Origin of the sequence: Blautia sp. HCP3S3_C12 (assembly GCF_052064155.1) — a bacterium.
Classification (GTDB): domain Bacteria; phylum Bacillota; class Clostridia; order Lachnospirales; family Lachnospiraceae; genus Blautia_A.
In genome coordinates this window covers 57,672-173,014 of the sequence record NZ_JBQHWC010000004.1, presented here as the reverse complement: position 1 = coordinate 173,014, position 115,343 = coordinate 57,672, and the positions used below count along the sequence as shown (strand labels likewise).

At 42.1% G+C, this 115,343-nt stretch carries 89 protein-coding genes, 2 tRNA genes, 1 other RNA gene, 1 pseudogene and 1 riboswitch (2 of these 94 cut by a window edge); of the genes and pseudogenes, 84 read left to right on the top strand and 9 right to left on the bottom strand.

The window, feature by feature from the left end; genetic code table 11:
• The 19 genes from ACTNDS_RS06155 to fabV form a co-directional block, all read left to right on the top strand.
• A protein-coding gene (locus ACTNDS_RS06155) for an RNA degradosome polyphosphate kinase (RefSeq protein WP_441034451.1) crosses the window boundary here: on the top strand, positions 1-87 show its final stretch. Its footprint begins 2,061 nt before the window's first position; 87 of the gene's 2,148 nt are visible here — the last part of the coding sequence; the start codon falls outside the window, past its left edge; its stop codon occupies positions 85-87.
• Between the two features lie 3 nt (positions 88-90).
• On the top strand, positions 91-216 hold the full coding sequence (locus ACTNDS_RS06150; protein WP_303242381.1) for a hypothetical protein: 126 nt from the start codon (positions 91-93) through the stop codon (positions 214-216).
• A gap of 135 nt (positions 217-351) precedes the next feature.
• Positions 352-423: transfer RNA gene (locus tag ACTNDS_RS06145), tRNA-Glu, on the top strand.
• A gap of 243 nt (positions 424-666) precedes the next feature.
• Positions 667-2,592: a DNA gyrase/topoisomerase IV subunit B gene (locus ACTNDS_RS06140; protein WP_441034449.1), complete on the top strand. Its 1,926-nt coding sequence runs from the start codon at positions 667-669 to the stop codon at positions 2,590-2,592.
• Between the two features lie 22 nt (positions 2,593-2,614).
• On the top strand, positions 2,615-4,861 hold the full coding sequence (locus ACTNDS_RS06135; RefSeq protein WP_173743853.1) for a DNA gyrase/topoisomerase IV subunit A: 2,247 nt from the start codon (positions 2,615-2,617) through the stop codon (positions 4,859-4,861).
• Between the two features lie 137 nt (positions 4,862-4,998).
• A complete protein-coding gene (gene rimP / locus ACTNDS_RS06130) occupies positions 4,999-5,463 on the top strand; it encodes a ribosome maturation factor RimP (RefSeq protein ID WP_026076997.1) in 465 nt (154 codons plus the stop codon).
• 27 nt (positions 5,464-5,490) lie between these two features.
• A complete protein-coding gene (nusA, locus tag ACTNDS_RS06125) occupies positions 5,491-6,663 on the top strand; it encodes a transcription termination factor NusA (RefSeq protein ID WP_441034446.1) in 1,173 nt (390 codons plus the stop codon).
• On the top strand, positions 6,647-6,922 hold the full coding sequence (rnpM, locus tag ACTNDS_RS06120) for an RNase P modulator RnpM (RefSeq protein ID WP_019162060.1): 276 nt from the start codon (positions 6,647-6,649) through the stop codon (positions 6,920-6,922). Before nusA ends, rnpM begins: the two co-directional genes overlap by 17 nt.
• Positions 6,912-7,211 (top strand): L7Ae/L30e/S12e/Gadd45 family ribosomal protein, encoded by a 300-nt coding sequence (locus ACTNDS_RS06115; protein ID WP_019162059.1) that lies wholly within the window; start codon positions 6,912-6,914, stop codon positions 7,209-7,211. The genes rnpM and ACTNDS_RS06115 overlap by 11 nt, the downstream gene beginning before the upstream one ends.
• 3 nt (positions 7,212-7,214) lie before the next feature.
• The gene (gene infB / locus ACTNDS_RS06110) at positions 7,215-9,872 is read left to right on the top strand and encodes a translation initiation factor IF-2 (protein WP_441034443.1); all 2,658 of its coding nucleotides are present in this window, start codon (positions 7,215-7,217) and stop codon (positions 9,870-9,872) included.
• A gap of 58 nt (positions 9,873-9,930) precedes the next feature.
• The gene (rbfA, locus tag ACTNDS_RS06105; protein ID WP_019162057.1) at positions 9,931-10,341 is read left to right on the top strand and encodes a 30S ribosome-binding factor RbfA; all 411 of its coding nucleotides are present in this window, start codon (positions 9,931-9,933) and stop codon (positions 10,339-10,341) included.
• Between the two features lie 12 nt (positions 10,342-10,353).
• The gene (locus ACTNDS_RS06100; protein WP_441034441.1) at positions 10,354-11,316 is read left to right on the top strand and encodes a DHH family phosphoesterase; all 963 of its coding nucleotides are present in this window, start codon (positions 10,354-10,356) and stop codon (positions 11,314-11,316) included.
• Positions 11,316-12,200, top strand: a complete 885-nt coding sequence (gene truB / locus ACTNDS_RS06095; RefSeq protein ID WP_441034439.1) for a tRNA pseudouridine(55) synthase TruB — start codon at positions 11,316-11,318, stop codon at positions 12,198-12,200. The genes ACTNDS_RS06100 and truB overlap by 1 nt, the downstream gene beginning before the upstream one ends.
• Positions 12,201-12,236: 36 nt before the next feature.
• Positions 12,237-13,136, top strand: coding sequence for a bifunctional riboflavin kinase/FAD synthetase (locus tag ACTNDS_RS06090; RefSeq protein ID WP_441034437.1), 900 nt, complete (start codon positions 12,237-12,239; stop codon positions 13,134-13,136).
• A gap of 140 nt (positions 13,137-13,276) precedes the next feature.
• Positions 13,277-13,543, top strand: a complete 267-nt coding sequence (rpsO, locus tag ACTNDS_RS06085) for a 30S ribosomal protein S15 (RefSeq protein ID WP_019162053.1) — start codon at positions 13,277-13,279, stop codon at positions 13,541-13,543.
• Positions 13,544-13,801: 258 nt separating this feature from the next.
• Positions 13,802-15,895: a polyribonucleotide nucleotidyltransferase gene (locus ACTNDS_RS06080; protein WP_441034434.1), complete on the top strand. Its 2,094-nt coding sequence runs from the start codon at positions 13,802-13,804 to the stop codon at positions 15,893-15,895.
• A 3-nt stretch (positions 15,896-15,898) separates the two neighbouring features.
• Entirely contained in the window at positions 15,899-16,387 is a 489-nt protein-coding gene (gene nrdG / locus ACTNDS_RS06075; protein WP_019162050.1) for an anaerobic ribonucleoside-triphosphate reductase activating protein, read from the top strand.
• A gap of 114 nt (positions 16,388-16,501) precedes the next feature.
• Positions 16,502-17,014: a deoxyuridine 5'-triphosphate nucleotidohydrolase gene (locus tag ACTNDS_RS06070; protein ID WP_441034506.1), complete on the top strand. Its 513-nt coding sequence runs from the start codon at positions 16,502-16,504 to the stop codon at positions 17,012-17,014.
• Between the two features lie 189 nt (positions 17,015-17,203).
• The gene (gene fabV / locus ACTNDS_RS06065) at positions 17,204-18,385 is read left to right on the top strand and encodes an enoyl-ACP reductase FabV (RefSeq protein ID WP_441034431.1); all 1,182 of its coding nucleotides are present in this window, start codon (positions 17,204-17,206) and stop codon (positions 18,383-18,385) included.
• A 58-nt stretch (positions 18,386-18,443) separates the two neighbouring features.
• Here fabV and ACTNDS_RS06060 read toward each other — a convergent pair whose 3' ends face one another.
• The gene (locus ACTNDS_RS06060; protein WP_441034429.1) at positions 18,444-19,274 is read right to left on the bottom strand and encodes a Cof-type HAD-IIB family hydrolase; all 831 of its coding nucleotides are present in this window, start codon (positions 19,272-19,274) and stop codon (positions 18,444-18,446) included.
• 149 nt (positions 19,275-19,423) lie between these two features.
• On the opposite strand from ACTNDS_RS06060, the gene larE reads away from it, so the two are divergent.
• Together larE and ACTNDS_RS06050 are read left to right on the top strand one after the other, a co-directional pair.
• Positions 19,424-20,272: an ATP-dependent sacrificial sulfur transferase LarE gene (gene larE / locus ACTNDS_RS06055; protein ID WP_441034427.1), complete on the top strand. Its 849-nt coding sequence runs from the start codon at positions 19,424-19,426 to the stop codon at positions 20,270-20,272.
• Positions 20,269-22,056, top strand: a complete 1,788-nt coding sequence (locus tag ACTNDS_RS06050) for an aminopeptidase P family protein (RefSeq protein WP_441034425.1) — start codon at positions 20,269-20,271, stop codon at positions 22,054-22,056. Before larE ends, ACTNDS_RS06050 begins: the two co-directional genes overlap by 4 nt.
• 87 nt (positions 22,057-22,143) lie before the next feature.
• Here ACTNDS_RS06050 and ACTNDS_RS06045 read toward each other — a convergent pair whose 3' ends face one another.
• Both ACTNDS_RS06045 and ACTNDS_RS06040 read right to left on the bottom strand, forming a co-directional pair.
• Positions 22,144-23,910 carry an ABC transporter ATP-binding protein gene (locus tag ACTNDS_RS06045; RefSeq protein ID WP_441034423.1) on the bottom strand — a complete coding sequence of 589 codons (1,767 nt, stop codon included), beginning with the start codon at positions 23,908-23,910 and terminating at the stop codon, positions 22,144-22,146.
• Positions 23,907-25,721, bottom strand: a complete 1,815-nt coding sequence (locus tag ACTNDS_RS06040; protein ID WP_441034421.1) for an ABC transporter ATP-binding protein — start codon at positions 25,719-25,721, stop codon at positions 23,907-23,909. Before ACTNDS_RS06040 ends, ACTNDS_RS06045 begins: the two co-directional genes overlap by 4 nt.
• A gap of 244 nt (positions 25,722-25,965) precedes the next feature.
• Between ACTNDS_RS06040 and ACTNDS_RS06035 the strand changes: the two genes are divergently transcribed.
• The 26 genes and pseudogenes from ACTNDS_RS06035 to pap all read left to right on the top strand — a co-directional run bounded on the left by ACTNDS_RS06035 (position 25,966) and on the right by pap (position 61,274).
• Positions 25,966-27,237 (top strand): 2-hydroxyacyl-CoA dehydratase subunit D, encoded by a 1,272-nt coding sequence (locus tag ACTNDS_RS06035; protein ID WP_441034419.1) that lies wholly within the window; start codon positions 25,966-25,968, stop codon positions 27,235-27,237.
• Positions 27,230-28,909: an acyl-CoA dehydratase activase gene (locus ACTNDS_RS06030; RefSeq protein ID WP_441034505.1), complete on the top strand. Its 1,680-nt coding sequence runs from the start codon at positions 27,230-27,232 to the stop codon at positions 28,907-28,909. The genes ACTNDS_RS06035 and ACTNDS_RS06030 overlap by 8 nt, the downstream gene beginning before the upstream one ends.
• A 187-nt stretch (positions 28,910-29,096) precedes the next feature.
• A riboswitch (glycine riboswitch) is annotated at positions 29,097-29,228 on the top strand.
• Positions 29,229-29,364: 136 nt separating this feature from the next.
• Complete coding sequence (locus ACTNDS_RS06025; protein ID WP_441034417.1) at positions 29,365-30,780, top strand: alanine/glycine:cation symporter family protein; 1,416 nt, start codon at positions 29,365-29,367, stop codon at positions 30,778-30,780.
• A gap of 333 nt (positions 30,781-31,113) precedes the next feature.
• A complete protein-coding gene (pfkB, locus tag ACTNDS_RS06020) occupies positions 31,114-32,025 on the top strand; it encodes a 1-phosphofructokinase (protein ID WP_441034415.1) in 912 nt (303 codons plus the stop codon).
• Positions 32,026-32,042: 17 nt separating this feature from the next.
• Positions 32,043-33,099 (top strand): annotated as a pseudogene (locus ACTNDS_RS06015) (fructose PTS transporter subunit IIA).
• A 60-nt stretch (positions 33,100-33,159) separates the two neighbouring features.
• The gene (locus ACTNDS_RS06010; protein ID WP_019162036.1) at positions 33,160-33,417 is read left to right on the top strand and encodes an HPr family phosphocarrier protein; all 258 of its coding nucleotides are present in this window, start codon (positions 33,160-33,162) and stop codon (positions 33,415-33,417) included.
• A 296-nt stretch (positions 33,418-33,713) separates the two neighbouring features.
• Entirely contained in the window at positions 33,714-34,457 is a 744-nt protein-coding gene (locus tag ACTNDS_RS06005) for a DeoR/GlpR family DNA-binding transcription regulator (protein WP_441034413.1), read from the top strand.
• 40 nt (positions 34,458-34,497) lie between these two features.
• Entirely contained in the window at positions 34,498-35,661 is a 1,164-nt protein-coding gene (locus ACTNDS_RS06000; protein WP_441034411.1) for an exonuclease SbcCD subunit D, read from the top strand.
• Positions 35,658-39,011 (top strand): AAA family ATPase, encoded by a 3,354-nt coding sequence (locus ACTNDS_RS05995; RefSeq protein WP_441034409.1) that lies wholly within the window; start codon positions 35,658-35,660, stop codon positions 39,009-39,011. The genes ACTNDS_RS06000 and ACTNDS_RS05995 overlap by 4 nt, the downstream gene beginning before the upstream one ends.
• Before the next feature lie 405 nt (positions 39,012-39,416).
• Positions 39,417-39,968 (top strand): DUF3793 family protein, encoded by a 552-nt coding sequence (locus tag ACTNDS_RS05990; RefSeq protein WP_441034407.1) that lies wholly within the window; start codon positions 39,417-39,419, stop codon positions 39,966-39,968.
• 149 nt (positions 39,969-40,117) lie between these two features.
• On the top strand, positions 40,118-40,540 hold the full coding sequence (locus ACTNDS_RS05985) for a flavodoxin (protein ID WP_441034405.1): 423 nt from the start codon (positions 40,118-40,120) through the stop codon (positions 40,538-40,540).
• 240 nt (positions 40,541-40,780) lie between these two features.
• Positions 40,781-42,076: an SPFH domain-containing protein gene (locus ACTNDS_RS05980; RefSeq protein ID WP_441034403.1), complete on the top strand. Its 1,296-nt coding sequence runs from the start codon at positions 40,781-40,783 to the stop codon at positions 42,074-42,076.
• Positions 42,077-42,140: 64 nt separating this feature from the next.
• Positions 42,141-43,229, top strand: a complete 1,089-nt coding sequence (locus ACTNDS_RS05975) for a hypothetical protein (RefSeq protein ID WP_441034401.1) — start codon at positions 42,141-42,143, stop codon at positions 43,227-43,229.
• A 14-nt stretch (positions 43,230-43,243) separates the two neighbouring features.
• Positions 43,244-44,068: a TPM domain-containing protein gene (locus tag ACTNDS_RS05970; RefSeq protein WP_441034399.1), complete on the top strand. Its 825-nt coding sequence runs from the start codon at positions 43,244-43,246 to the stop codon at positions 44,066-44,068.
• A gap of 208 nt (positions 44,069-44,276) precedes the next feature.
• Positions 44,277-44,675, top strand: a complete 399-nt coding sequence (tagD, locus tag ACTNDS_RS05965; protein ID WP_173743759.1) for a glycerol-3-phosphate cytidylyltransferase — start codon at positions 44,277-44,279, stop codon at positions 44,673-44,675.
• Between the two features lie 17 nt (positions 44,676-44,692).
• The gene (locus ACTNDS_RS05960; RefSeq protein ID WP_173743760.1) at positions 44,693-45,475 is read left to right on the top strand and encodes an ABC transporter permease; all 783 of its coding nucleotides are present in this window, start codon (positions 44,693-44,695) and stop codon (positions 45,473-45,475) included.
• Between the two features lies 1 nt (position 45,476).
• A complete protein-coding gene (locus ACTNDS_RS05955) occupies positions 45,477-46,208 on the top strand; it encodes an ABC transporter ATP-binding protein (RefSeq protein ID WP_441034396.1) in 732 nt (243 codons plus the stop codon).
• A gap of 153 nt (positions 46,209-46,361) precedes the next feature.
• A complete protein-coding gene (locus tag ACTNDS_RS05950; protein WP_441034394.1) occupies positions 46,362-48,578 on the top strand; it encodes a CDP-glycerol glycerophosphotransferase family protein in 2,217 nt (738 codons plus the stop codon).
• Positions 48,579-48,599: 21 nt separating this feature from the next.
• Entirely contained in the window at positions 48,600-50,171 is a 1,572-nt protein-coding gene (locus ACTNDS_RS05945) for a CDP-glycerol glycerophosphotransferase family protein (RefSeq protein WP_441034392.1), read from the top strand.
• A 19-nt stretch (positions 50,172-50,190) separates the two neighbouring features.
• Positions 50,191-51,312 carry an acyltransferase family protein gene (locus ACTNDS_RS05940; protein WP_441034390.1) on the top strand — a complete coding sequence of 374 codons (1,122 nt, stop codon included), beginning with the start codon at positions 50,191-50,193 and terminating at the stop codon, positions 51,310-51,312.
• A 40-nt stretch (positions 51,313-51,352) separates the two neighbouring features.
• Positions 51,353-52,471 (top strand): hypothetical protein, encoded by a 1,119-nt coding sequence (locus ACTNDS_RS05935; RefSeq protein ID WP_441034388.1) that lies wholly within the window; start codon positions 51,353-51,355, stop codon positions 52,469-52,471.
• 92 nt (positions 52,472-52,563) lie between these two features.
• Positions 52,564-53,727: a CDP-glycerol glycerophosphotransferase family protein gene (locus ACTNDS_RS05930; protein WP_441034386.1), complete on the top strand. Its 1,164-nt coding sequence runs from the start codon at positions 52,564-52,566 to the stop codon at positions 53,725-53,727.
• On the top strand, positions 53,711-56,101 hold the full coding sequence (locus ACTNDS_RS05925; RefSeq protein ID WP_441034384.1) for a CDP-glycerol glycerophosphotransferase family protein: 2,391 nt from the start codon (positions 53,711-53,713) through the stop codon (positions 56,099-56,101). The genes ACTNDS_RS05930 and ACTNDS_RS05925 overlap by 17 nt, the downstream gene beginning before the upstream one ends.
• Positions 56,102-56,319: 218 nt before the next feature.
• The gene (locus tag ACTNDS_RS05920; RefSeq protein ID WP_441034382.1) at positions 56,320-58,626 is read left to right on the top strand and encodes a LicD family protein; all 2,307 of its coding nucleotides are present in this window, start codon (positions 56,320-56,322) and stop codon (positions 58,624-58,626) included.
• A complete protein-coding gene (locus ACTNDS_RS05915) occupies positions 58,623-59,783 on the top strand; it encodes a hypothetical protein (RefSeq protein WP_441034380.1) in 1,161 nt (386 codons plus the stop codon). Before ACTNDS_RS05920 ends, ACTNDS_RS05915 begins: the two co-directional genes overlap by 4 nt.
• 18 nt (positions 59,784-59,801) lie before the next feature.
• Complete coding sequence (gene pap / locus ACTNDS_RS05910; RefSeq protein WP_441034378.1) at positions 59,802-61,274, top strand: polyphosphate:AMP phosphotransferase; 1,473 nt, start codon at positions 59,802-59,804, stop codon at positions 61,272-61,274.
• A 73-nt stretch (positions 61,275-61,347) separates the two neighbouring features.
• On the opposite strand, the gene sigG is transcribed toward pap, so the two are convergent.
• Complete coding sequence (gene sigG / locus ACTNDS_RS05905) at positions 61,348-62,127, bottom strand: RNA polymerase sporulation sigma factor SigG (protein ID WP_186994467.1); 780 nt, start codon at positions 62,125-62,127, stop codon at positions 61,348-61,350.
• Between the two features lie 133 nt (positions 62,128-62,260).
• Positions 62,261-62,512, bottom strand: a complete 252-nt coding sequence (locus ACTNDS_RS05900; RefSeq protein WP_173743772.1) for a PRC-barrel domain-containing protein — start codon at positions 62,510-62,512, stop codon at positions 62,261-62,263.
• Positions 62,513-62,685: 173 nt separating this feature from the next.
• Here ACTNDS_RS05900 and nrdR point away from each other — a divergent pair, with 173 nt between their 5' ends.
• Positions 62,686-63,135, top strand: a complete 450-nt coding sequence (gene nrdR / locus ACTNDS_RS05895) for a transcriptional regulator NrdR (RefSeq protein ID WP_173743773.1) — start codon at positions 62,686-62,688, stop codon at positions 63,133-63,135.
• 51 nt (positions 63,136-63,186) lie between these two features.
• Here the strand turns inward: nrdR and gdhA are convergent, their stop codons facing one another.
• Entirely contained in the window at positions 63,187-64,521 is a 1,335-nt protein-coding gene (gene gdhA / locus ACTNDS_RS05890) for an NADP-specific glutamate dehydrogenase (RefSeq protein ID WP_173743774.1), read from the bottom strand.
• A gap of 231 nt (positions 64,522-64,752) precedes the next feature.
• Here gdhA and ACTNDS_RS05885 point away from each other — a divergent pair, with 231 nt between their 5' ends.
• From ACTNDS_RS05885 to ACTNDS_RS05825, 13 genes are all read left to right on the top strand, one after another.
• A complete protein-coding gene (locus ACTNDS_RS05885) occupies positions 64,753-66,114 on the top strand; it encodes a citrate/2-methylcitrate synthase (protein WP_441034374.1) in 1,362 nt (453 codons plus the stop codon).
• A 44-nt stretch (positions 66,115-66,158) separates the two neighbouring features.
• Positions 66,159-67,019, top strand: a complete 861-nt coding sequence (locus ACTNDS_RS05880; protein ID WP_303242345.1) for a patatin-like phospholipase family protein — start codon at positions 66,159-66,161, stop codon at positions 67,017-67,019.
• 14 nt (positions 67,020-67,033) lie between these two features.
• Positions 67,034-67,537 carry a YqeG family HAD IIIA-type phosphatase gene (locus tag ACTNDS_RS05875; RefSeq protein ID WP_441034372.1) on the top strand — a complete coding sequence of 168 codons (504 nt, stop codon included), beginning with the start codon at positions 67,034-67,036 and terminating at the stop codon, positions 67,535-67,537.
• Positions 67,534-68,058, top strand: a complete 525-nt coding sequence (locus tag ACTNDS_RS05870; RefSeq protein ID WP_173743778.1) for a shikimate kinase — start codon at positions 67,534-67,536, stop codon at positions 68,056-68,058. Before ACTNDS_RS05875 ends, ACTNDS_RS05870 begins: the two co-directional genes overlap by 4 nt.
• 146 nt (positions 68,059-68,204) lie before the next feature.
• Positions 68,205-68,762 carry an elongation factor P gene (gene efp, locus ACTNDS_RS05865; RefSeq protein ID WP_173743779.1) on the top strand — a complete coding sequence of 186 codons (558 nt, stop codon included), beginning with the start codon at positions 68,205-68,207 and terminating at the stop codon, positions 68,760-68,762.
• Positions 68,763-68,881: 119 nt separating this feature from the next.
• Positions 68,882-69,889 (top strand): aldo/keto reductase, encoded by a 1,008-nt coding sequence (locus tag ACTNDS_RS05860; RefSeq protein ID WP_173743780.1) that lies wholly within the window; start codon positions 68,882-68,884, stop codon positions 69,887-69,889.
• A 279-nt stretch (positions 69,890-70,168) separates the two neighbouring features.
• Positions 70,169-70,517: a transfer-messenger RNA gene (gene ssrA / locus ACTNDS_RS05855) on the top strand.
• A 212-nt stretch (positions 70,518-70,729) separates the two neighbouring features.
• The gene (locus ACTNDS_RS05850; RefSeq protein ID WP_019162003.1) at positions 70,730-71,410 is read left to right on the top strand and encodes a response regulator transcription factor; all 681 of its coding nucleotides are present in this window, start codon (positions 70,730-70,732) and stop codon (positions 71,408-71,410) included.
• Positions 71,407-72,993 (top strand): sensor histidine kinase, encoded by a 1,587-nt coding sequence (locus ACTNDS_RS05845; RefSeq protein WP_441034368.1) that lies wholly within the window; start codon positions 71,407-71,409, stop codon positions 72,991-72,993. The genes ACTNDS_RS05850 and ACTNDS_RS05845 overlap by 4 nt, the downstream gene beginning before the upstream one ends.
• Before the next feature lie 291 nt (positions 72,994-73,284).
• Positions 73,285-73,923, top strand: coding sequence for an imidazole glycerol phosphate synthase subunit HisH (gene hisH, locus ACTNDS_RS05840; RefSeq protein WP_019162001.1), 639 nt, complete (start codon positions 73,285-73,287; stop codon positions 73,921-73,923).
• 1 nt (position 73,924) lies between these two features.
• Positions 73,925-74,683 (top strand): imidazole glycerol phosphate synthase subunit HisF, encoded by a 759-nt coding sequence (gene hisF / locus ACTNDS_RS05835; RefSeq protein ID WP_433844576.1) that lies wholly within the window; start codon positions 73,925-73,927, stop codon positions 74,681-74,683.
• A gap of 32 nt (positions 74,684-74,715) precedes the next feature.
• Complete coding sequence (gene ung, locus ACTNDS_RS05830) at positions 74,716-75,390, top strand: uracil-DNA glycosylase (protein WP_441034365.1); 675 nt, start codon at positions 74,716-74,718, stop codon at positions 75,388-75,390.
• A 45-nt stretch (positions 75,391-75,435) separates the two neighbouring features.
• Positions 75,436-77,064 (top strand): putative polysaccharide biosynthesis protein, encoded by a 1,629-nt coding sequence (locus ACTNDS_RS05825; RefSeq protein ID WP_441034363.1) that lies wholly within the window; start codon positions 75,436-75,438, stop codon positions 77,062-77,064.
• Between the two features lie 99 nt (positions 77,065-77,163).
• On the opposite strand, the gene ACTNDS_RS05820 is transcribed toward ACTNDS_RS05825, so the two are convergent.
• A complete protein-coding gene (locus ACTNDS_RS05820) occupies positions 77,164-81,405 on the bottom strand; it encodes an acyl-CoA dehydratase activase-related protein (protein ID WP_441034361.1) in 4,242 nt (1,413 codons plus the stop codon).
• A gap of 227 nt (positions 81,406-81,632) precedes the next feature.
• On the opposite strand from ACTNDS_RS05820, the gene tgt reads away from it, so the two are divergent.
• The 7 genes from tgt (at position 81,633) to ACTNDS_RS05785 (ending at position 90,287) form a co-directional block, all read left to right on the top strand.
• Positions 81,633-82,784 (top strand): tRNA guanosine(34) transglycosylase Tgt, encoded by a 1,152-nt coding sequence (tgt, locus tag ACTNDS_RS05815; RefSeq protein ID WP_008703492.1) that lies wholly within the window; start codon positions 81,633-81,635, stop codon positions 82,782-82,784.
• Positions 82,785-83,032: 248 nt separating this feature from the next.
• Complete coding sequence (yajC, locus tag ACTNDS_RS05810; RefSeq protein ID WP_441034358.1) at positions 83,033-83,332, top strand: preprotein translocase subunit YajC; 300 nt, start codon at positions 83,033-83,035, stop codon at positions 83,330-83,332.
• Between the two features lie 165 nt (positions 83,333-83,497).
• Positions 83,498-84,580: a 3-isopropylmalate dehydrogenase gene (gene leuB / locus ACTNDS_RS05805; RefSeq protein ID WP_441034356.1), complete on the top strand. Its 1,083-nt coding sequence runs from the start codon at positions 83,498-83,500 to the stop codon at positions 84,578-84,580.
• A 37-nt stretch (positions 84,581-84,617) separates the two neighbouring features.
• Positions 84,618-86,291, top strand: a complete 1,674-nt coding sequence (gene ilvD / locus ACTNDS_RS05800) for a dihydroxy-acid dehydratase (protein WP_441034354.1) — start codon at positions 84,618-84,620, stop codon at positions 86,289-86,291.
• A gap of 75 nt (positions 86,292-86,366) precedes the next feature.
• Positions 86,367-88,058, top strand: a complete 1,692-nt coding sequence (ilvB, locus tag ACTNDS_RS05795) for a biosynthetic-type acetolactate synthase large subunit (protein ID WP_441034352.1) — start codon at positions 86,367-86,369, stop codon at positions 88,056-88,058.
• Positions 88,042-89,124 (top strand): 3-phosphoserine/phosphohydroxythreonine transaminase, encoded by a 1,083-nt coding sequence (gene serC, locus ACTNDS_RS05790; RefSeq protein WP_055058074.1) that lies wholly within the window; start codon positions 88,042-88,044, stop codon positions 89,122-89,124. The genes ilvB and serC overlap by 17 nt, the downstream gene beginning before the upstream one ends.
• Entirely contained in the window at positions 89,124-90,287 is a 1,164-nt protein-coding gene (locus tag ACTNDS_RS05785) for a phosphoglycerate dehydrogenase (RefSeq protein ID WP_441034349.1), read from the top strand. Before serC ends, ACTNDS_RS05785 begins: the two co-directional genes overlap by 1 nt.
• A gap of 353 nt (positions 90,288-90,640) precedes the next feature.
• Here the strand turns inward: ACTNDS_RS05785 and ACTNDS_RS05780 are convergent, their stop codons facing one another.
• Positions 90,641-91,615, bottom strand: a complete 975-nt coding sequence (locus ACTNDS_RS05780) for a carbohydrate kinase family protein (RefSeq protein WP_055053872.1) — start codon at positions 91,613-91,615, stop codon at positions 90,641-90,643.
• A 255-nt stretch (positions 91,616-91,870) separates the two neighbouring features.
• Between ACTNDS_RS05780 and glgB the strand changes: the two genes are divergently transcribed.
• The 11 genes from glgB (at position 91,871) to ACTNDS_RS05725 (ending at position 106,754) form a co-directional block, all read left to right on the top strand.
• Positions 91,871-94,180 carry a 1,4-alpha-glucan branching enzyme gene (gene glgB, locus ACTNDS_RS05775; protein WP_441034347.1) on the top strand — a complete coding sequence of 770 codons (2,310 nt, stop codon included), beginning with the start codon at positions 91,871-91,873 and terminating at the stop codon, positions 94,178-94,180.
• A gap of 60 nt (positions 94,181-94,240) precedes the next feature.
• Positions 94,241-94,313: transfer RNA gene (locus ACTNDS_RS05770), tRNA-Thr, on the top strand.
• Between the two features lie 177 nt (positions 94,314-94,490).
• The gene (locus ACTNDS_RS05765; protein WP_441034345.1) at positions 94,491-96,599 is read left to right on the top strand and encodes an NAD-dependent epimerase/dehydratase family protein; all 2,109 of its coding nucleotides are present in this window, start codon (positions 94,491-94,493) and stop codon (positions 96,597-96,599) included.
• Positions 96,600-96,811: 212 nt separating this feature from the next.
• A complete protein-coding gene (locus ACTNDS_RS05760; RefSeq protein WP_441034343.1) occupies positions 96,812-97,489 on the top strand; it encodes a hypothetical protein in 678 nt (225 codons plus the stop codon).
• Positions 97,486-99,315, top strand: coding sequence for a DUF2194 domain-containing protein (locus tag ACTNDS_RS05755; RefSeq protein ID WP_441034504.1), 1,830 nt, complete (start codon positions 97,486-97,488; stop codon positions 99,313-99,315). Before ACTNDS_RS05760 ends, ACTNDS_RS05755 begins: the two co-directional genes overlap by 4 nt.
• Positions 99,316-99,320: 5 nt before the next feature.
• Complete coding sequence (gene pelF / locus ACTNDS_RS05750; protein ID WP_441034341.1) at positions 99,321-100,763, top strand: GT4 family glycosyltransferase PelF; 1,443 nt, start codon at positions 99,321-99,323, stop codon at positions 100,761-100,763.
• Complete coding sequence (gene pelG, locus ACTNDS_RS05745; protein ID WP_441034339.1) at positions 100,744-102,213, top strand: exopolysaccharide Pel transporter PelG; 1,470 nt, start codon at positions 100,744-100,746, stop codon at positions 102,211-102,213. The genes pelF and pelG overlap by 20 nt, the downstream gene beginning before the upstream one ends.
• Positions 102,173-103,993 (top strand): CotH kinase family protein, encoded by a 1,821-nt coding sequence (locus tag ACTNDS_RS05740; protein ID WP_441034337.1) that lies wholly within the window; start codon positions 102,173-102,175, stop codon positions 103,991-103,993. Before pelG ends, ACTNDS_RS05740 begins: the two co-directional genes overlap by 41 nt.
• Positions 103,980-104,732: a polyphosphate polymerase domain-containing protein gene (locus tag ACTNDS_RS05735; RefSeq protein ID WP_441034335.1), complete on the top strand. Its 753-nt coding sequence runs from the start codon at positions 103,980-103,982 to the stop codon at positions 104,730-104,732. Before ACTNDS_RS05740 ends, ACTNDS_RS05735 begins: the two co-directional genes overlap by 14 nt.
• Positions 104,729-105,400: a DUF4956 domain-containing protein gene (locus ACTNDS_RS05730; RefSeq protein ID WP_008707171.1), complete on the top strand. Its 672-nt coding sequence runs from the start codon at positions 104,729-104,731 to the stop codon at positions 105,398-105,400. Before ACTNDS_RS05735 ends, ACTNDS_RS05730 begins: the two co-directional genes overlap by 4 nt.
• Positions 105,393-106,754, top strand: a complete 1,362-nt coding sequence (locus tag ACTNDS_RS05725; protein WP_441034332.1) for a DUF4832 domain-containing protein — start codon at positions 105,393-105,395, stop codon at positions 106,752-106,754. The genes ACTNDS_RS05730 and ACTNDS_RS05725 overlap by 8 nt, the downstream gene beginning before the upstream one ends.
• Positions 106,755-106,844: 90 nt before the next feature.
• Here ACTNDS_RS05725 and ACTNDS_RS05720 read toward each other — a convergent pair whose 3' ends face one another.
• The gene (locus ACTNDS_RS05720; RefSeq protein WP_441034330.1) at positions 106,845-107,327 is read right to left on the bottom strand and encodes a DUF2284 domain-containing protein; all 483 of its coding nucleotides are present in this window, start codon (positions 107,325-107,327) and stop codon (positions 106,845-106,847) included.
• Positions 107,328-107,558: 231 nt separating this feature from the next.
• Between ACTNDS_RS05720 and ACTNDS_RS05715 the strand changes: the two genes are divergently transcribed.
• The 5 genes from ACTNDS_RS05715 to ACTNDS_RS05695 form a co-directional block, all read left to right on the top strand.
• The gene (locus tag ACTNDS_RS05715; RefSeq protein WP_441034328.1) at positions 107,559-109,757 is read left to right on the top strand and encodes a glycoside hydrolase family 36 protein; all 2,199 of its coding nucleotides are present in this window, start codon (positions 107,559-107,561) and stop codon (positions 109,755-109,757) included.
• A 67-nt stretch (positions 109,758-109,824) separates the two neighbouring features.
• Entirely contained in the window at positions 109,825-110,583 is a 759-nt protein-coding gene (locus tag ACTNDS_RS05710) for an ABC transporter ATP-binding protein (protein WP_441034326.1), read from the top strand.
• A gap of 5 nt (positions 110,584-110,588) precedes the next feature.
• Positions 110,589-112,928 carry an FtsX-like permease family protein gene (locus tag ACTNDS_RS05705; RefSeq protein WP_441034324.1) on the top strand — a complete coding sequence of 780 codons (2,340 nt, stop codon included), beginning with the start codon at positions 110,589-110,591 and terminating at the stop codon, positions 112,926-112,928.
• 28 nt (positions 112,929-112,956) lie between these two features.
• Positions 112,957-114,201 carry a glycosyltransferase family 2 protein gene (locus tag ACTNDS_RS05700; protein ID WP_441034322.1) on the top strand — a complete coding sequence of 415 codons (1,245 nt, stop codon included), beginning with the start codon at positions 112,957-112,959 and terminating at the stop codon, positions 114,199-114,201.
• A 2-nt stretch (positions 114,202-114,203) separates the two neighbouring features.
• A protein-coding gene (locus tag ACTNDS_RS05695) for an ABC transporter ATP-binding protein (RefSeq protein ID WP_441034320.1) crosses the window boundary here: on the top strand, positions 114,204-115,343 show its 5' portion. The gene runs 60 nt beyond the window's last position; only the first 1,140 of its 1,200 coding nucleotides appear in the window; it begins with the start codon at positions 114,204-114,206; its stop codon lies off the right edge, out of view.

The window sequence follows — 115,343 nt, the reverse complement described above, 5'->3', positions numbered from 1 at the left end:
ACAGAGAGGGCTGTTCAGCAGAAACACGAGACAAAAAAATCCAGGGTATTTGTTCCTGCAGAACCAGCGGAGGATATTGAAGATTAAAATGTGGCAGTAATAAAAATGCTGGCATTGAGAAAGTCCATGGAATCTGAAGAAAAAGTCCATGGACTTTCCCTGATATTGGTGAAAGCAAAAATGCTGAAAAGCTTTTACCCGGAGAAAACCTTGTAAATACGGGGTTTTTACAAGGAAAATTCGCGAAAAATAAAAAAATTGAAATTTTTTAAAAAAAGTACTTGCATTTTAGAAAAATATGGTGTATATTAAATGAGTCGACAGCGAGAGACGCAAACGACACAAAGAAATGGCCAGTTGGTCAAGGGGTTAAGACGTCGCCCTCTCACGGCGAAAACACGGGTTCGATTCCCGTACTGGCTGCTAACAAATAGTGGGAAACAAATGATCAGAATTTCGATTCTGGTCATTTTTTTTGCCAGAAGCAATGCGTGGGTCAGAGCGTAAATGTATGCTTGAAATAAATTTAAAATTCGTTTATAATACAGAACAAACGTTCATGACTGAAGCTATTGTTTGCAGGCGTTATACCTGATCATACCTGAGTGAAGGCAGAATATATTTCAGAAAATATGCCAAGACAGAAAGAAAGGAAAGATAACAGATATGGCAAAGAAAGAAACCTATGATGCAGGGAGTATCTCTGTTCTGGAGGGTCTGGAGGCGGTCCGTAAGCGTCCGGGAATGTATATCGGAAGTGTTTCGAGAAAAGGACTTAACCATCTGATCTATGAGATCGTAGATAATGCGGTGGATGAACATCTGGCGGGATACTGCAGTCTGATCCATGTGGTCCTGGAGAAAGACGGATCCTGTACAGTTACAGACAACGGAAGAGGAATTCCTGTAGATATGCATGAAAAGGGAGTATCTGCAGAGAGACTTGTATTTACCACACTTCATGCAGGCGGTAAATTTGACAATTCAGCCTATAAGACCAGCGGAGGACTTCACGGAGTAGGTTCCTCGGTTGTCAATGCATTGTCTACATATCTGGATATTAAGATCAGTCGTGACGGATATATACATCACGATCATTATGAAAGGGGAATTCCTACGCTGGAACTGGAAGAGGGACTTCTGCCAAAGTTGGGAAGGACCAGACAGACAGGGACCAGTATTAATTTCCTGCCTGATCCGGAGATTTTTGAAAAGACAAGATTCTCCGCGACAGAAGTAAAGAGCAGACTCCATGAGACTGCTTATCTGAATCCGGAGCTGACGATACATTTTGAAGATAAAAGAGGTGCTGAGATTGAGGATATCACATATCATGAACCGGATGGGATTATCGGATTTATTAAGGACCTGAATCAGAATGCAGAGGTGCTCCACGAACCGGTTTATCTGAAAGGAGAGTCTGATGGAATTCAGGTAGAGGTGGCCTTCCAGTTTACCAATGAGTTTAGGGAGAATGTACTTGGATTCTGCAACAATATTTACAATGCAGAAGGCGGTACACACCTTACAGGATTTAAAACTACCTTTACTACAGTGATGAATACTTATGCCAGAGAGATTGGCGTTCTGAAAGATAAAGATCCTAATTTTACAGGTGCAGATATCCGTAATGGAATGACAGCGGTTGTTTCTATTAAACATCCGGAACCTCGATTTGAGGGACAGACAAAGACAAAGCTGGATAATCAGGATGCGTCCCGTGCCACAGGTAAAGTGGTGGGAGAGCAGATGGTACTTTATTTTGACAGGAATCTGGAGACTCTGAAGACTATTCTTTCCTGTGCAGAGAAAGCAGCAAAGATTCGTAAAACAGAGGAGAGAGCGAAAACTAATCTTCTGACCAAACAGAAATATTCTTTTGACTCTAACGGAAAACTGGCAAACTGTGAGAAAAAGGATCCTTCCCAGTGTGAGATCTTTATTGTGGAGGGAGATTCTGCGGGAGGTTCTGCAAAGACTGCCCGTAACCGTAATTATCAGGCAATCCTTCCTATCAGAGGTAAGATACTGAATGTGGAGAAAGCTACTATTGATAAAGTACTTGCAAATGCGGAGATCAAGACTATGATCAATGCTTTTGGATGTGGATTTTCCGAAGGATATGGTAATGACTTTGATATTACAAAGCTTCGTTATGACAAGATCGTGATCATGGCTGATGCTGATGTGGATGGAGCTCATATTTCTACCTTGCTCCTTACTCTGTTCTATCGTTTTATGCCAGACCTGATCACAGAGGGACATGTGTATATTGCCATGCCACCGCTGTATAAGGTTATGCCAAAGAAAGGACAGGAAGAATACCTGTATGATGACAAGGCGCTGGAAAGATACAGACGCGCCCATAAGCCGGGAAGCTTCACTCTGCAGAGATATAAAGGTCTGGGAGAAATGGATGCAGAACAGCTTTGGGAAACTACGCTGAATCCGGAAACCAGAATGATGAAACGTGTGGAGATCGAGGATGCAAGACTTGCATCCAGCGTGACAGAGGTTCTTATGGGAAGTGATGTGCCGCCGAGAAAGAAATTTATTTATGAGCATGCGCAGGATGCTGAACTGGATATCTGATATAAATGGAGGAATGAAATAAATGGAAACAAAACAGGAGAATGTGATCCCTACCGACTATGCGGAGGTCATGCAGAAATCCTATATCGACTATGCCATGAGTGTTATTATCTCCAGAGCTCTGCCGGATGTGCGTGACGGATTAAAGCCTGTACAGAGAAGAACACTGTATGATATGTATGAACTGGGGATCCGATATGACAGACCTTACAGAAAATGTGCCCGTATTGTAGGTGATACTATGGGTAAATACCATCCCCATGGGGACAGCTCCATCTATGAAGCTCTTGTAGTGATGGCCCAGGATTTCAAAAAAGGTAAAACTCTGGTTGATGGACATGGAAATTTCGGTTCCATTGAAGGCGACGGTGCAGCTGCCATGCGATATACAGAAGCAAGACTTGAAAAACTGACACAGGATGTTTTTCTTGAGGATCTGGATAAGAATGTTGTGGATTTTATGCCAAACTTTGATGAGACAGAAAAAGAACCTGTGGTGCTGCCTGTCAGAATTCCCAATCTTCTTGTAAACGGAGCTGACGGCATCGCAGTTGGCATGGCAACCAGCATTCCTCCTCATAACCTGGGAGAGGTAGTTGATGCTGTAAAGGCATATATGAAGAATAATGACATCAGTGTCAAAGGTCTGATGCGTTATCTCAAAGGACCGGATTTCCCCACAGGCGGTCTGGTGGTAAATAAAGATGACCTGCTCAAAATCTATGAGACAGGAACAGGAAAACTCCGTGTCAGAGGCAAGGTAGAGACAGTGAAGCAGAAGGGCGGCAGGCAGCAGCTTGTGATCACGGAGATCCCATACACTATGATAGGTGCGAATATAGGAAAATTCCTGAATGATATTGCATCTCTGGTGGAAAGTAAGAAAACAACAGATATTGTGGATATCTCAAATCAGTCCTCCAAAGAAGGAATCCGTATAGTTCTTGATCTGAAGCGTGATGCTGATGTGGAGAACCTGACCAATATGCTGTATAAGAAAACAAAGCTGGAAGATACATTTGGTGTCAATATGCTTGCAGTTGCAGATGGCAGACCTGAAACTTTGAGCTTGAAGCAGGTGATAGAGCACCATGTGGACTTTGTGTTTGACGTTACAACCAGAAAATATACCACACTTCTGAATAAAGAGCAGGAGAAGAAGGAAATCCAGGAAGGTCTGATCAAGGCCTGTGATGTGATTGATCTGATCATTGAGATCCTTCGCGGCAGCAAAAGTCGTGAGCAGGTGAAAAAATGTCTGGTTGAGGGAAATACAGAAGGAATTAAATTTAAGTCCAGGTCCAGCGAGAAAGCTGCGAAGACACTGCAGTTTACAGAAAGACAGGCTACGGCTATCCTGGAAATGCGACTGTATAAACTGATTGGTTTGGAGATGGAGGCACTCCAGGCAGAATATGGAGAAACCATGAAGAATATTGCTCTCTATGAGGATGTTCTGAATAATTATGATTCTATGGCAGCTGTGATCATGAAAGATCTGGATCAGATTAAGAAAGAATATGGTTCCAGACGCCGTACAATAATTGAAAATGCAGAGGAAGCCGTATACGAAGAAAAGAAAATGGAAGAGATGGAAGTTACATTCCTGATGGATCGTTTTGGTTATATGAGAGTGATCGATAAATCTGCATATGAGAGAAATAAAGATGCTGCCACTGCAGAGAATAAATATGTATTCCATTGCATGAATACGGATAAGATCTGTATATTTACAGATAAAGGCAAGATGCACAGTGTTAAGGTGGCAGATATACCTCTGGTACGGTTCAGGGATAAAGGGACACCGGCAGATAATCTGAGCAATTATAACAGTACGGAAGAACAAATGCTCTATGTGGCGCCGCTGGCGGAGATCAGACAGTCAACCCTGTTGTTTGTTACAGCTTCTTCTATGTGCAAGTTAGTGTCCGGCGCAGAGTTTGAGGTGGCAAAAAGAACGATTGTGTCTACCAAGCTGGGAGATGAGGATAGCTTGATTTTTGTGGGATCTGCAGATGAGATGGAGCAGATCGTCCTTCAGAGCGAAGGGGGATATTTCCTGCGATTCCAGAAACAGGATGTTTCTTCTATGAAAAAAACATCTATCGGTGTCCGGGGGATGAAGCTGGCAGAAGGAGACAGGGTATCTCATGCATATATGTTGGAGACCAGGCAGGAGTATACCATTGAGTATCATGACAAACCATATACTCTGAATAAGGTGAAGCTTTCCAGGCGTGATACCAAAGGCACAAAGCCACGTATTTGAAACAATAAAAAGAAAATGCCGGAAAAGCCTTGCATTTCCCCATAATTGGTGCTACAATAGGAAAAGATTAGAACTTGTTGAAATAGGAGTGGGCGTGAGCCCACTCCTATTTGCTGAATGGAAAGGCAGGTGGGAAAATGAGCAGACGGGAAGAGTATGAGAAAAGAGCAGAAGAGCTTCTGGCGCCGATTGTGGAGCAGAATGAATTTGAACTGGTGGATGTGGAATATGTAAAGGAAGCCGGAAACTGGTATCTGAGAGGATATATCGACAAACCGGGTGGAATCACAGTGAATGACTGTGAAACAGTAAGCAGAGCTTTCAGTGATAAGCTGGATGAGAATGATTTTATTGAAGATAGCTATATCATGGAGATCAGTTCTCCGGGGCTGGACAGACCGTTGAAAAAAGAAAAAGATTTTCAGAGAAACATGGGAAAACTGGTGGAGGTCCGTACCTACCGGCCAATTGAGAAACAAAAAGAGTTCTGCGGTATATTGACCGCGTTTGACAGTAACAGTGTGACAATCGATGAAGATGGCACGGAGCGAACATTTGAGAAAAAGGATATGGCTCTGATACGTCAGGCAATTGAGTTTTAGTGATAAATTCGGGAGGATAAGAAAAAAATGAACAAAGAATTAATGGAGGCGCTGAATATCCTGGAAAAGGAAAAAAATATCAGCAAGGATACATTGCTGGAGGCAATTGAACAGTCTCTGATCCAGGCTTGCAAGAACCATTTTGGCAAAGCGGACAATGTACATGTGACCATTAATCCGGAAACCTGTGATTTTGCTGTATATGCAGAGCGAAATGTTGTGGAATATGTGGAAGACCCGGCATTGGAAATTTCTCTGACAGATGCTCAGAAAATCACATCCAGAGCAGAAATCGGCGGGATCGTCCAGGTCCCCATCCAGTCTAAGGAATTCGGACGAATTGCAACACAGAATGCCAAAAACGTAATTCTGCAGAAAATCCGTGAGGAAGAGCGCAGAGTACTGTATGATGAATATCATGGAATTGAAAAAGAAGTGGTAACAGGTATTGTGCAGCGTGTGATGGGCAAGAATGTAAGCATTAATCTGGGTAAGGTAGATGCTGTTTTAAGCGAAAACGAACAGGTTAAGAGTGAGCATTTCAAACCTACAGAGAGAATCAAGCTGTATATCCTGGAAGTTAAGGATACACCGAAGGGACCTCGTATTCTGGTATCCAGAACTCATCCGGAACTGGTAAAAAGACTTTTTGAGTCAGAGGTTGCAGAGGTGAGAGATGGTACTGTAGAGATTAAGAGTATTGCCCGTGAGGCTGGTTCCCGTACTAAAATCGCAGTATGGAGCAATGATCCGGATGTAGATCCTGTAGGAGCCTGTGTAGGTATGAACGGAGCCCGTGTTAATGCTGTGGTAGAAGAACTCCGCGGTGAAAAAATTGATATTATCAATTGGGATGAGAATCCGGCAATTCTTATTGAGAATGCCTTAAGTCCTGCAAAAGTAATTGCAGTTATGGCAGATCCGGATGATAAAACAGCACTGGTGGTTGTACCGGATTACCAGCTTTCTCTTGCAATCGGCAAGGAAGGACAGAATGCGCGTCTGGCAGCAAGACTGACAGGGTTCAAGATTGATATCAAGAGTGAAACCCAGGCAAGAGAGTCCGGCGATTTCTATGATTATGATGAGGATGAGGAGTCCGGTGACGAATATGCAGAAAATGCTTCCGAAGCAGAGTCCGGTACTGAAGAGACTTTTGCAGAGGAGCAGGAAGCAGCAGATCATGAAAACGAAGAGTAAGATTCCTATGCGCCAATGTACAGGCTGCAGGGAAATGAAAAGTAAAAAAGAAATGATAAGAGTCCTGAAGACTACAGAGGATGAAATTGTACTGGATACTACCGGAAAGAAAAACGGTAGAGGTGCTTACCTGTGTTTCTCCAGGGACTGTCTGGAAAAGGCAATGAAAAATCATGGCCTGGAGCGTTCTTTGAAGGCAGGGATTCCGGACGAAGTATATGAGCGACTGAAGAAGGAGCTGGAGGATATTGAAAAATAACAGAGTACTGTCACTGATAGGGCTGGCTACCAAAGCAGGCAAGACTGTAAGCGGTGAATTTTCCACTGAGAAATCAGTAAAAACAGGAAAGGGACTGCTGGTTATTGTAGCTGAGGATGCATCAGAGAATACCAAGAAGAAATTCCGAAACATGTGCAGCTTTTATGAAGTTCCGATTTCTTTTTATTCAGATAAAGAGAGCCTTGGCAGGGCAATGGGAAAGGAATTCCGTGCCTGCCTGGCTGTCCAGGATGAAAACTTTGCGAAAGCAATCATGAAGGAGGTATAGCAATTGTCAAAATTGCAGGCACATGAGCTGGCCAAAGGGCTTGGAAGACAGAACAAAGAAGTAACAGAAATAGATAAATATAATAGGGGAAAGGAGCATATTGCGAAATTGGATACTCCCAAAACAGAAGAAAAGGTTGTAACAGCAAATCTTGAAGGAGAAAAGGCTGAAACACCTAAAAAGAAAAAGAATATTATCCGTGTTTATCATGCACAGAATGCAAGTGACGGAGGAAAAACAAGAAAGAAAACAGTAAAGCCTGCAGCTGAAAAAAAAGCGGAGGCACCAAAGACAAATGAGACAGTAAAACCAGCTGTGACAAAGACAGCAGAAACTCAGTCTCCGCGTCAGACAACTTCGGACCGTGCAGGTGCCGGCAACAGAGGCTCCCGACAGGGAGATGGCCAGAACCGCCAGGGTGGTCGTCCGCAGGGAGATGGAAGAAGCCAGGGAGGCAGATTTAGCCAGGGCCGTTCACAGGGAGATGGTCAGAACCGTCAGGGTGGTCGTTTCCAGGGTGAAGGCCGTCCACAGGGAAATCGTTTTGGACAGGGAAGAGGCCAGGGAGATGGCCAGAACCGCCAGGGCGGTCGTCCGCAGGGAGATGGAAGAAGCCAGGGAGGCAGATTTAACCAGGGCAGACCACAGGGCGAAGGCCGTCCGCAGGGACAGCGCCAGAATACCAGAAAGAATGATGACATGGTATTTGCACCTGAACTGACCAAGACTTCCAAGGACAGCAAGAGAGAGCGCGACAGAGAGAATAAAAATAAGAAAAAAGAATTCGACAAGAGCCAGAACAATGGTGGACGCAGACCAAATCAGGGAGGCTTTAACAAGAATTCCAGATTACCGAAGGCACTGCAGAAGCCGACTCCTCAGCCAAAGCAGGAAGAGAAGAAACCAGAGGTTAAGGAGATTACCCTTCCGGAGAAGATGACGATCCGCGAACTGGCAGAGGCAATGAAAATGCAGCCTTCTGCCATCGTAAAGAAGCTTTTCATGCAGGGTATGATGGTTACTGTGAACCATGAGATTGATTTTGAAAAAGCTCAGGAAATTGCTCTGGAATATGATATTGTTGCAGAACCGGAAGAGAAGGTGGATGTGATCGGAGAGCTTCTGAAAGAGGAAGAAGAGGATGAAGCCAAGATGGTTCCAAGACCACCGGTTGTCTGTGTTATGGGTCACGTTGACCATGGTAAGACATCTCTTTTGGATGCTATCCGTAAAACAAATGTAACCAGAGGTGAGGCTGGCGGTATCACACAGCATATCGGTGCTTCTGTGGTAGAGATCAACGGAGAGAAGATTACTTTCCTGGATACTCCGGGACATGAAGCATTTACTGCAATGCGTATGCGTGGTGCTAATTCTACAGATATTGCAGTTCTGGTTGTTGCAGCGGACGATGGTGTAATGCCTCAGACAGTAGAGGCTATCAGCCACGCAAAAGCAGCAGGCGTTGAGATCATTGTTGCTATTAACAAGATTGATAAACCAAGTGCCAATATTGAACGTGTAAAACAGGAACTTTCTGAATACGAGCTGATTCCGGAAGACTGGGGTGGAAGTACAATTTTTGTACCTGTTTCTGCCCATACAGGAGAGGGAATTGATACTCTTCTTGAAATGATCCTGCTTACAGCAGAGGTATGTGAACTGAAAGCAAATCCAAACCGTGCAGCTAGAGGTCTGGTTATTGAAGCACAGCTTGACAAAGGAAAGGGCCCTGTTGCTACAATTCTTGTACAGAAGGGAACTCTTCATGTAGGGGACTTTATTGCAGCAGGAGCATGCAGCGGTAAGGTACGTGCAATGATGGATGACAGGGGACGACGTATTAAACAGGCTGGTCCTTCCACGCCGGTAGAGATTCTGGGTCTTGGTGATGTTCCAAATGCCGGCGAGATTCTGCTGTCCTTTGACAGTGATAAAGAGGCGAAGAATTTTGCAGGGGCATTCGTATCAGAAAACAAGAATCGTCTGCTGGAGGAGACAAAGGGTAAACTGTCTCTGGATAATCTCTTTGATCAGATTCAGGCAAGTGACCTGAAAGAACTGCCGCTTATTGTAAAGGCTGATGTGCAGGGCTCTGTAGAAGCCGTAAAACAGAGTCTGACCAAACTTTCCAATGAGGAAGTGGTTGTTAAAGTTATCCATGGTGGAGTTGGAGCCATCAATGAATCTGATGTTAGTCTTGCGGCTACATCAAATGCGATTATTATCGGCTTTAATGTCCGTCCTGATACTACAGCGAAACAGCTGGCAGAGCAGGAGGGCGTAGATCTCCGCCTGTACAGAGTTATCTATCAGGCAATCGAAGATGTGGAAGCTGCTATGAAGGGTATGCTGGATCCTGTATTTGAGGAGAAGGTAATTGGCCATGCAGAGGTTCGTCAGCTGTTTAAGGCATCCGGAATTGGTACAATTGCAGGAAGCTATATTCTGGATGGTGTCTTCCAGAGAAACTGTAAGGTTCGTATTTCCAGAGAAGGAGAGCAGATCTTCGAGGGAGAACTTGCATCTCTGAAGAGATTTAAGGACGATGTAAAAGAAGTCAAGACGGGCTATGAATGTGGTCTTGTATTTGACGGCTTTAATGATGTAAAAGAAGAAGATAAGGTAGAGGCCTATATTATGGTAGAGGTACCAAGATAGGTATCAGGATACAGCCGGATAGAAATGTCCGGCTGATAAAATAGGAGTGAATATCTGAATGCGAAAAAACAGTATTAAGAATACAAGGATCAATGGTGAAGTTCAGAAAGAGCTGAGCACCATCATCCGTAATGAGATCAAGGACCCGCGTATTCATCCCATGACTTCTGTCATGGCTGTGGAAGTGGCTCCTGATCTGAAAACCTGTAAGGCATACATTAGTGTGCTTGGGGAAAAAGAAGCAAAAGAAGCAACGATCAAAGGACTAAAAAGCGCAGAAGGCTATATCCGACGTCAGCTTGCTCATAATATGAATCTGAGGAATACGCCGGAGATTCGTTTCATCCTGGATGAGTCCATCGAATATGGTGTGACCATGTCTAAATTGATCGATGATATTGCAAAGAAAGATCAGTCTCACAAACAGGAAACTGATATTGACAATTTCCAGGATGAGGAAGAAATTTGAGAGGTTAAATATATGAAAAATATTGCGGAGATACTGGATGGTGTGAAAACAATGGGAATCGGCGGACATGTTCGTCCGGACGGTGACTGCGTCGGTTCCTGTATGGCATTATATTTATATGTGAAAACCTACTGGCCGGAGATTCAGGTGGATGTGTATCTGGATCATCCAAAACCGGTTTTTGGTCATATTGACTGTATGGATGAGGTTAAAATGAAACTGGATGGTGAGAAGGAATATGACCTTTTTGTTACTTGCGATGTGAGCGCAAAGGACAGACTGGCCATTGCAGCTCCCTATTTTGACTCTGCAAAAAAGACAGCCTGTATTGATCATCATGTCAGCAATCCTGGATTTGCCCAGATCAATCATATTCGGGGCGAGGTAAGCTCTGCCTGTGAGGTGCTGTATAGTCTGTTGGATCCTGAAAAAATAAATTGCACGATCGCCAAACCAATCTATACAGGAATGGTTCATGATACAGGAGTGTTCCAGTATTCTTCAACTTCTCCGGATACCATGCGGATTGCCGGAGAACTGATGAAAACAGGATTCAATTTCAGTAAGATTATTGATGAATCTTTTTATCAGAAAACTTATATCCAGAATCAGGTTATGGGACGAGTTCTGGCAGAGAGCATTATGCTTCTGGATGGGAAATGTATTGTTGGCTATCTCAAAAAGAGAGATATGGACTTCTACGGTGCTGATGGTAAGGATCTGGATGGTATTGTCAGTCAGCTTCGTCTCACTCAGGGTGTGGAGGTTGCTATGTTTATCTATGAGTTTGAACAGCAGTCTTTCAAGGTTTCTCTTCGATCTAACGGAAAAATTGATGTAAGCAAGATAGCAGTATACTTTGGCGGCGGCGGACATATGCGTGCAGCAGGCTGTGATCTGCAAGGATCCGTGTACGATGTGATCAATAATGTGACAGGGCAGATATGCAAACAGTTTCAGGAGACAGAGGGCTGATGGATGGAATCATAGTGATCCGCAAGGAAAAAGGGTATACCTCTCATGATGTTGTGGCAAAATTGAGGGGAATTCTTCATATGAAAAAGATCGGGCATACCGGAACCCTTGACCCGGACGCAGAGGGGGTTCTCCCGGTAGCACTGGGCAAAGCTACAAAGCTGGTGGATCTGATCACTGATAAAGAGAAAACCTACGAGGCAGTTATGCGCCTTGGAGTAGTGACAGACACACAGGATATGACAGGGACTATTCTGTCACAGACGGAACAGATTTCTGTGACTGAGAAGGAGGTAAAAGAAGCAGCGGAATCCTTTCTTGGAGAACAGCTTCAGATTCCTCCCATGTATTCAGCACTGAAGGTAAATGGGAAAAAACTCTATGAGTTGGCACGAGAGGGAAAGACTGTGGAGAGAAAGCCACGGCCTGTACACTTTTATCAGATTGAAATTCTGGGGATAAATCTGCCGTTGGTGCGGTATCGTGTAGTCTGTAGCAAGGGAACCTATATCCGAACACTGTGCCATGATATGGGAGAGAAGCTTGGCTGCGGTGCTGCCATGGAATCTCTGGTGCGTACAAAAGTGGGAAAATTTGAATTAAAGGATGCCATTACACTTGCACAGGCAGAGGAAGCTGTAAAGTCTGGAGCTATACAGGATAAGGTTCTGGGTATAGAAGAAATCCTGGGAGAATATCCCCGGATTTGCTGTAAAGAAGAAGGTGACAGGCTTCTTGCTAATGGGAATCCTCTTCCTCAGGGAGTGGTTTCCGGATGTGAGAAGCAGGGCTGGATCAGAATGTGTAGCAGTGGAGGTGCATTTGCCGGAGTTTATCAGTGGGATGAAAGGCGGTTTCTATATTTCCCTGTGAAAATGTTTTGAGACATTATCCAGACATTACGATAATTAGGAGACACAATGGAATATATAAGAATCGAGAATGATTTTCCCAGGATTGCCCACAGCGCGGTAACTCTTGGAAAGTTTGATGGCATACATCGCGGACACAGAAAGCTTGTGGAGAAAATTATCGGACAGAAGCAGGAGGGAGCACAGGCAGTAGTGCTGGCTCTTGGAAATGCTTCCAGAACCATTCTTACCAAAGAAGAAAGATGTCGCCTGCTAGAGAAGCTGGGCGTAGATATTTTGTTGGAATGTCCGTTGAATGACCGGATCCGGCATATGAAAGCAGAAAATTTTATAAAAGAAATTCTGGTAGGAGACCTTCAGGCCTCCTACGTGGCTGTCGGGGAGGATTTCCGGTTTGGCTTTGAACGAAAAGGAACTCCGCAGATGCTGAAAGAATATGGCAGAAAATATGGGTTTGATGTGGAAATTCTGCCAAAAGAAATGGATGGACGCAGGAAGATCAGCAGCACTTTTATCAGGGAAGAACTGAGCAGAGGCAATATGGAAAAATTTCATGCTCTTATGGGAATGGATTTCTCTGTGGAGGGAGAAGTGGAGCATGGCCGGGGAATGGGACATAAATATCTCCTTCCCACAACAAATCTGATTCCTTCTGGAGAGAAACTGATGCCGCCTAACGGTGTCTACATCACAGTTTCGTATTTTAAGGAAAGAACATATCAGGGAATCACCAATATTGGCTATAAACCTACAGTAGGAGGAGAGAAATTTCTTGGAGTGGAAACCTATCTGTTTGATTGCCATGAAGACCTTTATGGCAAGTACTGTCGGGTGGATTTTAAAAAATTTCTCAGACCTGAACAGAAATTTACATCTCTGGAAGCTTTAAAAAAACAGTTGGAAAAGGATGCAGTCAAAGGTCAGGAATACTTTCGAAAAGAAAAATAAAAAAAGAGTTTACACACCATGGGCAATGTGCTATACTATTCAAGGTGAATTCAGCCCATGTTCAGGGACAGGAAACTCCGACCATCCCTTAATATGCGGCGGTCCAATCAATAATATTATATAAATAGGAGGAAATTAAAATGATTTCAAAAGAAAAGAAAGCAGCAATCATGAAAGAATATGCAAGAACTGAAGGCGATACAGGATCACCAGAGGTACAGGTAGCTATTCTTACAGCAAGAATTCAGGAGCTTACAGAGCATTTACAGAGCAACCACAAAGATCATCATTCCAGAAGAGGTCTTCTGAAAATGGTAGGTCAGAGACGTGGACTGTTAGCTTACCTGAAGAAAACAGACATCGAAAGATACCGTGCACTGATTGAAAAATTAGGTTTAAGAAAATAATTAGTATGCGGAAGGGGCGGATATACCATCCGCCCCATTTTTAGTCGGAAAAGCTGTCAGCAGCAGATTTTCTGTGAATGCAGGAGTTATTTCCGAGACTACTGAAAAGATTATTTCTATGATGCAGAAGAATGCAGGGGAATTTATGGTAAAAGTAGTTTTTTCAGTTGTTTCGGACTCCTGTTTCCATACTCATCCTTTCATAGCGATACAGTCTGGATGAACAATAATAATGAATTTATATAAAGGAGAATGAATATGTACAAAAGTTATTCCATGGAATTAGCCGGAAGAACATTAACCGTAGATATTGGCCGTGTGGCAAAACAGGCAAATGGTGCAGCTTTGATGCATTACGGAGATACTACTGTATTATCCACAGCAACAGCATCCAAAGAGCCAAGAGAGGGAATTGATTTCTTCCCGCTGAGTGTTGAATACGAAGAGAAAATGTATGCAGTAGGAAAGATCCCGGGAGGTTTTAATAAGAGAGAAGGTAAAGCAAGCGAACATGCTATTCTTACATCCCGTGTTATTGACAGACCTATGCGTCCTCTGTTTCCAAAGGATTACAGAAATGATGTAACACTGGTAAACATGGTTATGTCTGTTGATCCGGAATGTAATCCGGAGATTCCGGCTATGCTGGGTTCTGCTATTGCAACCTGCATTTCCGATATCCCCTTTGACGGTCCATGTGCAACCACACAGGTTGGTCTGATCAATGGTGAATATATCATCAACCCTACCATGGCACAGAAAGATGAATCTGACCTTCAGCTTACAGTAGCCTCCACAAGAGAGAAAGTAATCATGATCGAAGCCGGCGCAAAAGAAGTTCCGGAAGACAAGATGATCGAAGCTATCTATAAAGCTCATGAAGTAAACCAGGAGATCATCAAATTTATCGATAAGATCGTAGAAGAATGCGGAAAACCGAAACACAGCTACGAATCATGTGCAGTTCCGGAAGAACTTTTCGCAGCGATCAAAGAAATCGTACCTCCGGCAGAAATGGAAGTTGCCGTATTCTCTGACGATAAACAGACAAGAGAAGAAAATATCCGTCAGGTAACAGAGAAACTGAAAGAAGCTTTTGCTGACAAGGAAGAGTGGCTTGCAGTTCTGGGCGAGGCTGTATATCAGTACCAGAAGAAGACTGTCCGCAAGATGATCTTAAAAGACCACAAACGTCCGGATGGTCGTGCCATTACTCAGATCCGTCCTCTGGCAGCAGAGACAGATATTATCCCCAGAGTACATGGTTCTGCTATGTTCACACGTGGACAGACACAGATCTGTACCATCACAACTCTGGCTCCTCTTGCAGAAGCACAGAAGCTTGACGGACTTGACGAATTTGAAACTTCAAAGAGATATATGCATCACTACAATTTCCCGTCCTACTCTGTAGGTGAGACAAAACCATCCAGAGGACCGGGACGTCGTGAGATCGGACATGGTGCACTTGCTGAGAGAGCATTAGTTCCTGTACTTCCAAGCGAAGAGGAATTCCCATATGCGATCCGTACTGTATCTGAGACATTTGAATCCAATGGTTCTACTTCTCAGGCAAGTATCTGTGCATCCACAATGTCTCTGATGGCAGCCGGTGTACCGATCAAAAAACCGGTAGCAGGTATTTCCTGTGGTCTGGTAACAGGCGATACAGATGATGATTACATTGTTCTCACAGATATCCAGGGACTTGAAGACTTCTTCGGAGATATGGACTTCAAGGTAGCCGGAACTCATGACGGTATCACAGCGATCCAGATGGATATCAAGATCCATGGACTGACAAGACCGATCGTAGAAGAAGCAATCAGACGTACAAAAGAAGCAAGAGAATATATACTGACAGAAGTTATGGAGAAATGTATTGCAGCTCCACGTACATCTGTAGGAGAATATGCTCCGAAGATCATCCAGATTCAGATCGATCCTCAGAAGATCGGTGATGTTGTAGGTCAGAGAGGAAAGACTATCAACACGATCATTGAGCGCACAGGCGTTAAGATTGATATTACTGATGAAGGTTCAGTATCTATCTGCGGAGTTGATCAGAAGAGCATGGATGAGGCTGCTGAGATGGTTAAGATCATTGCTACTGATTTTGAAGCAGGTCAGATCTTCACAGGTAAGGTTGTCAGCATCAAGGAATTTGGAGCATTTGTTGAATTTGCACCAGGAAAAGAGGGAATGGTTCACATTTCCAAAATCTGTAAAGAAAGAATCAATCGTGTGGAAGATGTGCTTACACTTGGAGACAAGGTTAAGGTTGTTTGTCTTGGTAAGGATAAGATGGGCAGAATCAGCTTCAGCATGAAAGATGTACCGGAAGAAGCGTAAAATATGAGATATCACAATATTACCAAGGACGATATGCTGAATGGTGACGGACTCCGTGTAGTTCTGTGGGTGGCAGGATGTGATCATTGTTGCCCGGAATGTCAGAATCCTGTGACCTGGGATCCCAATGGCGGTCTGCCCTTTACAGATGCAGAGCGTACAGAGATTTTTGCAGAGCTGGATAAGGATTATGTCAGTGGAATTACATTTTCAGGCGGAGATCCGCTGCATCCGGCAAATATTACTGAGGTAACAGCTCTTGCAAAGGAGATCAAAAAGAAATATCCGGATAAAACCATCTGGCTTTATACAGGCTTTCTCTGGGAGGAAATCTGCAGAGAGAAAATTACAGAGTATCTGGATGTCTGCGTAGACGGTGAATTTGAAGCAGACAAGAAAGAGCTTTCTCTGAGGTGGAAGGGTTCCAGCAATCAAAGAGTGATTGATGTTCCGGAGACTCTTCGTCAGGGAAAAATTGTATTGCACCAATAAGAAATAAATATACAGGCAGTTCAAGTATGCTCAGGTGTACCTGAACTGCCTGTTTTTGCTGAACAGGAAAAGCAAAAAGAATGTTTTGAACATGAGAAAGGAATGATGAAAAACATGAAACGAATTGCGAAATTTTATAAAGTAAGTAAAGAACGTTTCATAGCAGACTGGACAGATACATTTGGACAGTTTCAGAAAGAAGCGGAGAAAATATATGAAGCAATCCATCTGCCAAAGAGAGCAACAGCAGGCAGTGCAGGATATGATTTCTTTGCACCTGCAGAATTTATTCTGAAACCAGGTGAAACAGTGAAGATTCCTACAGGAATCCGCGTGGAAATGCAGCCGGAATGGGTACTGAAATGCTATCCCCGAAGTGGACTGGGATTTAAATACCGCCTCCAGCTCAATAATACAGTAGGTATCATTGACAGTGACTATTTCTATTCAGATAACGAAGGTCACATCTTTGCAAAGCTTACAAATGATTCTAATGAAAACAAAACTCTGATAATTCCCGCAGATACAGGGTTTATGCAGGGCATTTTTGTAGAGTATGGGATCACAGTAGATGATGATGCTACAGAAATACGTAATGGAGGCTTTGGAAGTACTACTGCAAAATAATAAAAAAGAGAAATCTGAATGTTAAAAAGCAGAACATAGGCAAGAAAGAAATATTTTTGCTTTACGTTCTGTTTTTTTTTTGCTATAATATTTTGAGAATCAAAATATTTGGCAAAGTATAACCAATCAGACGGATTTATCTGATGGGAATGATAACAATTGGTTTGTAAAATTGAGGAGAGAAAAAATATGATCATTGAACCAAAAGTAAGAGAATATATCTGCACCACCGCACACCCACAGGGATGTGCGGAGAGTGTAAGAAATCAGGCAGAGTATGCCTGTAAGCAGGGAGAGGTAAAGGGAACAAAGAAGGCACTGATCATTGGATGTTCTACAGGTTATGGTCTTGCATCCCGTATCTGTGCATTGGAAAACTGTGGCGCTGACACATTGGGGATTATGTTTGAACGTCAGGCAAACGGCAGAAGGACAGCTACACCGGGATGGTATAATACAGCAGAATTTCATCATCTGGCAGCAGAAAAAGGTGCCTATGCGAAAACCATTAATGGGGACGCTTTTTCCAGGGAGATTAAAGAGAAAGCGATTGAACTGATCCGAAAAGATATGGGAAAAGTAGATCTGGTAGTCTATAGTCTGGCAGCACCCAGACGTACAGATGCTGAGGGAAAAACCTGGTCTTCCTGTCTCAAGACTACAGAGGAAGCATTTACAGAAAAGAGCCTTGATCTGAGAAATAACCAGATTACAGAAAAGACAGTGGAACCTGCAACTGAAGAGGAAGTTTTAAGCACAGTTAAAGTTATGGGAGGAGAAGACTGGGCAGACTGGATTGATGCATTAAAGGCAGCAGATGTACTGACTGAGAATGCAGTGACAGTAGCATATTCTTATATTGGTCCGGAACTGACTTATCCGATTTATTACCATGGAACCATTGGAACAGCCAAACAGCATTTGCAGAAAACCATGACTGAGATTAATCAGGCATATCCGGATGTCCGCGCAGTAATTTCTGTAAACAAAGGGCTGGTAACTCAGGCAAGCGCAGCAATTCCCGTTGTACCCTTGTATTTTGCTATTCTTTATAAGGTTATGAAGAAGGCTGGAAATCATGAAAACTGTATTCAGCAGATTGCAAGACTGTTTACACAGAAGCTTTATACACCGGAAGGATTTCAGACAGATGAAAACGGGTTTATCCGCATGGATGATTATGAATTAATGCCTGAAATACAGGAAGAAGTAAAAAAATGCTGGAAAGCGGTCACTACGGATACAGTAAAGGAATATTGTGACATTGATGGATACTGGGAAGATTTTTATCATATGTTTGGATTCCGATACGAAGATATTGATTATACCCAGGATATTGAGGCTGAGGTAGAGATTAACGGTGTAGAATAAGAAGAAAGAAGATGTGTCTGCCGCAGAAAAGGAGACACATCTTTTTTACGCTATTTTGCTATTTTTTTAAGGCAAATTTTTCAATGGCTTTAGCTACGCCTTCTTCATCATTGGAGGTGGTAATATAATCAGCAGCAGTTTTTACAGCAGGCTCTGCATTTGCCATAGCAACGCCCAGACCGGCTTCTTTGATCAGGCACAGGTCATTATCACCGTCTCCGCAGGCCATGATAGATTCTCTGGGGATTCCAAGCATTTTTCCCAGTGTGATCAGAGCAGTCCCTTTGTTTACACCGGCAGCATTTACTTCGATATTGTAGCTTAAGGAGCCTACAGGTTCCAGTTCTTTGATCTGGGTCAGTTCGTTCCACGCAGACTCCCGTTCATTCATATCTGCAAAAAGAGCCTGGACTTTATCCATGGCCTGTCCTTCCTGACGGATCAATTCCCACAGGTCAGGTACAAATTTGCGGGTAGTGCGGAAATAATCCCACATATGTGGATTGTGGTGGTAACGGCTGATCTGGGATAATTTTTTTTCTTCTGCATATCCCTGACCATGGAAATAGATTTCACAGAGAGTATCGTATTTCTCAAAGATCCGGAGAGCTCTTATTGCGCTTTCCAGAGGAAGAAGCTGTTCTATTATGACTTTTTCCGTACGGATATCCAGGACTCGGGCTCCATTGGAGGTAAGCGCATAGTGAATACCGGGCAGCTTTTGCAATTCTTTCGGAATTCCGCTGAACGGACGACCGGTAGCTACCAGCACTTCAATTCCTGCATCAAGAGCTTGGATAAGTACTTTTTTTGTATTTTCGGTAAGTTCCTTTGTGGTGGTAAGCAGTGTACCATCCAGATCAAGACCAATCAATTTAATATCTGGCATAGTAATAGATTCCCTTCTGTAGATAATTCTGTAACATAACTATACTAAAAAACAAAAAAAACCACAATGGTCATTGAAAATATATTGGGAATTTATTATACTAATCTAAGTGTGTTTGAAATTTGGAAACAAAACAGGAGTACAAGATTATGAAAAATAAACTGGAATATTTAAAGCAATATCTAAAAGAACTTGGCAGTGTGGCAGTTGCTTTTTCAAGTGGAGTGGATTCCACATTTCTGTTAAAGGTAGCACATGATGTATTGGGAGATAAAGCCATTGCTGTTACAGCCCAGTCCTGTTCTTTTCCAAAAAGAGAGCTGAATGAGGCAAAGGCATTCTGTAAGAAAGAGGAAATCAGGCAGGTGATCTGTCAGTCTGAGGAACTGGAGATCGAAGGCTTTTCTCAGAATCCGCCAAACAGATGCTACTTATGCAAGAAGGAACTGTTTGAGAAAATCCGAGATATTGCGAAAAATAATGGAATTGAATATATTGCAGAGGGGTCTAATATGGACGATAACGGAGACTACAGACCCGGTTTGATCGCTGTAAAGGAGCTTGGGATTAAAAGTCCTTTGCGGGAAGCAAAGCTGACAAAAGCAGAGATTAGAGAATACTCAAAGGAATTGGGACTTCCTACCTGGGATAAGCAGTCCTTTGCCTGTCTGTCCTCCAGATTTGTCTATGGAGAGACCATCAGTGAGGAAAAGCTTGGAATGGTTGAGAAAGCAGAGCAACTTTTGCTTGACTATGGATTCCATCAGGTTCGTGTCCGCATTCATGGATTACTTGCAAGAATTGAGATCATGCCGGAGGAATTTCCGAAACTTCTGGAAAAAAATGTCCGAGAGGATATTGCGAAGAAATTTAAGGAGTATGGATTCACTTATGTGACCATGGATATTCTGGGATATCGTATGGGAAGTATGAACGAAACACTTGGCGAAAATGATAAAACGACTGCAGATAGCAGCCTTAAGGGTGAAAACGAATGACAGTAAAAGAGAGAATAACAGCACTTCGTGCACGCATGAAAGAGACTGGAATTGATGCATATCTGATCCCTACAGATGATTTTCATGGTTCAGAATATGTAGGTGAATATTTCAAATGCAGAAAATATATCACAGGATTTACCGGTTCTGCAGGCACTGCGGTGATCATGCAGGATATGGCAGGATTATGGACGGATGGACGTTATTTTATCCAGGCTGCAGATCAGCTGGAGGGAACAGGAATTACTTTATTTAAAATGGGTGAGCCGGAAGTTCCCACAGTTCATGAATTCTTGAAAAAAAATCTGACACAGGGAATGTGTCTGGGATTTGATGGACGTACTGTCAGTGCAAAAGAGGCATCAGAACTGGAGAAAATGCTGGATGAAAACGGTGTGTCTCTCAGTGTTGATTACGATCTGGCAGGGGATATATGGGAAAACCGCCCGGCACTTTCCTGTGAACCGGTTACAGAACTGGATATAAAATGGGCAGGAGAATCCAGAGCTGATAAATGCGCAAAAATCCGCAAAGCAATGGAGAAGAAGGGTGCAGATTTATTTGTACTGACTTCTCTGGATGATATTGCCTGGCTGTTAAATATACGTGGGGGAGATATCCACTGTTGTCCGGTGGTTCTTTCTTATCTTGTAATGACAAAAACAGAGATCAGACTTTTTGCAAATGAGAAAGCCTTTCAGACAGACGTACTGGAAGCGCTTGAAAAAGATGGTGTGACCCTTTTTCCCTATGACAGTATCTATGAGTATGTGAAAACATTTAAAAAGGACAAAAAAGTTCTTCTCTGCAAAAAGAAAGTCAACAGTCGTCTGGTTAGCAATATTCCGGCAGACACCCGGATTCTGGATGAAGAAAATCTTACACTTCTTCCCAAGGCAACGAAGAATCCTGTTGAGGTGGAAAATGAACGCATTGCGCATATCAGAGACGGAGTTGCAGTTACAAAGTTCATATACTGGTTAAAGAAGAATGTTGGAAGGATTCCGATCACAGAATTAAGTGCAGCAGAAAAGCTGTATGAATTCCGTTCGGAACAGGAGGATTTCATAGATAACAGTTTTGATCCGATTATTGCCTATGGAAAGCATGCTGCTATTGTACATTATTTTGCAACACCCGAAACGGATATTCCTCTGGAACCATCCGGCTTTCTTCTGGCAGATACAGGAGGACATTATAAAGAGGGAACTACTGATATTACCCGTACTGTTGTCATGGGACGGACTACTGAGGAAGAGAAAAAGTACTTCACAGCAGTTTTGCGGGGAACTCTGAATCTGGGAGCTGCCAGATTTCTTCATGGCTGTACCGGTGTAAATCTGGATATTCTGGCGAGACAGCCGCTGTGGGAAATGGGAGAGGATTTTAAACATGGAACCGGTCATGGAGTAGGATATCTTCTGAATGTCCATGAAGGACCCAATAGCTTCCGATGGAAAATTGTTCCGGGTGGAAATGCAGTGCTGGAGGAGGGAATGATCACCTCTGATGAGCCGGGATATTACAGAGAGGATGGATTTGGAATCCGTCATGAAAATCTGATGGTCTGCAAAAAAGCTGAAAAAACAGAGTATGGTCAGTTTATGTGCTTTGAATTTCTAACTATGGTACCTTTTGATCTGGATGGAGTGGTGCCGGAACTGATGAGTGTCCGGGAACGTAACCTTCTCAATGATTACCATGCACAGGTATATGAGAAGATTTCTCCGTATTTGAACGAAGAAGAAAAAGAATGGCTGAAAGATGCTACCCGGGCAATCTGATAAAAATAAAAAAATATTTTACAAAACCAAAAAGAGGAACAGCCGTGATGGACAGCTGTTCCTTTTTGATTTATTATCTGGCTTGTTTTATTCAGAAACTTTTGCAAACTGGCTGTTATATAAAGTATGGTAAAATCCACCTTTTGCAATCAGCTCATCATGAGTACCCTGCTCAATGATACTTCCGTCATTCATAACAAGGATCAGATCTGCATTGCGGATCGTAGAGAGGCGGTGAGCTACGATAAAGCTTGTTCTTCCCTCCATCATTCGTTCAAACGCTTCCTGGATCTGTAATTCTGTTCTGGTATCAATACTGGAAGTGGCTTCATCCAGGATCAGCATCGGAGGCAGACAGAGCATAACTCGTGTGATACACAGCAGCTGTTTCTGTCCCTGGCTTAAGCTGTCTTCGTTGAGCATGGTGTCCAGTCCTTTAGGAAGCCTCCGGATAAATTCCCAGCTGTGGGTAAGCTTGGCTGCTTCGATGATTTCAGTATCTGTAGCTTCCGGTTTTCCAATGGAGATATTGTCGCGGACAGTTCCGTTTTTGATCCATGTTTCCTGAAGCACCATACCATAGCTGCTTCTCAGAGAATGGCGGGTAATGTCTCTGATCGGTTTGCCGTCAACGGAAATAGATCCGGAATTTACATCATAGAATCTCATCAGAAGGTTGATAAAGGTTGACTTACCGCATCCGGTAGGTCCTACAATGGCAACGCGCATACCTGGTTTTACATGGAGATTAAATTCCTCAATCAGTTTCTTTGACTCATCATAATGGAAGCACACATTCTTAATATCTACTTCACCCTTTACATCTTTCAGTGTCTCAGAAGCCTCTGCAACTTCCGGTTCCTCCTCCAGCAGATCGAAGATTCTGCCTGCACAGGCAAGAGCATTCTGAAGTTCTGTAACAACGGAACTGATATCATTGAATGGTTTCATATACTGGTTGGCATAGGAGAGAAGTACGGAAAGCCCTCCGACTGTCAGTCTGCCTCCAGGGATAATGAATGCACCCACCAGTGCAACACAGGCATAAATAATATTATTGACAAAACGGGTGGAAGGGTTTGTCAGGCTGCTGTAAAAAACAGCCTTCAGACTGCATTCCTGTAATTCTTCATTAACCTTTGCAAAGCGTTCAGAAGATTTTTCCTCATATCCAAAGGCCTGAACTACCTTCTGGTTTCCAATCATTTCTTCAATGAGAGCAGTCTGGCGTCCTCTGGCGTCACTCTGTTTCCGAAACATCTGGAAGGTATGGGAAGAAATAAATTTGGCTACCAGGAAGCTTAAAGGAGTCAGAACAGTGACCATCAATGTAATCCAGACATTTTTGGAAAACATAAAGATCAAAGTTCCTATAATAGTTACGATTCCTGAGAAAAGCTGGGTAAATCCGAGCAGCATACCATCAGACAGAATATCTGTATCTGCGATAATACGGCTGATGATATCTCCGGTACTGTGTCCGTCAAGGTAAGAGAGGGGAAGTACCTGAATGTGTCGGATGGCTTTTGCACGGATATCCTTTACTGTCTGGTAGGTCATGCGGTTATTGATCACATTCATAAGCCACGTGGCAGCAGAAGAGAGGATGACCATTACAAGGATACGTGACAGGTAATACCACATCATTTCGAAGTTCACCTGATGTTGGGCAATGACCTGGTCAATGGCATTTCCGAACAGGATCGGGACATACAGCTGAAGGATAACGGAAATTGCCGCCAGTATGATACTGAGGATCAGCAGAAAACGGTATCTTCCGATGAAACGCAGTACTTTAAAAAAGGTTTCGCTGCTTTTGCTTTTAGCAGGATCTTTTATTGTTGATTTGCTCATACAGTCACCTCCTTCATTATATTACCTGCAGATACAGAGGAGTATCTGGCTCTTTCTTCCGGAAACTGAGAGAAGTAGATTTCCCGGTAAGTATCACAGGTACGCAGCAGTTCAGCATGAGTACCCTTACCTGCCAGAGTACCGTTATCAAGGACAAGGATCAGGTCTGCCTGCTGAATGCTGGAGGAACGCTGGGATACCAGAAATGTAGTTACTTTCCAGTCAAGTCTGTTGAGAGACTTACGCAGTGCTGCATCAGTGGCAAAGTCCAGGGCACTGGCACTGTCATCCAGGATCAGGATTTCAGGTTTTTTTACCAGGGCACGGGCAATGGTAAGTCTTTGTTTCTGGCCGCCGGAAAGGTTTTTACCGTTCTGTTCCAGCATAAAATCAAGCTGTCCCGGTTTACCCTCTACTACCTCTTTTCCCTGTGCTGTGGTAAGTGCCTGCCACAGATCCTCGTCAGAGGCATCTTCCCGGCCCCATTTCAGATTGTCCCGGATAGAGCCTTTGAAAAGAGCTGCCTTCTGTGGAACAACGCCGATTCTGGAGCGGAGATCACTTCTGGTGTAATTTTCAATATTCTGACCATCCAGCAGAACAGTTCCGTTGCTGGCATCATAGAATCTGGAGATCAGATTTACCAGAGTGGTTTTTCCGCTTCCTGTACCACCGATGATACCTACTGTCTGGCCTTTCTTTACTGAAAAACTGATGTGGGAAAGGCTGGGGGCACCAGCACCGCTGTACTCAAAGGTTACGTCATTGAATACGATGGCATTTTCAGAAAGTGATGCATCAGCAGTTGCTGTTGCAAAGCCCTTCGATGTCTGAGCGGAATATGCGGAGGAAGACGGGTAGTTCATAGTAGATTTCACTTTCAGAATATCTGCCACACGCCCTGCGCAGGCTGCGGATTTGTTCAGGGTGATGATCAGGGAGGCAAGCTTGATCAGTTCCACGATCATCTGAGCCATATAGTTATAAAGGGCAACAACCTGTCCCTGCTGCATACCGCCAAGATTTACTTCTACTCCTGCCTTCTGGATCAGGATGACAGTGGCAATGTTGATCAGTACGTAGGTGACCGGATTTAACAAAGCGGAAAGCTTTCCTACAAAGAGATTTAACTTTGTCAGTTCCTGATTGCGGGTATCAAATTCTGCAACTGCCTCTTTTTCACGGCAGAATGCACGGATAACGCGGACGCCTGTAAGGTTTTCTCTGGTCAGTCCGGTTACTGTGTCCAGTTTTCCCTGTACCTTTTTAAACAGAGGAATACTGAGAAACATAATGACAAAGACAACCAGAAACAGAAACGGGATCGCAACAGCAAAAACCAGGGCACATTTAAAGTCAATGGTAAATGCCATGACCATGGATCCAAGTACGATAAACGGACTTCGAAGAAGAAGACGAAGCCCCATGTTCAGTCCGTTCTGGACCTGATTGATATCGTCGGTAAGTCTTGTGATCAGGGTGTCTGTTCCCAGGGTATCCAGCTCTGTAAAGGACAGACGCTGTACATGGTCATAAACTGCCTGTCTTAATTTAGTGGCAAAGCCCACGCTGGCTTTGGCTGCAAAGAACTGAGCTGTAATGCTGCTGGCAAGACCAAGAGCTGCCATTAAAATAAGAATAAAAAATCTCTGGACAATGTATTTGTTGTCATGGTTTGCAATACCTACATCAATGATCTGTGCAATGATGATAGGCACGATCAGGTCAAATACAACCTCCAGAAATTTAAAAAATGGCGCAAGGATGCTTTCTTTTTTGTAGTTTTTTAAATAAACTGCCAATGAACGCATTTTAAAAATTCCTTCCTTTCGTAAAAAAGCTTTCCTATATTAGTTCTTCCTTTTTTTGAAAAATAATACATTCAAAAGTGTATCATTTGAGACTTTTTTGTCAAGAAGAATGTGCAAAAACAGATGAACTTTGGAGAAAATTCAGCTTGACTTCAAAAAAAGATATTACTAAAATATTCCGTAGCGCTATTTGTACGCTGGCAACTGATAAATTATTATTACCATAATGAGGAAGAGACAGACTATGGAGATTATTGAGACATTTGGTCATTATGTGGAAAATCTGACGGATAAAAAGCCTCAGTCAGCCCGCTGGCTGTTAAAAACCGGCTGGGAAGCACAGAATCTGAAATTCCATTATATGCAGGACAAGAGACTGATGCCTGCAGACAGGCATCTTGCAAACCTGATGATGGATACCATGCTGTGGCCCCTTCAGAAACCGGAAGATTCTGTTATTGTAAGTATTTTTACACCCTGCGAAATGATGCAGGAGGTGGGATTACATCCCTATAATGTAGAAGGATTTTCCTGCTATCTTTCTGCAAGCAAAGCAGAGAGGGCGTTTCTGCAGCAGGCAGAGAATCAGGGAATTGCAGAGACACTGTGCAGTTATCACAAGACATTTCTTGGTGCAGCGCAGAAAGGACTTCTGCCAAAGCCCAAATGTATTGTTTATACCAACCTGACCTGCGATGCTAACCTGCTCACCTTCCGTACCCTGGCAGATTTTTACCAGGTACCTGTATTTGCCATTGATGTACCATGGAATCAGACCACAGAGAATATACAGTATGTGGCAGATCAGTTAAAGGATTTAAAAGTATTTCTGGAAAAAAATACAGGAAAAACAATCTCTGAGGACAGATTAAAGGAACGTCTTGCCTGCAGTAAGCGGACTCTGAAGAATTATAAAAAATATCAGCAGCTGCGTGCAGACAAATATGTGCCCTCTGATCTGGTCACACCGCTGTATGCAGGAATGACCAACAATATCCTTCTGGGAACAGCAGAAGAAGAGAAGTATACACAGATGCTTCTTGAAAATATTAAGAAAGCACCTGCAGCGAAAGGAAAACATATTTACTGGATGCATACCATTCCATTCTGGTCGGATGCAGTGCGCCAGGAGCTTTGCTTCAGTGAGAAAGCCCAGATCGTAGGATGTGAACTTGCAGAAACCTGTGAGCCGGATTTTGATCCTGAGAACCCCTTTGAAGCAATGGCAGAAAGAATGGTCTATCATTCACTGAACGGAAGTGCGCTTAGAAGGATTGAAGCCGGTATCCGACATGCGAAACAGGCAGGTGCAGATGGTGCCGTGTGGTTTGGGCACTGGGGCTGCAAGCACACCCTTGGTGCAGCACAGCTTGCAAAAAAGAAATTTGAGGAAGCCGGTCTGCCCCTTTTGATCCTGGATGGAGACGGGTGTGACCGAAGCCATGGAGGAGAAGGACAGACTTCCACCAGGCTGGGAGCTTTTCTGGAAATGCTGGGAGGTGCTGAGAATGAATAAAACTTATTATGTCTGTAAATATACCCCCATTGAGCTTCTGGAATCTCTTGGCGGGAAATGTGAGAACTTTAACCATATGCCGGATGGCTTTGACCTTGCAGATCAGGTTTCCCATCCCAATATCTGTGGTTTTGGAAAAACACTTCTGGAAGGAGTCATGGAGGGGAAAATCAAAGAACTTGTTCTGGTGAGCTGCTGTGATACCATCCGAAGTGTGTATGACATTTTGCTGGAAAGCGGTAAACTGGATTTCCTTTATATTTTGGATGTGCTTCACTGTGACAGTGCCTGTAGCAGAGAGCGTATGGCTGCACAGTTAAAAGGTCTGGCCAAGGCTTATGCACAGTACAAAGGCACAGAGTTTGATGCCGGAAAATTCCGGGCTGCTTTTCATGTACAGGAAAAAATCACAAAGCCTCATATTGCAGTACTTGGTGCCAGAATGGGGCAGGAATTATTTGAAATGACCAGCAAGGCTATGCCCCTTCCTGTAGAGAATGATACCTGTGTGCATAACCGTTCTGTGGGAAATATACTTCCACCGGAGGGTGCTTCTTTTGATGAACTGATGGACTGGTATGCAGGAGAGCTTCTGGGGCAGATTCCATGTATGCGGATGATGGACCCGACAGGCCGTAAAAAGCTTTATAATGATCCGTCTGTTGCAGGAATTATTTATCATACAGTGAAGTTTTGTGATTTTTACAGCTTCGAATATGCTGAGATCAAGAACCATACAGATGTACCTCTTTTAAAAATCGAATCAGATTATACTATTCAGAGCAGCGGTCAGCTTCTTACCAGACTGGAAGCTTTTGCAGAGAGCATTCTGCCTGAAACACTGGAGCAGACCATAGATGGAGACACAAAAGGAGAGAGAAAAATGGGAAAAGGTTATTTCGCAGGGATTGACAGTGGTTCCACCAGTACAGATGTGGTGATTTTAAATAAAGATCATGAGATTGTGACCAGTATTATCCTGCCTACAGGAGCAGGAGCTGCTATCGGAGCAGACCGTGCCCTTGCAGAGGCATTGAAAGAGGCCGGATTGCAGAGAGAAGATATTGATGCGCTGGTTACTACCGGATACGGACGTACAGCTATTAAAAATGGTGATAAGAGTATCACAGAGATCACCTGTCATGCAAGAGGTGCACACTTCCTGGATCCGGAAGTCCGCACTGTTATTGATATTGGCGGACAGGACAGCAAGGTGATCCGACTGGATGAGAACGGTGCAGTTGCAAACTTTGTTATGAATGACAAATGTGCGGCAGGAACCGGACGATTTCTGGAAATGATGGCACGTACCATGGAAATGAATCTGGATCAGATGAGCGAATGTGGGCTGGAATTCAAAGAAGATATTACAATTTCCAGTATGTGTACAGTATTTGCAGAATCAGAAGTTGTATCCCTGATCGCCCAGAATAAGGCAACAGATGATATTGTTCATGGCCTGAATAAGGCGGTTGCCGTGAAGACTGCCGCCCTTACCAGACGTGTGGGCGGTGAGGAGAAATATATGATGACCGGTGGTGTTTCTAAGAATAAGGGTCTGGTAAAGACGCTGGAAGAGAAGCTTGGAACAAAGCTGGTGATCAGTGACAAGGCTCAGCTTTGCGGTGCACTTGGCGCAGCACTGTTTGCGGCTGATATGGTTGATGTGTAAATTTTTATACTTTTTTTATAAAAGTTTAATTTTCTATTGACGAGTTCAAATTTAAGAGCTATAGTATACCACAGTAACAGCAAATTAACGAGGTGAAGTTTGCAGGAAAGAGGAAGCCATAAAAGGCTATACCCGCCGAAGGAGTAAAACTCTCAGGTTCCCTGGATGCAGGGAAAAACTGCAAATGGATCGTTTCTCTGGAGACACCCGTTAGATCGGGGGCCGAAGGTGCAAATAACATGGAATGCTGATAACTTCCTACAATTGGTTATCTGACCCGTGTCTTGAATCTCTCAGGCAAAAGGACAGAGGATGCTTTATCATCCCCGCTGATTCATATGAACTATATGAACAGTACTTTCTGAACTTCTGATGTTTGAAACGGTCTGTTATTACTTTGTTTCCCAGCTGTACAATATATTACACTTTTTAAAAGAAAAAGGAGATTTATTATTATGTGGGAAGCGATCAATTCTTTTTTGACAACAGTAGACAATCTGGTCTGGGGTGTGCCCCTTATGGTCCTGATTATGGCAGGTGGTGTCCTATTAACTGCCAGACTTGGACTCCTTCAGATACGAAGACTCCCCCTTGCATTGAAATGGATGTTTAAGAACGAAGAAGAAGGCGATGGTGAGATTTCCAGTTTCGCAGCATTATGTACAGCACTGAGCGCCACAATCGGAACCGGTAATATCGTCGGTGTTGCAACTGCTGTCTGTGCCGGAGGTCCCGGAGCTTTATTCTGGATGATTCTTGCAGCATTCTTCGGAATGGCAACAAAATTCTCCGAAGGTCTTCTTGCAGTGAAATACCGTGTGGTAGCAGAAGACGGTCACAGCCTTGGTGGTCCTTTCTATTATATTGAGAAAGGTATGGGAACAAAATGGAAATGGCTTGCAAAGATTTTTGCATTCTTTGGTGTATGTGTAGGTCTTTTCGGAATCGGTACATTCAGCCAGGTAAATGGTATTTCCAGTGCAGTTCAGAACTTCTTTGATCCGAACAAATCAAACTGCGTAAATATTCCGTTCCTTGGAGAGTATTCCTGGGCAGTTGTAATTTCTTCCCTGATTCTTGCAGCCTGTGTTGCAGCAATCCTCATTGGTGGTCTGAAACGAATTGCAACAGTCAGCCAGATTATTGTACCGTTTATGGCGGTGATCTATCTGGTCTTCAGTGTTGCGCTGATTCTTTTAAACATTACAGAGATCCCGGCAGCTATCGTAACAGTTGTGAAGGGAGCCTTTAATCCGTCAGCAGTGACAGGCGGTGTGGTAGGAACAATGATCGTATCCATGCAGAAGGGTGTGGCTCGTGGTATTTTCTCAAACGAAGCAGGTCTTGGTAGCGCACCTATCGCAGCAGCAGCAGCTCAGACAAAAGAGCCTGTACGTCAGGGTCTTGTAAGCATGACTGGTACATTTATTGATACGATTGTGATCTGTACAATGACAGGTCTTTCCATCGTACTGACAGGTGCATGGCAGGTAGAAGGTCTGGAAGGTGTTCAGGTAACAACCTATGCATTCCAGCACGGACTTCCGATTCCTGGACAGATTTCTGCATTTGTATTAATGATCTGTCTGGTATTCTTTGCCTTTACTACAATTCTTGGATGGGATTATTACAGTGAAAGATGTCTGGAATATCTGACAAACGGACATAAGAAAACAATCCTTACATATCGCTGGCTTTACATTCTGGCAGTATTTATCGGACCGTACATGACAGTAAGTGCTGTATGGACGATCGCAGATATCTTTAACGGACTGATGGCGATTCCGAACATGATCGCATTGTTCGCTCTGAGCGGTGTAGTTGTAAAAGAAACAAAAGCATTTTTTGATGCAAAGAAACATAAAATGTAAAGAATTATAAAACGTAATAAAAGAAAAGAAAACAGTAAATCCTCTGATTGTGGAGTTTAACTTCCGGTCAGAGGTTTTTTGATGTTCAGTTATTGTTTGACTAAATATTTATTGGAATGTATGCAAATGACTGATTTGTGAAAAGAAATGACCGAATTTGGACGGAAATGGAAAATTAATTGATTTTGTGCAATCTCAACTAAAATCGGTTATGATTTTTATGAATTAGTTTGATTGACTTTGAATGAATGTGACAGTATACTAAGGCTATAAACAAAAACAGTCACAAACATGCAGAAACGACATGACAATATAAACGGGAGGAAAGAAGAGATGATTTACACAGTAACTTTTAATCCATCTCTGGACTACATCGTTTCAGTAGATGATTTTAAACTGGGACTGACAAACAGAACAAGTTCAGAGCTGATGCTTCCGGGTGGAAAAGGAATCAATGTTTCCACAGTCCTTATGAATCTTGGGATTGAGAACACTGCACTTGGATTTACCGCAGGGTTTATAGGGGAAGAAATTATCCGCAGATTACATGAGATGGGAGTGAAATCTGAGTTCATTCAGATTAGTGAAGGGGTTTCAAGGATCAATCTGAAACTGAAATCTATTGACGGAACCGAGATCAATGGTGCAGGACCGGTGATCAGCAAGGATAAAGTAGAGGAACTGATGAAGAAGCTGGAAGAGCTTGGAGAAGGTGATGTACTTTTCCTGGCAGGCAGCATTCCATCTTCCATGCCGGATGACATGTATGAACAGATCATGGCAAGGCTGGATGGAAAAGGTGTGATGATCGTAGTTGATGCCACAAAGGATCTTCTGGTCAATGTCCTGAAATATCATCCATTCCTTGTAAAACCAAATAATCATGAACTGGGCGAGATCTTCGGTGTAGAATTAAAAACAAGAAAAGATGTAATTCCTTATGGAAAGAAACTTCAGGAAAAAGGTGCAAGAAATGTGCTGATCTCCATGGCCGGCGAAGGTGCAGTTCTGGTAGCAGAGGATGGACAGGTATTTGAAGAACCTGCACCAAAAGGCAGGCTGATAAATGGTGTGGGTGCAGGAGATTCCATGGTAGCAGGATTCGTTGCAGGCTGGATGGAGAAGAAGGATTACGAACATGCATTCCACATGGGAATTGCAGCAGGAAGTGCAAGTGCATTTTCTGAAAATCTTGCAACAAAGGAAGAAATAGAAGCGGTTTATGGTCAGATAACCGAAAAATAATAAAGGAGGAAGAAAAGATGAGAATAACAGATCTGCTTGACAGACGAAGCGTATCGCTGACAGCTGCTCCGAAAACAAAGTCAGAAACTCTGGATATGGCAGTTGATCTGATGTAAAGAGGGAGAAGATCAGTGACCGTGAGGCTTATCGTAAACAGGTATATTTAAGAGAAGAAGAGAGCACAACAGGTATTGGTGAGGGAATTGCCATTCCTCATGGCAAATGTGATGCAGTTAAGAAACCTGGGCTTGCGGCAATGGTCATCAAAAATGGTGTAGAGTTTGAGGCACTGGATGACGAACCTGTAACCTTATTATTCCTGATCGCAGCGCCGAATACAGAGGATAATATTCACCTGGATGTACTCAGCAAGCTCTCTGTGATGCTGATGGATGAGGAGTTTACAGAATCTCTTCGCAATGCATCTTCAGTAGATGAGTTTATGGATATTATTGACAGGGCAGACAGTGAAAAGAAAGATATTGATGAGAGAATGGCAGATACCGGATCAGCAGAAGGAATTGAAAAAGCTGCAAAAGCAAAGAACTGTTAAGTGCACTTCCGGCAGATCAGAGAGCAAACTTCGGTACCATTACTCCGGTAGCAGCTCTGTTTAAAGGAATCGGTAATACAGCATTCGGATTCATGCTTCCGATTCTTGCCGGATTCATTGCAATGGCAATCGGTGACAGACCGGCACTTGCACTTGGTCTGATCGGCGGTATGACTCCTCCCTGTGCGATTGCACTGGCAACACTGCTGTTTAAGGATAAGTTCACAAAAGAAGAGAGAGATGCAGGTCCTACCAATTTTATCATGGGTCTTGCATTTATCACAGAAGGTGCGATTCCGTTTGCAGCATCTGACCCCCTTCGTGTACTTCCGTCCTGTATCATCGGATCCGCAGCGGCAGGAGCTATTTCCATGGCATTCGACTGTACACTGATGGCACCACACGGTGGAATTTTTGTATTCCCTGTAGTTGGAAATGCAGTTATGTATCTGGTTGCATTGGTTGTGGGAACAGTAATCTCTGCAGTTCTTCTTGGCCTGTTAAAGAAAAAAGCAGCATAAGCAGTGAAATAAAAAAGCAATAATGAAAAAATTAAAATAAAAAACATGGAGGATATCAAAATGAAAGAATTTAAGTATGTAGTTACAGACAACGAAGGAATCCACGCACGTCCGGCAGGAGAGCTTGTAAAACTGGTAAAAGGCTTTGAGTCAACTATCTCTATTGAAAAAGAGGGTAAAAAAGTAGACTGCAGAAAACTTCTTGCACTGATGGGACTTGGCGTTAAGAAAGGCCATGAAGTAACATTCACGATCGAAGGTGCTGATGAAGAAGCAGCATACGAAGCAGTAAGCAAATTCATGCAGGAGAACCTGTAATTCACAGAATTAAATATAAGAAACTGACAGACAGGAGATGATGCATTCATCTCCTGTTTCTGTTATAATGAGATATCAGGGTCAAAAGGTCAGAAAGTCGTTCGTGCTTGCACGATAAGACTTTTGAACTTGGGACCCGCCAAACATGAGGAAGTAGCGATTTACGAAGTAAATCTGCGGATTCCGAATGTTTGCAGAATTGCGGGAGCTGCGAAGCAGCGGAGCAATTCGTAGATATCGGAGAAAATAATCAGAGGAAAATAATCAAAGTAAATATACAATGGAGGCAGAAGTACATGCTTACAGAACAGAGATTTGATATTATTCTGAAGCTTCTGGAAGAAAAAAAGAGTGTTACAGTAACAGAGCTGAGAGAACTTCTGGATGCATCAGAATCCACAGTGCGCAGAGACATCACTGCACTGGACAAAGCAGGAAAACTAACCAAGGTTTTCGGCGGTGCAGTAGCATTAAATCATAAAGTAACTGCCTATGAACCGACAGTAGCGCAGAAATCAGAATTAAATAAAGAAGAAAAGCAAAAGATCGCAAAATATGCAGCCAGTCTGATCACACCGGATGATTTCGTTTATCTGGACGCAGGAACCACCACTGGTCTGATGCTGGAATATCTGGAAGGTGTAAAAGCTGCCTTTGTCACCAATGCAGTATCCCATGCCCAGACTCTGGCAAAGATGGGAATCCGGGTTTACCTGGTCGGAGGAGAACTGAAGAGTTCTACAGAGGCAGTCGTAGGCAGTCAGGCAATGCAGATGATCCAAATGTATCATTTTACAAAGGGATTTTTCGGAACCAATGGAATTACCAGAAGGGAAGGCTTTACCACACCGGATACCAGCGAAGCAATTGTAAAGAGTACTGCAATGAAGCAGTGCAAAGATGTATATATCCTGACAGATAAGTCGAAGTTTGGAGAAGTAAGTTCTGTCACATTCGGCGGGTTTACAGATGCTAAAATTCTTACAGAAGAAATTCCGGAGGAGTATGAGGACAGCAAAAATATTCTGAAAGTGAAATAAATAATGGATTAAATGCCGCCGGCAGACAGAGCAGGCAGGAATGATATTTGGATTGGAGAGATGTGGGATGAAGTTTGTGCATATTGGAGATCTGCATATTGGAAAAAGGGTGCATGATTTTTCCATGCTGGAGGATCAGAGATATATTCTGGATCAGATGATCAAAATTTTTGAGGAACAGAAAGTTGATGGAGTTCTGATAGCAGGGGATGTTTATGACAAGACAGTGCCGTCGGCAGAGGCAGTGCAGCTGTTTGATGAATTTATTACAGGACTGGCTAAAGCTGAGATTCCTGTGTACATGATCAGTGGAAATCATGATTCAGCAGAAAGGCTTTCCTTTGGAGCAAAGCTGTTTGAAAGCAGTGATATTTATATTTCGCAGGTTTATGATGGAGAGATGAAAAGGATTGTGTTAAAAGATCAGTATGGACCAATATCTGTATATCTTCTGCCTTTTTTGAAACCTGCGGCAGTACGCCATGCTTTGCAGAGGGATGATATTAATACTTATGAAGAGGGTGTTATGGCTGCTCTGCAGGAGTGCGAGATTGACAGGACACAGAGAAATGTGCTGGTGGCACATCAGTTTGTGACTGGAGCAGACAGAAGTGACTCAGAAGAAACATGGGTTGGCGGTCTTGACAATGTCAGTGCGGAAGTATTTAAGGATTTTGACTATGTGGCACTGGGACACATCCACAGACCTCAGAAAATGGGGAGAGAGACCTTGCGTTACAGCGGGACGCCGCTTAAGTATTCTTTTTCGGAAGCAGATCATAAAAAGTCAGTAACGATTGTGGAGCTTCTGGAGAAAGGAAATGTGACGGTCAGTACAGTACCTTTGATTCCCAGACATGATATGCGTAAGCTAAGGGGAACTTATATGGATGTGACAGCGAAGGATCATTATACTGCTGAAAATAAGATGGATTATCTTCAGATTACCCTGACGGATGAGGAAGATGTGCCTGGGGCACTTCAGAAGCTGCGTACTGTTTATCCCAACCTGATGCGTCTGGAATATGATAATAAACGAACACGTGAGAACCGTGAGGTTCAGGCAGTGGAGGCTCAGGAACAGAAGTCAGAGCTGCAGCTGTTTGAGGAGTTTTATGAACTGTTAAATAATGAACCTATGAAAGAAGAACAGACAGAGTTTGTGGAGAAACTGATCCAGAATCTGAAGGAGGTGCGCGTATGAAACCATTGAAGCTGACATTATCTGCATTTGGTCCATATGCGGATGAGACTGTGATTGATTTTACACAGCTTGGAGGACAGGGACTTTTTCTGGTGACCGGAGATACGGGAGCAGGAAAAACGACGATCTTTGATGGGATTACATTTGCGTTGTACGGGGAGACAAGCGGAGGAGTCCGGGAGGCATCCATGCTCAGAAGCAAGTATGCAAAACCGGAAACACCTACCTATGCGGAATATATTTTTGAATATAAAGATGCAGTGTATACAGTGAAGCGAAGCCCGGATTATGAGCGCCCAAAGACCAGAGGTACCGGAATGACCACCCAGAAAGGGGAAGCATTGCTTACTTTTTCTGATGGAAGAGCTCCTGTGACAAAGCTGAAGGAAGTGAATCAGACAGTTACTGATCTGATCGGGTTAGATATGAAGCAGTTTACGCAGATTGCTATGATCGCACAGGGAGATTTCAGAAAATTGCTGCTGGCTGACACAGAGGAACGCAGCAACATTTTCAGAAAGCTTTTCCATACGGATATTTATAAGGTGATTCAGGAAAAATTAAAATTCGAGGCCGGTGGTCTGGACAAGGCGTATAAAGAGCTGTTGAGAAGTATTCGCCAGTATACGGAACAGGTCAGATATTCTACAGAAGACCAGTTGGGACAACAGTGGATATTGATGGAGAAGAATGGCTTTGAGGGAAATCTGGAAGAAGGTCTGGAAATTCTGGAGCAGTTTCTGAAGGTAGATAAAGAGATGCTGAAAAATTTGAATAATCAGATCAAAGAGAACGATAAAGAACTGGAAAAAGTAAATCAGCTTTTGGGAAAGGCTCATAAAGAAGCAGATGCAAAGGCAAGGAAGGAACAGCTTCTGCAAGAGAAAGAGGTATTGCTTCCGCAGTTGGAACAGGCACAAAAAGCTGCAGAAAATGGGGCAAAGGAACCTGAGGAGATCCAACGCCTGATTCTTTCCATACAGAAAGAAAAAGAGAATCTGGAGCGTTATACAAATCTGGAAAATCTGCTCAGAGAAACAGAGAAGACTTCCCTGCAGATAGAGAAACTGGGAACGGACGGTACAGAGCTGCAGAATCGTCAGAAAGAAATGAAAGCTGTGCTTGAAGAAAAACAAAAAGAATATCAGACAACAGACGGTGCAGAAAAAGAAAAAGCAGAAACAGATTTCCGGAAAGAGAAAATAGATACTCTTTATGCAGGAATTTATAAGAACTGTGGAAATCTGGAGTTTCTTCAGACAAAAATCAGTGAACTGAAAATACAGTCCGGGCAGGAAGAACAACTTGCGAAACAGATAAAAAAGGATTTGACTGATCTGGAAGAGAAAATTGTTTCCGGTGGGAATCTGGAAATCAAAGAGAACAGTCTGGTCATACGTTTGCAGCAGATAGAGAAAATAGAAGATCAGCAGAAACGGTATCAGGATCTGGAAAAGGAAGCAGAGAGAAAAAAGAAGGGTTATCTGACCGCTTCTCAGAAACGGACAGAAATAAAAGAAATTTTAAACAAAATGGAGCAGGCCTATCTGGATGCGCAGGCGGGTGTTCTGGCAGCAGATCTTCAGGATGGGATGCCATGCCCGGTATGTGGCTCTGTTCTTCATCCAAAGCTTACGCAGATTCCAAAAGAAGTTCCCACAGAAGAACAGCTGAAAAAACAGAAAAAGTTAACAGAAGCTGCGGAAAAAGCGGCATCTGACGCAAGTGTGCAGGCAGGAGAGGCAGCAGGACTGGTGCAGCGCTGTAGGGAAGAACTGACAGAAGGGGTTAAAGGTTATATAGCGCAGTTTCTGCCAGAAGAGGAGACACAAGAGATACTTCGAAAGGAACTTCCTGATCATGAATTATGTTTATTTGTAAAAAATCAGGAAAGCAGTGTACAGACAGGATTGGAAGAAATCAAAAAACAGAAAAAAGTTCATCAGGATTTACTGAAGAAAAAGGAAGAGTTCATCACACAGTCAGAACAACATGCAAAAGAATTTCAGAAATTACAGATCAGTCTTGAAAAAAGGAAGAGCCAGCTGGAGAGTATCCAGGAACAGCTGCAGAACCAATTGGAGGAACCTGTACTGACATGGATCCATGAAGAAGATACAAGACAGAGAATGAAAACTGATCCGGAACTGTCACAGGATCACAGCGGTGAAACCGTGTATCAAAAGGAAACCTGTAATGTATCACAGGCTTTGCTACAGGGAAAGAGAGCAGCAGAATGGCTGAAACAGCAGCAAAATATTCTGGGACAGAAACAAAAGGATCTGACAGCACTTCTGGAACAGAGAAAACTTCTGGAGATGCAGATTGGTAAGACTCAGACAGAACTTGCAACGATCACAGACCAGATCAATCAGAATCAGCAGCAGACAGCAGCAGAGAAATCCAGATATGAGCAGCTGCAGAAGCAGAGAGAGAACATGGAAAAAGAGCTGGGTGAGAGGACAAAGGAAGAAATCCTGTCTCAGATCCAGCTTAAGACTGAGGAACAAAAGAAGCTTGAAATACATTATAAAACAGTAACAGAAGCGAGAGAAGTATTAGAAAAGAGAATGACAGAACTGGATTCGGTAATTGCATCTCTGACAGAACAGTTAAAAGAATCCATAAGTATTTCAGCTGAGGAACTGAATGCTCAGAAAGAAAACTTTGCACAGCAAAAGAAATCACTTTCAGAAAATCGTGATGAAATCCATGCCCGCCTGGAAATCAACAGTGACATGTATGAAAAAATCCGCAGACAGCAGACAGAACTTCTGAAAACGGAAACCCGCTGGAAGTGGATGAAATCTCTCTCAGACACTGCCAATGGTACGATCACGGGTAAGGCAAGGATCATGCTGGAAACTTACATCCAGATGCAGTATTTTGACCGCATTCTTGGGCGTGCCAATATCCGTCTGATGACCATGAGCAGCGGTCAGTATGAGTTAGTTCGCAGGAAAGAAAACAAGAGCAGGGTAGGGAAAACCGGTCTGGAACTGGATGTAGTAGATCATTACAATGGAACTGTCCGAAGTGTTAAGACCTTATCAGGCGGAGAAACATTTCAGGCATCCCTGTCTCTGGCATTGGGACTTTCTGATGAAATTCAGTCAAGCTCCGGCGGAATCCAGCTTGATACCATGTTTGTGGATGAAGGTTTCGGATCTTTGGATGAAGATGCCCTTGATCAGGCAATCCGCGCATTGAAGGATCTCAGTCAGGGAAGCAGACTGGTTGGAATCGTTTCCCATGTAGCAGAACTGAAAGAACGTATTGATAAGAAGATCATAGTAACCAAGAAACGAACAGAAGATGGAGTTGGAAGTACGATCTGTATAGAGGGTTGAGATTTTATGGAATTACTATAAAGAAACGGCATTTTGTCCATAACCTGATATCCACGAATTGCTCCGCTGCAAGGCAGCTCTCACAATTTTCAATAAGAAATAGAATAGAAAAACAGAGGATATGTAGACTGTGTATTCCTCTGTTTTTTCTGCAATTATAAAAAAGGCAGTTATAAAAAAGTTATACAAAAGTAACTTGACAGAATATCTCGGATAGTATATATTAAACTATGAAGTTAGATATAAATAACTTACACTGCTGACAAATCTGCTGAAGGTTTTTTGCAGCAGTAAATTTAAGCCTTACAGCAAACAAAAGCAATAAAATGTTTTGTAAAGCTTTATTTTTGATAAAAGGTTAGTATATTCTAACTAATATTTTGTTATTGAGAAAGGGATCATAACATGCTGGAGAAATTCGTGATCGAACATTGTTCACCTACATTAGCATCTATTAAAACCGGAAATCTTTTTACATATAAATATGAATCTGAGAAAGAATTATGGAAAAGCGTAGAAGACTTTAATGAATGTGTAAGAGAAAAAGGCGTTTCCCTCACAGTACTTCGCAGGAGTGAGAAAAAGGCGCTGATTTATATCTGCCGATTCTCAAGCCTTGAAAGAGATCTGAAGAAACCTGGTGTTGCGAATTTTATAAAGAAGTATGGGTATGAGAGTACAGATCCTGCATATGCACTTGAGAGACTGAGAAGCCGCCTGGCCCAGAGAGAAGATTTTCCTCATGAAATCGGATTATTTTTGGGATATCCGCTGGGAGATGTGATCGGATTTATCAAGAATGCAGGGCAGAACTGTAAATGTGTAGGTTGTTGGAAGGTATATTGCAATGAATGTGAGGCAATAAAGGCTTTTGCCAGATTTAAGAAATGTACCAGCGTGTATGTACGTCTCTGGAATCAGGGAAGAAGTGTACGTCAGCTGACGGTGGCAGCGTAAGGAAGAAGCTATATACAGTAATATAGCAGGGATGGAGAGTTCGTTTAAGAATCAGTATAATAGAAAAGCCGTATGACTTTTTATTATAATATAAATCATGGCTTTGCGGCAAAGAAAAAGGCAGAGCAAATTTAAGGAGGATTTTAATCATGAGTAAAGTAGCAGTTGTATATTGGAGCAGCACAGGAAACACAGAAGCAATGGCAAACGCAGTTGCAGACGGAATCAGGGAAAAAGGCGGCGAAGCTGTTCTTCATACCTGTGAAGATTTTGACGGTTTTAAAGTTGCTGAATATGATGCAATCGCCTTCGGATGCCCTGCAATGGGAGATGAAGTTCTCGAAGATACAGAATTTGAGCCAATGTTTGACGGATGCAAAGATGCCCTGAAGGGCAAAAACATCGCTCTGTTTGGCTCTTATGGCTGGGGAGACGGCGAATGGATGCGTAATTGGGAAGAGTCCTGTAAAGAAGCAGGTGCAAATCTTGTATGCGACAGCGTGATCTGCCAGGAAGAACCGGAGGATGAAGCTACAGATGCATGCAAGGCTTTAGGTGCTGCATTAGTATAACAGAATAGGTGAGAAATAAAGAATAAAAATAAATAACAGAAATTAACAGGCCGATGTGTAAGAAAGAAAACTTATACAGCGGCTTTTTACGGTTAATATATATGTTGTAAAATGACAGAAAACAGGAGTTTTTACGAGTGACAGGACTGAGAAAATGTGATATGATAAATTTATACATAAAGATTCTTGCAATTCAGAAAAAAGAATGGAAATAATGAAAGCCTTGAAAGGAGATAAACTATGGGATTAATTAAAGCGGCAGCAGGTGCATTTGGCGGAACAATGGCTGATCAGTGGAAAGAGTTCTTCTATTGTGAAGCAATTGATAATGATGTACTTGTGGTGAAAGGTGAGAAAAGAATCGGGGGTCGTTCCTCTAATAAACGGGGGAATGATAATATTATTTCCAATGGTTCCGGTATTGCAGTGGCTGACGGCCAGTGTATGATCATTGTGGAACAGGGAAAGGTTGTAGAGGTTTGTGCTGAGCCGGGAGAATTTACATATGATGCTTCTTCAGAGCCAAGTATTTTCAGTGGAAATCTCAGTGAAGGTATTTTGAATACTTTTGATACCATGAAAAAACGTTTTGCATATGGTGGAGATACAGGAAAAGATCAGAGAGTTTACTATTTTAATACCAAGGAGCTGATCGGAAACAAATTCGGAACAGCAAATCCTATTCCATTCAGAGTAGTAGACAGAAATATTGGTCTGGATATTGATGTATCTGTACGTTGCAATGGTGTATATTCCTACAGAATTGTAGACCCTCTTCTGTTTTATGCCAATGTGTGCGGAAATGTGGAGCAGCAGTACGACAGAGATCAGATCCAGGATCAGTTAAAGACAGAGTTTGTCAGCGCCCTGCAGCCGGCATTTGCTCAGATATCTGAGCTGGGAATCCGTCCAAGTGCTATTCCGGGACATGTGAATGAGCTTTGCGATGCCATGAACAAGGAGCTGACTCAGAAATGGAAGGAAATCAGAGGTCTGGCTATTGTTTCCATCGCAATGAATCCTGTGACTCTTCCGGAAGAGGATGCACAGTTGATCAAGGACGCACAGAAGAATGCAATTCTCAGAGATCCGACTATGGCAGCAGCTACACTGGCCGGAGCTCAGGCAGACGCTATGAAGTCAGCAGCTTCCAATACAGCAGGAGCAATGACCGGATTTATGGGAATGGGAATGGCACAGCAGGCAGGCGGAGCCAATATGCAGGGCCTTTACCAGATGGGAGCACAGCAGGCAGCACAGTCTGCGCCACAGAATCAGGCAGCACAGCAGAGTACGGTGGCTCCGGCAGGAGCATGGAAATGTGAGTGCGGAGCTGAAAATACAGGTAAGTTCTGTGCTCAGTGCGGAAAACCGAAACCTCAGGCCGGAGTTTGGACCTGCAGCTGTGGAACACAGAACACGGGTAAATTCTGTGCTGAGTGTGGAAAGCCAAGACCACAGGAAGAATGGACCTGTGAATGCGGAACCGTAAATAAAGGTAAGTTTTGTGCTGAATGTGGAAGACCGAGACCATAAAGCAGAAAATATAGCTTATTATTTTGATGGGAAGTAATTTTGAAAAATAACAAGGGGGAAGCCTATGTCTGATATAAATGAATATAAATGCCCTTCCTGTGGCGGGGCCATAGAATTTGACAGTCATTCACAAAAAATGAAGTGTCCCTATTGTGATACAGAGTTCGATTTGGAAACTCTGAAAAAGTATGATGAACAGTTGTCAAAGGAAGCTGAGCAGAAGGATGATATTTCTGACTGGCAGACAGACCCGGGAAAGCAGTGGCAGGAGGGTGAAACAGACGGAATGAATGTTTACACCTGTAAATCCTGCGGTGGTGAGATCGTATCGGATGAAAACACAGGTGCAACAAGCTGTCCTTATTGTGGGAATCCTGTAATTCTGACGGAAAGATTCAGAGGTGCTCTGCGGCCGGATATGGTTATTCCCTTTAAGCTTGATAAAAAAGCGGCAAAAGAAGCCTATTATAAGCATATCAAGGGAAGACCGCTTCTTCCAAAGGTTTTCCGAAGAGAGAATCATATTGATGAAATTAAAGGCATTTATGTTCCGTTCTGGCTTTTTGATGCAGATGTGGCAGCGGATGCGCGATATAAGGCAACCAAGGTCAGGACATGGAGTGACAGTGATTATGATTATACAGAGACAAGTTATTATTCCGTAGACAGAAGCGGAAATATGTCTTTTGTGTCTGTGCCTGTAGATGGCTCTTCCAGAATGTCGGATGATCTTATGGAATCCATAGAACCATACAAGGTAGCAGACGCTGTGGAATTTCAGACCGCTTATCTCTCGGGATATCTGGCAGATAAGTATGATGTAGATGCACAGCAGAGCACAGACAGAGCCAGAGAAAGAATGAAGGAAAGTGCTCAGGATGTATTGAGAGATACGGTAAAGGGATATGCTTCTGTAATCCCGGAGAATACCAATGTCCGTATTTCCGGAGGAGATGCAAAATATGCACTGTATCCTGTCTGGATCCTGAATACTACCTGGAGAGGTAAAAAATATATTTTTGCAATGAACGGTCAGACCGGGAGAATGACCGGTGATCTGCCAGTGGATAATGGTGCCTATACCAGATGGCTTTTGGGGCTGACAGCTGTATTTTCCATTGCTGCCTATCTGGTTGCATTACTGATACATTAGGGGGGACTGGGAATATGAAGAAAAAAATAATACCTTTATTTCTGGCGGCGGCAGTCTCCGTATCCGGGGTTCTGCCTATAGGAGCAGTCCAGCCGGTAACTGTTATGGCTGAGAGCGGTCACCCTGCCAGACTTGTGGATAATGCAGGGCTTCTGGATGAGGATGAGGCTCTGGAACTGGAATCAAAACTGGATGAGATCAGCCAGGAGTATGACTGTGATGTGGTCATACTTACAGAAGAAAGCATCAATGGCGCAGAGCCCATGGATTATGCAGATGATTATTTCGATTATGAAGGCTATGGAATGGGAGAAGACAACAGTGGAATTCTTTTTCTCATAACTATGTCTGAGCGTAAATGGTGGATCAGCACTCATGGGGAAGCCATTTATGATTTTACAGATGCAGGGCAGGAATATATGGCAGAGCAGTTTCAATCTGATCTGTCAGACGGATACTATTATGACAGCTTTACCACCTTTGCAGATCTGTGTCAGGAGTTTTTAGTTCAGGCTCAGACAGGAGAACCCTTTGATAAGGGTAATCTGCCGGAAAAACCCTTATCACCCTGGGCGCTGCCTATTTCCATAGGAATCGGTCTGGTGATTGCACTGATTATTACAGGAATTATGAGGGGACAGATGAAAACTGTGCGTATAAAACCGGATGCGGCAGATTATATGGTGGATGGAAGCCTGCAGATTACCCGGAGCAATGACGTATTCCTGTATCATCAGGTGACTAAGACTGCAAAGCCCAAGGATGATGATTCCGGCGGCAGCAGCGTACATACCAGTTCTTCGGGGGAGACTCATGGAGGCTCAGGAGGTTCATTCTGACATAGTAATGTTGTTGGAGCAAACTCTTATATAAGAGAAAATTATTAGGTAAAACAGAAAACCTGGCCTTTGGCCGGGTTTTTTATTGAAATCTATTTTGTTCTATGCTATATTTAGAAAGATTGCGGAGGCTGTTATGAGAAAGGACAGCCGGTAAATATCAAGATTCTGGTATTTGTTAAGAACAAAAAGGAGAAATTCGGATAAAATGAAAAGAGTGATTACGTATGGAACCTTTGATCTTCTGCATTATGGACATATTAATCTGCTCAGAAGAGCAAAAGAGATGGGAGATTATCTGATCGTTGGTCTTTCTACAGATGAATTTAACTGGAATGAGAAACATAAGAAATGTTATTTTTCCTATGAGAAAAGAAAACAGCTTCTGGAAGCTATCCGGTTTGTTGATCTGGTGATCCCGGAGGAAAATTGGGCACAGAAGCGTACAGATGTAAAGGAATATCATGTTGACACCTTTGTTATGGGTGATGACTGGACCGGCAAATTTGACTTCCTGGAAGAGGAGGGCTGTAAAGTGGTTTATCTGCCGAGAACACCTGAGATTTCCTCTACGCAGATAAAAAATGATCTGCAGATAAAAGAGTAAAAACAGGAGCGAAGAAAATGAATCGATTTATCAAAGATATGAAAAGATATTTTGCTTATGCCAAATTTGCGGCAAGGGCAGATCTGAAAGCGGAAGTTGCCAGCTCTTATCTGAACTGGCTATGGTGGGTACTGGATCCGTTGCTTTTTATGATGGTATATACTTTTATTGCTATTGTTGTATTTCGAAGCAGTGTACAATATTTTCCTTTGTTTGTTTTTGTTGGTCTTACACTGTGGAACTTTTTTAATAAGACAGTAATTCAAAGCGTAAAGCTTGTGAGAAACAACAGCTCTATTGTATCTAAGGTATATGTCCCCAAATATATTCTTATTTTACAGAGAATGATGGTCAATGGGTTTAAAATGCTGGTATCTTTTGGCCTGATCGCTATTATGCTGATTATTTACAGAGTACCACTGACATGGAATATCATTTATATGATACCTGTTATGATCGTACTGGCATTGTTTACTTTTGGACTTAGCTGTATTGTTCTTCATTTCGGAGTTTTTGTGGACGACCTTTATAATGTTATGAATGTTGTGCTTCGTCTGATGTTTTATATGAGTGGTATTTTTTATTCTATAGGAACCAAGCTTTCAGAGCCATACAGAAGTATTTTGCTGAAATGTAACCCGGTATCCATGCTGATTGAATCAGCCAGACGTTGTATGCTTTATTCATCTCTGCCATACAGAAAACTGATCGTTTTGTGGGGGATTGTCTCAGTGCTCCTCTGCTGGATCGGAGTAAAAACAATTTATAAATATGAAAACAGTTATGTAAAGGTGATGTAATATGGAACGGGAAAATGCGATTGACGTAAAAGATTTGCATATCAGTTATAAATGCCTGAAATCTTTTTCTATAAAGAGAAGTCTGCTTCAGCTGAAAAAGACGGATACAGAAGTATTTGAAGCAGTGAAAGGGGTAAGTTTTTCTGTAAAAAAAGGCGAGATCCTTGGAATTGTAGGTAAGAATGGAAGTGGAAAATCTACCATGCTGAAAGCAATTGCAGGAATCTTTTCTCCGGATGAGGGAAGCATTGATCTACATGGGAATAGTGTATCTTTACTGTCCATTGGAGTTGGTTTTCAGAAAAAGCTTACCGGTCGTGAGAATATTCTCCTGTCTGGTCTGCTTCTGGGATTCAGTGAAGAACAGGTAAGAGCAAAAATGGATGAGATCATCAATTTTGCAGGTCTGGGGAAATTTATTGATATGCCGGTAAAAACTTATTCCAGTGGTATGTATTCCAAACTGGCCTTTTCTATTACAGCCATTCTGGAAGCTGATATCATGCTGATCGATGAGGTGCTCAGCGTAGGTGATGCCAAGTTCAAAAAGAAAAGCTATAATAAGATGAAAGAACTGATTTCCAATGAGGACCGTACAGTAGTGATCGTTTCCCACAGTTCTCAGCAACTGCAGGAATTATGTACCAGTATTTTATGGCTCCATGAGGGAGAACTTCGTATGCAGGGGGAAACAAAGAAAGTACTGGATGCATATGAGGAATTTATGAGCTGAATGGAGAAAAAACCGTTGATGAAAGTCGGCGGTTTTTTTGAGCCGAAAAATTCCGTGAGAGATTGACTTTCTCACAGATTTCTTTATAATAAATATGATATGCTTGTATAAAAATATAAATAATATAGATAAAAAGAATCGGAGGAAAGCCAGGTGGAGACAAAAATTAATCTGGATCAGTGTCAGATAGAAGAATCTACAGAAGAATACAAAATACAGAAGCTGGATACACAGGGAAATCTTATTACAGAAAGGCTCCCCCTGTATAATCTTACAGCTGAAGAGGAATTAAATGCGGATATACAGGTTGAGAAAAACGGACGTCTGAAAATTATCCTGACAGACAGATCCTGGACAGAGTTTCAGCAGATGCGGATTATTTTGGCAGGTGTGAAAAATCAGGAGATTTATTTTGAAAATGCAATTACAGCAGAGAAAAAAAATGAGCTTTCACTGGAAATTGGTCATCTTGTATCTGAATTGGAACACGGCCGTAATAAGAGTACTCGAATCCTTTTGGAAACGGTAGAGGATGGACAATATCACCGCTATTATTTTTCTGACATAAAAAGGGCAAATGGAGACAGAGATCTTCAGAAAGGTAAAAAATCATGGATCTGTGTACAGCCCTGTACAGATAAGATATATCTTACCAGTGAAGATGGGGAAAAAGGTGGAAATTCCCTTTTGTGTGTATACATGGATAAGGGTGGAAGATGGTTCCTGGGATTTGGCACAGAGTGGCGAATTTATAAAATGGCTCAGATTTGCCATCTGCGATATCTGACTATGAGAAAGGGAAAGCTGAATTTACATCTGGTTACAGATTCTCACAAATTTGGTTATGAACCGGAACAGGTGGTTTTTCGGTTCAGAAGTAAGCTGCAGGAAGAAAGATGCGGTTACAATTTTGAAATCAAAACTGTTAAAATAAAAAAAGATTTGCAGTATGTGGATGCCTGTCTGGATCTGAAAAATGTGGATCTGAAAAGTCTCTATTGGGATGTTGTAGTAATGTTTGTAAATCCTGAGACAGGAGAAGGGTTTGAAGCGGCTGTTTTTATGACAAGGGCATACCGCCTGTTTACCTCTTTTCTTTACAGAGGCAGCTATAAGACTGGAAATGGATTTTTCCTTTACCCCTATAATACTTCTTCCAAAAAGCTGGCATTTCAGTTTCGTGAGGAAGGGGAATATGATCATTTGGGATTTCGGGTAAAAGAGCTGACTGCTTTTGCTGCTTATTATCTGCTGAAGCCATATTGGGACAGCAGACATATCCAGCTGGTATATGAGAAATTCTGTATGATGGCCCAGGATAACGGATATTATTTCTTTAAATACTGTATGGACCATGAGGAAGAGAAAAGACAGAAAAATCATATCTATTATGTGATCACCAAGGATGCTCCTGACAGAAAAAAACTGGATGCTTACCAAAGCCATCTGGTGGATTTTATGAGTATCCGTCATATGATCTACATGATCGCAGCAGAGCTTCTGGTAAGTACAGATACCAGAAATCATCTGTACGCTATGCGCCAGCGTGGAAGTATCCTGAAACGGTATTTAAGAAAGAAACCTCTGGTATTTCTCCAGCATGGTGTGACTGCACTGAAAAAGGTGGATTTTTTCTATGGAAAGGGAAAATCCGGTTCCTGTAATTTGTTTGTGGTAACCTCAGATTTTGAGAAAAAAATCGTTGAGGATTATTTCGGTTATGCTGAAGATGAAATTGTAAACAGTGGTTTTGCCCGCTGGGATGTGCTTGAGGATAAGTCTGAGGGACTGAGAGAGATTCTGATCATGCCTACCTGGAGAGCCTGGCTGGAGAATGTAACTCTGGAGGAATTTAAAGAGAGTGACTATTTCCATAATTATATGGCGCTTCTTAATTCTCCACGTTTTCATAGTTTTCTGGAGAAAAATGATCTTTTGGCAAACTTTTATCTTCATTCAAAATTCAGGGAATTTATACAGGATTTTTCAGTAGAATCAGACAGGATCCGACTGATCGTATTTGGAGAAGAACCTGCCAATGAGCTGATGATGAGATGCAAAATGCTGGTGACAGACTATTCCAGTGTATGCTGGGATGTGTTTTATCTGGACAAGCCGGTGGTATTTTTCCAGTTTGACAGAGATAAATATATGGAGGCACACGGAAGTTATCTGGATATGGACAGGGAATTGTTCGGAGACTGCGCCCAGGATGTGGACGGATTACTGACGTATATGGAGAGATGTGCAGATGACCATTTTGTTGTTCGGCCTGAGTATGAAAAAATGCAGAAAAGCTTTTATAAATATTTTGATGACCAGAACAGCCGTCGTATCTGTGATGCGATTGTAAAAAAATGGCCGCGATAAGAAAACATGGACGGAGTAAAAATGAACAGGACAATTTTCTGCAGAGATATTAAAATTACAGATAAAGGTTTTGGAGTGAATGCCAGTATGGATTCCGGGAGAATTTCCGGTGCTGTGCTGATGAGCAGAAATATTCAGCGTCCGGAAAAATATGTCCTGAAATGTGAAACAATAAAGAAGAAAAATACTTCTGAGATTAAAGTTCAGGCAGATCTTCAGGTTATGGATCTGTATGAGGGTGACTGGGATCTTTTTCTTCTTGATACAGAAGGAAAATATCTCCCGGTAATCCTTTCGCCGCAGATCAGAATGAGGCTTCTTTTAGGAAATTATCAGGCTGAAATTGGAAAGAATCATATTCTTTTTCCTATGGCCAGTACAGATCATATGCTGACATTTCGCTGCAGACGTTGTTCTGCCTATGATGGAAGGGCTGTGGCGGTCAGAGAGAATCTGGTATATGTTTTTTATACTCTTACCAGACCTTTATGGAGCAGGAAAAAAATCTGGGTGATTTTCGAAAAATATTCCACGGAAGCCCAGGATAACGGATATTATTTCTTTAAATATTGCATGGAAAATCTTCCCCAGGAAGAAAAAAAGCATATATATTATATTTTAGATAAAAAGGCTCCTATGTGGAGGCACATGGAAAAGTATGGAAAAAATGTGGTGCCCTTTATGAGCACAAGACACATGCTGTATATGCTTGCTGCCCGTATTTATGTGGCTTCGGACGCCAGAAGTCATGGATTTGCCTGGAAGCCAAAACCTAATATTATTTCCAGAGAGAGCAGCAAACGGCCTATTTTATTTTTGCAGCATGGAGTCACTGCCTTAAAAAGAGTGGACCGGCTTTTTGGAAAGCATGGTTCTACTCCTATGACCTACTTTAATGTTACGTCAGAATTTGAACAGAAGATAGTGACGGATCATTTTGGATATCCGGCAGAGAATGTACCGATTCTGGGATTTGCAAGATGGGATGTGCTGAAAAATAAAGAGCAGGCAGATAAAAAAAATATTTTATTTATGCCAACCTGGAGGCCCTGGCTGGAGGAACAAAGTGATCAGGTGTTTGAAGAAAGTGAATATTGCAGGCGCTACAGAAGTATTTTGGAAAACAGACAGCTCCAGGAGATCCTTTCTGCCGGCCATGTGAAGATCATTTTCCATATTCACCCAAAACTGAAGGAGTTTCTGAAGGCTTTTCAGACAGAAAACAGTAATGTGGAACTGATAGAGCAGGGGACAAGACCCTTAAATGAACTGATCATGGAATGTTCTATGCTTTTGACGGACTATTCCAGTGTGAGCTGGGACGTATATTATCTGGGAAAACCGGTGGTGTTTTATCAGTTTGATTATGATCTGTATATGCAGGCAAACGGAAGCTATCTGGATATGAAAAAAGAATTATTCGGAGACAGATATATCACCGAAAAGGAAGTGATTGCAGGGATTGGGGAATATGTGCAGAATGATTTCAGGGAAAAAGAAAAGTATGGTTCACTGAGACAGGAATATTTTTCATATAATGATCAGAATAACTGTAAACGTATTCTGGAATTCCTAAAATCAAAGGGGTATTAAATTTGGAAGGAATGGAATCATGAATATTATATCAAATGTGGGGACAGAGAGAAAAAGATATTTAGATGCAGCTAAGGGCTGGGGAATAACCATGGTGGTATTTGGACACATTACTTCTCTGGGAAATCCTGTAGACCAGTGGTTTGGCGCATATAAGCTAGCTATTTTTTATATTGTATCAGGTTATCTGCTGGGGATGAGACAGTCTTTCAGAAAGATGAATACAGGGCAATATGTTTTGAAACATTTTAAAAGCCTTATGATTCCCTATTTTGGTTACAGTGCCATTGTGATTCTCTACAATATACTGGTAGGACTTATGAAGGGGAAGGATTATGAATGGATCTGGCATCGTTTTATCCTTCAGGGATACACAACTGTAAGTTTGCGTGGAATCAGTGCACTATGGTTTTTGCCTTCTCTTTTTATTGCCCAGATTCTTTTTATCCTGATCATCCGACTGCCTCTGGTTTTCAAGATGATCAGTGCTGTAGTTCCGGTAGTTTTATGCAGGTATGTTTCTCTTCAGCTGTTACCGGCATGGGAAGAAAACATGACGGAACGTATGTATAAGCTGGTATCCTTCCCTACTCTGGCAGTGAGTAAGGGGATTCTGGCATTCTGGTTTGTGGGAGCCGGATATGTGGCATATTTTATTTTCCGGAAATTGCAGCACAGATGGCTGAGATTTCTCATAGGAGTTGTGATGTCTGCAGTTACTGTTTATTTTTCACAGATCAATCCTCATGTGGATATTAATACCATGAAACTGGGAGAGAATTATTTCCTGTTTTATCTGGATGGAATCATGGGATCTCTGGGAGCAGTCTTTATTTTGGAATTTCTGGAGAAATGGTGGAAGATGTCTTATCTCAGCTTCTGCGGAAAGAACTCTATGATCATTATGGCTACTCATGGTACGTTGGGATTTAAACGTCTGGTGATCGAAGGCTGGACAGCACTTTATACCTTGTCTGAGACGCCTGGGCTTAGATATTATCTGGAGGTTACCGGAATTCTGGGAGAGCTGATGCTTTTGGAATGTGGTGTGATCACCATTATAAATCAGTATTTTCCATGGCTTGCAGGGCGGTTCCCTTCGAAAAATCAAAAGAGTAGCCTCCAGTCCGGAGGTCAGTAAAAAACGATATGATTAGAATAAAAACAAGAAGGACAGATAAATGAAAACAGTAAAGAAGAAAATTTGGATCATAGGGGTGCTGTTGTTATGTGCAGCCATGTTTTATACGGTTCCGGTGGCAGCGGCAAAGAAAACCGGATGGAAAGTAATAAAAGGAAAAACCTATTACTTTAATAATGATGGAACCATGCATAAGGGCTTTCTGAAGCTGAATGGAAAAAAGTATTATTTTGGAGACGACGGTGCAGCTAAAAATGGTTTATTTACTGTTAGATCTTCTAATGGCTCTGTGTCTTATTTTGGACAAAAGGATTATTCTCTGGTTAGAAATAAATGGCTGTATGTGAAAAAGAATCAATGGTATTATTTTGATAACAGTGGACGGGGCTTGAGCGGATGGTTTCAAATTGATGAAAAATGCTACTATTGCCATCCTCAGAAAGGAAAGCTGACTGGCTGGAAGGAGATAAAAGGAGACGAATATTGCTTTACAGCGGAAGGCTATACAAAAACCAGTCAATGGCTGAAAAAAGGAAGCCAGTACTGTTATGTTGATTACAGAGGAAAAGTGGTCAAGACAAAAAACAGTACCACAGGAACCTGCCAGGCGTATAAAAAGATATATATGATAGGGGATTCCAGATTTGCCCGTACATCACGGATGGGTATTAAAATGAATAATACTGAATATATTGCAGCGTCAGGACAGGGGTATGACTGGCTGATGAGGGAAGCCTGGCCTCGGCTGATGGAACAGATCATGAATTCTACAGAGGAGGGCAAAACAGCAATTGTGATAAATCTGGGAGTGAATGATCTTCTGAATTACAAAAAATATATCCGTTTTGTGAACAAGGATATGCTGACTTTTGCCCATAAATATCAATGCGATGTTTATTATGTATCTGTAAATCCGGTAAATGAGGAAAAATACATCCATCATACTCAGAAGCTGAAAACGAAAAATAATCGCCTGATCAATCAGTTTAACAGAGAATTGGTCAGCCAGCTCTCACTGGAGGTAAAATATATTGATACCAATACTTATCTGATGAGAAAATTCAACTCCAAGGAATTAACAATTGAAGATGGAGTTCATTACGGTTTCAGGATTTCCAATGCGATTTTTGATCAGATCATGATGAATGTGAAGCCGTGAAGACTGTAAATAATAAGTATAAAGGTCCTGCCAGCCCACAAAAGGGCAGACAGGATTTTTTGAAAATATGACAGACAAGAGAGGAACCATGAATGGGAAAGCTAGGTGGCTTGATAAAAACACAATTAGTAAAAAATAAGAAAAAGAGAAAGCCAGATCCCAGGGTGTGGATTTTTTCTTCTACAGATAATTCACATTATAATTATAATTCCCGTTATTTGTTTGAATATGTCAGGGCTGAACTTCCGGAGATCACTCCTTATTTTGTGATCAATGATGATCAACTCAGGAGAAAGCTGTCAGAACAATATGGGGAGAAATATTTTATAGAGACAAACTCCGGACAGGGGATCCAAAAAGTGCTGGAAGCAGGAGTCTGGTTTACTTCTGCCGGATTGCCGGTATATGGTACCCATCTGAACAGGGACAGAGTGATCGTGAATCTGTGGCATGGGATTCCCCTGAAAAAAATAGCATTGATGGATCCCAACCTTGGTAAAATGGCCAGAGTTTATTTCCGGAAAATATTTACAGAGAATTATACCTGGATACTGACCTGTTCCAAAGCGCTGATTCCGATTATGGCAGAGAGCTTTGCCATTGAACAGGAAAAAATCAAAGTCTGGGGTCAGCCCCGCAATGATATGCTCTTTAAAGAAAACGCAGCAAAAGAAATCCTGAAAAAAATATATCCTGACCTTCCGGAATACAGAGGAATTATTTTGTATGCTCCAACTTTTAGGGATTATGCTTCTACAGAATTGTTTCCCTTTGAGGATTATGATAAGGATAAGCTGGAAGCATTTCTGGAAAAGGAAAAACTGCTTATCTGTTTGCGGACTCATATCAGTGAGAAGGGAACTGCAGAAAAATATCTTTCCGGACGTGTTGTATATCTGGGAAATGAACAGATGGAAGATATTATGGAAATCCTGAATATTTTTGATCTTCTGATCACAGATTATTCCAGTATCTATATTGATTATCTGATCCTCAACAGACCGATGATTTTCCTTCCCTATGACAAAGAGAAATATCTGCAGGGAAGAGGAATGAATTTTGAATATGATAAGGTTACTCCCGGTGCAAAACCGGAATCTCTCAGGGAATTTATGGATAGGATCCATGAGACATTCAGTGGAAAGGATCCCTATTTTGCTGAGAGACAAAGATGCAATGACTTTTTTAATGAGGTCAGGCAGCCTTGCATGCAAAAGATATGTGAGGAGGTAAAAGCATATGTCCATATTGACTAAAATAAAAACAAAGCTGAAAAGCGGAACCTGGTATCCTTTTTATAATAGCTTTTATGAAAAAGAGAAAATCGATCCTAAAATGGTCTTGCTGGAATCACGCAGCGGACGTGGACTGGAGAGTAATATCTTTGTCATTCTGCAGGAGCTGAATAAAAAGGAATATGAGGATTATCCTGTGATCCTGGCTGTAAGGAAAGGATATGAATCAGGTGTATGGGAGAAACTAAAGCATTATGGATTGAAGATTGACAAAATGATTCCTTTTGGCAGTATTTCTTATTATCGGTATTTGTCAAGGGCAGGATTTCTCATTAATGATTCTACTTTCCCGGGAAGATTTATAAAAAAAGAAGGACAGGTTTATCTGAATGTGTGGCATGGCACACCTCTGAAGTGCATGGGAAGAGACAATGTGGATGAGAGATACAGCATGGGAAATGTTATGAGAAATCTTCTGATGTCAGATTATCTTCTGTATCCAAACCGTTTTATGGAAGAGAAGATGACAGGTGCATATATGCTGCAGAACCTTTACCAGGGAGAAATCATCCATGACAGTTACCCGAGAAATGAGATATTTTTCCATAGTGAACAGGGCGAAAAATTAAAGAAAGAGCTGGGACTGCAGGGAAAGCAGATTACTGTCTATATGCCTACATTCAGAGGGAAAGCAGATGCGGTAGACAGTGGCAGTGCTGTGGAGAGGGTAAAGGAGTACCTTCAGACCTGTGATCAGCTTCTCAGGGATGATCAGGTTCTTCTGGTGAAGCTTCATCCTTTTGTGGGAAATGCTCTGGAATTTCACAGCTACAGGCATATTCGCAGATTTCCTCAAGTGTATGATACCTATGATATCCTGAATATGTGTGATGTGTTGATTACGGATTATTCCAGTGTAATGTATGATTTTGCCAACTCAGGTAAAAGAATCATTTTGTTTGCTTATGATATAGAAGACTATACAGGAAGCAGAGGAATGTATGAGGATATCCGTCAATATCCTTTTCCTCTGGTAAGAACAGCAGAAGAGCTTGTCAGCCTTCTGGACAGTCCGGGAGATTATCTGACCAGGGAATTTCGGGAAAAATACTGTACGTATGAAACCGGAGAGGGTGTGGGAAGGATCTGCCGCCATGTAATCCTGGGTGAGAAAGAATGCAGGGTATCCCATATGGCTTCCAACGGGCTGGAAAATGTTCTGATTTATGCAGGTGATTTTCAGCAGAATGGAATTACCATGTCCTTTCTGAATCTGATGAAGGAGCTGGATACAAATAAATACAATTATTTTATCTCCTACAGAATGAATTCCCTGAAAGATGCACCCTGGAGGCTTGATTGTCTGCCCAAAAATGCAAATGTATATCCTATAGCCAGCGAGATGAACATGGATGTGTTCACAGGTATCTGTCAGATGCTTTACCTGAAATTTGGAATTCGGAGTAAAAGACTTGGGCATGCTTATGACAGAGAGTGGAAAAAACATTTTGGTGATTCTGATTTTAAAGCAGTGGTTCATTATAATGGATACGAAAATTATATGATTTCTCTCATTGGCCATGCACCTTTCCGTAAAATCATATGGGTGCATAATGATATGGAAGAGGAATTAAAGGAGAAAAAAAATCCGTCAAGATATGTTTTGCAGGATGCATACAGTTCCTATGATCAGGTGGCAGCAGTCAGCAGGGATATTGTCCGGTCAGTATGCCGGATCGGTGGCAGAAAAGATAATATTACGGTAATCCCCAATTGTCAGGATTATGGTGGAATCTTACTGAGAGCCCAGGAACCTGTTGCTTTTGAGAAAGAGACCAGATGTACTGTTTCCAGGGACAGACTGACAGAGATACTGGATAAAAAAGACATAAAATTTATCAGTATCGGCAGGTATTCAGCTGAGAAACGCCATGACCGGCTGATGGAGGCTTTTGACAGATTCTGGAAGGAGCATAAGGATTCGTGGCTGATCATTATGGGAGGTGCAGGAAATCTGTATGAAGAAGCCTGCAGATCAGCAGAGAAATTGTCCTGTGCAGATCATATTATCCTGATCAAAACCATCCGCAATCCTATGCCTGTACTGAAAAAAGGAAATCTTTTTATTCTGTCATCGGATCATGAAGGACTTCCGGTAGTTTTGTTTGAAGCAGGAATATTGGGAGTTCCGGCCATTGCAACGGATGTTTCAGGTTCTCATTGCTTTATGGAGGATTACGGTGGTGTTCTTGTGGAGCCTTCGGTGGAAGGGGTCTACAGTGGAATGCTCCGTTTTATGGAAAAAGAGATTTGTCCGTTAACCATTAATTGTAAAGAAAATAATAAGAAATCATTGGAACTATTTTACGGACTTTTAAAAAATAGTTCAAATTAATATAGGAATATGATATAATATTTAAACGAATCAAGTAAGTCCCCTGATTCAATTGCGAAAGGCAATAAGCAGTGGGAGGGGACTTGCTTGTATCAGGAGGAGTGCAAGCTCCTTCTGATAAATTGCGAAGCAGTTATTCGGTTATGAGCAAGTAGCGAAGCGGATTGCGAATATCCGCTTGACGATAAAATGGTATGAACAATGAGAGAGGAAACTCAATGACTGAAAAGCAAAAACATCTTCTGCAATTGTTTCGGGAGATTGATGAAATTTGTAAAAAACATAATCTGCGTTATGTGATGGCGGGAGGAAGCCTGATCGGTGTAGTGCGAAATGAAGGCTTTATTCCCTGGGATGATGATGTGGATATTTATATGCCCAAAGCGGATTGGGATAAGCTGGTAGAGCTGGCACCAAAGGAACTTCCGCCCCACAGAGCAGTGCAGTGTGTAGATACAGACAGAAATTATACCAATACCTTTCCGAGATATGCATCTACGGATACCTGTGCTATTCACAGACATCAGATCATTGGTAAGGATAAGGCGGGAGAGATCATTGACGTGCTTACACTGGATCCCATACCTGCCGATGACAGAGAATATGAGAAATACAGAAATCATCTGATGGTCTATTCAGATCTGATCAATATTGCAGTGGTATATGGAAACCGGTATGAGGTACCGGTTACTCTGTATTTGAAATATTTACTGTCTTATCTGATCCTGGGCAAAGACAGAACTCTGAAAAAACTGGAAAAAATCTTGTTTTCCTATAAAGAGGAGGAATGTGACAGATATGCCATGAGATGGGGCGGCTGTCCGTTCCTGTTTGATAAAGATATGATGTTTCCGGTAAAATATGGGAAATTTGAGGGAATCGATGTAATGATACCCAATAAAGTCAGTGATTATCTGATCTGGCATTATGGAGATGAATGGTCTTATATTCCACCTCATGGAGAAAGGGAATCTCATGATTCTGTAGAATGCAGAAATATGAACTACGAGGAATTCCGCAAGGAATATATGCCTGGGATCAATACCTTTAAGCTTCGTAAGGATGCGGTATTTCGCAAAATATATTATATGGCTACTGCCAAACGTTCCCACAGATTGGTGAGAAAAAGACAGGAACTGATGGGAGAGCATATAAAAGAAGAACTGGAAAAACAGATCTGTGAAAGTAAAGTCTCATTGAATGAACTTCTGGAACACCGGGATTTCCATAAACTGGATCACATTTTTAAAGAATACTATCAGGTGCAGCTCAGCCCGGATTTTATAGGAAGAGAAGATTTTGTACACATTTACAGTTTCTACCATCCCTGTCTGATCAGGGTGGAAGATGAGACATTTCTGGCGGCAATGTATACACTTTTCTATACAGAGAGAGTTTCCAAAGCTTACCGTATGCTGAGAGTACGTGAGGCTGAAAAGGAACTTTTGCCGGAACAGAAGCAGCTTCTTGATGATATTATACTGTTTCGGGAGGCTGCCTGCCATTACGAATTCCGGGAAATGGATAGGTCGGAGGAGCTGATCGACAGGCTGTTGGAAAAGTATCCGGAGCATCCCTCTTTCCTGAAGTTTAAAGTGCGTTTTCTGACAGAACAGGCGAAGCAGGATAAAAAGACAGCAAAGGCCAGGGAGTTTCTGGAATATTGTCTGGGGCTGTTTCCTAAGGATGGATATTTTCATAAATATGAGGGTGACCTGCTCTGGATCGAGGGACAGTGCAGAGATGCGCTGGAAATCTATGCAGAGGTAAGGGATAACACAAACAACGGAATTGTCTGGCTGGAACTGGATAAATTTCTCCAGGAGTATAAGCTTCCTGCAATGCAGACCTGTCAGAGCCTGGTGGAAAACGGTGAAGCAAAGGAAGGCGTAGCACTGGCCGGGCTTTGGGAAAAACTTTTGCCTGGTGATATGGAAATAATGGGATATGGCAGCCTGGCCAGAGTAATGGCTGCTTTGAATGAGACAGCAGTTTGCCGGGAACTGGAGGATTTAAAGGGACTGATCAAAGAATATAAACAGGATTCTTCTTATTCAACAGAATCCAGAGAAGCAAGGATTTTGTACACAGCTATGGTGAATGGCAGAGAAAGACTGGGATTTTCTGCGAAAGCAGCAGAAAGTTATGCAGAGTTTCTTTTTACAGATAAGACAGAAGATCTGGAAAAACTGGAAACAAAAGTGAGAAAGCTTTGTTCTGACAGTAAAGAGGATGGAGAGTATTGCCTTATACTGGGAGAAATTCTTCTGAAAGAAGGTCTTACTAACCAGGCATTTTCTTTTTTCCTGAAAGGAAGAAAAACAGCTTCTGAGTATGTAGCACAGGAGCTGGACAGAATAATACTGCAGGATTTGAAAGAGGGAAGTAAAAGAGCTTCTGCTTATGCTGCCAGAGGAGATGCAAGAGAGTTTCTGGATTCCTGGCTTGGAAAATATGGAACTCTGGAAGAAATTCAGGACTTGATAAATACAATAAACAGACAAAGGAATGGGAGTTTAAATTGAACAGGGAACAACAAGTAATCCTTACACTGCTCAGAGAAATCGATGAGATCTGTGGTCAGAATGGAATCGAATGTTATCTGACACCACGCCTTGCTCTCCATGCAGTCAGAGGCGGTCACATGCCGGACAATCCATTTGCCGGTGGTGTATTAATGAAGGTATCGGACATAGAGAAATTCCGTCTGGCAGTCCAGAAGAGAAGCTGTTCCGGGAGAGCTCTGGAATCTATGTATGATAATAAACGCTTTCCAGGCTTCTTTCTCAGATATGAGGATACAAATACATTGTGCTTTCGTATGAACGAGGGTAGAAATTATCAGTATCCTGGTCTGGGAGTGGATATCTATCCTCTTCGTGGTAAAATAAAATCCAGGCTGAAACATTTATGGAACCGAAACCTGGAGACCGGATGGAAACAGTTTTCAGATGGCCGCTCAGAAGAGTATAACTGGAAAGAAAGATTGTGTAAAATTCCTGTGGGGCTTATGTTTCTGGGGGGACGCAGCCGTCTGGGAAAACATTTGTACAAAAAATTCTGTATCAATCAGAATGAATCCGAAGACGGAGAGTATGTGGTAAGGCTGAAAAATGCTACCTTATATTATCCGGCTCAGCTTTTTCAGAAAACAAAAAGAGTGTTTCTGGAGGAAACGGAATTTACCATACCTGAAGATGTGGATCAATATCTGCGTATCTGGTTTGGAAAAAAATATGAAAATAAAATCAATGATGTTTATGTTCCTCCCCTTACTGTCATGATCAGTACGCAGACAGGATGTGAAGATTTTATCAGTCATCACAAAGCTCAGATCAGAGAGCTGGTAAAGGAAAGGAATGTCCAGTACCGTAAAGACAAAAAAGGCAGAAAAAGCCGTGAAAGCCTTGACTGGTCCTGGGAATATGTAAAATTAAAAGGAGAGGGAATCAATCTGGGGCAGGATTATAAAGAACATAAGAAATATCTTATGAATTTATATGAAAACCGGGATTACCTGCGGTTGTGGGATGCCCTGAAACCCTATCATAATATGATGAATAAATACAGAAAGAAGGGAGAAGTGTATATTCCTGATCAGGAGATTTTCAATCTATATATGAAAACGTTGGCTGTTCGGGGAGAGGACAAACGGGTGAAACAGATAAAAAGTGCTATATAAAAAGTGGGAGGTAGAATTATGATTACGAATTGGAGTCCGGCCCGTGTACCGGAGAAGGAAGAAATCAGGGAACGTCTTGCTGCTGCAAGAGCACAGTTATATGAGTTTCAGATGAAGATCAAAGAACACAAAATACCGGTACTGGTGCTTTTTGAAGGCTGGGGGGCCTCAGGCAAGGGCAGTACCATTGGAAAAGTGATAAAAAATATTGATCCAAGATTTTTCAAGGTTGCTACCATGTCAGCACCCACAGAGGAAGAGAAGAGATATCCGTTTCTGTACAAGTATTTCAAACAGATCCCGGAAGCTGGAAAATTTACTTTCCTGGATTCAGGATGGATGGAACAGACCTGTCGGGAATGTCTGGAAGGAAAGTTGGAGGGCGAAGATTATGCAGCACGGATACAGAGCATTCAGCATTTTGAGAGACAGCTGACAGACAATGGATATCTGGTACTAAAATTCTTTATGCAGATCAACAGAGAGGAGCAGACCCACCGTATGGAACTGCTTCTGTCAGAAAAGGATACCAGATGGAGAGTATCCGAATTTGACAAATGGGAAAATGAACATTATAAGAAATGTGTAAAGGTATTTGATCGGTATATGACAGATACCAATGCGTCTTCTGCTCCATGGTATATCATTGATGCCTCTGACAGAAAATGGGCAGAGCTTCAGGTGCTGGAAACAATGGTAAGTAATATTCAGGTTGCCATGCAGAATCAGGCTCATTCCGTGCCGATCCTTCAGAATGTGTTTCCTCTGAAGAAAATGCCAAAGCTTGCGGAAATTGATCTGAAAGATAAGTTTCTGGAAGAGGAAGAGTATAAAAAAGAATTAAAGACTCTTCAGAAGAAATTGGGAGAGCTTCATAATCGTCTTTACCGTAAACGTATTCCGGTTATTATAACTTATGAGGGATGGGATGCAGCAGGTAAGGGCGGCAATATCAAACGTATTACAGAGGCACTGGATCCCAGAGGATATGAGGTGCATCCTATTGCCAGTCCGGAACCTCATGAGAAAGCCCGCCATTATCTGTGGCGCTTTTGGACCAGGCTGCCGAAGGATGGCCATATTGCTATTTTTGACAGAACCTGGTATGGCCGTGTAATGGTGGAGAGACTGGAAGGTTTCTGCAGTGAAAATGACTGGAAACGGGCTTATAATGAAATGAATGAGTTCGAAAAGGAATTGAAGGACTGGGGAGCTGTGATTATTAAATTCTGGGTACAGATAGATAAGGATACCCAGCTGGAACGCTTCAAAGAACGGCAGAATAACCCTGAGAAGCAGTGGAAGATCACAGATGAAGACTGGCGCAACAGAGATAAGTGGGATGAATATGAGATTGCAGTAAATGAAATGCTTCAGAAGACAAGTACGATCTTTGCACCTTGGCATGTACTGGAATCTGTAGATAAGAAATACGCCCGGATCAAGGCTCTTAAAATCGTAATTAAAGAAATTGAAAAAGCACTGAAATAGATTTGCAGATATGTAAGGCAGTTCGACAGGAAAGGGGAAGGATCTCCGGATGTCGGACTGCTTTTTTGCTGTGTCAGGGACGAAGATAATTCCGCATGGATTTCAGTGCTCCTTTTTCAAGACGGCTGACCTGGGCCTGGGAGATACCTACTTCCTTTGCCACCTCCATCTGAGTTTTTCCCTCGTAAAAGCGAAGCTGGATGATATGTCGTTCTCGTTCTCCCAGATGGTTCATAGCTTCACGTAGGGACAGATCCTCAATCCAGCGGTCTTCCCTGTTCTTTTTGTCGCTGATCTGATCCATCACATAGAGAGTATCTCCTCCCTCTGAATAAACCGGTTCAAAAAGACTGACCGGACTTTGGATGGCATCCATGGCGTAGACGATCATTTCTTTTTCAATTCCGATTTCTTCGGATATTTCGTTGATCGTAGGCTCTCTCAGATTCTGTTTCATGTATGCTTCTCTGGTATGAATGGCTTTGTAAGCAATATCTCTCAGCGAACGGCTGACCCGGATACTGTTATAGTCTCTCAGATAACGCCGCACTTCTCCTATGATCATGGGAACTGCATAGGTGGAAAATCTGACCTGAAGTGAAGTATCAAAATTATCGATTGCTTTGATCAGACCAATGCATCCGATCTGAAAGAGGTCATCCGGGTTTTCGTTGCTGTTTTGAAAACGTCTGATCACACTTAAGACAAGGCGAAGATTGCCTTTGATGTATAATTCTCTTGCCTGCGCATCTCCTTCCTTGATTCGTCGGAACAGGTCTGTTTTTTCTTCTGCTTTCAAAACAGGAAGCTTCGATGTGTTGACTCCGCAGATTTCTACTTTATTAAGTGCCATCGTTTGAATCCTCCTTATCGTTTCTTACTGTCTGTTGGAATTTACAGATAATAGAATGATTCTCAGAGAGGAGGATATTTATACTGTTTTAAACAAAATATAATAAATAAAAGGCCTTGACAAAGTCCGGCCTTTAGTTTTCACACAGACACTTTTCTTCGTCTATTTTTACCAGGATGATATCTTCTCCGATCTGGCAGATGCATTCCCAGGGGATGATGAATTCATCTCTGCCAAAGAGACAGCAGAATCTGCCGGGCCCGGGCAGGACAAGGGCAGAAAGGCAGCTGGTCCTGCAGTCAAATTCGATATCTATGGGACAACCCAGACTGCGGCAGGTACAGGTATTGATTACTTCTTTTTGCCTTAATTCACAGATACGCATAAAAAACCACCTGAATGATAAGAAAATGAATATTTTATAAATTTTATGTAATCCGAAAAGAATTTATGCATGTCCTTTTATTGACATATGAAATAAAGATAAAGTATAATAAATAATCATTAAGATACTGAGCTGTTATTAAATATCAAAACATCCAGGGGGAATAGTCCGTTATGAAGTGTCCTTTTTGTAATCAGGATAATACCAGAGTTGTGGATTCAAGACCGGTAGAGGATACCAATTCTATCCGCCGCCGCCGTTTGTGTGATGTATGTGGCAGAAGATTTACTACATATGAAAAAGTAGAGTCCATTCCGCTGACTGTTATAAAGAAAGATCAGAATCGAGAGCAATATGACAGGGGAAAGATTCAGGCAGGAATTCTCCGGGCCTGTTACAAGAGACCCATTCCTATTGAAAAAATAGAAGAGATGATGGATGCCATAGAGGGTGAAATCTTTAATACAGAGGAAAAGGAAATTTCCAGTACCAGAATTGGAGAGATTGTTATGGAGCATCTGAAGGAACTGGATGCAGTAGCTTATGTGCGTTTTGCTTCTGTGTACAGGGAATTCAAGGATGTGAGTACTTTTATGGATGAACTTAAGAAATTTATGAATTAATAAAAAGGGTGCAGATGCACCCTTTTTATATTTCCAATATATGATTAAGGATCAGACAATACCCTGAGCGATCATGGCATCTACAACCTTCTCGAAACCTGCAATATTAGCACCAACTACATAGTTTCCTGCCATATCGTAACGTTTAGAAGCGCTGTCAACCTTCTGGAAGATATCGATCATAATCTGATGAAGCTTTGCGTCAACCTCTTCAGCTGTCCAGGAAAGTCTTGCGGAGTTCTGGCTCATTTCCAGAGCAGAAGTAGCAACGCCACCTGCGTTAGCTGCCTTACCAGGCATGAAGATGATGCCATTGTTCATGACATAATTTGTAGCTTCCAGAGTTGTAGGCATGTTAGCACCCTCTGCAATATATTTACAGCCATTTGCAACCAGCACCTTTGCACCGTCAACATCCAGCTCGTTCTGAGTTGCACATGGAAGGTAGATATCACATTTGATATTCCAGATACCCTTGCCTTCTGTATAAGAAGCACCCTCAACACGGTCAGCATATTCTTTGATACGTCCGCGTTTTACTTCTTTGATATCTTTTACAACATCCAGATTGATTCCGTTAGGATCATAGATATATCCGTTGGAGTCGCACATTGCAACAACCTTGCCGCCAAGCTGAGTAGCTTTCTGTACAGCATAGATAGCAACATTACCGGAACCTGTTACAGTGATAGTCTTACCGGAAATGGTATCGTTGTTTGCTTTTACCATTTCATTCAGCATATATACAAGACCATAGCCTGTAGCTTCTGTACGAACCAGAGAACCGCCATAGGAAAGTCCTTTACCTGTAAGTACGCCTTCATACAGACCTGTGTTACGTTTGTACTGTCCATAGAGGAATCCGATCTCACGTCCGCCAACACCGATATCACCGGCAGGAACGTCCATGTCAGCACCGATATATTTGGAAAGCTCAGTCATAAAGCTCTGGCAGAATGCCATAACTTCTCTGTCAGATTTACCCTTAGGATCAAAGTTGGAACCACCTTTACCGCCTCCGATAGGAAGTCCTGTAAGGGAGTTTTTGAAAATCTGCTCAAAACCTAAGAATTTAAGAATACCCTGGTTAACAGATGGATGGAATCTTAAACCACCCTTGTACGGTCCGATTGCACTGTTGAACTGTACACGGTATCCTTTGTTAACCTGTACAACGCCCTTGTCATCAATCCACGGAACACGGAAGGAGATAATTCTTTCCGGCTCAACCAGACGTTCCAGAATAGAAAGACTGCGATATTTTTCTTCATTTTTTTCGATTACAACTTTAAGAGAATCAAGAACTTCTTTTACTGCCTGGTGAAATTCAGGCTCGTTTGGGTTCTGTGCAACGACTCTCTCGTATACTTCATCAGTATAAGACATTGTTATTCCTCCTCATCTATTGTAATGATTTTGCTTTGAACGACGTTATTATACACTAATGTGCTAAAAATGGAAAGAGGGAAAGAAAAAAAACTGAAATTTTTTAAAAAATTTGTGTGTAGACCGAAATGGAAAACAATGCTATAATTTATTTATGACGTGCAAAATACGGTGATTGGAATGAGGAGGGCCCATTATCGAAAAAGCAGAGAAGAAAGGGGAATATAGTATATGGCAGGATTTAAAACAAAAGTGACACCGGAAATTGAAAAACTTACAGATATCTGTAGGGATAATACCAGTCTGGATCTGTCGTTATATGCAAAATATGATGTAAAGAGAGGCCTGAGAGATATAAATGGTAAAGGCGTTCTCGCAGGTCTGACTCAGGTTTCAAATGTTCAGGCCACAAAGATGGTAGATGGCAAAGAGGTTCCCTGTGAGGGAAAGCTTTCCTACAGAGGCTATGATATCAAAGATCTGACCAAAGGATTTATACAGGATGACAGATATGGCTTCGAGGAAGTGGCATACCTGCTTTTGTTCGGAAAACTTCCGGATAAACAGCAGCTTATGGATTTCACAGAACTTCTGGCTAACCAGAGATCACTTCCTACCAATTTTGTCAGGGACGTAATCATGAAGGCTCCCAGCAAAGATATTATGAATGGACTTTCCAGAAGCGTTCTGACTCTGTATTCGTATGACCATAATCCGGATGATACCTCTTTGCCAAATGTACTGCGGCAGTGTCTGAATCTGATCAGTGTTTTTCCGTTGTTATCTGTATATGGATATCAGGCATACAATCATTATGTAAAGGGAAAAAGTCTTTATATCCATAATCCCAAGAAGGATCTGACAACAGCTGAAAACATTTTGCGTATGTTGAGACCGGATAAGAAGTATACCCATCTGGAAGCAAAGATTCTGGATATTGCGTTGATTCTTCACATGGAGCATGGCGGTGGAAATAACTCTACCTTTACTACTCATGTAGTATCTTCTTCCGGTACAGATACCTATTCTGCCATTGCAGCAGCTCTTGGTTCACTGAAGGGTCCAAAGCATGGTGGCGCCAATATTAAAGTAGTAAGTATGTTTAATGACATGAAGAAAGAAGTGAAGGACTGGACAGATGAAGATGAGGTTCGTGTGTATCTCAGAAAATTACTCCATAAGGAGGCTTTTGACAGAAAGGGTCTGATCTATGGAATGGGGCATGCGATTTATTCAGTATCTGATCCAAGAGCCGAAGTGTTTAAAGCATATGTGGAGACTCTGGCCAGAGAAAAGGGAAGGATGAAAGACTATGCCCTTTATTCTATGGTAGAGCGTCTGGCACCTGAAGTAATTGCCGAGGAAAGAAGAATTTATAAAGGTGTTAGTGCAAATGTGGACTTTTACAGTGGTTTCGTGTACAGTATGCTGGATCTGCCACTGGAATTATATACACCTATGTTTGCAGTTGCACGTATTGTGGGCTGGAGTGCCCATCGAATGGAAGAGCTCATCAATGCGGACAAGATCATTCGCCCGGCATACAAAAATGTGCTGGCACCAAGTGTTTATGTGCCTCTTGCTGAGCGCTGAACTGATAGGATAGAAATACGCTTTTGAAAGGATTAGTGAGGAAAATGACAAATAATAATGAGACAGCGTTAATTCTGGAAGGCGGTGGTACACGGGGGGTGTTCACGTCCGGAGTGCTGGACTGTCTGATGAAACATCAGATAGAGTTTCCTTATGTAACAGGAGTTTCAGCAGGGGCCTGTAATGCAGTGGATTATGTATCCGGGCAGATTGGCCGGACGAAGGCCTGTGTGATCACAGAGGATAAGAATAATAGCTACATAGGCCTGAAGCAGACTTTGAAGAATAAAACTCTGTTTGATATGGACATGCTGTTTGAACGATACCCCAATGAGATTTTTCCTTTTGATTATGATGCTTATTTTAATTCCGGAAAAAAATGTGAACTGGTAGTGACGGATTGCATTACCGGCCAGGCAAAATATCTGGAGGAAAGAAATGACAGAAAACGTCTGATGGATATCTGCCGTGCGTCTTCCAGTATTCCTCTGGTATGCCCTATGGTGATGATTGACGGGATACCCTGTGTGGACGGCGGTGTAGCAGATTCCATTCCCGTGGTTCATGCCATGAAGGAGGGGTACCGCAAGAATGTGGTGATTCTTACCAGGAATTATGGCTATCGAAAAAAGAAGCCTGGAGAGAGTAAGGCTGTTTATCTGGCTGCTTTTCACAAATATCCCAATCTGCTGAACAGTCTTTTGAACCGATACCGGAATTATAACAGGACACTGGAACTGATTGAGAAATGGGAAAAGGAAGGGCATATCTATGTGGTCCGTCCGGAAATCAAAACTGTTTCCAGAACTGAAAAGAATCCGAAAGTTCTTACAGAATTTTATCAGCATGGATATGACCTGATGGAGCAGAAGCTGGATGGTCTGTTGGAATATCTTGGAAATTAGGGGAATGGATACTGATGTTTAAATGCTTTTTTCCGGATGAATATCTGGATTCAACTTATGAAATTGATTTTGATAGTCTGTATGCACAGGGATACAGAGGTCTGCTTTTTGATATTGACAATACACTGGTACCTCACGGCGCACCTGCAGATGAAAGAGTCTGTGCATTATTTGCACATTTGAAAGAACTGGGATTTCAGTGCTGCTTTCTTTCTAATAATCAATATGAAAGAGTATCTTCATTTAATGCTTCTGTGGGAGCACGTTTTATAGAAAATGCCCACAAGCCATCTACGAAGAATTATATCCGTGCTATGGAATTGCTGGGAACAGACAGAAGTAATACTATTTTCATTGGGGATCAGCTGTTTACAGATATATACGGGGCAAAAAGAGCCGGAATACGTAATATTCTGGTAAAACCTATCAATCCCAGGGAAGAGATACAGATTGTACTGAAGAGATATCTTGAGAGAATTGTGTTATATTTTTACAAAAAGGAGGAGGGGAATTCATGAACCATATTGTGATTATAGGATTTATGGGTTCAGGAAAAACAAGAGTAGGTAAGAGGCTGGCCAAGGATTTTGATTTACCGTTTATTGATATTGACCGTGTGGTTACGAGAAAAATGAATCTGTCCGTTAAAGATATTTTTGATAAATTCGGGGAACCATTTTATCGTGCATTAGAAACAACTGTGATCAAGGAGCTGATCAAGGATCAGGAACAGAAAGTGATTTCTCTGGGATCAGGACTTCCCATGCAGGAGCAGAATGAGAAATATATTAAGCAGCTGGGAACAGTGGTCTATCTGAAGGGATCTTATGAGACTCTGAAGGAAAGACTGGAAAATTCAAAATCCAATCCTCTGATCGACGGGGATAACAAGGCAGACAAGATTAAAAAGCTTCTGAAACAGAGAGATCCTGTTTATGCAAAGTTTGCTGACATTGAAATGATCACCGGAGACAAGCCTTTTGAGGAGCTGATTTCCCAGTTGGAAGAAAAATTGCAAACAGTAATAAAAAATAGTTGAAAAAAATAAGAAACTATTATAAAATCATATAAGAGTGTGTCGCAAAATTGCAGAAAATGAATACGCAGACACGCACTGTTGAGGCGGTTGCTGCAGAGACAGAGAGCAGTAACGTTGAATTGTACAATTAAGGAGGAAATAGAAATATGATTTCAGCAGGTGATTTCAAAAACGGTATCACACTTGAAATTGACGGAAATGTATGTCAGATTGTTGAATTTCAGCATGTAAAACCAGGAAAGGGTGCTGCTTTCGTAAGAACCAAATACAAAAACATCATTACTGGAGCAGTTCTGGAGAAGTCTTTCCGTCCTACTGAGAAATTCCCGGCAGCACGTATTGAACGTGTTGATATGCAGTATCTCTATGATGATGGTGATTTATACTACTTCATGAATGTAGAAACCTATGATCAGGTAGGTCTGACAAAGGATCAGGTAGGCGATTCCCTGAAATTCGTAAAAGAAAACGAAATGGTTAAAGTATGTTCCCATAACGGAAACGTATTTGCTATTGAGCCACCACTTTTCGTAGAACTTGAAGTAACTGAGACAGAGCCTGGATTTGCAGGAAATACAGCTCAGGGTGCTACAAAACCTGCTACTGTTGAGACAGGTGCACAGGTTCAGGTTCCACTGTTTGTTAACCAGGGTGACAAACTGAAAATCGACACAAGAACCGGAGAATATCTCTCGAGAGTATAATCTAACAAAATGCGGATGATTGCTGTCCGTTTGATATGAAAAAACTGTCATTGTCGGAAGGCGATGGCAGTTTTTTGCTCAGAGGGAAAAACTGATTTTGGAGAAAAGAGGGAATAAAAATGGAATATGTTACATTGGGAAAGACTGGTTTAAAGGTTTCTAAAATTGGTCTGGGCGGAATCCCCATTCAGAAAATTGATGCAGAGGGGACAAGAATACTGGTGCATAAACTTTCAGACAGGGGAGTAAATTACATTGACACAGCCAGGGGCTATACTGTCAGCGAGGAATATCTGGGCTATGCATTGGAGGGGATCAGGGATAAATTTGTGATTGCAACCAAGAGTATGGCCAGGACAAGAGAGGCTATGGCAGCTGATATTGAAAAAAGCCTGTGCAATTTGAAAACAGATTATATTGATATTTATCAGGTACATAATCCAAGCATGGAGCAGTTGGATCAGGTTCTGGCAAAGGACGGTGCACTGGAGGCCTTGCAGGAGGCAAAGAAGGCTGGAAAGATCGGACATCTGGGACTGACCGCTCACTCCGTAGAGGTGTTCGAGCGGGCACTGGATCTGGATTGGGTGGAAACAATTATGTTTCCGTATAACATTGTGGAAGGTCAGGGCGAAGAACTGATTGCAGAATGCAAAAAACGAAATATAGGGTTTATTGATATGAAACCTCTGGCAGGTGGAGCCATTGAAAACGGAACATTGGCACTTCGCTACATCTGTTCCAATCCAAATGTAACGATTGTAATTCCCGGAATGGCAGAAGAGCATGAGATGGAGGAGAACATAAAGGCCTGTCTGGACTCTTCACCTTTAAGTCAGACAGAGCTTGATGAAATCAGAAAGGTCAGAGAACAGCTGGGTACAAATTTCTGCCGCAGATGTAATTACTGTGCACCCTGCTCTGCAGGTATCAGTATTCCCAATGTGTTTCTGTTTGCCGGTTATCTGAATCGATATGATCTGGGAGAATGGGCCAGAAGCCGTTACAGTACACTGCAGGCAAAGGCTTCTGACTGTATAGAATGTGGAGTTTGTGAGACCAGATGCCCTTATCATCTGCCTATAAGGAAGATGATGAAGGAATGTGCAGAGCAGTTCGGCGAATAGTTACTGTTCATTGGTAATATCCCGCGAGGTGTTTTTTGTGAGCGAAGGTCACAGAAAACCCGAGATATACCGCGCGAATTTATGCGACTAGCATAAATTCTGTGCATCGCGAAGCGTGTTGCTGAGAACGGAGTGAACAGTAACGGCGAATAAAAATGTAATAATTACCCTTGACAGGACGAATAGTTTTTTTTATAATAGCAAAAAGGCAGACCGTGTTGGCGGTCTGCAGACTTTCGTCTGAAAACCAGCAGGCTGTATGTTCAGCTATAAAGTTTAGGGCTTGTACTGGTTTCGACGGGGGCTTTGAAGTTTAGGAAGCCATCCGCAGACTCCTGGACTGCGTATCAACTGGGAAACTAAATATAAACGCAGACGAAAAGTTAGCGTTAGCAGCCTAATTGCTGCTCGTCAGCCCTGATGCACTCACACATTGGGAATCTGGCGTCGACCTTGTGAGAAACCTTATCAGGTAAGCTTTGCCCTGGTAGATGTATGATGAAGCTACTGAGATCATAAGCCTGTCGGTGGGCGTATGATCGAGGGAATGTTAAATCATCGACTGTGATGGGAGATGCCTCAATGAATAGGCTTTCGGACGCGGGTTCAATTCCCGCCAGGTCCATAGGAAGAGCACCGTATTTCCGGTGCTTTGGATGTAGATAAAAATGGTGCATGGTTCTTTGACCAGGCACCATTTTTTATGGCTTGATTTTATTCAATGAAATAATATTTTTATTTACTTTCTGTGTTCACATTTATTCCACAAATGTTTGCTATAGTACAGTAATAAGAAAAGCAGAGATTATTTTTTACAATAAAGATAACGGAGGAACAGTTATGGATGCATTAAAAATCCTGGTTGTGGATGATGAAAGCCGTATGAGAAAGCTTGTCAGTGATTTTCTGACTAAAAAGAATTTTCAGGTGCTGGAGGCCGGGGACGGTGAAGAGGCAATTGATATTTTTTATGCAGAAAAGGATGTGGCACTGATTATACTGGATGTAATGATGCCTAAGATGGATGGGTGGGAAGTGTGCCGTGAGATTCGTAAGAATTCCAAGGTGCCCATTATTATGCTTACTGCAAGAGGAGATGAGCGAGATGAGCTTCTGGGCTTTGAACTGGGAGTAGATGAATATATTTCCAAGCCTTTCAGCCCCAAAATCCTGGTGGCGAGAGTAGAAGCAATCCTTCGCCGCACAGGGCAGGGAAATACAGAGGATACTCTTTCAGCGGGAGGAATTGTGATTGACAAGGCTGCTCATATTGCTACAGTGGACGGAAAAACCATGGACTTAAGTTTTAAAGAATTTGAATTATTGACATATTTTCTGGAAAACCAGGGAATTGCACTTTCCAGGGAAAAAATCCTTAATTCTGTGTGGAATTATGATTATTTTGGAGATGCCCGTACCATTGATACCCATGTTAAAAAGCTGAGAAGTAAAATGGGAGACAAAGGAGAATATATCAAGACTGTATGGGGTATGGGATATAAATTTGAGGTTGATGCATGATGTCCGGAGACAGAAAAGAGAAAAAGCAGAACATTAAAAAGAAGAAAAATCTCAGAAAATTCCATTCCCTGAAACATCAGATCTCAGTTCTGTTTATTGGTCTTCTCCTGGTGTCGATTTTTTCTATCACGTTGATAAACGGACTTTTTCTGGAACGATATTATGTATCAAAAAAAGTGGAAGTGCTGGAGGAAGCCAGGACAGTTCTTTCTCAGATGAATCTGGATAACCTTCTGAAATATGATACAGATAAGAATGGAGAAATAGAGAATCCGTCGAAAGCAGAGGAAGAGGTGCCGGATGAGATCGAACACAGCAGTTCCAGAAATAATCTGACCTGGATCATTGTAAATGAGGAGAACAGTGGTTATTATTACTGGGGGGAAGCCAATATGGCTAAAATGCTCCGCAGTAAACTTTTTGGGTACATTAATGATCTGGATAAGGATATGGAACATAGTCATATTCTGAAGCAGACAGAAGATGGTACCATTTGGCAGGTACATGACCGTTTTGCAGGTATGGAGTATGTAGAATGCTGGGGACAGTATGAAAATGGATACTATTATCTGATTCGTTCTCCGCTGGAGAGTATTAAGGAGAGCGCAGCCATATCTAACAATTTTTATCTGTTTGTAGGAGTAGTGATCATTTTGATCAGCGGTTTGTTAATATTGCTGATCACTAACCGGATCACCAGACCTATCAGTGAACTGACAAGGCTTTCTGAAAAAATGTCCAATCTGGATTTTGAAGCCAGATATGAGAGCCATGCAGGAAATGAGATTGATGTTCTGGGCGATAATTTCAACAAAATGTCCAGAAAACTGGAAAATACAATTTCTGAATTGAAATCAGCAAACAATAAGCTGCAGAAGGATATTGAGGATAAGATCAAGATTGATGAGATGCGTAAGGAGTTTCTGGATAATGTTTCCCATGAGCTGAAAACGCCCATTGCATTGATTCAGGGATATGCAGAGGGTCTAAATGAAAATATATCTGATGACCCGGAAAGTAGGGCTTTTTACTGTGAAGTAATTATGGATGAGGCATCCAAAATGAATAAGCTGGTAAAAAATCTGCTGACCTTAAACCAGCTGGAATCCGGCAAGGATGCTCCAATGATGGAACGCTTTGATATTGTATCACTGATTCATGGAGTCCTGCAGTCCATGCATATTATGATCGAGCAGAAAGAAGCCACTGTGATATTTGAGGCACAGGATCCTGTGTATGTATGGGCAGATGAGTTTAAGACAGAAGAGGTGGTAACCAATTATACAAGTAATGCCCTGAATCATCTGGACGGAGAGCGAAAAGTGGAAATTAAGATCCTGCAGGAGGCTGATTACGTGAAGGTAACAGTATTTAATACCGGAACCCCCATTCCTGAGGAGGATCTTCCAAATCTGTGGAATAAGTTTTATAAGGTAGACAAGGCCCGTACCAGAGAATATGGAGGCAGCGGAATCGGACTTTCCATTGTAAAGGCAATTGTGGAAGGAATGAACCAGAAGTATGGTGTTTGCAACTTTGATAACGGAGTAGAGTTCTGGTTTACTCTGGACAGCAGACAGTAAAGTTGTTACTGTTCACACACTACTATCCCGCGAGGTGTTTTGGCATGAATATGCCAAAATCCCGAGACATACAAGCCAAAATTCCATTGCCGAAGGCAATCTGGAATGAATTTTGGCTAAGTTACTGTGAACGGAGTGAACAGTAACGTTAAGTCAGAAAAACAGGCAGAAGCGAAGAAAGCACTTTGCAACTGTCTGTTTTTAGGTTATACTATACAGATGGATGAAAAGATAATGACAGGATGATTATTATGAAATACAAGAATTGAGCAGAAACATCAGGAGGAAGACATGATTGGAATAATTGACTATGATGCAGGAAATATCAAAAGTGTAGAAAAAGCGCTTCATTATCTTGGAGAAAAAACTGTGGTATCCCGTGATCCGCAGATTCTGCTAAATGCAGATAAAGTAATTTTGCCTGGCGTGGGAAGCTTTGGACAGGCGATGGAGAATCTTCATACATACGGACTTGTACCTGTGATCCATGAGATTGTAGAGAAGAAGACGCCATTTCTTGGAATCTGTCTGGGACTTCAGCTCCTTTTTGAAAGCAGTGAGGAGACACCGGGGGTGGAAGGCCTTGGAATCCTGAAAGGGAAAATTGTTAAGATTCCGCCTGCGCCTGGACTTAAGATTCCACATATGGGATGGAATTCCCTGCATTTTCAGAATAATGGCAGACTGTTTCAGGGAATCCCGGAACAGACCTATGTATATTTTGTGCATTCTTATTATCTGCAGGCAGAGGAGCCTGAGATTGTAAAGGCTACTACAGAATACAGCACCTGTATTCATGCTTCCGTAGAAAAGGACAATGTATTTGCCTGCCAGTTCCATCCGGAAAAGAGCAGCAAATGGGGACTGAAGATACTTGAAAATTTTGCTGCTGTGGGAAAAGACGGCAATACTGAGAAGGAGGGAAAATAAGATGTTTACAAAGAGAATTATTCCCTGCCTGGATGTAAATAAGGGACGTGTGGTAAAGGGCGTAAATTTTGTGCAGCTTCGGGATGCGGGTGATCCGGTGGAGATTGCCAAAGCCTATGATGCAGCAGGAGCAGATGAACTGGTGTTTCTCGATATTACAGCATCCTGCGAACAGAGAGATACGGTAGTTGACATGGTAAGACGGGTTGCTGCCAATGTATTTATCCCGTTTACAGTAGGCGGCGGTATCCGTACTGTAGATGATTTCAAGAAACTGCTGAGAGAAGGAGCAGATAAGATTTCCGTAAATTCTGCAGCAATTGACAGACCGGAACTGATCAGTGAGGCGGCTGACAAGTTTGGAAGCCAGTGCGTAGTTGTGGCTATTGATGCCAAGCGCAGAGAAGACGGCGGATGGAATATTTACAAACATGGCGGAAGACTGGATACAGGGATTGATGCCATAGAGTGGGCAAAGAAAGTGGAAGCTTTGGGTGCAGGGGAAATTCTTCTCACCAGTATGGATTGTGACGGTACAAAAGCAGGATATGACCTGGCTCTTACCAGAGCAATCGCTGATGCTGTCTCCATTCCTGTGATCGCATCAGGGGGTGCTGGGACACTGGAGCATTTTTATGATGCACTGACCGAAGGGGGAGCAGATGCTGCACTGGCTGCGTCTTTGTTCCATTATAAAGAACTGGAGATTTCTCAGGTAAAGGATTATCTGGCTGACAGAGGAATTTCTGTCAGACGATGACTGCGAAAAATACAAGAGGTGAAGGATAAGGTATGTCAGCAATTTCAGGTGACTGGCTGGAAGCCCTGAAGGGAGAGTTTCACCAGCCGTATTATGCAAAATTATATAAAACGGTGATGACAGAATATCAGACCAGGAAGATTTTTCCTCCTGCAGATGATCTGTTTAATGCATTTCATTTTACACCGTTAAACGAAGTGAAGGTAGTAATCCTGGGACAGGATCCCTATCATAACGACGGGCAGGCTCATGGGCTTTGTTTTTCCGTGAAGAGAGGAGTGGAGACTCCGCCGTCTCTGGTGAATATTTATCAGGAGCTTCATGATGACTGTGGATGCCATATCCCCAATAACGGTTATCTGGAGAAGTGGGCAAAGCAGGGAGTGCTTCTTCTGAACACAGTTCTGACTGTACGTGCTCATCAGGCAAATTCGCACAGAGGAATCGGCTGGGAGCAGTTTACGGATGCTGCGATCCAGGTTCTGAATGAGCAGGACCGTCCTATGGTATTTCTGCTCTGGGGACGTCCGGCGCAGATGAAGAAATCCATGCTGAATAATCCGAAGCATCTGATACTGGAGGCACCTCATCCTAGTCCACTGTCTGCTTACAGGGGATTTTTCGGGTGTAAACACTTCAGTAAAACAAACGAATTTCTTGTTGCCAACGGTCTGGAACCAATCGACTGGCAGATAGAAAATATATAAGAAAAGAGGTAATGTGTAGTCAGGTAAAAGACACACAGTGATAACATGAATCAGAAAAACAATTTAGTAAAAAATGCATCCTTTCTGATGATTGCAGCTATGATCTCCAAGGTGATCGGTCTTCTGTACAAGAGTCCGCTTTCCAATATTATCGGAAGTTTGGGAATGGGCTATACAAGTCTTGCGCAGAATGCCTATATGATCCTTCTGATGATCGCATCCTTTAGTATTCCACAGGCGGTATCCAAGCTTATCTCCGAGCGTATTGCTCTGGAGGATTACAGAAATGCACATAAGTTCTTTAAGGGTGCTATGATCTATGCCATGGTGATTGGTGGAGTGGTGGGTTTATTCTGTCTCTTTGGAGCAGGACTGATCATCCCTCAGAATCAGAAGGATGCAATTCCGGCACTTCAGATCCTGGCGCCGACGATTTTTTTATCCGGTATCCTTGGGGTATTCAGAGGATATTTTCAGGCATACAGAAATATGATGCCAACATCGATCTCCCAGATCATTGAGCAGGTATTTAATGCGGCAGTCAGTCTTCTGGCAGCCTGGGGATTTATCAATGCATTCTCAGATGGAACAGAGAACAGCATTGCAAAATGGGGGGCAGCAGGTTCCACAGTAGGAACCGGAGCCGGAGTGGTGACTGCATTGGCATTCATGCTTCTGGTGTATGGTGTAAACCGCAGAAAAATCCTGCACCGGGTAGCGAGAGACCACAGACATCAGGAAGAGTCCTACAAAGAGATTTTCCGTGTGATCATCCTGGTTGTTTCGCCGATTATTCTCAGCGCCTTTGTTTATAATGTAAATGCGTATATCAATGGGTATCTTTTCTCGGATATTCTGGGAAGAAGAGGTGGAGATGCGGCACAGATCGGTATTTTATATGCAGAGTATGCTACTTACTTTATGACAATTATTAATATTCCTCTGACGCTGTCCAGTACGGCACCTACTTCCATGATTCCGGAAGTTTCCGCCCTGTATGCCACCGGAGATATTGAAGCGACCAGAGAGTGCATTGACCAGACCGTACAGCTTTCTATGGTAGTTTCCGCCCCATGTGCAATGGGACTGGCAGTGCTTGCGCAGCCGATTGTATTTTTGCTTTACGGAAATTCCACAGGACTGGCAGCCAACCTGCTGATCCTTGGTTCGTTTTCAATTCTGCTCAATGGAATGTCAAATATTTCCAATGGAGTTCTGCAGGCGATCGGACAGCAGAGGATTCCGGTGATTACGGCAGCAATCGCACTGGTTGTGGATATTGTGGTAGTGGTAGTGTTGCTGTTTACTACAAACCTTGGAGTTTATGCACTGCTGATCGCAATGGTGATCTATTCTGTGGTTGTATGTGTGTTAAATGACAGAGCCATGAAGAAATATCTGCAGTATAAGAATCCATGGAAAGAAGGATATCTGTATCCTGTTCTTGCATCTGTTCCCATGGGAATTGTTGCAGGCTGTATCTGCTATGGATTAAACATTTTTGTAAAATCCAATTTCATTTGTCTGATCGTTTCCATTCCTGTTGCTGCGGTTGTTTATCTGTTTGCTTACCTGATCATCAGCAAGCCGTCAGAATCACAGCTTAGAAGAATTCCGGGTGGAAGCTATCTGATAAGGATTGCAGAGAAACTTCCGTTCTGGCAGAATAATTAAACACTGAAATTATAAAAACAAAAGAGTTATATTTCATGGTTTAAATGTATTTCTGAAATAGAAACACATTTAAAATTTCTGAAATATAACTCTTTTATTTTATGCGTCTTTCTTTTCTGTTTTTTTCAGGTTTTTCTGAGCTGTGGAGAGCATCAGTTTGATTCGGTTCAGCTGGTTAACTTCACTTGCACCCGGATCATAGTCGATGGCTACAATGTTTGCTGTGGGATATTCTCTGCGGATCTCTTTGATAACACCCTTACCCACAATATGGTTCGGCAGACATCCGAAAGGCTGGATACAAACAATGTTTGGAACATCTCCATGGATCAGTTCCATCATCTCACCTGTCAGGAACCATCCCTCACCTGTCTGGTTTCCGGTGGAAACAATGGGAGATGCCATTTTTGCCAGATCTCTGATATCAGCAGGCGGTGCAAAATGGCGGCTCTGTGCAAGAGCTTCGCTTGCAGGCTTTCTCACCCATTCGATTGCTTTGATTCCCCAGTTTGCCATGGTTGCCTTGGACTTCTTGAATCCAAGATTTTCTACCTTGAAGTTCTGATTATAGAAGCAGTAGCACATGAAATCGATCAGATCCGGTACAACTGCCTCAGCGCCTTCAGATTCCAGAAGCTCTGCCAGATGATTGTTTGCAGCAGGCAGGAACTTGACAAGGATTTCGCCTACGATGCCCACACGAGGCTTCTTCACATCACTGATGGGAATGGTATCAAATTCATGAACCATTTCGCGGCACATTTTTTTAAACTGGCTGTGGCTGATACTGCTTCCGCTTAAGAAAGAGATCACACGCTGTTCCCAGATTTTATGTTTCCTGTTTACGATTCCCTCTTCCAGTTCATAAGGACGCATACGATATACGCATTTCATCAGGATATCTCCGAATACGGCACCGTAAGCAACTTTCTTCACTAATGGAAGGGTAAGTTTGAATCCGGGATTACTTTCCAGACCGCTTAAGTTAACAGAGATAACCGGAATCTGTTCCATACCGGCTTTCTTTAATGCGCGTCGTATAAATGCGATATAGTTGGAAGCACGACATCCGCCACCTGTCTGTGACATGACAACGGCCGTTTTGTTCAGGTCATATTTACCGGAAAGCAGAGCATCCATGATCTGTCCCACAACGATCAGAGACGGATAGCAGGCGTCATTGTTTACATACTTCAGACCAACATCCACTGCATGTTTATTGTCGTTCGGAAGTACCTCAAGGTTGTATCCGCAGGAATTGAATGCTGCCTGCAGGAGACTGAAATGGAAAGGTGACATCTGCGGACAGAGGATGGTATAGTCCTTTCTCATTTCCTTTGTAAAGGATACTTTATCAATAGAAGCAGGTTTGACAGTACGTTTCTGTCCCTGTGCTTTCTTCGCGCGGATCGCTGCGATCAGGGAACGGATACGGATTCTTGCAGCACCAAGGTTATTTACCTCGTCAATCTTTAAGCAGGTATAGATTTTGTCACTTCCGTCAAGGATTTCATAAACCTCGTCTGTAGTAACTGCATCCAGACCACATCCGAAAGAGTTCAGCTGGATCAGATCCAGATCATCGCGTGTCTTTACATAGTTTGCGGCAGCATACAGTCTGGAGTGGTACATCCACTGGTCGTTGACGCGGATCGGGCGTTCCACAGGTGCCAGATGAGAGATGGAATCCTCAGTAAGTACGGCAATACCATAGCTGTTGATCAGATCCGGGATACCATGATGGATTTCCGGGTCAATATGGTATGGGCGTCCTGCAAGGACAATACCATGGCGTCCTGTATCTTCCAGATATTTCAGGGTTTCTTCCCCTTTTTTCTGTACATCGCGGCGTGCAGCAGCCATTTCTTCCCAGCCCTTATGCACAGCAGCTTTGACTTCTCCTGCCGGGATATCCTTAAATTCCTCTACCAGACGATTTGCCAGAATTTCCTCAGAAGTAAATGCAAGGAAGGGATTGCGGAAGGTAATGGACGGATCATTTAATTCGTCTACGTTATTTTTGATATTTTCGGCATAAGAAGTAACAATCGGGCAGTTATAGTGATTGACTGCATCCGGGAACTCGTTACGTTCATATGGGATACATGGGTAGAAAATAAATTTCACGCCATTGCGGATCAGCCAGGTTACATGGCCATGTGCGAGCTTGGCAGGGTAGCATTCGGACTCACTTGGAATGGATTCAATACCCAGTTCATAAATCTTTCTGGTGGAAGTAGGAGAGAGCACAACCTCATACTTCAGTTCTGTAAAGAAAGTATACCAGAAAGGATAATTCTCAAACATATTCAGAACACGGGGGATACCTACTTTACCTCGCGTTGCCTTATCAGCAGTAAGCGGTGTGTAGGAGAAAATACGTTTATATTTGTATTCATAAAGATTCGGAATATGATCTTTGTTTTTTTCCTTACCGATACCACGCTCGCAGCGGTTACCGCTTACATACTGACGGCCTCCGGAGAATTTGTTGATAGTCAGACGGCAGTTATTGGTACATCCACGACAGTTTGCCATAGAAGTTGTATATTTCAGCTCGTTGATCTTATCAATGGAGAGCATAGTCGTTTCTGCGCCTTCCTGATGGCGTTCACGGGCAATCAGTGCGGCACCGAAGGCACCCATGATTCCGGCAATATCCGGACGGATGGCTTCGCAGCCTGCAATCTTTTCGAAGCTTCGAAGAACCGCATCATTGTAGAAGGTACCACCCTGTACAACGATGTGTCTGCCAAGTTCGGAAGCGTCAGAAACCTTGATAACCTTATAGAGTGCATTTTTGATAACAGAGTAAGCAAGACCTGCGGAAATATCGGAAACCTCAGCTCCCTCTTTCTGTGCCTGCTTTACCTTGGAATTCATGAAAACAGTACATCTGGTACCAAGATCAATAGGATGTTGTGCGAAAACAGCAGCTTTTGCGAAATCCTGTACTGTATAATTCAGGGATTTGGCAAAGGTTTCAATAAAGGAACCGCATCCGGAGGAGCATGCTTCATTTAACTGTACGCTGTCAACGGTCTTGTTGCGGATCTTGATACATTTCATATCCTGTCCGCCGATATCCAGGATACAGTCTACCTCTGGGTCAAAGAATGCAGCTGCATAGTAATGGGATACGGTCTCAACCTCGCCCTCATCCAGGAGCAGGGCCGCTTTGATCAGAGCCTCGCCGTAACCTGTAGAACAGGAATAAGCGATCTTTGCGTCTTTGGGAAGCAGTTCATAGATTTCTTTAATAGAACGGATGGTAGTTTTTAACGGGTTTCCGTTGTTACTGCTGTAAAAGGAATAGAGAAGTGTTCCATCTTCGCCTACCAGTGCAGTTTTGGTTGTGGTGGAACCTGCATCAATACCCAGATAGCAGTTTCCTTTATATGTAGCCAGATCTCCTGTTTTTACTTTGTAGGAACTCTGACGTTTTGCAAATGCATCGTATTCATCCTGAGAAGCGAAAAGTGGTTCCATACGTTCTACTTCAAAATCCAGCTTAATGGAATTGCGGAGTCTGTCTTTCATTTCTGTCAGGGAAATGGAGTTGTCTTCTTTTGCATTTAATGCAGAACCGATGGCTGCAAAAAGATGGGAGTTCTCCGGAATGATGGTGTGTTCCTCATCCAGCTTCAAAGTACGGATAAAGGATTCTCTCAGTTCGGACAGGAAGTGAAGCGGACCACCCAGGAATGCAACATGTCCACGGATGGGTTTTCCACAGGCAAGACCGGAGATGGTCTGGTTTACAACTGCCTGGAAAATAGAAGCTGACAGATCCGGTTTGGTTGCACCGTCATTGATCAGCGGCTGGATATCCGTTTTGGCGAAAACACCGCAGCGTGCAGCAATCGGGTAGAGCGCTTTGTAATCTTTGGCATATTCATTCAGACCTGTGGCATCTGTCTGGAGAAGAGAAGCCATCTGGTCGATGAAAGAACCGGTACCGCCTGCACAGATACCGTTCATACGCTGTTCTACGTTTCCGTTTTCGAAATAAATGATCTTGGCATCCTCACCGCCAAGCTCGATGGCAACATCTGTCTTTGGTGCCAGCTTCTGCAGAGAAGTAGAAACTGCAATAACCTCCTGGGTAAAAGGAACGCCCAGATGGTTGGCAAGGGTCAGACCGCCGGAACCTGTGATCACAGGATGGAGAGTCATCTCGCCATACTGGTCAAAGGCCTCCTGAAGAAGGTCTGCAAGGGTTTCCTGAATGTTGGCGAAATGACGCTTGTAATCCGCGAAAATGAGATTTTCATTCTCATCTAAGATCGCGATCTTTACAGTAGTGGAACCAATGTCAATTCCAAGTGTTTTGTAATTCATAAAGTAAATTCAAGCCTCCTCTTTCTGTATAAAAAGAAAAAATAGTAAAGCAATTCTTTCCTATTTAAATATCTATTTCCAGATATGGAATATTCCGTAATATTATACGCTAATGGTCTGGAAAAGACAAGATGAAAGTTTACCAAGGTTTGAGTGATTTGCAGTTGAAAATTCAGCTATTTCAAGATATAATGAAAAAAGTGATTTTTATCAAGAGGAGAACAAAAATGGCAGAATATAAACTTCTGAAAACAGAGGGGCGTGCCAAACGCGCAGAGTTTCATACAGTGCATGGTACGATCCAGACTCCTGTTTTTATGAATGTGGGAACGATCGGTGCGATTAAAGGCGCTGTATCCACCATGGATTTACAGCAGATCGGAACACAGGTAGAATTATCAAATACTTATCATCTTCATGTGCGCCCGGGTGATAAAATAGTAAAGCAGTTAGGTGGTCTTCATAAATTTATGGTATGGGACAAACCGATCCTTACAGACTCAGGCGGATTCCAGGTGTTTTCCCTTGCAAAGCTGAGAAAGATCAAAGAAGAGGGAGTTTATTTTAATTCCCATATTGACGGACATAAGATTTTTATGGGTCCGGAAGAGAGTATGCAGATCCAGTCCAATCTTGCTTCCACTATTGCCATGGCATTTGATGAATGTCCCAGCAGTGTGGCTGACAGGGATTATGTGCAGAAGTCTGTAGACAGAACCACACGATGGCTTGCCCGCTGTAAAGCGGAAATGGCAAGACTGAACAGTCTGCCGGATACCATTAATAAAGAACAGCTTCTGTTTGGAATCAACCAGGGTGCTGTTTATGAAGATATCCGTATTGAGCATGCCAAAGCGATCTCTGAAATGGATCTGGATGGCTATGCGGTCGGCGGTTTGGCAGTTGGAGAAACCCATGAAGAGATGTACAGAATCCTGGATGCGGTAGTCCCCTATCTTCCTCAGAATAAACCTACTTACCTGATGGGTGTGGGAACACCGGCAAATATTCTGGAAGGTGTTGAGAGAGGAATTGATTTCTTTGACTGCGTATATCCAAGCCGTAACGGCCGCCATGGACATGTATATACCAATCATGGAAAGATGAATCTGTTCAATGCAAAATATGAACTGGACACACGTCCTATAGAAGAGGGCTGTCAGTGTCCTGCATGCCAGCATTACAGCAGAGCCTATATCCGTCATCTTCTGAAAGCAAAGGAAATGCTGGGAATGCGTCTCTGTGTACTTCACAATCTGTATTTCTACAATCATATGATGGAAGAGATCCGAGATGCGCTTGATGCAGGAAACTTCGCAGAATATAAGAAAATGCGGCTGGAAGGCTTTGAAGAGGGCAAAATAAACTCGAAAAGATAATTTGTATATAAAATTATTATTAAATATACCAAAAACTCTTGAAGTAAAGCGTTTTTTTGTGTATGATGTGTAGTGACGCTTTAATCAGATTGTTTTGTATGAAAACAAGATTTCATACAGAAAGTAACGGAGATTATAAGTGGATCGCAAAGCAGCTCTTCAGTATGAGCAGCCGTCAGGACGGTCTGTGAATACATGATGGACTGCAAATATGCAGAATAACAGGAAAAGTTACAGGAGGAATCAAAATGGACGCATCAAGCGGAATGGGTATGGTTGGCGCTATTGTCTGGATGGTAGTACTGTTCGGAATTATGTACTTCTTAATGCTTCGCCCTCAGAAAAAAGAGCAGAAGAGAATTCAGGCAATGTTAAATGACATGGAAGTTGGTGACAGCATTGTTACTACCAGTGGCTTTTATGGCGTGATCATTGACATGACAGAAGAAGACGTGATCGTAGAATTCGGTAATAACAAAAACTGCCGTATTCCTATGAGAAAACAGGCAATCGCTGAAGTTGAGAAAGCCGGAAGCGCTGCTGAATAATGAAAGTGAAATGATAAAAAGCAGAACACATAGTCAGTGATGACTGTGGTTCTGCTTTTTTGATTGGCACTTTTGCATTTTTTCACTTTAATAGGTTGAAATCTGTCGGAAAGTGCGTTATTATAATAACAATTACGCAATTAGAGTATTTTGGAGGAAATTATTATGGATTATAAGATTGCATTGATCCCCGGCGACGGAATCGGACCGGAAATCGTAAGAGAAGCAAAGAAAGTACTGGACAAGGTATGCGAGAAATATGGACACAGCTTTTCCTATTCAGAAGTTCTGTTAGGCGGCGCATCCATCGATGTACACGGCGTACCCCTTACTGATGAGGCAATTGCTACTGCCAAATCATCAGATGCCGTACTGATGGGCTCTATTGGCGGAGATGCAAAAACTTCTCCATGGTATAAGCTTGAGCCGTCCAAACGCCCGGAAGCAGGACTTCTTGCAATCCGTAAGGCATTAAATCTTTTTGCAAACTTAAGACCGGCTTACCTTTACAATGAGCTGAGAAAAGCCTGCCCTCTCCGCGATGAGATCATCGGAGACGGATTTGACATGATCATTGTACGTGAGCTTACAGGCGGTCTGTATTTCGGAGAACGTCAGACTATTGAAGAGAATGGTGTGAAGAAAGCAATTGATACACTTTCCTATAATGAAAACGAAATCCGCCGTATTGCCATCAAAGCATTTGAGATCGCACGTAAGAGAAGAAATAAAGTAACAAGCGTAGATAAGGCAAATGTTCTGGATTCTTCCAGACTCTGGAGAAAAGTGGTAGAGGAAGTTGCCAAAGATTATCCGGATGTTACCTTAGAGCATATGCTGGTTGACAACTGCGCAATGCAGCTTGTACGTGATCCGAAACAGTTCGATGTTATCCTGACAGAGAATATGTTCGGAGATATCCTTTCAGACGAGGCAAGTATGGTAACAGGCTCCATCGGAATGCTTTCATCTGCAAGCTTAAATGAGACAAAATTCGGTCTCTATGAGCCAAGCCATGGTTCTGCACCTGATATTGCAGGACAGGATAAGGCAAACCCTATTGCAACCATTCTTTCCGCAGCAATGATGCTTCGCTTTTCCCTTGATATGGATAAAGAAGCAGATGCAGTAGAAGCAGCAGTGCAGAAAATCCTGATAGAGGGATACCGCACAGGTGATATTATGTCAGAGGGATGCAAACTTGTAGGAACAAAAGAGATGGGCGACCTGATCGCAGCAGCTCTGTAAGTAAATGATAAACAATTAAGAAAAGAGGAAATAGATAATGAGAAGTGATGCAGTAAAAACAGGCACACAGCAGGCACCTCACCGTTCCCTGTTTAATGCTCTTGGAATGACAAAAGAAGAAATGGACAGACCTCTGGTAGGTATCGTAAGTTCTTACAATGAAATCGTACCGGGCCATATGAACCTTGACAAGATCACACAGGCAGTTAAGCTTGGTGTGGCAATGGCAGGGGGTACACCTGTTATGTTCCCGGCAATCGCAGTCTGCGACGGTATTGCAATGGGACACGTTGGAATGAAATATTCTCTGGTTACCAGAGATCTGATCGCAGATTCCACAGAAGCAATGGCAATGGCACATCAGTTTGATGCACTGGTAATGATTCCTAACTGTGACAAGAATGTACCCGGACTTCTGATGGCAACAGCCAGACTGAATGTTCCTACTGTATTCGTAAGCGGCGGTCCAATGCTTGCCGGACATCTGAACGGACACAAGACAAGTCTTTCCAGTATGTTTGAGGCAGTAGGTGCTTACGCAGCAGGCAAGCTTGATGAGGACGGACTGACAGAATGTGAAATGAAAACATGTCCTACATGCGGATCCTGTTCCGGTATGTACACAGCAAACTCCATGAACTGTCTCACAGAGGTTCTTGGTATGGGTCTGAAAGGAAACGGAACCATCCCTGCTGTATATTCTGAACGTATCCGTCTTGCAAAACATGCAGGTATGCAGGTTATGGAAATGTACAGAAAGAACATCCGCCCAAGAGATATCATGACAAAAGAAGCAATCCTCAATGCCCTGACAGTAGACATGGCACTTGGATGCTCCACAAACAGTATGCTTCACCTTCCGGCTATTGCTCATGAGATCGGAATGGACTTTGATATCAGCTTTGCAAACGAGATCAGCGCAAAGACTCCAAACCTCTGCCACCTTGCACCTGCAGGCCCTACATACATGGAAGACCTGAACGAAGCAGGCGGTGTATATGCAGTTATGAACGAACTGAATAAGAAGGGACTTCTTCATACTGAGTGCATGACAGTCACAGGCAAGACAGTAGGCGAGAACATCAAAGACTGTGTAAATTTAAATCCTGAAGTTATCAGACCCATCGACAATCCATACAGCCGGACAGGCGGACTTGCAGTTCTCAAGGGTAACCTTGCACCGGACGGCGGTGTTGTAAAACGTTCTGCAGTTGTAGAAGAGATGATGGTCCATGAAGGACCTGCAAGAGTCTTTGACTGCGAGGAAGACGCAATCGCAGCTATCAAAGGCGGCAAGATCGTAGAGGGTGACGTAGTAGTTATCCGTTACGAAGGACCGAAAGGCGGCCCTGGCATGAGAGAGATGCTGAACCCTACATCTGCAATTGCAGGTATGGGACTGGGATCTTCTGTAGCCCTGATCACAGACGGACGTTTCAGCGGTGCATCCAGAGGAGCATCCATCGGACATGTATCACCGGAAGCAGCAGTCGGCGGACCGATCGCACTTGTTGAAGAGGGGGATATCATCAGCATCAACATTCCGGAACTGAAACTGGAGATCAAGGTTTCTGATGAAGAAATGCAGGCAAGAAAAGCAAAATGGCAGCCTCGTGAGCCAAAGGTAACAACAGGATATCTTGCAAGATATGCTGCCATGGTAACCTCCGGAAACAGAGGAGCAATCCTTGAGGTACCAAAAGCAAAATAAAGATGAACAAGTACCCGGCGGGAATTGCGGCATAACCTGTGATTCCTGCCTGAAAAGTTAGGAGGATACGTAAAGATGCAGCTTACAGGTGCTGAAATCATCGTTGAATGTTTAAAAGAACAGGGCGTTGACACTGTATTCGGATATCCGGGCGGTGCCATCCTGAATGTATATGACGCCCTCTATGAATATAAAGATCAGATCACACATGTGCTGACCTCCCATGAACAGGGAGCTTCCCATGCAGCAGACGGCTACGCAAGAGCAACCGGAAAAGTCGGCGTGTGTCTCGCAACTTCCGGTCCGGGAGCTACCAACCTGGTAACAGGAATCGCAACTGCATACATGGACTCCGTACCAATGGTAGCCATCACATGTAACGTAGGAACACCCCTTCTTGGAAAGGATTCCTTCCAGGAGGTGGATATTACCGGAATCGTAATGCCTATCACAAAGCATAGCTTTATTGTAAAGGATATTACGACTCTGGCAGATACTGTCCGCAGAGCATTCTATATTGCACAGAGTGGCCGTCCGGGTCCTGTGCTGGTGGATGTGACAAAGGATGTGACAGGTGCAAAATATGAATATACCTTCCGGCGTCCGGCGGCTGTTTTGCCGAAGGTAGATACAATTAAGTCAGAAGATATTGACACTGCTGTCCAGTTGATCAGTGAGTCAAAGAAACCATTTATCTTTACCGGCGGTGGCACCATCATTTCCAATGCTTCCCCGGAATTGACAGAGCTGGCGCACAGAATTGATGCACCGGTGTGTGACAGCCTTATGGGAAAAGGTGGATTTTCAGGAGAAGATCCTCTGTATACAGGTATGCTGGGAATGCATGGAACTAAAGCTTCCAACTTGGGAGTTTCCAAATGTGACCTGTTGATCGTGCTTGGAGCCAGATTCAGTGACCGTGTCACCGGAAATACAAAGACCTTTGCAAAACAGGCAAAGATTCTTCAGATTGATGTAGATGCTGCAGAGATCAACAAAAATATTGTTGTGGATGCCAGCGTTATCGGGGATGAGAAGGAAGTACTGAAACAGATCCTGGAGAAGCTTCCACAGATGAAGCATTCTGAATGGACCGGAAAAATCAGTGAACTGAAGGAAAAATATCCCTTAAGATATGATCACTCCCAGCTTACAGGCCCATACATTATTGAAAAGCTGTACGAACTGACAAAAGGAGATGCCATCATCACAACAGAGGTTGGACAGAACCAGATGTGGGCAGCTCAGTATTTTAAATACAAAGAGCCAAGAACCTTCCTTTCTTCCGGTGGCCTGGGAACTATGGGATATGGACTTGGTGCAGCCATCGGTGCCAAGATGGGAAGACCGGACAAGACTGTGGTAAACATTGCAGGTGACGGATGCTTCCGTATGAATATGAATGAGATCGCAACAGCAGTCCGCTGTGGCAGACCTTTAATTGAAATTGTATTGAACAATCATGTACTGGGAATGGTACGTCAGTGGCAGACCTTGTTCTATGACCACAGATATTCCCATACAATTTTAAATGATGCAGTAGATTTTGTGAAGCTGGCAGAAGCCATGGGAGCAAAAGCAATCCGTATCACAAAGATGGAAGAGGTAGAGCCTGCATTAAAAGAGGCTCTGGCATGTCCGGGACCTATCGTACTTGACTGTATGATCGATCAGGATCTCAGCGTATTCCCCATGGTACCGGCAGGCGCAAGCATTGATGATGTTTTTGATGAGGAGGATATGAAAAACAATGAGCAGAGTGTATAATTTTTCCGCAGGACCGGCTGTACTGCCGGAAGAGGTACTGAAAGAAGTAGCAGAGGAGATGATGGACTATCAGGGCTCCGGTATGTCTGTAATGGAAATGAGCCACAGAAGTGCTGATTTCCAGAAGATCATCGACGAGGCAGAGCAGGATCTTCGTGATCTGATGAAGATTCCGGATAACTATAAGGTATTATTCCTTCAGGGCGGAGCTTCCCAGCAGTTTGCAGCAATCCCTATGAACCTTATGAAGAACAAGGTTGCTGATTACATTGTAACAGGACAGTGGGCAAAGAAAGCATACCAGGAAGCACAGAAATATGGAAAAGCAAACAAGATCGCTTCTTCCGAGGATAAGACTTTCTCCTATATTCCTGACTGCAGCGACCTTCCGATCAGCCCGGATGCAGACTATGTATACATTTGTGAAAACAACACAATTTACGGAACAAAATTCAAGAAGCTTCCTAACACAAAAGGAAAAACTCTGGTAGCAGATGTTTCCTCCTGCTTCTTATCTGAGCCTGTTGATGTATCCAAATATGGCATCATCTATGGCGGTGTACAGAAGAATATCGGACCAGCAGGTATGGTAATCTCCATTATCCGCGAAGATCTGATCACAGATGATGTTCTGGAAGGAACACCTACTATGCTGAAATTCAAAACACAGGCAGACGCAGGTTCTCTTTACAATACTCCAAACTGCTATTGCATCTATGTATGCGGTAAGGTCTTCAAATGGCTAAAGAAAATGGGCGGACTGGAAGAAATGCAGAGACGTAACATTGAGAAAGCGAAAATCCTCTATGATTTCCTTGATCAGAGCAAGCTGTTCAAAGGAACTGTTGTACCGGAAGACCGTTCTCTCATGAATGTACCATTCGTAACAGGTGACAAGGACATGGATGCCAAATTTGTAAAAGAAGCAAAAGAGGCAGGACTTGTAAACTTAAAGGGACACCGTACAGTGGGCGGTATGCGTGCAAGTATCTACAATGCTATGCCAAAAGAAGGTGTGGAAGCACTGGTTGCTTTCATGAAGAAGTTTGAGGAGGAAAATGCATAATGTTTCAGTATCATTGCCTGAATCCCATTGCAGAAAAAGGTCTGGGATTATTTGATGAAGAATATAAGAAAAGCGAAGATCTGCAGGAGTGTGATGCAGTCCTTGTAAGAAGTGCAAAGATGCATGACATGGAGCTTCCTGAGAGCGTGAAGGTAATCGCACGTGCAGGTGCAGGTGTCAACAATATTCCTGTAAAGGACTGTGCAGAAAAAGGCGTGGTAGTATTTAACACACCGGGCGCCAATGCAAACGGTGTGAAGGAGCTTGTACTTGCAGGTATGCTCCTTGCTTCCCGTGATATCGTAGGCGGTATCGAATGGGTTGCCAAAGAGAAAGATCAGGAAGATATCGATAAACTTGCTGAGAAGCAGAAGAAGCAGTTTGCAGGATGCGAGATCATGGGCAAGAAGCTGGGTATCATCGGTCTTGGTGCTATCGGAGCAATGGTGGCAAATGCTGCTTCTGCACTTGGAATGGAAGTATACGGATATGATCCATACATCTCCATTGATGCTGCATGGAATCTTTCCCGCACCATCAAGCATATCAAGAGCCTGGATGAGATTTATTCCCAGTGTGATTACATTACCATCCATGTACCTCTTCTTGACAGCACAAAAGAGATGATCAACAAAGAAGCATTAGACAAGATGAAAGACGGCGTAGTACTTCTGAACTTTGCCCGGGATCTTCTGGTTGATGAGGATGCTCTGATCGAAGCATTAGACAGCGGAAAAGTGAAGAAATATGTGACAGACTTTGCAAACCATACAGTAGCAGGACATAAGGGAATCCTGGTAACTCCACATCTTGGAGCATCCACAGAGGAATCCGAAGAAAACTGTGCAGTAATGGCAGTGAAAGAAGTAAGAGATTTCCTTGAGAACGGAAATATCAAAAACTCTGTAAACTTCCCCAACTGTGATATGGGAACCTGCGCGGCAGTAGGACGTATTGCCATCTGCCACAAAAATATCCCGAACATGATCAGCCAGTTCACCAAGATCCTCGGTGCAGAAGGTCTGAACATCGCAGATATGACAAACAAGAGCAAAGGCGAATACGCTTATACTCTCATTGATCTGGAAAGCACAGCTTCCAGAGAAGCACTGGATGAGCTGAAAGCAATTGAAGGCGTTTCCAGAGTTCGTGTGGTAAAATAGTAAGATACAAGTTAACAGTTTAACCGAATCAAGTAAGTCCCCTGCTTCAATTGCGAAAAGCAATAAGCAGTGGGTGGGGACTTTCTTGTATCAGGAGGAGTGCGAGCTCCTTCTGATAAACTGCGAAGCAGTTATTCGGTTATGAGCAAGTAGCGAAGCGGATTGCGAATATCCGCTTGACTATTTTTATAATGACTGACTGTTGATTTGTAATAGAGATTTATATATTTAAAATATCTCCTGTCTGATTGAGATTTTCAATCGCCAGGAGATATTTTTTGATTTTTATGATAAAAAAAGGAAGCCCTCTGGCACCGCCAGACTGGGCTTCCTTAAAAAATTATGATGTTAAATCAGCATCCTCTTGATTTCATAAAGTCAAGAACCTCTTCTTTGGTGGACATGACGCGAAGAGCACCCTTACGTGTGGTGATCAGAGAAGCTGCCGCATTTGCGAATGTGAGCAGTTCTTTTAAGTTCTCTTCTGTCAGATTGTCCAGACCATGTTCCAGAACATAGTTTAAGGAACTTGCGCAGAAGGTATCGCCTGCACCTGTTGTCTCGATAGTCTTTTCCTGAAGGAAAGGAGCAGCCTCTACTTTCATGTCTTTGTAGTAAGCGCGGCTTCCGTCTTTTCCGAGTGTGATGAGGATAAGCGGAATATTGTATTTCTCTTTCAGAAGTGCGGCGCCTTTGTCATAGTCTGTAGTTCCGAACAGGAATTCAACTTCATTATCTGAGATTTTCAGAATATCACATTTGCCAAGGCCGTATTCGATTTCTGCCTTTGCGTCATCCAGAGATTTCCATAATGGCGGACGAAGGTTCGGGTCGAAGCTGACGATACATCCGGCTTCTTTTGCAACGTCGATGGCATAGCGGGTTGCCTCGCGTACTCCTTCGTGAGTGGAAGAAAGAGTTCCGAAGTGGAAGATTCTGGAATCTCTGATCAGGTCTTCCTGGATTTCATCCTTGGTGAGCATCATATCTGCACCCGGGTTACGGTAGAAGGAGAAATCTCTGTCTCCGTCAGGATAAGTATGTACAAAGGCAAGTGTTGTGTGTACCTCGTTGTCAATCACAAGGTTGCGGGTGTCGATCCCTACTTCCTCTACAGCATTCTTAAGCTGGGTTCCGAACATGTCGTTTCCGACTTTGCCGATGAATGCAGTTTTTTTGCCAAGCTTTTCAAGCATTGCAAGCACGTTGCATGGAGCACCGCCCGGATTGGCTTCCAGCATCGGATTCCCCTGTGCGCTGCTTCCGTTTTCAGTAAAGTCAATCAATAATTCGCCTAATGCGGTTACGTCAAAGGCTTTGTTTCCCATTATTTGAATCCTCCTTATAGTAGAAAAAAGAATCCCGGTATCCGGAACAGGATCCTTTTTATGGTTTGATACCATAAATTTATCTCAGAAACGGGAATTTGTCAAACAATTTCCTTTATTTTTTTGTGCAAAAATGCTAAACTAAGAATAGAATTACTGTTCACATATTCTTATATTCTGCCTGAGCCTGGTTATGAAAATAAAGTGAATGGTAACAGATAATCTGATTTCGACAACAGGGGAGGTAACCTAGCTATGAACGAAAAACTATACGGTTATATGAACTGGCCAAGAATTGAAGCTATTGTGTATGGAGAGGAAACAGCGCCCAGAGATGTAATGGGACCAAGGATCACGCCAGATGGTGTCCTGATCCAGGGATTTTTTCCGGGCGCAGATGGGGTAAGTGTAATAAGTGAAAATAAAACTTATGTCTGTGAAAAGGAAGATGAGGCAGGATATTTTGCAGTATTGCTTCCTGTGCATAAGGTGCCGAAATATAAATTTTCTATAAAAACAGGTGAAATCGAGACAGAAAGCTATGATCCTTATGCTTTTCCATGCCAGATCACAGAGGAAGAAGAAAAGCAGTTCTGTGCAGGCGTTTATTATGAGGCATATAAAAAACTTGGAGCACATCCCATGGAGATTAATGGAGTAAAGGGAACTTTGTTTGCTGTCTGGGCTCCCAATGCTATTAGCGTGAATATTGCCGGGGATTTCAATGAATGGATTGGCCGTGCAACCATCATGCACCGTATGCCAATGTCCGGTATCTTTGAACTGTTTGTACCCGGAGCAGAAGTCGGAACACATTATAAATATGAAATTAAAGTTAAAGGCGGCGAAGTTCTGCTAAAGGCCGATCCTTATGGGAACAGCGCAGACCATGATCCTGAGGGAGCATCTGTGGTAGCAGATGTAAGTGCTTTTCAGTGGAACGATGGAGACTGGATGAAAGAACGTTCCAGATTTGATGACAGGAAACAGCCGGTTTCTATATATGAAACATCTCTGGAGGAATGGAAGACGGGAGAGGAACTGGTGGAGTTTCTGGCAGAGGAGGATTATACTCATGTAGAACTGCATCCGGTGATGGAATATCTGGATGATAATACAGGAGGATATTCTACTTATGGTTATTATGCACCGACTTCCAGATTTGGGACACCCAAGGATTTTCAGAAGCTGGTGGATGAATTGCATCAGGCAGGAATCGGTGTGATCCTGGACTGGACACCTGCACAGTTTCCACGGTATGCTTCCGGGCTGGAGAGATTTGATGGAACACCTCTTTATGAAAAACAGAATCCTGCAGAAGCGGTTCATCCATTCTGGGGAACACTGCTCTACAATTATGCCAGTCCTATGGTGAAGGATTTTCTGATTGCCAATGCATGTTTCTGGACAGAGGTTTATCATGTGGACGGTCTGCGCATGGATGATGTAGATGCTATGCTGTACCTGGATTATGGCAGAAATCCTGGAGTGTGGACACCAAATATATATGGCACAAATGAGAACCTGGATGCATTGGAATTTCTGAAACATCTGAATTCTGTGATCAAACAGAGAAATCCTGGTATCCTTCTTATTGCCCAGGAGGACGGACTCTGGCCGGAGCTGACGGACAGTGTGGTAAATGACCATCTTGGATTTGATTATAAATGGAGTGGCGGATGGACAAAAGATCTCCTGGAATACCTGAGTAAGGATCCCATTGAGAGAAAGAATTACCATGATCAGCTGACAGTTTCTTTGCTTTATGCATACTGTGAACATTATATTCTGACCCTTGGCACCAGGGATGTTGGCACTTTGAAGGATTTTGCAGAGAAACTGCCGGGAACAGAAGCACAGAAGAGTGCGCAGATCAGAGAAGCATACGCCTATATGATGCTTCACCCGGGATGCAAGATGATGGCGCCGGATAAAGACATGCCAAAAGAACTGGAAGTTTTTGTCAAAGACCTTAATAATATGTATCTGGCTCATCCGGCACTTTATCAGATGGATGACGAGTATGATGGATTTGAATGGGTTCAGCTGATGAAGTATGAGGAGAATGTGATCGCATTCATGAGAAAGACAGAGAAACCGGAAGAAACTATTCTGGCTGTCTGCAATTTCGCGGCAATCCCCTACGAGAATTATCAGGTTGGAGTACCTTTTGCCGGTAAATATAAAGAAATCTTTAACAGTGATGATAAGAAATATGGCGGGGAAGGTGTAGTTAATGGAAGAGTGAAAGTAGCGAAGAAGGCAGAGTGCGATGAGAGAGAATATTCTATTACAGTGAAACTTCCTGCACTTGGGGTGGCAATCTTTACCTGTACACCGGAAGAAGAGCCGAAAGAGGAGAAAGCAGCAGAAGGTCAGATCAAGAAGTCGATTACCAAGGCGAGAACTGTACGTAAGGCTGCAGCGAAAACAAAAGCTGATGTAAAGACGGTAGTAAAACCGGCGACAAAAAAAGTGACAAAAAGAGCACCAAAAGAAGCGCCAAAGGTGACAAAGACCACACCCCAAAAACCAGCTAAAAAGGACTTGACAGAAAATAAATAATATTATAAACTAAATGCTGTGGCTGTCGGAACCGTTATTTTCTGACAGATGACAGCATAAGCTGAAATAGCTCAGTCGGTAGAGCACTTCACTCGTAATGAAGGGGTCGTGAGTTCAAGTCTCATTTTCAGCTTGACGTTCAAATAGCTCTGAATCCTTATGAATTGAGGATTTGGAGCTTTTTTTGTTAGGGCAAACAAATAATCACCTGCTAAGCCGGCGGTTGTGATTATGTCAAAAAAAGCGTTGATACTGATATTGAAAAGAAAAAATAACTTTGTTATACTTCACTTTATTGAGGTGAATAAATATGGAAGTATTGTTGGCAGGAAATACAGGATATGTAACAGAAACTTTTATAGAAGAATCATTTCCTGAATGTGATGTAGTTGTACTGGGAAATGAGATGCTGAAATCAAATCGAAACAAGAATATATTATCTCGTCCGTTCATAAAAGATGAGAAAGAACTGAAAGAGATTTTCGAAACATATGAGTTTGAAAGAATTGTTTATTTTTCCAATTATCTGACTATGCATGGCAGGATGGCAGGAGAACTGGAACAACTGAGACAGATACTTCAGTTATGCAAAAAGAATAAGGAAATAAGGATGTTGTATCTGACCGGCCAGGAGAGTATTTATAATATTACAAGTGGAAAAACACTTCTGGTATCCGCAGCAGAAAATGTAGTTATGGAATATGGAAATATGTATCAGATAAACACCAAGATTCTGAGAATTCCTCATTTATATTCAGCGTTATACACACAGGACTTTTTTTATAAGCTGTTTACAGAGGCAGAACAAAGCGGGAAAATTGTTTTTGAGGAATCACCGGAACAAAATATTTATTTTCTATGTATGGATGATCTGGCAGAACTGCTTTATAAAGTATATGATAATTGGGGAAAAGAATGCTGTCTGAATGTTCCGGATTGTTTCGGGCAGAATTTCAGTGATCTGGAAAAAGAAATCAGAAAAACAATTCCGGGTAAACTGGATATAAGATATCAGAACAGCGGTCAGATTTATAAGGTACAGCCGGATGATCAGATCATAAGACAGGAATATGGGTGGTTTCCAAAGATATCTGTTTTTGAAGATATTCCCGGGATGTATCAGGAGTATAAAAAATTATCAGATCAAGATTCCGGACATTTTGCAAATATCAGGAATTGGATATCGAAAAATACTTTGCTGGTTCACATTCTGGAATTAATCTCAGGATTTATTTTATTTGAATTTCTAAACAAATATACAGGAACTTATGCTCAGTTTAAAATGATTGACCTGAGACTTGTATTTATTGTATTCATGGGAAGTCTTTATGGAATTAATTATGGAATAGCAGCAGCAGCGTTGGAAACTTGTTCTTTGATTGCAGCATACAGGCAGGAGAATGTAAACATATATACTTTGTTTTATGAGGCTTCCAACTGGATTCCGTTTATTTTTTATTTTGCAGCAGGTGCTGTCTGTGGCTATATAAGGCTGAAAAATGAAGAGAATATAGAATTTGTAACAAAAGAAAACAGACTGATCAAGGAAAAATTTTTCTTTATGCAGGAAATGTATCAGGAGACCCTTCAGGATAAAAGACAATATAAGAAGCAGATTCTCGGAAGCAGGGACAGCTTTGGAAAAATTTTTGACATAACAAGAAAGCTGGATGTGATACAGCCTCAGAAATTGTTTATGGAAACCATAAGGGTAATGGAAGATGTTCTGGAAAATCATACAATTGTACTTTATTCACTGGATTCATGGAAACGTTTTGGGAGGATGGAAGTGTCATCACCTGAAATTCGCAGAAAAATACCGAATTCTATAAGGATTGAAGAGTATCAGAATGCGATAGAAACGCTGGAAAAGGGTGAGGTCTGGAGAAACAGGGAATTGCTTGCCGGATATCCGGCATATATTGCAGGGATAAGGAGAAATGGAGAACTTGTAATGCTGGTATTTATTCAGGATGCTGCCAGTAATCAGATGACATTGTATTATCTGAATCTTATTAAAATTTTATGCGGTCTGGTAGAAGTCTCTCTGCTGCGTGCACTGGAATATCAGGAAGCAGTCAGAGACAGGGAATATCTGGAAGGAACTCATATATTAAAAACAGAGTATTTTATGGAAAGACTGAAATTATTTCATTCTATAAAAGAACAGAAAATAGGATCATATGCTCTGCTGCAGATTGAGAACCCGGCAATAACACTGGAGGAAACAGACAGGATATTAAGAAATAAAATCAGAGAGAATGACATACTGGGAATATCGGAGGATGGGCAACTTTATCTGATCCTGTCACAGGTGGATGATGGCATGTTACCGATCGTAATTGAAAGGATCGAAAAGAACGGACTTCACTGCAGAGTGATTGACACCCGTAACGAAAGCAGGGTAGCTGAAGAATGATACAGAATATAACAGGAGTTGTTTTTATTATATTTCATATTATCTGTTGTGTTTTAATATGGACAGGAATAAACTCCCATTTACTGAAGGTGAAGAGGTATCTCATATTACCTGTGATCTTTGTACCGGTATGGGGTATGATCTGTGTGTTGCTTCTCCATTTCCAAATATTTTTTCACCAGGATAAAAAGCGCGAAATCGGAATAGAAAAAATGAAGATCAATGAAGAAGTTTACAGAAGCATTATAGTACCGAAAGAAGAAAGTGACAGAAATATTGTGCCACTGGAGGAAGTGCTTCTTATTGATGAGGCCGATATGAGGCGTGATCTGATTATGAATATATTGAATGATGATCCGGAGAATTACATAGATATGCTTAAACAGGCAAGGATGAATGAGGATGTAGAGGTTGTGCATTATGCGATCACAGGAATGGTAGAGCTGTCTAAGGAATATGAAAGCAGACTGCAGAAGATAGAATACAGATATGCAAAAGAACCGGAAAATCAACAGCTTATTGCAGAGTACTGCGATTTTCTTCAGGAGTATTTATCTCAGGGACTTCTGGAAGGACAGATGGAACTGGTGCAAAGAAATCAATATATAAAACTTCTGAAGAAAAAACTGAAATTTAAAGAGGATCTTCATACATATGTATGTCTGACTGAGAATCAAATGCAGATGAAGGAGTATGAACAGGTTCTTAAAAGTCTGGAAAGAATGGATAAGAAGTGGCACAGAAATGAAGAATACTGGATACTCAGGATCAGATATTACGTAGAACTGAAACAGGGAAAAGAATTAAAGGAAACATTAGAGCAGATTCAGCAGGAGCATATTTACCTGTCGGCGAAAGGAAAGGAGGCATTGGCTTTTTGGCAGGAATGATAAAATATTTACAGTCTTTTCGATTTAAGGGTCTGACTGTTATTCTGGGAGTCTTTCTGGCAATCAGTGTGGTGCTTTGGACAGAGCGTTCAGGAATTCAGTATCAGGCAGATATCAAGAAGAATGCATATCTGGACAGGGATACTGTTGTAACTGAAACACAGGCAGTCAAAAATATTGAGAGCAGTTGTCTGGTGCTGATGGACAGCAGTCAGGCAGACAGTGTGATGGCATGGGAACAGTTTGAAAGAATTTTCATGGATATGAAAATAGGAGTAGATCTGGCAGATATCAGACAGAGTGAGATTCCTGATTTCTCAGGCTATGAAACAATAGTGGTGCTGATGTCGGATCTGAACCCATTGAAGGATGTAGTTATAAAGATTGGAAACTGGGTAGAAAAAGGAGGACGTGTTCTTTTTGCATTAACACTTCAGAAGGATACATATGTTTCGATCATTGAGCAGAAATTGGGAATTACAGACTCTGATTATGGAAATGTTCTGGTAGATAAAATCTATATTGATGATGATTTCATGATTGGAGGGGGAAGATCTTACCAGATTCCGGACGCATATGATTCAGCATGGGAAGTAAGTGTTGGAGAAACAGCGAAGGTTTATGCATGGACAGATGATGAAAAGAAGGTTCCGCTTATCTGGGAAAACAGTTATGGAAAAGGTAAATTTGTAGTTGACAATTTTGGATTATGTGAAAAAGCCACAAGAGGATTTTTTGCGGCATCCTATAGCCTGCTGACAGATGTGATGGTTTACCCGGTGCTTAATGGATCTGTATTCTATCTGGATGATTTTCCATCTCCTGTACCGAGTGGAGATGGAAAATATATCAAACGTGATTATGGTCTCAGCATCAAAGAGTTTTATACAAATATCTGGTGGCCGGATATGCTGGATATGGCAGAGGAACACGGCGTGAAATATACAGGTGTTATTATTGATAATTATGAAGATGATGTGTCCGGAGATGTTGTGGAACAGGAAGATGTGCAGAGATTTCAGTATTTTGGGAATATGCTGCTTCATCAGGGAGGAGAACTGGGATATCATGGATATAATCATCAGCCATTGAGCCTGTCAAATGTGGATTATGCAAATATCCTTCCATACAAAACATGGGAAAGCTATGATGCAATGAAAAAAGCCATGACAGAGCTGATACGGTTTGGAAAAGATATGTTTCCGGGGACAGAGTTGTCTGTTTATGTACCGCCGTCTAATGTGCTGTCAGATGAAGGGCGGGAAATGATCGTAAAAGAATTTCCGGAGATACGTACAATTGCAAGTAATTATTTTGTCGGAGATATGGCATATACACAGGAGTTTGAAGTTGCAGAAGATGGAATTGTGGAACAGCCCCGTATTATTTCAGGTGCTGTGATTGATGATTATATGGAACTTGCGGCTGTATCTGAACTGAATATGCATTTTGTCAATACACATTTTATGCATCCGGATGATCTGCTGGACGAAGACAGAGGTGCCAGACTGGGATGGGAGAAACTGAAAAAACGGCTGGATGAATATATGGACTGGCTGTATACTTCAGCTCCATGTCTGAGAAATCTTACTGCTTCCGAACTATCAGGCGCAATACAGCGGTATGGGGCACTGGTGATCGATAAGGATGTATCAGATCAGGAACTTAATCTTAAATTAGATAATTTTTATGATGAAGCTTATATTATGATAAGAATGAATGAAGGGACTCCGGGTAATATAGAAGGTGGAGAACTGACGCATATTACCGGAAATCTCTATCTGCTTCGGGCAAAAGAGAAATCAGTGAAAATAGAAATAAGGTGAGAGAATTGAGAATCTGTCTGGTTTTAGAAGGCTGTTATCCGTATGTACATGGTGGAGTTTCTACATGGATGCATCAGTATATCACTGTTATGAAAGAGCATCAGTTTGTACTGTGGGTGATAGGAGCACATGCATGTGACCGTGGAAAATTTGTCTATGAACTGCCGGATAATGTGGTGGAAGTCCATGAGGTATTTCTGGATGATGCATTAAAACTGAAGGAACATGGAAATCAAAAAGGACAGCTGCACAGAATTAATCGTTTTTCGGAAGAAGAAACAAAGAGTCTAAGAGAATTGATGGAATGCAGTCATCCTGACTGGGAAGTATTGTTTCATTTATATCACGACCGGAAAATGAATCCGATGTCATTTCTGAAAAGTGAGCAGTTTTTAAATATATTAACAGAGAGCTGTCTGGAAAAATATCCGTATATTGCATTTGCGGACGCGTTTCATACAATGCGTTCCATGCTGCTTCCGGTTTTATATCTTTTGGGTTCTGAGGTTCCTCAGGCAGATACCTATCATGCCATTTCAACAGGATACGGGGGACTTCTTGCCTGCCTTGGAGGATATGTTTACAGAAGACCGGTATTACTTACAGAGCATGGGATATACACAAGAGAAAGGGAGGAAGAGATCATCAGGGCAAAATGGGTAATCCCATCATTTAAAAAACAGTGGATTTCTTTCTTTTATATGTTATCAGAAGCAATTTATAAAAGGGCTTTTCGGGTAACCAGTTTATTTACGAATGCGATGCTTACGCAAATACAGATTGGCTGTGATGCAGAGAAATGCAGAGTAATCGAAAATGGTATTAATTATGACAGGTTGTCACAGATCCCTCTGAAAGAGGAAGATGGATGGGTGGACATAGGTGCGGTAGTCCGTCTCGCACCCATTAAAGATATAAAGACTATGATATATGCATTTTATGAACTTTCATGCAGGATGGAGAATGTGAGACTTCATATTCTGGGAGGGGTAGATGACGAGGAATATGCAGATGAGTGTTATGCACTGGTGAAACAGCTGGATATCAAAAATCTTGTTTTTACAGGAAGGGTAGATATTGTACAGTATATGAGAAAACTGGATTTTACGATCCTTACCAGTATATCAGAAGGACAGCCATTATCCGTGCTGGAGTCATTTGCAGCCAGACGCCCATGTGTAACCACTGATGTAGGGTGCTGCCGGGAACTTCTGAATGGGAAAGAAGGAGATGATTTTGGATGTGCCGGTTATTGCGTTCCGCCTATGTACAGGGATGGACTTGCTGCCGCTATGGAAAAAATGTGTGAATCCAGGAGAAGGCGGATCAGGATGGGAAAAAGTGGACAGGCAAGAACTAAGGCATATTACAGGCATGAGCGCATGATCAGTGAATACAGAAAACTTTACAGGGAGGTGGAGGAAGTATATGGCAGGGATTGGATTTGAACTCAAAAAACTGTTCAGCAGAAGAGGGCTGTTTGCTTCTTTCCGCGCCTATGGATATGCAGGGATTATCTGTACCGGTCCCATGTTGCTGGGGATCGTCCTTCTGCTGGGTGTTATGTTTTTGTGTGACAGGACAGGTGCTTCGAAACAGAGCAGAGAATTACTGGTCTGCATGATCACATATACACTTCTTGCATCATTGACGGTAACCAGTTTCTTGTCAATGGTAGTAACAAGATTTATTGCAGATATGCTTTATGAAGAAAAAAATGAGGCAGTTCTGTCATCTTTCTGGGGTTCGACAGGCTTAATGCTCATTGCAGGAGGAATTTTATATGGGATTTTTCTGATATTTTCCGGAGTTGGGCTTATAGATAAGTTTTTATGTTTTGAGTTGTTTGGAGAACTGATCGTTACATGGAATGCGATGAGTTATCTTACTGCAATTAAAGATTACAGAGGAATTATGTTGTCCTTTCTTGCTGCGATCGCTGTTACTTTTCTTTCGGGAGCTTTATTGCTGTTTCTGGGAATTTCTCATGTGGAAGCATTGATGGCTGCGGTATGCATTGGATATGGGATCATGCTTTTATGGGATGTTGTTTTACTGTATGAGTATTTTCCACAAAGCGATATCAGTGCATTCTTATTTTTAAGGTGGGCAGATGAGTTTCTGCCACTGGCATTTACAGGATTCTGCATTAATATCGGGTTGTTTGCCCACCTTGTGATTATGTGGGCCGGACCGCTGGGGAAACAGGTAAAAGGGCTTTTTTATGGGGCACCGTCACATGACGTACCGGCATTGATCGCATTTCTGACAATTCTGATTACCACTGTAAATTTTGTGGTTTCTGTAGAAGTTAATTTTTATCCGAAATACAGGAATTATTACAGTTTATTCAATGATGGGGGAACCATTAAGGATATTATGCAGGCCGGTACAGAAATGCTGGATGTACTGAACAGAGAATTGAAATATACCGCTTTGAAGCAGTTACTGACTACTGCATTGGCGATTTCAGTGGGTGAGAGTCTTTTGAAGTACCTTCCTTTGGGATTTAATGATCTGATGTATGGATATTTCCGGACACTTTGTGTTGGTTACGGCATTTATGCAGTTGCAAATACGATGCTTCTGCTTCTTTTATATTTTACAGATTACAGGGGAGCATTGGCTGCTTCTGTAATTTTTGCCGTGGGAACTTCTGTGTTTACTGTGATTTCACTGTTTTGTCCGCAGGTATATTATGGCTTTGGGTTTCTTGCAGGATGTGTACTGTTTTATTTTATTGCTATGATCCGTCTGGAATGTTATACCAGACGTCTGCCATATTATATTCTCAGCATACAGCCGGTGGTAGCAGAAGACAAATCGGGGGTATTTACCAGAATCGGATGTTTTATGGATGAGAAACTGGAAAGGAGAACGAGCGTTGACAGGAATTAAAAAAATAAATCTGATAAGTGCAGTATTAGTCAGTCTTTCTCTCTGTGGAGGCTGCACTCTGGAAAAAGCGGGAAACTCTTCACAGGATCAGACAGTACAGGAAGATAACAAAACAGAACAGGTAAAGGCGGAAAAAGCGGAGAAAGAAGAAATCAATGAGATTCATTTAAGAGATAAGGATTCTTTGTATGAAAATGATGATGATACCAGTGTTGTTACCATGTATCTTACTGTATCTAAGGGAAATTCATCGGAAAATACATATCATACATGGAAGGAAATCAACAGCTATTCTGTTTATGATTACGAAGATATGGGAGTGGAGAGATATCAGGTGGCAGGACTTTTGCAGGTGGGAGATGAGAATGGACCGACAGAAGGGGAAGTCGGATATGGAGAACGCGTGCCTAATGCAACTGTTCAGATCAGAGGCCAGTCATCCAGCAAGAATGCACAAAAAAATTATAAAATTGAGTTAAAAAAGAATAAAGGAACGTGGAGGGGACAGAGAACCATTAACCTGAATAAACATATGACAGAAGGAATGCGCTTTCGAAATAAGCTGGCATATGATCTGATCAGGGGAATCCCTCAGATGGTTGGTTTACGTACACAGTTTGTGCATTTGTATGTAAAAGATAATACAGAAGAATCAGGTGGAAAATTTGAGGATTATGGAATTTATACACAGGTTGAACAATTGAATAAGACGGCATTAAAGAGTCATGGACTGGATTCAAACGGACAATTGTATAAGATTAATTCTTTCGAATTTTATCGTTACGAAGATATTATAAAAAAAGAAGATGATGCAGGATATGATAAAACAGCCTTTGAAAAAATGCTGGAAATAAAAGGGGATTCAGATCATGAAAAACTGATCGATATGCTGACAGATCTGAATGATTACTCTATAGGGATTGAAGATGTACTGAAAGAACATTTTGATGAAGAAAATATTGTTTACTGGATGGCATTTCAGATTCTGATGGGAAACGTAGACACACAGAACAGAAATGTTTATTTATACAGTCCTCTGAATTCAGATATCTGGTACTTTATTGCCTGGGATAACGATGGCTGTCTGATGAGACCGGAATATGAATTAAGGAATTTTTCGGATCAGAACAGCTGGGAAAAGGGAATCAGCAATTACTGGGGAAATATTCTGTTTCAAAGGTGTCTGAAGTCACGGTCTTTCCGGGAAAAATTAAATGATGCCATTCTGGATCTGAGGGAATATCTGAACAAAGATATGCTCACATCAAAGATAGAGAGCTATAAGAACGTACTGAAGCCCTATTTATATTCGATGCCTGATGCAGAGTATGAACCGCTTACATCTGAACAATACGATCAGATTGCAGCATCACTTCCTGATGAGATAGAGAAGAACTATCAGTTATATCTGGAAAGCCTGGAAATACCAATGCCATTTTATATAGGTGTTCCGACAACAGACGGTGATAAGCTGAAATTTAACTGGGATGTATCTTATGATCTGGACGCAGAAGACATTACGTATTCTGTGGAGGTTGCAAGAGATTATCTATTCCGGGATGTGATCTATCAGAACACAACACTGACTGTTCCAGAAGCTGAGATGGACCTTCCGGAAGCAGGACAGTACTTTGTGAGAGTAAGAGCAACAAATACATCTGGAAAAACGCAGGATGCATTTGATTATTATGTAACAGATGAAGGAAAACATTATGGTATGAAGTGTTTCTACATAACAGAAGATAATACGGTAGAGGAAGACGATTATGAGGAAGGCTGACAGGAAGAAAGAACGTTTTCGTAATGAATGGAAATACCTTATCAGTACCAGTGAGAAAGAAATCCTTAATCTTCGGATGAAGCCTCTTATGAAGCTGGATCCTCATGCAGAAAATGGAGGATATCTGATACGGAGCCTGTATTTTGATGATTACTGGAACAGTGCATATGAAGAAAAGGAAAGCGGCGTTCTTATGAGGAAGAAATACAGGATACGAATTTATAATTATAGTGCTGAAAGTATCAAGCTGGAAAGAAAAAAGAAGTTCGGCAGTTATATTTATAAAGAAGATGCCCCTCTGACAAAAGATGAGGTGCAAAAAATTCTTTCCGGCGAGTATGAATTTCTTCTGAAAAGTCCGTATAGTCTTTGCAGGGAATTTTACATAGAATGTATGAGTAATATGATGCGTCCGAGAACAATCGTAGATTATGAGAGAGAACCATGGATCATGGATGAAGGAACGGTCAGGATCACATTTGATACAGATGTCAGAGCTGCTGTTGGAAGCTATGATATTTTCGACAGTACGCTTCCGGCTTTATCTGTACTGGAACCGGGAAAACTGATCATGGAAGTGAAATTTACAGAGATGCTGCCTCAGATTCTGAGAAATCTTCTGCCGCCGCAGGCAGCAGAATTTACAGCAGTTTCCAAATATGTACTGTGTTATGAAAAAACGCGGTACATGAATGGATTTGAGTATTGGTATGATACACAGGGGAGGATGATAAGATGAGTGTACAGGATATGATAAAAAAATCTGTACTGGAATCAGGAATGTTCAGTCAGTATGATATACCTAAGATATTGGCTGCTCTGGCAGTGGCTTTGATTTTGGGAAGTGTGATTTATCTGGTTTATCAGAAATTTTATGTTGGAGTTATTTTTTCCAGAAGTTTTGCAGTTACACTTGTGGGAATGACAGTGCTCACCTGTATGGTAACACTTGCGATCAGCAGTAATATTGTGATTTCTCTTGGTATGGTTGGTGCATTGTCTATTGTACGTTTTCGTACAGCAATTAAAGATCCGATGGATCTTCTGTATCTGTTCTGGGCAATCACATCGGGGATTACAGCCGGTGCAGGTATGTATGCATTAACTCTGTTGACAGCTGTGATTATCATTTTGATGATCACTCTGTTTTATCACAAACAACAAAATGGCAGAATTTATATTGCAGTGATTCATTATCAGGGAACTCAGGCGGGAGATGAAATTATCCGCTGTTTTGGAAAAAGAAAATATTTCGTAAAATCAAAAACTATGCGCAATGAAAAAACAGAAATGGCAGTGGAAATATATTGCAGACAGAATGATATGGAGTTTATGGAAAAAATCCGGGATATCGGTGGAGTGGAAGATGTTACATTGATTCAGTATAATGGAGAATATCATGGCTAAAAGTCAGAAACGATATCTGGTTCTGTTGGGTTTTGGACTTTTAGTTATTATAGCAGCAGGAGTATGGATGGTATTTGGAAGAAAAACTCAGATATATGAAAAAACAGAAGAAATTTTTGGAAATCCATTAATGGGATATGCACCTTGTGCCTGGGAAGAAACAATAGGAGAGGATATATCTTTACTGTATATGGATATTACCTGGGCTGAACTGGAACCGGAGGAAGGAAAATATGACTGGGAGAAAATCGAAAGAGAAAATCAGACTGACAGATGGAGAGAAGAAGGGAAACACCTGGTACTGAGGTTTGTGTGTGATATTCCCGGGGAGGAAAAGCATATGGACATTCCACAATGGCTATATGACAAAACTGATCATGCGGGAACCTGGTATGATATGGAGTATGGAAAGGGATATGCTCCTGATTATAATAATGAACAGATGATACAATATCACAAAAGGGCAGTTAATGCACTTGGAGAGCATTTTGGCAGAGATGGACTGGTCAGTTATATCGAACTTGGAAGTCTGGGGCACTGGGGAGAATGGCATGTAAATATTTCCGCAGGAATACAGAGTCTGCCAGAAGAATCTGTAAGAGAACGTTATATGATTCCATGGACAGAGGCCTTCCCTGATTCCATGATACTGATGAGAAGACCTTTTAGTGAGGGAGAACATTATGGAACAGGTCTCTACAACGATATGACCGGACAGCCAGAGAGCACAGAGGAATGGTTTCGCTGGATCAATGAAGGCGGTGAGTTTGACCAGACTCATGAGAAAAAAGGGTTATCCGCAATGAAAGATTTCTGGAAAAAGTTTCCTTCCGGAGGTGAGTTTACAAGTTCAATTACAATGAAAGAGTTGCTTGACACAAATCTGGATCAGACAATAAATCTGATAAAGAAAGCACATACTACTTTTCTTGGACCGAAAGTAGCGGATAAAACTTATGAAAACGGTTATAGGAAAGTTTTAGGAAGCATGGGATATCGTTTGTGGATTTCGCAAGCAAGCCTTATTCAGATGCCGGGGTATGTCAGCCTGAATCTTAAATGGAAGAATGATGGAGTTGCACCATTTTATGAAGACTGGCCTGTATGGGTTCTGGTAGAAGATGAGGATGGAAATAGTGTTGAAAAAGAAGCGGTTGACATTTCGTTAAAATCACTTCTGCCGGAAGAAACTTTACAGACAAAAACAAGAATGCAGGTAAAAAAGCTGATTTCACTGGCCGGAAAGAAATATAAGATCAGTATAGGTATTGAAGATCCGATGACTGGGAAATTAGTTGTTCAATTTTCAATGAAGGGAACTTATAACGAAGGGAAAAATTATCTTTTTCAGTAAACTGAAAGAGTTACGGACCAGACCATGCAGAATGAGAAAGAGGCTATCGCGCAGAAAAAAATTCAGTGTGATAGCCTTTTTGAATCATGCTCAGTCTTCATGAAACAGGATTTGTGTAAAGAATCTTACATCTGAATCATCTGCCCAGCAGACCATACCGACTGCATCAGCCATTTTCTGTGCATCTACACTGTAGGCGGACATACAGGAACAGTTTTTATACGGTCCTGCGCTCATGATCAGGATATCTTTTTTTCCTGCTTCCTGCATCTGTCTGGCAAGCTGTTCTGTAAGGATATTCTGTGCATGCTTTGCCTGCTTGAAAAGAACCGGATCCATGATCGGATCCTTCAGAACAGTCTGGAGAACCAGTGCTTTTTCATATTTCAATGCTTTTGCCTGCATTTCTTCTACAGTACCGCAGGCAGGCGGACATGCAGGAACTAGATTATAATTTCCACAGAGATTATCCTGGCAGAACTGTCTGTATTCCGGTACAAATACCAGGTCCTTTGTATCCATGATCGCTGCATCTGCAAAACCCATGGAAAGTGCTTCTTTTATGAAATCCATAAGAATGTCTCCCTTCTTAAGCTGGAATGTTTGGTTTTGGATATTTCAAAATGAATTATAACATTTTGAGATAAATAAAAACAGAGAGATCAAAACAAAAAAAGGAATATATTGTAAAGAAAAAATAAATCGGCAAAATCATAGATTCTTCATAGACATTTTTGGGTCAGAAGTTTATAATATTGCATCATATAGGCACTATTAGATAAGTGAAAGGGAAAGCTATCAAGTATGAAGTATATTAAAATAAATGAAAATGGGATTCATATTGTTTTTGGAATTACAGACAGGAATCAGATTAAGCTGCTTCATTTTTCAAAGGCGGATTTTTGTGAAGAGGATATCTGTAAATTTGGACCGGAATGTAAAGCAGAGGATCTGGCAAGGCGTGATCAGCTGATCGATGAGGCTTTTCAGCTTGTACAGGTGAATCTGGCAGGCTATGACAGGCCCTATGAAAAACATGGAAACAAACATATCTGCACTGCGCCGGGATATTTATTGACATATGCAGGCATGGATGACTGTGTCAATGAGATTGGACGTAAAATCACTGTTTACCAGGAGGACAGGACAGTGACTCACGTTCGCCTGGAAACAGAAATGCAGTTTTACAAAGGGACTTCTGTAGTCCGTATGAAGAACAGAATCATAAATGAAGGTGAGGACACACAGTGCCTGGAATATCTTTCCTCTTTTTGTTATACAGGAATTGAAAAAGAAGGCAAAAGCAATTCAGATGCCAAAATGAGAGTACGCATTCCTTATAATGGATGGCAGAAGGAAATGAGCATCAGGGAATTTACATTTGGGGATGTGGGACTGGCACAGACACAGCCGGGAGTGTATCAGCGTACCTCTCAGATTCTGGAGGTGACTAATACCGGACACTGGTCTACAAAGAAGTACCTGCCATTAGGCTATGTAGAGAATAAAGAAGCTCATACCAGCTTATTTTGGCAGATTGAACATAATGGTTCCTGGCATTATGAAATCAGTGATCAGAATACCCATTCCTATGTATGTGTCAGCGGACCTACGGAGATACAGTCCCACTGGTTCAAAAACCTTGCACCCGGTGAAGCCTTTGAGTCTGTGCCGGTTGCTGTGGGTGTGGCAGATGACAGCTTTGAACAGGCAATGGGAGAGCTGACCAGATATCGCCGTATGATCCGCAGACCGAATAAGGATGATGAGGATTTACCGGTAATCTTTAACGATTACATGAATTGTCTGTTTGGAGATCCTACCACTGCAAAGGAGCTTCCGCTTATTGATGCAGCTGCAGCATGTGGCTGTGAATACTATGTGATCGATGCCGGATGGTATGCACCGGGAGAATGGTGGGACAGTGTCGGTGAATGGAAGGAATGCAGGGACCGTTTTCCAAATGGCATCAAAGAAGTGACAGATTACATCCGTAAAAAAGGAATGGTTCCCGGTGTCTGGCTGGAACTGGAGGTTATGGGAATTAACTGTGAGAAGGCAAAAAAAGTACCGGATGACTGGTTTTTTGTGCGCCATGGAAAGAGAGTCTATGACCGCAGCAGATATCAGCTGGACTTTAGAAACCCGGCAGTCATAGAGTATGTGAATGAAGTCATAGACCGTGTAGTGAAGGAATATGGTGTAGGGTATATTAAAATGGACTACAATATAGAGCCTGGAATTGGTACAGAGATTGGTGCAGAAAGCGTGGGACAGGGCCTCCTGGAGCATGAAAAAGCATATCTTAACTGGCTGGATGGTGTATTTGCACGCTACCCGGATCTGGTAATTGAAAACTGCTCCAGTGGAGGACTTCGCATGGATTATGCACTGCTTTCCAGATACAGTATCCAGTCTACCTCTGACCAGGAGGATTACTGCAATTTTGCTACCATAGCAGCAAATTCTCCGGCTGGAGTGACTCCGGAGCAGGCTGCGATCTGGTCCTATCCGATGCGTCAGGGAGACAAAGAAGAGGTTATTTATAATATGGTCAATGCCATGCTGTTCCGTATCCATCAGAGCGGTCATCTGGCAGAGCTTTCCCAGGAACGTCTTGCACTGGTAAAAGAAGGAATTGACTGCTATAAGACCATTTGCCAGGATATCAGGCAGGCACTGCCTTTCTGGCCTCTGGATATTGCAGATAATGAAGATCTGTGGGTATGCGGTGGACTGCAGCTGGAAAATAAAGCCTATCTTGCAGTATGGAAACGTCAGATGGAAGGGAAAAATAATGACAGATATCAGAATGCCGGTATCAGCTGTACAGAGGACAGCTTATCCATTCCGTTGGGAAGTCTTCCCTTTGCAGGGAAAGGCTTAAAGGTATCCTGCTTATATCCGGAAAAGGAGCCTGTTTCCTTTGAGCTTGACAAAGATATACTGACTGTTCATTATGACAAACCTGTTATGGCAAGACTTTTTGAAATCAGTTTCTAGAGATCAAATGCCTGTTGGGATGGATGATCGTTCTTGAAATCTAAGATCAGAAGGAAAGTATATTAATATGAATTCTATTATATTACAAACAGAAAATCTGGAGAAATCTTTCAGCACAGAATATGGAATGCATCGGGTTCTGAAAGGAATCAGTGTTGATTTTTTTCAGGGGGATTTTACAGCCATTATGGGAGAAAGTGGATCTGGAAAATCGACGTTGTTATATGCTTTATCTGGAATGGATACACCAACAGATGGGAGGGTTCTTTCGGCCGGAAAGAATCTTGTAAATATGAATGTAAATCAACTTGCAGAATACAGAAAAAGACATTGCGGATTTGTTTTTCAGAATAATTGTCTGATTCCGAGTATGAATGTAATGGATAATATATTGATTAGTGGTCTGTTGGGCAGCAACAAGAAAAAAGAGGTAATTCATGCGGCAGAAAGATTATTAAATCAGGTAGGAATTGCTCCGGATGCACGTACAAAATATCCTTCTCAGATTTCAGGAGGTATGGCTCAGAGGGTAGGAATTGTGCGTGCACTGATCAACTCACCGGAATTGCTGTTCGCGGATGAACCTACGGGTGCATTGGACTCCCAGTCTTCTAAAGAAGTGCTGGATATTTTTACATCTTTTAACAGAGCAGGCCAGAGTATTATTATGGTTACACATGATATAAAGACAGCCATTCGTGCTAATCGTATTTTGTATCTAAAAGACGGGAATATTGTGGGGGAATTTCGTTTAGAGCCATATGGTATGGATGATTTTGGAAGAATTAATAAAGTAAATGAATTCCTGGAAGCAATGAGGTGGTAAAACACATGAATAAACGAATCAAGATTCTGAAAGCATTTTTTAAAAATATAAAAAGTCAAATTGCGTTTATTGTATTATGTGTTTTTTTAATTTCAGTTTTGATGAATTTATTCTTGATTTTATTGACTGATTATCGGGAAAATTTTGTAAGGCAGCATCGTGCATTACATGCAGAACATATTTCTTTTGTTGGGCAGAATGCAGATTTTGATTTGCTGGAGCGTGAAACAAGTAGGATTTTATCGAAAAAATCAGAGCTGACAGAAATAGAAATCAATAAAGTTTATTATGCATGGTGTAATTTTGATTATGATGGGCAAACGTTAGAGTCACATTTATGTTATATGCCAGAAGGTGAAGGGACAGAAAAGAAAATTGGAAAAATAGAAATTCTTTCCAGAGAAGATGGAAAAGATGGGGTTATTCTGCCTTATATTTTTGAAATAGGTGGAGGCTATAAAATTGGAGACTTGTTTACAGTGTCTGATGGCAGTCACGATCTTTCATTGCCTGTTGTGGGATTTTTTTCGAATGCTATGTCCGCAACGCAAAATTGTGGATATATGGTAATTTTATTTTCAAAAGGGATGGAAACTGAGGTAAGCAATTATTTTGAAAAAGAAAGCCTGCTGTGTAGTATTCGTCTTAAAAGTCCAGGTGACAATCGGAAAATGGAAATGACTGTTTCGGATGAGATAACTAATGGAATACCGGGAACAACAGTTGCAGTTACCAATAAGTACGATGCTGTTTTTGGTGGGCGGTATGTTATGGAAACAATAAGTATGGCGATCATAGGTGGAATGGTTGTACTGTTGATCGTTCTGACTGTATTTATTGTTTCATCTAATATAGCTTTGTATATTTCGGATCATAAATCAATGTTTGGAATTCTGGAAGCAATTGGATATACCAGCCATGACATGATTCTTTCTGTTGTTCCTGCAGCCATACTATTGGTATTTTTTGTGACTGTTTTGGGAATTGCCGCATCGTATTTGTTTTTTCCGCTTTTCAATCATATTTTGGAAACTCAGACAGGTATGCCTTATCGGGAACATTTTATTTTACTTCCAGCGTTAATTACTATTGGTACGTTGCTTTTCAGTGTTTCATTTTCGGTATTTCTGTCCATGCAGAAACTTCATAAAATTACACCCCTTGATGCAATTCGTTCGGCAAAAGCGTCTTCTCACTCGACACAAAATAAGATTACAGTCAGAAATCTGAGATTGCCCTTAAATCTCGCAATTCCGGTACAGTCAATGTGTGCGAACAGGAGTCAGAATATATTAATTTTTGTGGCTGTGTTTTTGTCGGTGTTTTTATGTACATTTGGTGCATCACTTTTGCAGAATATTCTGATAAATGATGTTACAATTGCCAGCTTTGTCCTGGGAGAATTTGCGGATTCCTCTATTGTTATTTCTGATCGGGACTGTGTAGAGATTTGCAGCAATCTTGATAGAAATCCGGAAGTGAAAAATTATGTCGGTTATCAGGTGATTCAGGCTGGCAGTGAGGAAGGAGAATATCTTTCGGCAGTTGTGATAGAGGATGCAGAACGGCTCACCAATACCGCCTACTGTTATCTTGGTAAAATGCCATCTTCTATAGGAGAAGCTGCAATTGGCGGGAAGTTTGCAAAAGAAAATGGAATAGAGATAGGGGATACTGTTTCCGTAAGCATAGCAGGAAAGCAGGCAAAACTTAAAGTTTGTGGTTTTCTTCAAAGTGCCATGTATCTTGGATATGATATTGCTCTTACCAAAGAGTGTTGTGAACAAATTATCCCGTTACAGACATATCGATATTATATTTATTTAGATAAGGATACAGATGTGGCGCATTTTAATAAAGAACTTGCCAGAGATAATCCAATTCTGTTTTTGTCTGATATGCGATCTAATCTTGAAGGGCTTAAGCAAATTTATTTTTCAGGAATAAAATGGCTCTGTGGAATGATGATTACCATTAGCCTGGTGATGGTTTTTCTTATTTTGTATATTTTAATCCAGAATCTGCTGGAACGTAAAAAAGATGATTATGGTATTATGAAAGCGCTTGGATATTCTTCGAAAACTTTGATGCTTCATACTGTATTGACTTATTTGCCGGGAATTATAATTGCCACTGTGATTGGCAGTGTTATTTCAGGTCTGACTTTTAATTTAATTATGAGTTGTCTGTTAATGGGGATTGGTATTCAGAAATGTAATTTTGAAATCCCCTGGCTTTTAATTGCCGGCATAGGATTAGCTGTTGTGATTTTTTGTTGTATTTTTACAATGATTGTTTCAGGAAAAATAAAAAGAATTGAAGTCAGGGATTTGCTTTCAAATTAGTGTGGGAATAAGTATTGGAGGTAAGCAGATGGATGTAGGTATTATATTATTTGTAATTCGCATTACGGCAATGGTATTGACCTCTATGGTTACATTATATGCTCTATGGCTGGGAGCTATTGCAATATTCGGGAATTTGATTCCGGAAAAAAGCTATCCGCATGCCAGACCACATACTTTTGCAGTTATTATTCCGGCAAGAAATGAGGAAAAGGTCATTGTACAGTTAATTGATAGCCTGAACAAACAGAAATATCCACAGGAATGCTATAAAATATTTGTAGTTGCTCATAACTGTACAGATAAAACGGCAGAAATGGCAGAAAATGCGGGGGCAGAAGTAATCATTCGAAATGCAGATGGGGAGTTTAAGATTCATGCGTTATCCTATGGCCTTGATATAGTGGAAGAACGTTATGGAGATGCGTTTGAATATGTTGCGGTATTTGATGCAGATGCACTTGTGGATGAAAATTTTCTGGCAGAGATAAATGATGTGCTGGATGGTACACAAGCTGATTGCGCTTCCGGATATTATGCATCAAAAAATTTTGATACGAATATAATTTCCCAGTTGTCAGGGATGTTGTACCATGTGCTTATGTGCTGTAATTCTATGGCCGATAACCGGCTGAATTTGCCGGTAAATGTTTATGGAAGTGGGTATGCATTCAAATTCCCATGGCGGCGTTTATTTCATCAGATTGATACAATTGTGGATGATTTTGAATTTTCATGTCTTATGGTTTTGAATCGGGCAAAACTGGTTGCTGCACCGAAAGCTGTGATTTATGCGGAAATGCCTGAAAAAATGCAAGATGCGTTGATCCAGCGACAACGATGGGCGTTTGGTGATACCCAGTGTTATCGAAAGTACAGACAGGATTTTCGTAAGGCAATTGTTACACAGGGAATGTCTGGACTGAAACAGTATATGGATCTGGTGATGAATCCGGTTGTTCTTCTGACAGCATTTGGATTGGTTTTATGGATACTGGATGCCATATTACATGGTATCCGGATGAGACAGGTGATCTATGGTGCCATTGCACTTATCATTACATATCTGGTATTTGAATTAATGGCACTATTTTTATTAAAAAAAGAATCGTTACAGATCAGGCCTGGTGTGAAAGCAATGCTGCTGTTTCCGTTTTGGGTGTTATTATCCGGCTGGGAGGCAATAGTGTCAGTACTTAAGCATGATATAGAATGGAAACCGACCAAAAGAAACAGCAGTAAAAAGATTGAGGACATGAAAGGAGCTGAGTAAAGTTGGCAGAGATTTCACTTGAAATAAAAGAAATAAAAAAGAGCTTTACAGAAGAGGAAGCCGTTCTGGACAATATCAGTCTCAAAATTAGCAAGGGTGAGTTTATTACACTGCTGGGATCATCTGGATGCGGCAAAACCACTACACTTCGGATCATTGCCGGTCTGGAACAGCCCGATGCAGGAAGTGTCTGGCTGGACGGCAGAGAAGTGACAGGCTTGGAGCCGAACCAGAGGAATGTGAATACGGTATTTCAGAATTATGCGCTCTTTCCGCATATGAATGTTGAGGAGAATATTGGCTATGGCCTGAAACTGAAAAAAGTTCCAAAGAGTGAGATCAGGAAAAAAGTTTCTCAAATGCTGGAACTGGTACAGCTTGAAGGATATGAAAAAAGAAAGCCTTCCGAACTCTCGGGTGGTCAGAAACAGAGAGTTGCCATTGCAAGAGCACTGGTGAATAATCCTGAAGTACTGCTTCTGGATGAGCCGCTGGGAGCGCTGGATCTGCAGCTTCGCCGCGCGATGCAGATAGAACTGAAGCATCTGCAGAAGAAGCTGGGAATTACATTTATCTATATCACTCATGATCAGGAAGAAGCTATCAATATGTCTGACAGAATCGCGGTGATGAAGGACGGACGTATAGAGCAGATCGGAACACCGGATGAGATCTATAATCATCCAAAGACCAGTTATGTAGCAACATTTGTAGGAAATGCCAATATCCTGCATGGGGCTGCAGAGAGTATTCAGGGAGAGAACGCCATTGTAAAAATCGGAAATGACAGGGTAATTGTAAAGCTTGAAACAAGTCAGCAGGATACAGGGGGAAAACAACACCTTGCAGCAGGAGAGAAAGTAACTCTGGCTGTGAGAAGTGAAAATATATTGTTACAGGAAGCTGCTGTAATCGGTGATACCGGTACAGATTACAGAGACGCTGTTGATATAAGTGTGGCAGACGGAAGTCTGGATGCACATAATAAGAATAGTGTATCAGGTTTACAGGCGACTGTTACAGAGAAGAATTTCGCAGGAGGTCAGCTTCGTGTAACTCTGAAGCTGAGTGATGGTACACAGTTGATCGCCAGCAGATACGGAATCGACGCATCCGTCGCAGAAGGCCAGACAGTAAGATGC

Excerpts from the sequence above, each read along its gene's own strand:
- ACTNDS_RS06140 (WP_441034449.1), top strand. The coding sequence starts at position 667 with ATGGCAAAGAAAGAAACCTATGATGCAGGGAGTATCTCTGTTCTGGAG.
- ACTNDS_RS06135 (WP_173743853.1), top strand. The coding sequence starts at position 2,615 with ATGGAAACAAAACAGGAGAATGTGATCCCTACCGACTATGCGGAGGTC.
- rimP (WP_026076997.1), top strand. The coding sequence starts at position 4,999 with ATGAGCAGACGGGAAGAGTATGAGAAAAGAGCAGAAGAGCTTCTGGCG.
- nusA (WP_441034446.1), top strand. The coding sequence starts at position 5,491 with ATGAACAAAGAATTAATGGAGGCGCTGAATATCCTGGAAAAGGAAAAA.
- rnpM (WP_019162060.1), top strand. The coding sequence starts at position 6,647 with ATGAAAACGAAGAGTAAGATTCCTATGCGCCAATGTACAGGCTGCAGG.
- rbfA (WP_019162057.1), top strand. The coding sequence starts at position 9,931 with ATGCGAAAAAACAGTATTAAGAATACAAGGATCAATGGTGAAGTTCAG.
- ACTNDS_RS06100 (WP_441034441.1), top strand. The coding sequence starts at position 10,354 with ATGAAAAATATTGCGGAGATACTGGATGGTGTGAAAACAATGGGAATC.
- truB (WP_441034439.1), top strand. The coding sequence starts at position 11,316 with ATGGATGGAATCATAGTGATCCGCAAGGAAAAAGGGTATACCTCTCAT.
- ACTNDS_RS06090 (WP_441034437.1), top strand. The coding sequence starts at position 12,237 with ATGGAATATATAAGAATCGAGAATGATTTTCCCAGGATTGCCCACAGC.
- rpsO (WP_019162053.1), top strand. The coding sequence starts at position 13,277 with ATGATTTCAAAAGAAAAGAAAGCAGCAATCATGAAAGAATATGCAAGA.
- ACTNDS_RS06080 (WP_441034434.1), top strand. The coding sequence starts at position 13,802 with ATGTACAAAAGTTATTCCATGGAATTAGCCGGAAGAACATTAACCGTA.
- nrdG (WP_019162050.1), top strand. The coding sequence starts at position 15,899 with ATGAGATATCACAATATTACCAAGGACGATATGCTGAATGGTGACGGA.
- ACTNDS_RS06070 (WP_441034506.1), top strand. The coding sequence starts at position 16,502 with ATGAAACGAATTGCGAAATTTTATAAAGTAAGTAAAGAACGTTTCATA.
- fabV (WP_441034431.1), top strand. The coding sequence starts at position 17,204 with ATGATCATTGAACCAAAAGTAAGAGAATATATCTGCACCACCGCACAC.
- ACTNDS_RS06060 (WP_441034429.1), bottom strand. The coding sequence starts at position 19,274 with ATGCCAGATATTAAATTGATTGGTCTTGATCTGGATGGTACACTGCTT.
- larE (WP_441034427.1), top strand. The coding sequence starts at position 19,424 with ATGAAAAATAAACTGGAATATTTAAAGCAATATCTAAAAGAACTTGGC.
- ACTNDS_RS06050 (WP_441034425.1), top strand. The coding sequence starts at position 20,269 with ATGACAGTAAAAGAGAGAATAACAGCACTTCGTGCACGCATGAAAGAG.
- ACTNDS_RS06045 (WP_441034423.1), bottom strand. The coding sequence starts at position 23,910 with ATGAGCAAATCAACAATAAAAGATCCTGCTAAAAGCAAAAGCAGCGAA.
- ACTNDS_RS06040 (WP_441034421.1), bottom strand. The coding sequence starts at position 25,721 with ATGCGTTCATTGGCAGTTTATTTAAAAAACTACAAAAAAGAAAGCATC.
- ACTNDS_RS06035 (WP_441034419.1), top strand. The coding sequence starts at position 25,966 with ATGGAGATTATTGAGACATTTGGTCATTATGTGGAAAATCTGACGGAT.
- ACTNDS_RS06030 (WP_441034505.1), top strand. The coding sequence starts at position 27,230 with ATGAATAAAACTTATTATGTCTGTAAATATACCCCCATTGAGCTTCTG.
- ACTNDS_RS06025 (WP_441034417.1), top strand. The coding sequence starts at position 29,365 with ATGTGGGAAGCGATCAATTCTTTTTTGACAACAGTAGACAATCTGGTC.
- pfkB (WP_441034415.1), top strand. The coding sequence starts at position 31,114 with ATGATTTACACAGTAACTTTTAATCCATCTCTGGACTACATCGTTTCA.
- ACTNDS_RS06010 (WP_019162036.1), top strand. The coding sequence starts at position 33,160 with ATGAAAGAATTTAAGTATGTAGTTACAGACAACGAAGGAATCCACGCA.
- ACTNDS_RS06005 (WP_441034413.1), top strand. The coding sequence starts at position 33,714 with ATGCTTACAGAACAGAGATTTGATATTATTCTGAAGCTTCTGGAAGAA.
- ACTNDS_RS06000 (WP_441034411.1), top strand. The coding sequence starts at position 34,498 with ATGATATTTGGATTGGAGAGATGTGGGATGAAGTTTGTGCATATTGGA.
- ACTNDS_RS05995 (WP_441034409.1), top strand. The coding sequence starts at position 35,658 with ATGAAACCATTGAAGCTGACATTATCTGCATTTGGTCCATATGCGGAT.
- ACTNDS_RS05990 (WP_441034407.1), top strand. The coding sequence starts at position 39,417 with ATGCTGGAGAAATTCGTGATCGAACATTGTTCACCTACATTAGCATCT.
- ACTNDS_RS05985 (WP_441034405.1), top strand. The coding sequence starts at position 40,118 with ATGAGTAAAGTAGCAGTTGTATATTGGAGCAGCACAGGAAACACAGAA.
- ACTNDS_RS05980 (WP_441034403.1), top strand. The coding sequence starts at position 40,781 with ATGGGATTAATTAAAGCGGCAGCAGGTGCATTTGGCGGAACAATGGCT.
- ACTNDS_RS05975 (WP_441034401.1), top strand. The coding sequence starts at position 42,141 with ATGTCTGATATAAATGAATATAAATGCCCTTCCTGTGGCGGGGCCATA.
- ACTNDS_RS05970 (WP_441034399.1), top strand. The coding sequence starts at position 43,244 with ATGAAGAAAAAAATAATACCTTTATTTCTGGCGGCGGCAGTCTCCGTA.
- tagD (WP_173743759.1), top strand. The coding sequence starts at position 44,277 with ATGAAAAGAGTGATTACGTATGGAACCTTTGATCTTCTGCATTATGGA.
- ACTNDS_RS05960 (WP_173743760.1), top strand. The coding sequence starts at position 44,693 with ATGAATCGATTTATCAAAGATATGAAAAGATATTTTGCTTATGCCAAA.
- ACTNDS_RS05955 (WP_441034396.1), top strand. The coding sequence starts at position 45,477 with ATGGAACGGGAAAATGCGATTGACGTAAAAGATTTGCATATCAGTTAT.
- ACTNDS_RS05945 (WP_441034392.1), top strand. The coding sequence starts at position 48,600 with ATGAACAGGACAATTTTCTGCAGAGATATTAAAATTACAGATAAAGGT.
- ACTNDS_RS05940 (WP_441034390.1), top strand. The coding sequence starts at position 50,191 with ATGAATATTATATCAAATGTGGGGACAGAGAGAAAAAGATATTTAGAT.
- ACTNDS_RS05935 (WP_441034388.1), top strand. The coding sequence starts at position 51,353 with ATGAAAACAGTAAAGAAGAAAATTTGGATCATAGGGGTGCTGTTGTTA.
- ACTNDS_RS05930 (WP_441034386.1), top strand. The coding sequence starts at position 52,564 with ATGGGAAAGCTAGGTGGCTTGATAAAAACACAATTAGTAAAAAATAAG.
- ACTNDS_RS05925 (WP_441034384.1), top strand. The coding sequence starts at position 53,711 with ATGTCCATATTGACTAAAATAAAAACAAAGCTGAAAAGCGGAACCTGG.
- ACTNDS_RS05920 (WP_441034382.1), top strand. The coding sequence starts at position 56,320 with ATGACTGAAAAGCAAAAACATCTTCTGCAATTGTTTCGGGAGATTGAT.
- pap (WP_441034378.1), top strand. The coding sequence starts at position 59,802 with ATGATTACGAATTGGAGTCCGGCCCGTGTACCGGAGAAGGAAGAAATC.
- sigG (WP_186994467.1), bottom strand. The coding sequence starts at position 62,127 with ATGGCACTTAATAAAGTAGAAATCTGCGGAGTCAACACATCGAAGCTT.
- ACTNDS_RS05900 (WP_173743772.1), bottom strand. The coding sequence starts at position 62,512 with ATGCGTATCTGTGAATTAAGGCAAAAAGAAGTAATCAATACCTGTACC.
- nrdR (WP_173743773.1), top strand. The coding sequence starts at position 62,686 with ATGAAGTGTCCTTTTTGTAATCAGGATAATACCAGAGTTGTGGATTCA.
- gdhA (WP_173743774.1), bottom strand. The coding sequence starts at position 64,521 with ATGTCTTATACTGATGAAGTATACGAGAGAGTCGTTGCACAGAACCCA.
- ACTNDS_RS05885 (WP_441034374.1), top strand. The coding sequence starts at position 64,753 with ATGGCAGGATTTAAAACAAAAGTGACACCGGAAATTGAAAAACTTACA.
- ACTNDS_RS05880 (WP_303242345.1), top strand. The coding sequence starts at position 66,159 with ATGACAAATAATAATGAGACAGCGTTAATTCTGGAAGGCGGTGGTACA.
- ACTNDS_RS05875 (WP_441034372.1), top strand. The coding sequence starts at position 67,034 with ATGTTTAAATGCTTTTTTCCGGATGAATATCTGGATTCAACTTATGAA.
- ACTNDS_RS05870 (WP_173743778.1), top strand. The coding sequence starts at position 67,534 with ATGAACCATATTGTGATTATAGGATTTATGGGTTCAGGAAAAACAAGA.
- efp (WP_173743779.1), top strand. The coding sequence starts at position 68,205 with ATGATTTCAGCAGGTGATTTCAAAAACGGTATCACACTTGAAATTGAC.
- ACTNDS_RS05860 (WP_173743780.1), top strand. The coding sequence starts at position 68,882 with ATGGAATATGTTACATTGGGAAAGACTGGTTTAAAGGTTTCTAAAATT.
- ACTNDS_RS05850 (WP_019162003.1), top strand. The coding sequence starts at position 70,730 with ATGGATGCATTAAAAATCCTGGTTGTGGATGATGAAAGCCGTATGAGA.
- ACTNDS_RS05845 (WP_441034368.1), top strand. The coding sequence starts at position 71,407 with ATGATGTCCGGAGACAGAAAAGAGAAAAAGCAGAACATTAAAAAGAAG.
- hisH (WP_019162001.1), top strand. The coding sequence starts at position 73,285 with ATGATTGGAATAATTGACTATGATGCAGGAAATATCAAAAGTGTAGAA.
- hisF (WP_433844576.1), top strand. The coding sequence starts at position 73,925 with ATGTTTACAAAGAGAATTATTCCCTGCCTGGATGTAAATAAGGGACGT.
- ung (WP_441034365.1), top strand. The coding sequence starts at position 74,716 with ATGTCAGCAATTTCAGGTGACTGGCTGGAAGCCCTGAAGGGAGAGTTT.
- ACTNDS_RS05825 (WP_441034363.1), top strand. The coding sequence starts at position 75,436 with ATGAATCAGAAAAACAATTTAGTAAAAAATGCATCCTTTCTGATGATT.
- ACTNDS_RS05820 (WP_441034361.1), bottom strand. The coding sequence starts at position 81,405 with ATGAATTACAAAACACTTGGAATTGACATTGGTTCCACTACTGTAAAG.
- tgt (WP_008703492.1), top strand. The coding sequence starts at position 81,633 with ATGGCAGAATATAAACTTCTGAAAACAGAGGGGCGTGCCAAACGCGCA.
- yajC (WP_441034358.1), top strand. The coding sequence starts at position 83,033 with ATGGACGCATCAAGCGGAATGGGTATGGTTGGCGCTATTGTCTGGATG.
- leuB (WP_441034356.1), top strand. The coding sequence starts at position 83,498 with ATGGATTATAAGATTGCATTGATCCCCGGCGACGGAATCGGACCGGAA.
- ilvD (WP_441034354.1), top strand. The coding sequence starts at position 84,618 with ATGAGAAGTGATGCAGTAAAAACAGGCACACAGCAGGCACCTCACCGT.
- ilvB (WP_441034352.1), top strand. The coding sequence starts at position 86,367 with ATGCAGCTTACAGGTGCTGAAATCATCGTTGAATGTTTAAAAGAACAG.
- serC (WP_055058074.1), top strand. The coding sequence starts at position 88,042 with ATGAGCAGAGTGTATAATTTTTCCGCAGGACCGGCTGTACTGCCGGAA.
- ACTNDS_RS05785 (WP_441034349.1), top strand. The coding sequence starts at position 89,124 with ATGTTTCAGTATCATTGCCTGAATCCCATTGCAGAAAAAGGTCTGGGA.
- ACTNDS_RS05780 (WP_055053872.1), bottom strand. The coding sequence starts at position 91,615 with ATGGGAAACAAAGCCTTTGACGTAACCGCATTAGGCGAATTATTGATT.
- glgB (WP_441034347.1), top strand. The coding sequence starts at position 91,871 with ATGAACGAAAAACTATACGGTTATATGAACTGGCCAAGAATTGAAGCT.
- ACTNDS_RS05765 (WP_441034345.1), top strand. The coding sequence starts at position 94,491 with ATGGAAGTATTGTTGGCAGGAAATACAGGATATGTAACAGAAACTTTT.
- ACTNDS_RS05760 (WP_441034343.1), top strand. The coding sequence starts at position 96,812 with ATGAAGATCAATGAAGAAGTTTACAGAAGCATTATAGTACCGAAAGAA.
- ACTNDS_RS05755 (WP_441034504.1), top strand. The coding sequence starts at position 97,486 with ATGATAAAATATTTACAGTCTTTTCGATTTAAGGGTCTGACTGTTATT.
- pelG (WP_441034339.1), top strand. The coding sequence starts at position 100,744 with ATGGCAGGGATTGGATTTGAACTCAAAAAACTGTTCAGCAGAAGAGGG.
- ACTNDS_RS05740 (WP_441034337.1), top strand. The coding sequence starts at position 102,173 with ATGAGAAACTGGAAAGGAGAACGAGCGTTGACAGGAATTAAAAAAATA.
- ACTNDS_RS05735 (WP_441034335.1), top strand. The coding sequence starts at position 103,980 with ATGAGGAAGGCTGACAGGAAGAAAGAACGTTTTCGTAATGAATGGAAA.
- ACTNDS_RS05730 (WP_008707171.1), top strand. The coding sequence starts at position 104,729 with ATGAGTGTACAGGATATGATAAAAAAATCTGTACTGGAATCAGGAATG.
- ACTNDS_RS05725 (WP_441034332.1), top strand. The coding sequence starts at position 105,393 with ATGGCTAAAAGTCAGAAACGATATCTGGTTCTGTTGGGTTTTGGACTT.
- ACTNDS_RS05720 (WP_441034330.1), bottom strand. The coding sequence starts at position 107,327 with ATGGATTTCATAAAAGAAGCACTTTCCATGGGTTTTGCAGATGCAGCG.
- ACTNDS_RS05715 (WP_441034328.1), top strand. The coding sequence starts at position 107,559 with ATGAAGTATATTAAAATAAATGAAAATGGGATTCATATTGTTTTTGGA.
- ACTNDS_RS05710 (WP_441034326.1), top strand. The coding sequence starts at position 109,825 with ATGAATTCTATTATATTACAAACAGAAAATCTGGAGAAATCTTTCAGC.
- ACTNDS_RS05705 (WP_441034324.1), top strand. The coding sequence starts at position 110,589 with ATGAATAAACGAATCAAGATTCTGAAAGCATTTTTTAAAAATATAAAA.
- ACTNDS_RS05700 (WP_441034322.1), top strand. The coding sequence starts at position 112,957 with ATGGATGTAGGTATTATATTATTTGTAATTCGCATTACGGCAATGGTA.